The 113,069-nt window shown below is 70.9% G+C and carries 104 protein-coding genes, 5 pseudogenes and 1 riboswitch (2 of these 110 only partly in view); of the genes and pseudogenes, 65 read left to right on the top strand and 44 right to left on the bottom strand.

The genetic code is table 11. The annotated features are described in order from the left end of the window. The 3 genes from ACIQOE_RS20335 to ACIQOE_RS20325 form a co-directional block, all read left to right on the top strand. Positions 1-165, top strand: the 3' end of a protein-coding gene (locus ACIQOE_RS20335; RefSeq protein WP_351326479.1) for a glutamate decarboxylase. Its footprint begins 1,275 nt before the window's first position; the window shows 165 of its 1,440 coding nt (coding positions 1,276-1,440); its start codon lies beyond the left edge, outside the window; its stop codon occupies positions 163-165. A 153-nt stretch (positions 166-318) separates the two neighbouring features. Beyond that, positions 319-1,425 carry an NAD(P)/FAD-dependent oxidoreductase gene (locus ACIQOE_RS20330; RefSeq protein WP_401412778.1) on the top strand — a complete coding sequence of 369 codons (1,107 nt, stop codon included), beginning with the start codon at positions 319-321 and terminating at the stop codon, positions 1,423-1,425. Positions 1,426-1,516: 91 nt separating this feature from the next. After that, positions 1,517-2,140 carry a DedA family protein gene (locus ACIQOE_RS20325; protein WP_351326483.1) on the top strand — a complete coding sequence of 208 codons (624 nt, stop codon included), beginning with the start codon at positions 1,517-1,519 and terminating at the stop codon, positions 2,138-2,140. A gap of 5 nt (positions 2,141-2,145) precedes the next feature. Here ACIQOE_RS20325 and ACIQOE_RS20320 read toward each other — a convergent pair whose 3' ends face one another. Continuing rightward, positions 2,146-2,571 carry a MarR family winged helix-turn-helix transcriptional regulator gene (locus tag ACIQOE_RS20320; protein ID WP_351326485.1) on the bottom strand — a complete coding sequence of 142 codons (426 nt, stop codon included), beginning with the start codon at positions 2,569-2,571 and terminating at the stop codon, positions 2,146-2,148. Positions 2,572-2,650: 79 nt separating this feature from the next. On the opposite strand from ACIQOE_RS20320, the gene ACIQOE_RS20315 reads away from it, so the two are divergent. Further along, on the top strand, positions 2,651-3,088 hold the full coding sequence (locus ACIQOE_RS20315) for a PaaI family thioesterase (RefSeq protein ID WP_401412775.1): 438 nt from the start codon (positions 2,651-2,653) through the stop codon (positions 3,086-3,088). Positions 3,089-3,106: 18 nt separating this feature from the next. On the opposite strand, the gene ACIQOE_RS20310 is transcribed toward ACIQOE_RS20315, so the two are convergent. Beyond that, positions 3,107-3,559, bottom strand: a complete 453-nt coding sequence (locus tag ACIQOE_RS20310) for a MarR family transcriptional regulator (RefSeq protein ID WP_351326489.1) — start codon at positions 3,557-3,559, stop codon at positions 3,107-3,109. Between the two features lie 127 nt (positions 3,560-3,686). Then, positions 3,687-4,673 (bottom strand): Lrp/AsnC family transcriptional regulator, encoded by a 987-nt coding sequence (locus tag ACIQOE_RS20305; protein ID WP_351326490.1) that lies wholly within the window; start codon positions 4,671-4,673, stop codon positions 3,687-3,689. 188 nt (positions 4,674-4,861) lie between these two features. On the opposite strand from ACIQOE_RS20305, the gene ACIQOE_RS20300 reads away from it, so the two are divergent. Beyond that, positions 4,862-6,457, top strand: coding sequence for an MFS transporter (locus ACIQOE_RS20300; protein WP_401412773.1), 1,596 nt, complete (start codon positions 4,862-4,864; stop codon positions 6,455-6,457). 5 nt (positions 6,458-6,462) lie between these two features. On the opposite strand, the gene ACIQOE_RS20295 is transcribed toward ACIQOE_RS20300, so the two are convergent. Continuing rightward, positions 6,463-7,794, bottom strand: coding sequence for an enolase C-terminal domain-like protein (locus tag ACIQOE_RS20295; protein WP_401412771.1), 1,332 nt, complete (start codon positions 7,792-7,794; stop codon positions 6,463-6,465). Between the two features lie 258 nt (positions 7,795-8,052). On the opposite strand from ACIQOE_RS20295, the gene ACIQOE_RS20290 reads away from it, so the two are divergent. Together ACIQOE_RS20290 and ACIQOE_RS20285 are read left to right on the top strand one after the other, a co-directional pair. Continuing rightward, a complete protein-coding gene (locus ACIQOE_RS20290; protein ID WP_401412769.1) occupies positions 8,053-8,418 on the top strand; it encodes a DUF779 domain-containing protein in 366 nt (121 codons plus the stop codon). Positions 8,419-8,492: 74 nt separating this feature from the next. Next, positions 8,493-9,734 carry a phosphodiester glycosidase family protein gene (locus ACIQOE_RS20285; RefSeq protein WP_401412767.1) on the top strand — a complete coding sequence of 414 codons (1,242 nt, stop codon included), beginning with the start codon at positions 8,493-8,495 and terminating at the stop codon, positions 9,732-9,734. Between the two features lie 49 nt (positions 9,735-9,783). On the opposite strand, the gene ACIQOE_RS20280 is transcribed toward ACIQOE_RS20285, so the two are convergent. The 5 genes from ACIQOE_RS20280 to ACIQOE_RS20260 all read right to left on the bottom strand — a co-directional run bounded on the left by ACIQOE_RS20280 (position 9,784) and on the right by ACIQOE_RS20260 (position 14,053). Then, positions 9,784-9,978, bottom strand: a complete 195-nt coding sequence (locus ACIQOE_RS20280; protein WP_351326497.1) for a hypothetical protein — start codon at positions 9,976-9,978, stop codon at positions 9,784-9,786. 191 nt (positions 9,979-10,169) lie between these two features. Continuing rightward, entirely contained in the window at positions 10,170-11,243 is a 1,074-nt protein-coding gene (locus ACIQOE_RS20275; protein ID WP_401412765.1) for an acyl-CoA dehydrogenase family protein, read from the bottom strand. Beyond that, positions 11,240-12,421 (bottom strand): acyl-CoA dehydrogenase family protein, encoded by a 1,182-nt coding sequence (locus ACIQOE_RS20270; protein WP_401412763.1) that lies wholly within the window; start codon positions 12,419-12,421, stop codon positions 11,240-11,242. The genes ACIQOE_RS20275 and ACIQOE_RS20270 overlap by 4 nt, the downstream gene beginning before the upstream one ends. After that, on the bottom strand, positions 12,418-13,386 hold the full coding sequence (locus tag ACIQOE_RS20265) for an NADPH:quinone oxidoreductase family protein (RefSeq protein WP_401412761.1): 969 nt from the start codon (positions 13,384-13,386) through the stop codon (positions 12,418-12,420). Before ACIQOE_RS20265 ends, ACIQOE_RS20270 begins: the two co-directional genes overlap by 4 nt. 91 nt (positions 13,387-13,477) lie before the next feature. Then, positions 13,478-14,053: an XRE family transcriptional regulator gene (locus ACIQOE_RS20260; protein ID WP_351326502.1), complete on the bottom strand. Its 576-nt coding sequence runs from the start codon at positions 14,051-14,053 to the stop codon at positions 13,478-13,480. A gap of 78 nt (positions 14,054-14,131) precedes the next feature. On the opposite strand from ACIQOE_RS20260, the gene ACIQOE_RS20255 reads away from it, so the two are divergent. The 8 genes from ACIQOE_RS20255 (at position 14,132) to ACIQOE_RS20220 (ending at position 22,151) form a co-directional block, all read left to right on the top strand. Then, positions 14,132-15,061, top strand: a complete 930-nt coding sequence (locus ACIQOE_RS20255; protein WP_401412759.1) for an NAD(P)/FAD-dependent oxidoreductase — start codon at positions 14,132-14,134, stop codon at positions 15,059-15,061. A 29-nt stretch (positions 15,062-15,090) separates the two neighbouring features. Next, positions 15,091-16,629, top strand: coding sequence for an ATP-dependent DNA ligase (locus ACIQOE_RS20250; protein ID WP_401412756.1), 1,539 nt, complete (start codon positions 15,091-15,093; stop codon positions 16,627-16,629). Continuing rightward, positions 16,626-17,093: an NUDIX domain-containing protein gene (locus ACIQOE_RS20245; protein WP_362642023.1), complete on the top strand. Its 468-nt coding sequence runs from the start codon at positions 16,626-16,628 to the stop codon at positions 17,091-17,093. The genes ACIQOE_RS20250 and ACIQOE_RS20245 overlap by 4 nt, the downstream gene beginning before the upstream one ends. Before the next feature lie 75 nt (positions 17,094-17,168). Next, the gene (locus tag ACIQOE_RS20240) at positions 17,169-18,554 is read left to right on the top strand and encodes an NADP-dependent succinic semialdehyde dehydrogenase (protein ID WP_401412754.1); all 1,386 of its coding nucleotides are present in this window, start codon (positions 17,169-17,171) and stop codon (positions 18,552-18,554) included. A 24-nt stretch (positions 18,555-18,578) separates the two neighbouring features. Then, positions 18,579-18,815: a DUF6213 family protein gene (locus tag ACIQOE_RS20235; protein ID WP_351326511.1), complete on the top strand. Its 237-nt coding sequence runs from the start codon at positions 18,579-18,581 to the stop codon at positions 18,813-18,815. A 486-nt stretch (positions 18,816-19,301) separates the two neighbouring features. Then, positions 19,302-20,366, top strand: coding sequence for a type III polyketide synthase (locus tag ACIQOE_RS20230; RefSeq protein ID WP_351933297.1), 1,065 nt, complete (start codon positions 19,302-19,304; stop codon positions 20,364-20,366). 5 nt (positions 20,367-20,371) lie between these two features. Next, on the top strand, positions 20,372-21,622 hold the full coding sequence (locus ACIQOE_RS20225) for a cytochrome P450 (protein WP_351326513.1): 1,251 nt from the start codon (positions 20,372-20,374) through the stop codon (positions 21,620-21,622). A gap of 7 nt (positions 21,623-21,629) precedes the next feature. Beyond that, a complete protein-coding gene (locus tag ACIQOE_RS20220; protein ID WP_351326515.1) occupies positions 21,630-22,151 on the top strand; it encodes a cupin domain-containing protein in 522 nt (173 codons plus the stop codon). Positions 22,152-22,181: 30 nt separating this feature from the next. On the opposite strand, the gene ACIQOE_RS20215 is transcribed toward ACIQOE_RS20220, so the two are convergent. Further along, entirely contained in the window at positions 22,182-23,408 is a 1,227-nt protein-coding gene (locus ACIQOE_RS20215; protein ID WP_401412750.1) for an acyl-CoA dehydrogenase family protein, read from the bottom strand. A gap of 172 nt (positions 23,409-23,580) precedes the next feature. On the opposite strand from ACIQOE_RS20215, the gene ACIQOE_RS20210 reads away from it, so the two are divergent. Beyond that, the gene (locus ACIQOE_RS20210; RefSeq protein WP_351326518.1) at positions 23,581-24,225 is read left to right on the top strand and encodes a TetR family transcriptional regulator; all 645 of its coding nucleotides are present in this window, start codon (positions 23,581-23,583) and stop codon (positions 24,223-24,225) included. 61 nt (positions 24,226-24,286) lie between these two features. On the opposite strand, the gene def is transcribed toward ACIQOE_RS20210, so the two are convergent. After that, positions 24,287-24,826 carry a peptide deformylase gene (gene def, locus ACIQOE_RS20205; protein WP_351326519.1) on the bottom strand — a complete coding sequence of 180 codons (540 nt, stop codon included), beginning with the start codon at positions 24,824-24,826 and terminating at the stop codon, positions 24,287-24,289. A gap of 150 nt (positions 24,827-24,976) precedes the next feature. Between def and ACIQOE_RS20200 the strand changes: the two genes are divergently transcribed. The 5 genes from ACIQOE_RS20200 to ACIQOE_RS20180 all read left to right on the top strand — a co-directional run bounded on the left by ACIQOE_RS20200 (position 24,977) and on the right by ACIQOE_RS20180 (position 29,556). Continuing rightward, positions 24,977-26,215 (top strand): MurT ligase domain-containing protein, encoded by a 1,239-nt coding sequence (locus ACIQOE_RS20200; protein ID WP_351326521.1) that lies wholly within the window; start codon positions 24,977-24,979, stop codon positions 26,213-26,215. Between the two features lie 23 nt (positions 26,216-26,238). Further along, a complete protein-coding gene (locus tag ACIQOE_RS20195; RefSeq protein ID WP_351326522.1) occupies positions 26,239-26,967 on the top strand; it encodes a glutamine amidotransferase in 729 nt (242 codons plus the stop codon). A gap of 180 nt (positions 26,968-27,147) precedes the next feature. Then, positions 27,148-28,173 carry a 6-phosphofructokinase gene (locus ACIQOE_RS20190; protein ID WP_351326524.1) on the top strand — a complete coding sequence of 342 codons (1,026 nt, stop codon included), beginning with the start codon at positions 27,148-27,150 and terminating at the stop codon, positions 28,171-28,173. A gap of 161 nt (positions 28,174-28,334) precedes the next feature. Further along, complete coding sequence (locus tag ACIQOE_RS20185) at positions 28,335-29,285, top strand: cytochrome c oxidase assembly protein (protein WP_401412747.1); 951 nt, start codon at positions 28,335-28,337, stop codon at positions 29,283-29,285. A 91-nt stretch (positions 29,286-29,376) separates the two neighbouring features. After that, on the top strand, positions 29,377-29,556 hold the full coding sequence (locus ACIQOE_RS20180; protein ID WP_351326529.1) for a hypothetical protein: 180 nt from the start codon (positions 29,377-29,379) through the stop codon (positions 29,554-29,556). 13 nt (positions 29,557-29,569) lie between these two features. Here ACIQOE_RS20180 and ACIQOE_RS20175 read toward each other — a convergent pair whose 3' ends face one another. The 4 genes from ACIQOE_RS20175 to ACIQOE_RS20160 are packed head-to-tail and all read right to left on the bottom strand — an operon-like array spanning position 29,570 to position 33,618. Further along, complete coding sequence (locus tag ACIQOE_RS20175) at positions 29,570-30,775, bottom strand: histidine kinase (RefSeq protein WP_362642031.1); 1,206 nt, start codon at positions 30,773-30,775, stop codon at positions 29,570-29,572. Then, positions 30,772-32,484, bottom strand: coding sequence for a cation acetate symporter (locus ACIQOE_RS20170; RefSeq protein WP_365553741.1), 1,713 nt, complete (start codon positions 32,482-32,484; stop codon positions 30,772-30,774). Before ACIQOE_RS20170 ends, ACIQOE_RS20175 begins: the two co-directional genes overlap by 4 nt. A 22-nt stretch (positions 32,485-32,506) precedes the next feature. After that, entirely contained in the window at positions 32,507-32,866 is a 360-nt protein-coding gene (locus ACIQOE_RS20165; protein ID WP_351933315.1) for a hypothetical protein, read from the bottom strand. Between the two features lie 2 nt (positions 32,867-32,868). After that, positions 32,869-33,618 carry a LytTR family DNA-binding domain-containing protein gene (locus ACIQOE_RS20160; RefSeq protein ID WP_351326537.1) on the bottom strand — a complete coding sequence of 250 codons (750 nt, stop codon included), beginning with the start codon at positions 33,616-33,618 and terminating at the stop codon, positions 32,869-32,871. A gap of 120 nt (positions 33,619-33,738) precedes the next feature. On the opposite strand from ACIQOE_RS20160, the gene ACIQOE_RS20155 reads away from it, so the two are divergent. The 3 genes from ACIQOE_RS20155 (at position 33,739) to rocD (ending at position 36,439) form a co-directional block, all read left to right on the top strand. After that, positions 33,739-34,245 carry an Lrp/AsnC family transcriptional regulator gene (locus tag ACIQOE_RS20155; protein ID WP_351326539.1) on the top strand — a complete coding sequence of 169 codons (507 nt, stop codon included), beginning with the start codon at positions 33,739-33,741 and terminating at the stop codon, positions 34,243-34,245. Positions 34,246-34,313: 68 nt separating this feature from the next. Further along, positions 34,314-35,198, top strand: a complete 885-nt coding sequence (ddaH, locus tag ACIQOE_RS20150; protein WP_351326541.1) for a dimethylargininase — start codon at positions 34,314-34,316, stop codon at positions 35,196-35,198. 20 nt (positions 35,199-35,218) lie between these two features. Next, positions 35,219-36,439, top strand: a complete 1,221-nt coding sequence (rocD, locus tag ACIQOE_RS20145) for an ornithine--oxo-acid transaminase (protein ID WP_401412743.1) — start codon at positions 35,219-35,221, stop codon at positions 36,437-36,439. 43 nt (positions 36,440-36,482) lie between these two features. On the opposite strand, the gene ACIQOE_RS20140 is transcribed toward rocD, so the two are convergent. Then, complete coding sequence (locus ACIQOE_RS20140; RefSeq protein ID WP_401412741.1) at positions 36,483-37,079, bottom strand: DUF305 domain-containing protein; 597 nt, start codon at positions 37,077-37,079, stop codon at positions 36,483-36,485. Between the two features lie 80 nt (positions 37,080-37,159). After that, positions 37,160-37,570 carry a DUF6153 family protein gene (locus tag ACIQOE_RS20135; protein ID WP_351326547.1) on the bottom strand — a complete coding sequence of 137 codons (411 nt, stop codon included), beginning with the start codon at positions 37,568-37,570 and terminating at the stop codon, positions 37,160-37,162. Positions 37,571-37,721: 151 nt separating this feature from the next. On the opposite strand from ACIQOE_RS20135, the gene ACIQOE_RS20130 reads away from it, so the two are divergent. Beyond that, positions 37,722-38,447, top strand: coding sequence for a lysophospholipid acyltransferase family protein (locus ACIQOE_RS20130; RefSeq protein WP_351326548.1), 726 nt, complete (start codon positions 37,722-37,724; stop codon positions 38,445-38,447). A gap of 62 nt (positions 38,448-38,509) precedes the next feature. Here ACIQOE_RS20130 and ACIQOE_RS20125 read toward each other — a convergent pair whose 3' ends face one another. The 8 genes from ACIQOE_RS20125 to ACIQOE_RS20090 form a co-directional block, all read right to left on the bottom strand. Next, positions 38,510-40,039: an alpha/beta hydrolase gene (locus ACIQOE_RS20125; protein WP_401413397.1), complete on the bottom strand. Its 1,530-nt coding sequence runs from the start codon at positions 40,037-40,039 to the stop codon at positions 38,510-38,512. A gap of 201 nt (positions 40,040-40,240) precedes the next feature. Continuing rightward, positions 40,241-41,002, bottom strand: a complete 762-nt coding sequence (locus tag ACIQOE_RS20120) for an urease accessory protein UreD (protein ID WP_401413395.1) — start codon at positions 41,000-41,002, stop codon at positions 40,241-40,243. Beyond that, a complete protein-coding gene (gene ureG / locus ACIQOE_RS20115; RefSeq protein ID WP_351326552.1) occupies positions 40,999-41,679 on the bottom strand; it encodes an urease accessory protein UreG in 681 nt (226 codons plus the stop codon). Before ureG ends, ACIQOE_RS20120 begins: the two co-directional genes overlap by 4 nt. Before the next feature lie 55 nt (positions 41,680-41,734). After that, on the bottom strand, positions 41,735-42,412 hold the full coding sequence (locus ACIQOE_RS20110; protein ID WP_365553727.1) for an urease accessory UreF family protein: 678 nt from the start codon (positions 42,410-42,412) through the stop codon (positions 41,735-41,737). A 15-nt stretch (positions 42,413-42,427) separates the two neighbouring features. After that, positions 42,428-44,149 (bottom strand): urease subunit alpha, encoded by a 1,722-nt coding sequence (locus ACIQOE_RS20105; RefSeq protein ID WP_351326556.1) that lies wholly within the window; start codon positions 44,147-44,149, stop codon positions 42,428-42,430. Next, positions 44,142-44,453 (bottom strand): urease subunit beta, encoded by a 312-nt coding sequence (locus ACIQOE_RS20100; RefSeq protein ID WP_365553722.1) that lies wholly within the window; start codon positions 44,451-44,453, stop codon positions 44,142-44,144. The genes ACIQOE_RS20105 and ACIQOE_RS20100 overlap by 8 nt, the downstream gene beginning before the upstream one ends. A gap of 11 nt (positions 44,454-44,464) precedes the next feature. Beyond that, a complete protein-coding gene (locus ACIQOE_RS20095) occupies positions 44,465-44,767 on the bottom strand; it encodes an urease subunit gamma (protein ID WP_351326560.1) in 303 nt (100 codons plus the stop codon). A 345-nt stretch (positions 44,768-45,112) separates the two neighbouring features. Further along, the gene (locus ACIQOE_RS20090; RefSeq protein WP_351326561.1) at positions 45,113-45,391 is read right to left on the bottom strand and encodes a type II toxin-antitoxin system Phd/YefM family antitoxin; all 279 of its coding nucleotides are present in this window, start codon (positions 45,389-45,391) and stop codon (positions 45,113-45,115) included. A gap of 151 nt (positions 45,392-45,542) precedes the next feature. Between ACIQOE_RS20090 and ACIQOE_RS20085 the strand changes: the two genes are divergently transcribed. From ACIQOE_RS20085 to ACIQOE_RS20075, 3 genes are all read left to right on the top strand, one after another. Further along, positions 45,543-46,175, top strand: coding sequence for an ATP-dependent Clp protease proteolytic subunit (locus ACIQOE_RS20085; RefSeq protein WP_365553718.1), 633 nt, complete (start codon positions 45,543-45,545; stop codon positions 46,173-46,175). Between the two features lie 7 nt (positions 46,176-46,182). Next, positions 46,183-46,491, top strand: a complete 309-nt coding sequence (locus ACIQOE_RS20080; RefSeq protein ID WP_362642047.1) for a hypothetical protein — start codon at positions 46,183-46,185, stop codon at positions 46,489-46,491. Between the two features lie 331 nt (positions 46,492-46,822). Continuing rightward, positions 46,823-47,036, top strand: a riboswitch (cyclic di-AMP (ydaO/yuaA leader). Between the two features lie 3 nt (positions 47,037-47,039). After that, entirely contained in the window at positions 47,040-47,513 is a 474-nt protein-coding gene (locus ACIQOE_RS20075) for a C40 family peptidase (protein ID WP_351326567.1), read from the top strand. 33 nt (positions 47,514-47,546) lie between these two features. Here the strand turns inward: ACIQOE_RS20075 and ACIQOE_RS20070 are convergent, their stop codons facing one another. Then, positions 47,547-48,005 carry an ATP-binding protein gene (locus ACIQOE_RS20070; RefSeq protein ID WP_351326569.1) on the bottom strand — a complete coding sequence of 153 codons (459 nt, stop codon included), beginning with the start codon at positions 48,003-48,005 and terminating at the stop codon, positions 47,547-47,549. A 212-nt stretch (positions 48,006-48,217) separates the two neighbouring features. Here ACIQOE_RS20070 and ACIQOE_RS20065 point away from each other — a divergent pair, with 212 nt between their 5' ends. Both ACIQOE_RS20065 and ACIQOE_RS20060 read left to right on the top strand, forming a co-directional pair. Beyond that, positions 48,218-49,078 (top strand): helix-turn-helix transcriptional regulator, encoded by an 861-nt coding sequence (locus ACIQOE_RS20065; protein ID WP_351326571.1) that lies wholly within the window; start codon positions 48,218-48,220, stop codon positions 49,076-49,078. Positions 49,079-49,087: 9 nt separating this feature from the next. Further along, positions 49,088-49,315, top strand: a complete 228-nt coding sequence (locus tag ACIQOE_RS20060; protein ID WP_351326573.1) for a DUF397 domain-containing protein — start codon at positions 49,088-49,090, stop codon at positions 49,313-49,315. Between the two features lie 59 nt (positions 49,316-49,374). On the opposite strand, the gene ACIQOE_RS20055 is transcribed toward ACIQOE_RS20060, so the two are convergent. Then, positions 49,375-50,502: an 8-amino-7-oxononanoate synthase gene (locus ACIQOE_RS20055; protein WP_365571185.1), complete on the bottom strand. Its 1,128-nt coding sequence runs from the start codon at positions 50,500-50,502 to the stop codon at positions 49,375-49,377. A gap of 769 nt (positions 50,503-51,271) precedes the next feature. On the opposite strand from ACIQOE_RS20055, the gene ACIQOE_RS20050 reads away from it, so the two are divergent. Further along, on the top strand, positions 51,272-51,499 hold the full coding sequence (locus ACIQOE_RS20050; protein WP_401412734.1) for a hypothetical protein: 228 nt from the start codon (positions 51,272-51,274) through the stop codon (positions 51,497-51,499). Positions 51,500-51,618: 119 nt separating this feature from the next. Here ACIQOE_RS20050 and ACIQOE_RS20045 read toward each other — a convergent pair whose 3' ends face one another. Further along, complete coding sequence (locus tag ACIQOE_RS20045; RefSeq protein ID WP_401412732.1) at positions 51,619-52,593, bottom strand: hypothetical protein; 975 nt, start codon at positions 52,591-52,593, stop codon at positions 51,619-51,621. A gap of 1,802 nt (positions 52,594-54,395) precedes the next feature. Then, on the bottom strand, positions 54,396-54,833 hold the full coding sequence (locus tag ACIQOE_RS20040) for a GntR family transcriptional regulator (protein WP_401412730.1): 438 nt from the start codon (positions 54,831-54,833) through the stop codon (positions 54,396-54,398). A 471-nt stretch (positions 54,834-55,304) separates the two neighbouring features. Between ACIQOE_RS20040 and ACIQOE_RS20035 the strand changes: the two are divergent. From ACIQOE_RS20035 to ACIQOE_RS20025, 3 genes and pseudogenes are all read left to right on the top strand, one after another. After that, positions 55,305-56,851: pseudogene (locus ACIQOE_RS20035) on the top strand (replication initiator). 36 nt (positions 56,852-56,887) lie between these two features. Beyond that, entirely contained in the window at positions 56,888-57,076 is a 189-nt protein-coding gene (locus tag ACIQOE_RS20030; RefSeq protein ID WP_401412728.1) for a helix-turn-helix domain-containing protein, read from the top strand. Then, positions 57,073-58,406, top strand: a pseudogene (locus ACIQOE_RS20025) (tyrosine-type recombinase/integrase). The gene ACIQOE_RS20030 and the pseudogene ACIQOE_RS20025 overlap by 4 nt, the downstream one beginning before the upstream one ends. Before the next feature lie 102 nt (positions 58,407-58,508). On the opposite strand, the gene ACIQOE_RS20020 reads toward ACIQOE_RS20025, so the two are convergent. From ACIQOE_RS20020 to ACIQOE_RS20000, 5 genes are all read right to left on the bottom strand, one after another. After that, positions 58,509-58,988, bottom strand: a complete 480-nt coding sequence (locus tag ACIQOE_RS20020) for a hypothetical protein (protein WP_401412726.1) — start codon at positions 58,986-58,988, stop codon at positions 58,509-58,511. 13 nt (positions 58,989-59,001) lie between these two features. Beyond that, positions 59,002-59,418, bottom strand: a complete 417-nt coding sequence (locus ACIQOE_RS20015) for a hypothetical protein (RefSeq protein WP_401412724.1) — start codon at positions 59,416-59,418, stop codon at positions 59,002-59,004. 510 nt (positions 59,419-59,928) lie between these two features. Beyond that, positions 59,929-60,315: a hypothetical protein gene (locus tag ACIQOE_RS20010; protein ID WP_401412722.1), complete on the bottom strand. Its 387-nt coding sequence runs from the start codon at positions 60,313-60,315 to the stop codon at positions 59,929-59,931. Further along, positions 60,309-60,734: an ATP-binding protein gene (locus tag ACIQOE_RS20005; protein WP_401412720.1), complete on the bottom strand. Its 426-nt coding sequence runs from the start codon at positions 60,732-60,734 to the stop codon at positions 60,309-60,311. Before ACIQOE_RS20005 ends, ACIQOE_RS20010 begins: the two co-directional genes overlap by 7 nt. A 46-nt stretch (positions 60,735-60,780) precedes the next feature. After that, entirely contained in the window at positions 60,781-61,188 is a 408-nt protein-coding gene (locus ACIQOE_RS20000; RefSeq protein WP_401413393.1) for an NUDIX hydrolase, read from the bottom strand. Positions 61,189-61,298: 110 nt separating this feature from the next. On the opposite strand from ACIQOE_RS20000, the gene ACIQOE_RS19995 reads away from it, so the two are divergent. The 10 genes from ACIQOE_RS19995 (at position 61,299) to ACIQOE_RS19950 (ending at position 68,289) form a co-directional block, all read left to right on the top strand. Further along, positions 61,299-62,087, top strand: coding sequence for a GntR family transcriptional regulator (locus ACIQOE_RS19995; protein WP_401412718.1), 789 nt, complete (start codon positions 61,299-61,301; stop codon positions 62,085-62,087). Between the two features lie 170 nt (positions 62,088-62,257). After that, positions 62,258-62,614 carry a hypothetical protein gene (locus ACIQOE_RS19990; protein ID WP_401412716.1) on the top strand — a complete coding sequence of 119 codons (357 nt, stop codon included), beginning with the start codon at positions 62,258-62,260 and terminating at the stop codon, positions 62,612-62,614. Further along, positions 62,614-63,993 (top strand): FtsK/SpoIIIE domain-containing protein, encoded by a 1,380-nt coding sequence (locus ACIQOE_RS19985; RefSeq protein WP_401412713.1) that lies wholly within the window; start codon positions 62,614-62,616, stop codon positions 63,991-63,993. Before ACIQOE_RS19990 ends, ACIQOE_RS19985 begins: the two co-directional genes overlap by 1 nt. Before the next feature lie 67 nt (positions 63,994-64,060). Beyond that, positions 64,061-64,675, top strand: coding sequence for a DUF2637 domain-containing protein (locus tag ACIQOE_RS19980; protein WP_401412711.1), 615 nt, complete (start codon positions 64,061-64,063; stop codon positions 64,673-64,675). A gap of 17 nt (positions 64,676-64,692) precedes the next feature. After that, the gene (locus ACIQOE_RS19975; protein ID WP_123975881.1) at positions 64,693-64,884 is read left to right on the top strand and encodes a mobile element transfer protein; all 192 of its coding nucleotides are present in this window, start codon (positions 64,693-64,695) and stop codon (positions 64,882-64,884) included. A gap of 16 nt (positions 64,885-64,900) precedes the next feature. Then, positions 64,901-65,095 (top strand): hypothetical protein, encoded by a 195-nt coding sequence (locus ACIQOE_RS19970; protein WP_401412709.1) that lies wholly within the window; start codon positions 64,901-64,903, stop codon positions 65,093-65,095. Between the two features lie 25 nt (positions 65,096-65,120). Continuing rightward, positions 65,121-65,369, top strand: coding sequence for a SpdD protein (locus tag ACIQOE_RS19965; protein ID WP_401413391.1), 249 nt, complete (start codon positions 65,121-65,123; stop codon positions 65,367-65,369). A gap of 160 nt (positions 65,370-65,529) precedes the next feature. Further along, positions 65,530-66,813, top strand: coding sequence for a replication initiator (locus ACIQOE_RS19960; protein ID WP_401413389.1), 1,284 nt, complete (start codon positions 65,530-65,532; stop codon positions 66,811-66,813). Continuing rightward, on the top strand, positions 66,806-66,988 hold the full coding sequence (locus tag ACIQOE_RS19955) for a helix-turn-helix domain-containing protein (RefSeq protein WP_401412707.1): 183 nt from the start codon (positions 66,806-66,808) through the stop codon (positions 66,986-66,988). The genes ACIQOE_RS19960 and ACIQOE_RS19955 overlap by 8 nt, the downstream gene beginning before the upstream one ends. Further along, a complete protein-coding gene (locus ACIQOE_RS19950) occupies positions 66,988-68,289 on the top strand; it encodes a tyrosine-type recombinase/integrase (RefSeq protein ID WP_401412705.1) in 1,302 nt (433 codons plus the stop codon). Before ACIQOE_RS19955 ends, ACIQOE_RS19950 begins: the two co-directional genes overlap by 1 nt. A gap of 76 nt (positions 68,290-68,365) precedes the next feature. Here ACIQOE_RS19950 and ACIQOE_RS19945 read toward each other — a convergent pair whose 3' ends face one another. After that, positions 68,366-68,809 carry a hypothetical protein gene (locus ACIQOE_RS19945; protein ID WP_401412703.1) on the bottom strand — a complete coding sequence of 148 codons (444 nt, stop codon included), beginning with the start codon at positions 68,807-68,809 and terminating at the stop codon, positions 68,366-68,368. A gap of 63 nt (positions 68,810-68,872) precedes the next feature. Then, on the bottom strand, positions 68,873-76,156 hold the full coding sequence (locus ACIQOE_RS19940; RefSeq protein WP_401412701.1) for an RHS repeat-associated core domain-containing protein: 7,284 nt from the start codon (positions 76,154-76,156) through the stop codon (positions 68,873-68,875). Between the two features lie 751 nt (positions 76,157-76,907). Here ACIQOE_RS19940 and ACIQOE_RS19935 point away from each other — a divergent pair. Next, the gene (locus tag ACIQOE_RS19935; RefSeq protein ID WP_401412699.1) at positions 76,908-82,616 is read left to right on the top strand and encodes a LamG-like jellyroll fold domain-containing protein; all 5,709 of its coding nucleotides are present in this window, start codon (positions 76,908-76,910) and stop codon (positions 82,614-82,616) included. Positions 82,617-82,781: 165 nt separating this feature from the next. Here the strand turns inward: ACIQOE_RS19935 and ACIQOE_RS19930 are convergent. The 4 genes and pseudogenes from ACIQOE_RS19930 to ACIQOE_RS19915 all read right to left on the bottom strand — a co-directional run bounded on the left by ACIQOE_RS19930 (position 82,782) and on the right by ACIQOE_RS19915 (position 86,897). Continuing rightward, positions 82,782-83,943 (bottom strand): annotated as a pseudogene (locus ACIQOE_RS19930) (IS3 family transposase). Positions 83,944-84,577: 634 nt separating this feature from the next. Then, entirely contained in the window at positions 84,578-84,934 is a 357-nt protein-coding gene (locus ACIQOE_RS19925) for a hypothetical protein (protein ID WP_401412697.1), read from the bottom strand. Between the two features lie 2 nt (positions 84,935-84,936). Continuing rightward, entirely contained in the window at positions 84,937-85,371 is a 435-nt protein-coding gene (locus tag ACIQOE_RS19920) for a hypothetical protein (RefSeq protein ID WP_401412695.1), read from the bottom strand. A gap of 995 nt (positions 85,372-86,366) precedes the next feature. Next, positions 86,367-86,897 (bottom strand): transposase, encoded by a 531-nt coding sequence (locus tag ACIQOE_RS19915; protein ID WP_401412693.1) that lies wholly within the window; start codon positions 86,895-86,897, stop codon positions 86,367-86,369. Between the two features lie 7 nt (positions 86,898-86,904). Between ACIQOE_RS19915 and ACIQOE_RS19910 the strand changes: the two are divergent. The 4 genes and pseudogenes from ACIQOE_RS19910 to bioD all read left to right on the top strand — a co-directional run. After that, positions 86,905-87,276 (top strand): annotated as a pseudogene (locus tag ACIQOE_RS19910) (transposase); the annotation flags it as partial. Between the two features lie 399 nt (positions 87,277-87,675). Next, positions 87,676-88,869, top strand: a complete 1,194-nt coding sequence (bioB, locus tag ACIQOE_RS19905) for a biotin synthase BioB (RefSeq protein WP_401412691.1) — start codon at positions 87,676-87,678, stop codon at positions 88,867-88,869. Beyond that, a complete protein-coding gene (locus ACIQOE_RS19900; RefSeq protein WP_401412689.1) occupies positions 88,862-90,142 on the top strand; it encodes an adenosylmethionine--8-amino-7-oxononanoate transaminase in 1,281 nt (426 codons plus the stop codon). Before bioB ends, ACIQOE_RS19900 begins: the two co-directional genes overlap by 8 nt. 2 nt (positions 90,143-90,144) lie before the next feature. After that, complete coding sequence (gene bioD, locus ACIQOE_RS19895; RefSeq protein ID WP_401412687.1) at positions 90,145-90,861, top strand: dethiobiotin synthase; 717 nt, start codon at positions 90,145-90,147, stop codon at positions 90,859-90,861. Positions 90,862-91,108: 247 nt separating this feature from the next. Here the strand turns inward: bioD and ACIQOE_RS19890 are convergent, their stop codons facing one another. Beyond that, on the bottom strand, positions 91,109-91,483 hold the full coding sequence (locus tag ACIQOE_RS19890) for a fic family toxin-antitoxin system, toxin component (RefSeq protein ID WP_351326581.1): 375 nt from the start codon (positions 91,481-91,483) through the stop codon (positions 91,109-91,111). 4 nt (positions 91,484-91,487) lie between these two features. Continuing rightward, complete coding sequence (locus tag ACIQOE_RS19885; RefSeq protein WP_351326583.1) at positions 91,488-91,739, bottom strand: toxin-antitoxin system HicB family antitoxin; 252 nt, start codon at positions 91,737-91,739, stop codon at positions 91,488-91,490. A gap of 129 nt (positions 91,740-91,868) precedes the next feature. Here ACIQOE_RS19885 and ACIQOE_RS19880 point away from each other — a divergent pair, with 129 nt between their 5' ends. The 12 genes from ACIQOE_RS19880 (at position 91,869) to ACIQOE_RS19825 (ending at position 105,369) form a co-directional block, all read left to right on the top strand. After that, entirely contained in the window at positions 91,869-92,687 is an 819-nt protein-coding gene (locus tag ACIQOE_RS19880; RefSeq protein ID WP_399009691.1) for an ABC transporter ATP-binding protein, read from the top strand. Positions 92,688-92,691: 4 nt separating this feature from the next. Then, positions 92,692-95,259 (top strand): ABC transporter permease, encoded by a 2,568-nt coding sequence (locus tag ACIQOE_RS19875; RefSeq protein WP_401412684.1) that lies wholly within the window; start codon positions 92,692-92,694, stop codon positions 95,257-95,259. A gap of 28 nt (positions 95,260-95,287) precedes the next feature. Continuing rightward, positions 95,288-96,148 carry a TIGR03621 family F420-dependent LLM class oxidoreductase gene (locus ACIQOE_RS19870; protein ID WP_401412682.1) on the top strand — a complete coding sequence of 287 codons (861 nt, stop codon included), beginning with the start codon at positions 95,288-95,290 and terminating at the stop codon, positions 96,146-96,148. 142 nt (positions 96,149-96,290) lie between these two features. Next, positions 96,291-97,598 carry a D-alanyl-D-alanine carboxypeptidase/D-alanyl-D-alanine-endopeptidase gene (gene dacB, locus ACIQOE_RS19865; protein ID WP_401412680.1) on the top strand — a complete coding sequence of 436 codons (1,308 nt, stop codon included), beginning with the start codon at positions 96,291-96,293 and terminating at the stop codon, positions 97,596-97,598. Between the two features lie 139 nt (positions 97,599-97,737). After that, positions 97,738-98,157, top strand: a complete 420-nt coding sequence (locus ACIQOE_RS19860; protein WP_365553695.1) for a GNAT family N-acetyltransferase — start codon at positions 97,738-97,740, stop codon at positions 98,155-98,157. A 171-nt stretch (positions 98,158-98,328) separates the two neighbouring features. Continuing rightward, the gene (locus ACIQOE_RS19855) at positions 98,329-99,663 is read left to right on the top strand and encodes a hemolysin family protein (protein ID WP_401412678.1); all 1,335 of its coding nucleotides are present in this window, start codon (positions 98,329-98,331) and stop codon (positions 99,661-99,663) included. Beyond that, the gene (locus ACIQOE_RS19850) at positions 99,660-100,673 is read left to right on the top strand and encodes a hemolysin family protein (RefSeq protein ID WP_351326594.1); all 1,014 of its coding nucleotides are present in this window, start codon (positions 99,660-99,662) and stop codon (positions 100,671-100,673) included. The genes ACIQOE_RS19855 and ACIQOE_RS19850 overlap by 4 nt, the downstream gene beginning before the upstream one ends. 87 nt (positions 100,674-100,760) lie before the next feature. Then, positions 100,761-101,543: an SGNH/GDSL hydrolase family protein gene (locus ACIQOE_RS19845; protein ID WP_351326595.1), complete on the top strand. Its 783-nt coding sequence runs from the start codon at positions 100,761-100,763 to the stop codon at positions 101,541-101,543. 10 nt (positions 101,544-101,553) lie between these two features. Then, on the top strand, positions 101,554-101,898 hold the full coding sequence (locus tag ACIQOE_RS19840; RefSeq protein WP_365553689.1) for a DUF4326 domain-containing protein: 345 nt from the start codon (positions 101,554-101,556) through the stop codon (positions 101,896-101,898). Positions 101,899-101,971: 73 nt separating this feature from the next. Continuing rightward, a complete protein-coding gene (purB, locus tag ACIQOE_RS19835; RefSeq protein WP_401412675.1) occupies positions 101,972-103,417 on the top strand; it encodes an adenylosuccinate lyase in 1,446 nt (481 codons plus the stop codon). Then, on the top strand, positions 103,414-103,971 hold the full coding sequence (gene mug / locus ACIQOE_RS19830) for a G/U mismatch-specific DNA glycosylase (RefSeq protein ID WP_401413387.1): 558 nt from the start codon (positions 103,414-103,416) through the stop codon (positions 103,969-103,971). The genes purB and mug overlap by 4 nt, the downstream gene beginning before the upstream one ends. Before the next feature lie 240 nt (positions 103,972-104,211). Next, complete coding sequence (locus tag ACIQOE_RS19825) at positions 104,212-105,369, top strand: ROK family transcriptional regulator (protein WP_362642061.1); 1,158 nt, start codon at positions 104,212-104,214, stop codon at positions 105,367-105,369. A 65-nt stretch (positions 105,370-105,434) separates the two neighbouring features. On the opposite strand, the gene ACIQOE_RS19820 is transcribed toward ACIQOE_RS19825, so the two are convergent. Beyond that, positions 105,435-106,196: a GntR family transcriptional regulator gene (locus ACIQOE_RS19820; RefSeq protein WP_362642062.1), complete on the bottom strand. Its 762-nt coding sequence runs from the start codon at positions 106,194-106,196 to the stop codon at positions 105,435-105,437. A 560-nt stretch (positions 106,197-106,756) separates the two neighbouring features. On the opposite strand from ACIQOE_RS19820, the gene ACIQOE_RS19815 reads away from it, so the two are divergent. Next, positions 106,757-107,587: an alpha/beta fold hydrolase gene (locus tag ACIQOE_RS19815; RefSeq protein ID WP_351326826.1), complete on the top strand. Its 831-nt coding sequence runs from the start codon at positions 106,757-106,759 to the stop codon at positions 107,585-107,587. Positions 107,588-108,223: 636 nt separating this feature from the next. Here ACIQOE_RS19815 and ACIQOE_RS19810 read toward each other — a convergent pair. Continuing rightward, positions 108,224-108,580 (bottom strand): annotated as a pseudogene (locus ACIQOE_RS19810) (EamA family transporter); the annotation flags it as partial. A 47-nt stretch (positions 108,581-108,627) separates the two neighbouring features. Between ACIQOE_RS19810 and ACIQOE_RS19805 the strand changes: the two are divergent. The 3 genes from ACIQOE_RS19805 to ACIQOE_RS19795 all read left to right on the top strand — a co-directional run. Further along, a complete protein-coding gene (locus ACIQOE_RS19805) occupies positions 108,628-110,067 on the top strand; it encodes a PLP-dependent aminotransferase family protein (RefSeq protein WP_401412672.1) in 1,440 nt (479 codons plus the stop codon). Between the two features lie 105 nt (positions 110,068-110,172). After that, positions 110,173-111,753, top strand: coding sequence for an alkaline phosphatase D family protein (locus ACIQOE_RS19800; RefSeq protein ID WP_365571172.1), 1,581 nt, complete (start codon positions 110,173-110,175; stop codon positions 111,751-111,753). Positions 111,754-111,916: 163 nt separating this feature from the next. Then, on the top strand, positions 111,917-113,069 hold the 5' portion of the coding sequence (locus tag ACIQOE_RS19795) for an SWIM zinc finger family protein (protein ID WP_351326831.1). Its footprint extends 257 nt past the window's final position; 1,153 of the gene's 1,410 nt are visible here — the first part of the coding sequence; it begins with the start codon at positions 111,917-111,919; its stop codon lies beyond the right edge, outside the window.

The raw sequence follows: 113,069 nt of genomic DNA, 5'->3' as shown, positions 1-113,069 counted from the left end.
ACGTTCCCGGCGCCCTGCCAGGACGTCTCCGTGCTGCGTCTCGTCGTACGCACCGGATTCACCGCCGAGTTGGCGGGCATGTTCATCGCCGACCTGACCGAGGTCACCAGCCGGCTGTACGAGTGGCGGCAGGCGACGGCACCCGCTCCGGCCGCCGCGCCCTGACGGCGGCCCGCGACGCGGGGCGGACGCCGCCGGACAGCCGGACCGCACCGGCCCCGGGCACCTTCGCGGCACTCTCACAGAACCCGCCCTGCGCTTGATGTTTCAAATGTTACGCTCGCCGCCATTCCCCCCACCTGGCTCAGGAGAATCGCTGTGCGGGACGGCAACGTAGTGGTGATCGGCGGCGGTTACGCGGGCGTGCGGCTGGCGAGGAAACTGGACGCCGCGGCCCGCGTCACACTCGTGGACCGCAAGGAGGTCTTCTTCCACCGCATCGCCTCCCTGCGCGCAGGTGTCCGCCCGGAGTGGACGGGCGCCCCGTTCATCCCGTACGACCGGCTGCTGGTGCACGGCCGTCTGGTGGTGGGCAAGGCGGTCCGCATCGACACCGCGGAGCGCCGGGTCACCCTCGCCACGGGTGACCGGCTGCCCTACGACGTGCTGGTCGTGGCCACCGGAGCCGACTACCCCGAACCGGCCCGGTTCGTCGGCACCACCCCCGACGAGGCCGCGAAGGCCTTCGCCGAGCACCAGCACGGCATCGCCGCCGCCGGCCACATCCTGGTCGTCGGCGGCGGTCCGTCCGGCGTCGAGCTGAGTGCCGAGATACGGCTGGCCCGGCCGGACGCGCGGGTCACCCTCGCGCACTCCGGGCAGGAGCTGCTGCACTCCACCGGCAGCGCCCGCGCCGGCCGCCGGGCCAGGACCTGGCTGACCGACCACGACGTGACCGTCCGCCTGGACTCGTTCATGTCGCCGGGCGCCGACTTCGGCACCTACCGCGACACCCGCGGCGGGATCCTCGCCGCCGACCTCTCCTTCTGGGCGACCGGCACCACGCCCAACACGCTCTGGCTGCGTCTGGCCGGGCACGGCGACTGGCTGACCGGGACGGGACACGTCAAGGTCGACCGGACGCTGCGGGTCGAGGGCCGGCCTGACGTGTTCGCGGTCGGCGACGTGAACGACGTCACCGAACTCAAGGTCACCCCGGCCGCGCTCGCCCAGGCCGAGGTGGCGGCCCACAACATCCTCTCCTACCTGCGCGGTTCCGGGCGGCACGGCACCAGGCTGCGGACCTACCGGGCCGTCCGCCGCACCCCGCTGATCGTGCCCTTCGGACCGGCCGACGGCGTGACCGTGCTGCCGGTGCCGCTCGGCGAGAGCGCGGTCCTCGGCACCCGGGCCACCACCATGGCCAAGGCGAAGACGCTCATGACCCCGTACATGAGACGCCAGCTCGGGTACCCGTCGGCCTGACCGTTCCCCGGTGTCACGGCGCGGCGCCCCGGCGGCCGGCACGTGACACTTGAGGGAAGCGACCGGCGTACGGGACGGGGAGGTGACGAGGGTGATCGCCGTCAATCCGACGGACAGTGCCTCGTTGCTCGCCGCCTTCGGGGCGCTGGCCGTGCTGGTGGTGATCTTCGCCGAGTCGGGACTGCTGGTCGTCGGATTCTTCCTGCCGGGCGACACCCTGCTCTTCCCGGCCGGTGTGCTGTGCGCGGCGAACGCGGACCGGGGGCCCCGGCTGGAGCTGTGGCAGGTGCTGGTGTGCGCGGCCGTCGGTGCCGTGGCGGGTGGCCAGGTGGGCTATCTGATCGGGCGGCACGGCGGCCGTCCGCTGCTGGCCCGCACCTCCAGCCGGCGGGTGAAGTCCGGCGCGGCCCGCGCGGAGCGCCTGCTGGCCCGTTACGGATACGGCAAGGCACTGGTCATCGGCCGTTTCGTGCCGGTGCTGCGGACGGTGCTGCATCCGGCCGCCGGGGCTCTCGGGGTGCCGGTGCGGCCGTTCACGCTGTGGCAGACGGTCGGCGGTGTGCTCTGGTCGCAGACCTTCGTCCTCGCCGGGTTCGCGCTCGGCTCGTCCGTCTCGCACGTCGACCGCTATCTGCTGCCGCTGGTCGGCGTGATCGTCGTCCTGTCTCTGCTGCCCGCGCTGGCCGAGGCGCGCCGGGAGCGGCGCGGCCGGTGACCGGGTCAGGGTTCCCAGTGCGCCATGCTGTGCAGCGCCTCGGCCGTGTCGGTGAAGCGGTCGGCGCCGAGCAGGGCGCGCAGCTCGGCGTTGAAGCGGTCGATCTCCGGCCGGGCCGTGCCGAGCACGCCCGCCCCGCGTTCGGTCAGCTCCAGTACGACGGCCCGGTGCTGGTCAGGGTGCCGGTGCCGGGTGACGAGGCCGGCGTCCAGGAGGCGCCTGACCAGCGCGGTGATCCCGGACTCGCGCTGCTGGAGCACCTGGGCCAGCTGCTGCTGGGTGATGCCGGGCCGGTCGCCGAGCGCCAGCAGGGCGCCGAGCTGGGCCGTGGTGATCCCGGCGGTGGCCAGCAGCCGCCGGTCGGCCGTGGTGCGCAGCTGGTGGGCGGCGCGCTGCAGCAGGAAGAAGAGGCGCTGGTCGGGCTCGGACATGGGCGGAATCTTGACAGACGCGACGGCCGGGCGCCATTCTCACTTCACTAGTGAATCGAGATGGTGCGGGGTGGCGCGTGTGAACGGGACGCCTGATCTGGCCTTCGCGCGGAGGATCCTGGCGGCGCAGCCCTTCAGCGCGCTGCTCGGTACCCGGCTGGTGGCCTTCGGCGACGGCGAGGCCACGCTCGAACTGGACAACCGCGAGGACCTGCGCCAGCAGTACGGGTACGTGCACGGCGGGGTCCTCGCCTACGTGGCGGAGAACGCGATGGCGTTCGCCGCCGGCACCGCGTCCGGGAACCGGCCGCTCACCGCCGGGTTCACCATCGACTACGTCCGCCCGGCCGACGGCACCTCGCTGCTCGCACGGGCCCGGGTGGTGCGGGCGGGCCGTGGCCTGGCCGTCTGCCGCTGCGACGTGGTCTGCGTGGGTCCGGACGGCGGCGAGACGGTGTGCGCGGTCGCCCAGGGGACGATCTCCTTCGCACCCGCGGCTGCCGCCGAACGAAGCTGACGGCCGCCCTCCTGGAATTCAGTCGAGCTTCTCCACCACCGCGTCGAACTGGCGTGCCATGGCCGCCACCGACCTGCCGTCGAGCAGGTCGAGGACCCGCCTGCGGGCGCTCGCCAGATGCACCGGGTAGGCGTCCTCAAGGCGCCTGAGCCCCTCCGGGGTGAGGGTCGCCACGTTGCCGCGCGCGTCTCCCTCGTAGCGCCGCTTGACCACCTGGCCCCGGTTTTGCAGGGCGTCCACGACACGGGTGATGCGGCTCGCGGACAGGGCGGTGGCCGAAGCGAGGTCCGTCATCCGCAGTTCGCGGTTCTCGGCCTCGGAGAGGTTCATCAGGACGACGTACTCGGTGAGCGTGAGCCCCGTGGACCGCAGCAGATCGTCGTCCAGCGAGCGCGGCAGCGCGACGGTCACGCGGAGCAGGGCACGCCAGAGGCGCTCTTCCTGGGCGGTCAGCGGCTCCTCGGCACTCATCGCGGCAGAATAGCGTGCTCAAGCAAGGAGTCTCAATCACGGACGGCAGGTCGCCGCCGGTGCCCGGCCGGACGTCGTACCCGGTCGCGGCCCCGGAGCCCGGGTCCGCCGGCTGCCTCCCGAGGGCCTACGGCGGTACCAGGCGGCCCCGCGAGATGAGGGAGGCCGCCTTCTTGAGGTGGTGGACGCTGATGCTGACGGCGTAGGCGTCGATGCCCGGCGTGGCGGCGATCCGGGTGGTCAGGAAGCGGTAGAAGTCCTCGGGGTCGCGGGCGATGACGGAGACCATCAGGTTGTGCTCCCCGCTGATGGCGCCGACGAAGGGGACCTCGGCGTAGCCGGCGGCCTCCGTGCCGACCCGTTCGAGCCCGGCGGGTGCCACCCGAAGCCACAGGATGGCGTGCAGCCAGTGGCCCAGCCGCTCCGGCAGGAGTTCGACCTCGTACTCCAGGGTGCCGGACGCCTCCAGCGCCTCCAGCCGCCTCGCGACCCGGGACAGGGACCAGCCGGTGAGTTCGGCGAGCCGGGTGTGGGTGGTGCGGCCGTCCTGGGCCAGCGCCTCCAGCAACGGCGCGTCCTCGTCGGTGGGCGGGAGCGGGGGCCCGGCGGTGGGCGGCGGACGCTCCGCGGTGAGCAGGCCGACCTGTGCGGCGTCCAGGTTCTCGCCGTAGCCCGTCCAGCCCGCGGTGCCGGGCGCGTCGTAGTTGTGGATGATCAGGTCGACGCTGACATCCAGCACCGAGGCGGACCTCGGCAGCTGCCGGAGCAGCACGTCCTCGCTGGGCATGTCGAGCGGGGCGCGGATGACGCAGATGATCTCCGAGCCGCCGGACGCCAGATGCGCCCAGGAGATGTCGGGGCGGCGGGCGAGGGCCTCGGCGAGCGGGGCGACGCGGTCCGGGCGGCAGCGGATGCGGGCGACCCACTCCGCGGCGCCGTACACGCGCCGGCTGACCAGTCCGACCACCCGGAGCGCGCCGCTGCGCCGCAACGCCTGGTAGCGGCGGGCGGCGGTCTGCTCGGACACGCCCGCGACCTCACCGATCCGGCGGAAGGACAGCCGGGGCGCGCACTGCAGCGCACGGAGGATCTTCCTGTCCACGTCGTCCAGCATGGTGGAAGTCTGTCACGGCGACGCGCGCATCTGGAGGATTCTGCTGCCCGAGCGGCGGTTGTTTGGTGGTTGTGCGAGCGGGACCGGATGCTGTGGCGGCGGGTTTCCCACCGGACGCCCGTACGACACAGGCCACCGGTCCGCCGGGGCCTCGACCGCGGCGCGGCGCGCCGCGAAGGAGTATCCCCGTGAACGTCACGACACCGGCGAGCCCGCCGGTCGAGCGGCGGGCGGCCACGATCGTCATGGCCTGCCTGGGCGTCTTCGTCGCCTATCTTCCCGTCACCACCGTCTCCGTGAGCCTGCCCGCGCTCCAGTCGGCGCTGAACGCGTCGACGGCCCAGCTGTCCTGGGTGCAGGACGCGTTCGTGCTGCCGATGGCCGCGTTCATCCTGACCGCGGGCGTCTTCGGTGACGTCCACGGACGCAAGAAGGTCTTCCAGGCCGGTCTGCTCTGCTCCGCCGCCGGCGCGGTCACCGCCCTGTGCGCGCACTCCGTCGAGACGGTCTGGGCCGGTCAGGCGCTGGCCGGTGCCGGTGCGGCCGCGCTGCTGCCGACCACGCTGGCGCTGATCAGCCACGTGGTGCCCGACCACCGCGAGCGCGGCAAGTACATCGGCATATGGGCGACCTGCCTGATGGGGGCCCTGGCGATCGGCCCGGTGATCGCCGGTGTGGTCGTCGCGCACTTCTCCTGGCGGTGGATCTACCTGCCGTCGGTCCCGGTGGCGCTGCTCGCCGTCGCGGTCGCCGCCCGGCAGCTGACCGACTCCCGGGCCCCGCACGGCCGACGGCTGGACTGGCCCGGCCAGCTCACCGCCACACTCGCGATCACCGCCCTGGTCTACGGCGTGATCGAGGGCGGCGCGGGCTCGTTCACGGACACCGGGGTGATGGTGGCGCTGTTCACCGCCGTGGCCGCCGGTGCGGCCTTCGTCCTCGTGGAACGGCGCAGCGACAGCCCGATGCTGGACCTGAGCCTGTTCCGCAGCCCCGCCTTCACCGCCACCACCCTGGTGGCGATGATCAGCTTCCTGGCGCTGATCGGGTGCTTCTTCGTCCTCAGCCTCTACTTCGGCATGGTCCAGCAGCTGGACACCCTCCAGGCCGGCTGGCGGCTGCTGATGGTGACCGGAGCGGCGCTGCTGGTGGGCGGCCCGGCGGGGCGGCTGATGCACCGGATCTCCGCGCGCTGGATGATCACCGTCGGCCTGCTGCTGGTCGCCGGCGCGCAGTTCGCGCTGACCGGGCTGGCCGCCGACACCTCCTTCGCGTCGGCCGCCTGGCGGCTCGTCCTGCTGGGCCTCGGCATGGGTTTGGTCATGACGCCGATGACGGCGACCGCGGTGGCCTCCGTGCCGTACCACCTGGCCGGCATGGCGGCCGCGGGCAACAACGCGTTCCGGCAGGTCGGCGGTGCCCTCGGGCCGGCCGTCCTGGGCGCCCTGCTCACCACCCGGGCCGTCGACGCGCTGCCCGGTCACCTGACCGGCGCCGGGGTCACGGGCGCGACACAGGACCGGGTCGTCTCGGTCGCGCGGACGGACGGTCTCGGCGCGGTCGCCGGCCTGGACCTGGGCCCGCGGACCGGCCAGGCGCTGGGCGCGCTGGGCCAGTCCTTCCTGGACGGGATGCGGCTGTGCCTGATCACGGCGGGCGGCCTCACCCTGCTGGCCGCCCTGGTCGCGGCGGTCCTGCTGCGCGCCCCGCGGGAGCGGCCGGCGACGCTCCGGGCGGCGGGACACACCACCGCCGAGCAGGAGCCGGCGGTCCGGGGAGCCTGACGGCCTCACCGCACCAGGCAGGGCCGCTTGGCGTCGAAGGTCCAGCCGTCCACGAGGTGCCGCATCCCGGCCGCGTCGTCGCGGCCCGCGCCGAGGCCGAGTTCCTCGTGGCGGGCGTGGGCCGCGAGCAGCCGGTCCATGTCGAGCCGGACGCCGAGGCCGGGGGCGTCGGTGACGGCCACCTCGCCGCCGACGATCCGGGGCGGTGCGACGGTGAGGCGCTCCCGGCCCTCCTGCCAGATCCAGTGCGTGTCCAGCGCGTTGTAGTCGCCGGGGGCGGCGGCACCGCAGTGCGCCATCATGGCCAGCGAGATGTCGAAGTGGTTGTTGGAGTGGCATCCCCAGGTCAGTCCCGCCGCGTGGCAGAGCTGGGCCACCCGCACCGAACCGCTCAGGGTCCAGAAGTGCGGGTCCGCGAGCGGGATGGAGACCGACTGCAGGGCGAGCGCGTGGGTGAGCTGCCGCCAGTCGGTGGCGATCATGTTGGTCGCGGTGGGCAGGCCGGTGGCCCGGCGGAACTCGGCGAGGATCTCGCGCCCGGAGTAGCCGTCCTCGGCCCCGCAGGGGTCCTCGGCGTAGGCGAGGGTGCCGAGCAGCGGCCGGCACAGCTCGACGGCCTCCCGCAGGGACCAGGCGCCGTTGGGGTCGAGGGTGATCCTGGCCTCGGGGAAGCGCCGCTTCAGCGCCTGGACGCTCTTGACCTCCTCGGCGCCGGCGAGGACCCCGCCCTTGAGCTTGAAGTCCCGGAAGCCGTAGCGGTCGTAGGCCGCCTCCGCCTGCCGGACGATCGCCTCCGGGGTCAGGGCCTCCTCGTGGCGGACGCGGTGCCAGGGCACGTCGGCGTCGGGCTCGCCGAGGTAGTCCAGGTCGGTGCGGGCCGCGTCGCCGACGTGGAAGAGGTAGCCGAGGACGCGTACCGCGTCGCGCTGCTTGCCGTCGCCGAGCAGGGCGGCGACCGGCACCTCCAGGTGCTGGCCGAGCAGGTCGAGCAGGGCGGACTCGACGGCGGTGACGGCGTGCACGGTCGTCCGCAGGTCGAAGGTCTGCTCACCGCGGCCGCCGGCGTCCCGGCCGCCGAACGCCTCCCCGACCGCCCGCAGCACCCGCTTGTGGTCACCCAGGCGCGCTCCGACGACCAGCGGCTCCGCGTCCCGCAGCGTCCGGGTGATCGCCTCGCCGCCGGGCACCTCGCCGAGCCCCGTCCTGCCCTCGGAGTCCTCGACGACCAGGACGTTGCGGGTGAAATAGGGCGCGTGGGCGCCGGAGAGGTTGAGCAGCATGGAGTCCCGGCCGGCCACCGGGTACACGGAGAAGCGGGTGACGACGGGCTGGGCCATGGGCGGGACGTCCTTACGCAAGGGAAAACAGCATCTACATATGAAGATGTAGATTAAGGATGCGGACGCGCTCGGGTCAATGGGCCCACGGGACCGCCCGCCCGGCGGCCTGCTCCGCGGCCGTCCCGGCGCGCCGGACCCGCCCGGCTGCGTACCGCGGCGGCACCGCGCACCGGGACGTCAACGACCGCTTATGGACCGGCCGGTGACGAGGGGTGAGACTGGGGGGACCCGACACCCGGCCCCAGGAGGGTGACCATGGACGACCAGGCGGCGCCTCAGCGCGTCGAACTCACCCCGCAGGCGGCCGAGCTGGTGCGCCGGCTGCGCGCCGAGCACGGCCCGCTGATGTTCCACCAGTCCGGCGGCTGCTGCGACGGCAGCGCGCCGATGTGCTACCCCGACGGCGAGTTCCGCACCGGCGGCTCGGACGTGCTGCTGGCCGAGCTGGCGGTGGACGGCGTCGACGAACCGGTCACCTTCTGGATGTCCCGCAGCCAGTACGACGTGTGGAGCCACACCCGGCTGATCGTGGACGTGGTGCCCGGACGGGGTAGCGGATTCTCGCTGGAGGCACCCGAGGGGGTGCGTTTTCTCACCCGTTCTCGCGTAGTCGACGTCTGACCGCCCTGCCGGTCACTCCCGTCTGCTGCACTTCCCTGAGTCCCGAGGTACTCGACGAGACATCAGGGGGTGCGGTGACGCATCGTCAGAGACGACTTGCGGCGACCGGCCGAACTCTGTTCACCATCCTCACGACATCCGGCGTGCTGGCCGGCGCGGCCCTCGCGGGGGCGGCACCGGCCGGCGCCGCGACCGGCACCGGGCGGATCGCGTCCGGCGTCGGCTACCGGGAGTTCGACCTCCCGGCGGCCAAGGGCACCGTCCACGCGCATCTGCTGACCGTCGACCTGAGCGATCCGCGCGTCCACGTGGACCTCCTCACCCCGGGCGCGGTGGCCGCCCGGTCGCCGGTGTCCGCGATGGCCGACGCGGCGGGCGCGGTCGCGGGCGTCAACGGCGACTTCTTCAACATCAGCGAGACCCAGCACCCGGGGGTGGCCGCGACCGGCGCGAGCGTCGGCCCGGCGATCGCCCACGGCCGGGTGCTCAAGGCGGCGGTCCCGACGGCCCAGCGGTTCGGTCCGTCGCTGCCGCCCGGCGCCGCCACCACCGACGTCCTCGGCGTCGGCGTGGACCGCAGGGCCCGGCTGGACCGGCTGACGCTGACCGGCACCGTCGGCACCCCCGCCGGGAGTCTCGCGCTGCGCGGGCTCAACCAGTACGCGCTGGCCCAGGACTCCGTCGGCGCCTACACCGCCGCCTGGGGATCGGCCTCCCGCAAGCGCGCCACCTGCGGCTCGGACACCGACCGGGCGGCCGGATGCAGCACGGACACCTACGAGGTGCGGATCCGCGACGGCAGGGTCGTCGCGACCGCCAGCGCGCCGGGCAGCGGCCCGATCGCGGCCGACACGACCGTCCTGCTGGGCCGGGAGGCCGGCGCGGACCGGCTGCGCCGGCTCACCAAGGGCCAACGGGTCACGATCCGCAGGCGACTGGTGGCCTCGGCCACCGAGGTCCCCTACCGCTTCGCGGTCGGCGGCTACCCGGTGCTGCGCGGCGGCCGCCCGGCGGCCGGGCTCGACGACGCCACCGCGGCCGTCCGCACGGCGGCGGGCCTCACGAGCGGCGGACGCCGGCTCCTGCTGCTCGCGCTGGACGGCGCGAAGCCCTACCGCAGCGGCCTGACCATCGCCGAAGTGGCGCGGGAGATGCGGGCGTTGGGCGCCTCCGACGCGTTCAGCCTGGACGGCGGCGGCTCCACCACACTGGTCGCCCGCACCCCGGGCGACCGGACCGTGCGCGTGCTCAACCACCCGACGGAGAGCCCGGAACGGCCCGTGGCGAACGGGATCGGCGTCTTCTCCGCACCCTGACCGCGGCCCGCGTCCGCCGGCTCACCTCCGCCGGCTCACGGACGCGGGCTCACGGACGCAGGCTGCTCACCATGTCGGCCGTCGCGGTGAGCCCGCTGCTGATGGTGGGCGCCATGCTGGTGCTGGCCAGGTAGAAGCCGAGCAGCATGCAGACCAGGGCGTGCGAGATCTTCAGCCCGCCCTGGCGCATGAACAGCACGGCCAGCAACAGGAGCAGCAGCACCACAGAGATGGAAACGGCCATCGCGAACCTCCTCCGCCACGCCCGTTCCAGGGCGTTCGGCCGCAAGTGTGGCGTAGCGGAGGGGAGGCCCGTGCGGTCGACACGTCCCCCGATCGGGTGGTGTCGCGACGCCCGGCGGACGGCCGGCTCGGGTGCCGACCGGTCCCGGCGCGGAAGTCCCGCGCCGGGAACCGTGGACCGGCGGCCCGGGATCAGGGGGCCCGGAGATCGACCAGTTCGGCCAGCGCCTCGCGGTGCGCGCCCGCCGTACCGAACGCGATCGAGTCCGCCTTGGCGCGCTTCAGATACAGGTGGACGGGGTTTTCCCAGGTCATTCCGATGCCCGCGTGCAGTTGCAGCGCCTCCTCCGCGGCGTGCACGGCGACCGGCCCCGCGTAGGCCTGCGCGACGGCCACCAGCACGTCGGCGTCCTCACCCCGGGCCAGCGCGTCGGCAGCCCCGCGCGCCGCGGCCCGCAGGTTCACCACCTCCAGCCACAGCTGCGCCAGCCGGTGCTTGAGCGCCTGGAACCCGCCCACCGGCCGGTTGAACTGCTTGCGCTCCTTGAGGTACCGCACGGTCTCGGTCAGCGCCCAGTCGGCGAGCCCGAACTGCTCGGAGGCCAGCAGCCCGGCCCCGGCCCGCAGGCCACGGCGGACGGCGGGTCCGGCGTCGCCCACCCGGCGTCCGGCGGCACCGTCGAGGACGACGGTGGCGAGCGGCCGGGTGAGGTCGAAGGACACCTGCGGAACGATCCGCGCCTCGGCCGCCGGGACCGCGTACAGCCCGCCGTCGTCGCCGGGCACCAGCAGGACGTCCGCGGCGACCGCGTCCGCGATGCCGGTCAACTCGCCGTGCAGAAGGCCCTCTTCGACCCGTACGGTCCTGAAGTCGGCGTGCGGGGCGGCGTGCAGGCCCACGGCCAGGGCGCCGATCGTCCGGCCCGAGGCCAGCTGCCCGAGCAACTCCTCGTCGCCGCAGGCCAGCAGCGCCTCCGTGGCCACCACCGCACTGCTCAGGTACGGCACCGGCGCCACCGCTCGGCCCAGTTCCTCCAGGACGACGGCGGCCTCCCGGTGCGAGGCGCCCTGGCCGCCCATGTCCTCCGGCACCAGCAGACCGGCCAGCCCCATGCCCTCCGTGAGCGCCTTCCAGGCGGCCAGGTCGTGCGGGGCGTCCGACTCGGTGCGGGCGATGACGCCCGGCGCGTCGCAGTGGTCGGCCAGCAGGTCCCGCACCGCGGCCCGCAGCGCCTCTTCCTCCTCCGAGTACAGCAGGTCGGTCATCGGGCGAGGTCCTTCCAGGCGACGTCCTTGTCGGTGCGCGGCTCGGCGGGCAGGCCCAGCACGCGCTCGGCGACGATGTTCAGCAGGACCTCGCTGGTCCCGCCCTCGATGCTGTTGCCCTTGGCACGGAGGTAGCGGTAGCCGGTGTCGCGGCCGACGAAGTCCACCAGTTCCGGCCGCCGCAGGGTCCAGTCGTCGTACAACAGGCCCTCCTCGCCGCGGAGTTCGACCTCAAGGCCGCTGATCTCCTGGTTGAGGCGGGCGAAGGCGAGCTTCATGCCGGCGCCCTCGGGGCCGGGCTGCCCGGCGACCAGCTGCTGGCGCAGCCGCTCGGCGGTGAGCCGGGCGACCTCGGTCTCGACCCACAGCTTCAGCATCCGCTGGTGCAGGTCGTGGGTGCGCAGGTCGGGGCGTTCGCGCCAGGTCCGCGCGACCGGGCCGATCATGCCGCCCTCGCGGGGCAGGCGCATCCCGCCGATGGCGACGCGCTCGTTGTTCAGCGTGGTCTGCGCGACCCGCCAGCCGTCGCCGGCCTCCCCGAGGCGCCGGGAGTCCGGGATGCGGACGTCGGTGAGGAAGACCTCGTTGAACTCGGCCTCGCCGGTGATCTGCCGCAGCGGCCGGACGTCCACGCCCGGGTCGGTCATGTCGCACACGAAGTACGTGATGCCGGCGTGCTTGGGCACGTTCGGGTCGGTGCGGGCGATCAGGATGGCCCAGCGGGCGTTGTGGGCGCCGGAGGTCCACACCTTCTGCCCGTTGACCACCCACTGGTCGCCCTCCCGCGCCGCGCGGGTGCCGAGCGCGGCCAGGTCGGAGCCGGCGCCGGGCTCGCTGAACAGCTGGCACCACACCTCCTCGCCGGTCCACAGCGGCCGCAGAAAGCGCTGCTTCTGCTCCTCGGTGCCGTACTTGAGGATGGTCGGCGCGGCCATGCCCAGTCCGATGCCGTTGCGGCGCGCGTCGTTGTCGGGGGCGCCGGCGGCCTCCAGCTCGGCGTCCACGACGGCCTGGAGGGAGCGCGGGGCGCTGAGCCCGCCGAGGCCCTGCGGGTAGTGCACCCAGGCGAGTCCGGCGTCGAAGCGGGCCCTGAGGAAGTCCAGCCGGTCCGTCGTGGCGGGCGGGAAGGCGGCCAGCAACTCCGCCGTGCGGCGGGTGAGTTCGGCGGTGTCGGTCATGCCGCGGCTCCGTTCGGTACGACGGTGACCCGGCCGGTGGTGACACCGTCGCCGACCCGCTGCACGGCGTCCGCGGCCCCGGCCAGCGGGACCCGCTCGCTCACCAGCGGCTTGACGGCGCCGCTCGCGGCCAGTTCGGTGAGCCGCCGGTGGCAGTCCAGGATCAGCGCCGGGTTCTTGGTGGCGTACAGGCCCCAGTGCAGGCCGAGGATCGAGTAGTTCTTGACCAGGGCGTGGTTGAGGGCGGGGCTCGGGATGGTGCCGCTGGCGAAGCCGACCACGACGATCCGGCCCTCGAAGGCGACGGTCTTGGCCGACTGGGTGTACGCCTCGCCGCCGACCGGGTCGTAGATCACGTCGACGCCCCGGCCGCCGGTGGCCTCCTTGACGGCGCCGACCACGTCCTCGGCGTGCCGGTCGACGACGACGTCGCAGCCCAGTTCGCGTGCCACGGCCGCCTTGCCGGCGCCGCCCACCACGCCGATCACGGTGGCCCCGGCCGCCTTGCCGAGCTGCACGGCGGCGCTGCCGACCCCGCCGGCGGCGGCGTGCACCAGCAGCGTCTCGCCGGCCTGGAGCGCGGCCCTGCGGTGCAGTCCGAACCAGCCCGTCTGGTACCCGATGTGCAGGGCGGCGGCCTCGGCGTCGTCCAGCGCGTCGGGCGCGGGCAGCAGGGCGGCGGCGTCCGCGACCGCGTACTCGGCGAGACCGCCGTGGGGCAGCGCGGGGTTGGCGATCACCCGGCGTCCGTCCTCCGTCTCGCCGCAGATCTCCACGCCGGGGGTGAACGGCAGCGGCGGGCGCACCTGGTACTGGCCCCGGCACATCAGCACGTCGGGGAAGTTGATGTTGGCGGCACGCACCTTCAGCAGGACCTGGCCGTCGCCGGGGGTGGGCCGCTCCGTCTCCTGGAGCCGCATCACCTCGCTCGGCTCGCCGTTCTCGTGCACTTGCCATGCCTGCATGCGGTGCCTCCACAGACTGCTTCGTCGGGGTCCATCGCATACTAAGCGGTCGCTTGCCGATGAGGGAACAGCCGACGGCACGGCGGACGTGTCAGGCCGCGCCCTTCGGCCGGGCCCGCACGTGCATCCGCTCCCCCTGCGGCCCGAACAGGCTCAGGAACTCCACCGGCCCCTCCCCCGTCGATCCGAACCAGTGCGGCACCCGGGTGTCGAACTCCGCCGCCTCCCCCGCCGCCAGGACGACGTCGTGGTCGCCGAGCACCAGCCGCAGCTTCCCGGAGAGCACGTACAGCCACTCGTACCCCTCATGGGTGCGCGGCTCGGGATCGAGCTTCCGCCTGGGCTCGACCACCTTGAAGGCCTGGAGACCGCCGGGCTGCCGGGTCAGCGGCCAGAACGTGCGGCCGTACCGCTCCATCGGCTTGGCCCGCACCCGGGGATCGCCGACCGGCGGGGCGCCGACCAGCTCGTCCAGCGGCACCTGGTGGGCCTGCGCGATCGGCAGCAGCAGCTCCAGGCTGGGCTTGCGCAGCCCCGCCTCCAGCCGGGAGAGGGTGCTGACGGAGATGCCGGTGGTCTCGGAGAGGGCGGCGAGGGTGACCTCCCGCTCCTTGCGGAGCCTGCGCAGCCGGGGGCCCACTCCCGCGAGAACGTCGTCGGTAGTCATGAACGTATTGCAGTTTCGGCAAAGAGGTTTGTCAATCCGGCCAGGAGTGCGCGACCGTCGCCGACGGAGGTGGTCACCATGACCGACAGGTACGAAGTGGTCGTCGTCGGAGGCGGTGCGGCCGGGCTGAGCGCCGCGCTGGTCCTCGGCCGGGCCCGGCGCCGCACCCTGGTCGTCGACGCGGGGGAGCCGCGCAACGCGCCCGCCGCCCACATGCAGGGCTTTCTGACCCGCGACGGCATGCCGCCCGCGGAGTTCCTGGCCGCCGGCCGCGAGGAGATCGCCCGCTACGGCGTGGAGCTGGTCCGGGACCGGGCCGTGGGCGCGTCCAGGGACGGCGACTTCACGGTGGCGCTGGCGAGCGGCCGGCGGGTCGGGGCCCGGCAGCTGGTGGTCGCCACCGGCCTGCGGGACGAGCTGCCCGACGTGCCGGGGGTCGCGGAGCGGTTCGGCCGGGACGTGCTGCACTGCCCGTACTGCCACGGCTGGGAGGTCCGCGACCAGGCCTTCGGCGTCCTCGCGGGCCCCGTGATGAGCGCCCACCAAGCGCTGATGGTCACCCAGTGGTCCAAGGACGTGACGCTGTTCCTGCACCGGGTCGCCGAGAGCGACCTGTCGGAGGAGGACCGGCGGCGGCTGGCGGCGGCCGGGGTCCGGGTGGTGCCGGGCGAGGTCGCCGGGCTGCGGATCGAGGACGACCGGTTCACCGGCGTCCGGCTCGCCGACGGGAGCACGCACCCGCGCCGGGCCCTCTTCGTGGCCCCGCGCCCGGTCCCGCGCAACGACCTGTTCGTGGAGCTGGGCGCGGAACTGGCCGAGACGCCGTTCGGCACCTACCCGGTGATCGACGAGCGGGGCCTGACGACCGTGCCGGGCCTGTGGGCGGCCGGGAACGCGAGCGGCTTCGCCGAGCAGGTGGTCAACGCGGCCAGCCGGGGCTACCGGGCCGGTGCGGCGATCAACGGCGAGCTGCTCTTCGCCGACCTGGACGCCGCCGTGCGGGTGTAGCCGGCGGCCGCCCGTTGCACCATGGCTGCATGCTGCTGAGCCGGCTCGCCGAAGTGTCCCGTGAGGTCGCCGCCACGGCGGCCAGGTCCCGCAAGACCGCACTGCTCGCCGACCTCTTCCGGGAGACGGCCCCGGACGACGTGCCGGTCGTCATCCCCTACCTGGCCGGCCGCCTCCCGCAGGGCCGCCTCGGCATCGGCTGGAAGGTGCTGAGCCGCCCGGTCCCGCCGGCCGCCGCGCCGGTCCTCACCGTCCGCGAGGTCGACGCCCGGCTGACCGAGCTGGGCAAGGTGGCCGGGCCCGGTTCGCAGGCCGAGCGCACCCGCCTGGTAGGCGCCTTGATGGGTGCGGCGACCGCCGCCGAGCAGCGCTTCCTGCTGGGACTGATCACCGGCGAGGTCCGCCAGGGCGCCCTGGACGCGGTGGCCGTCGAGGGGCTGGCGCAGGCGACCGGCGCGGACGCGGCCGGCGTGCGGCGGGCGGTGATGCTCGCCGGGTCGCTCCAGACGGTGGCCGAGGCGCTGCTCGCGGACGGCCCGGCGGCCCTCGCCCGCTTCCGGCTCACCGTCGGCCGCCCGGTGCTGCCGATGCTCGCGCACACCGCCTCCTCGGTCGCCGAGGCGGTCGGCAAACTGGGCACGTGCGCGGTCGAGGAGAAGCTCGACGGGATCCGGGTCCAGGTCCACCGGGACGGCGACGCGGTCCGCGTCTACACCCGCACGCTGGACGACATCACCGACCGCCTGCCCGAAGTCACCTCCGCCGCGCTGGAGTTGCCGGGCGACCGGTTCATCCTGGACGGCGAGGTGATCTCCTTCGACGCCGCCGGGCGGCCCCGGTCCTTCCAGGAGACGGCGGGCCGGGTCGGCTCCCGGACGGACGTGGCGAAGGCCGCCCGCGAGGTCCCGGTCTCCCCGGTCTTCTTCGACGTGCTCTCGGCCGGCGACCACGACCTCCTCGACCTCCCCTTCGCCGACCGGCACACCGAGCTGGCCCGGCTGGTCCCGGAGCCGATGCGGGTCCGCCGGGCGCTGGTCTCCTCACCCGGGGACACCGCCGCCGCCGAGGAGTTCCTCGCGGCCACCCTGGAACGCGGCCACGAGGGCGTGGTCGTCAAGGCCCTGGACGCCCCGTACAGCGCGGGCCGCCGGGGCGCCGCCTGGCTGAAGGTCAAGCCGGTGCACACCCTCGACCTGGTCGTGCTGGCCGCCGAGTGGGGACACGGCCGGCGCACCGGCAGGCTCTCCAACCTCCACCTCGGCGCCCGCACCCGGGACGGCGGCTTCGCCATGCTCGGCAAGACCTTCAAGGGCATGACCGACGCGATGCTGGAGTGGCAGACCGCCCGGCTGAAGGAACTGGAGGTCTCCGACGACGGCGGGGTGGTGACCGTACGGCCCTCGCTCGTCGTCGAGATCGCCTACGACGGCCTGCAGAGGTCCTCCCGCTACCCGGCCGGCGTCACCCTGCGGTTCGCCCGGGTCGTCCGCTACCGCGAGGACAAACGGCCCGAGGAGGCCGATACGGTGGAGACCCTGCTGGCCGCCCATCCGGAGGTACGGCGTTGACGGAACCGAAGCGGAGCGCCGGACTGCTGCTGTTCCGGCACACCGGCCACGGCGTCGAGGTACTCCTCGGCCATATGGGCGGCCCCTTCTTCGCGAAGAAGGACGCGGGCGCGTGGAGCGTCCCCAAGGGCGAGTACGAGCCCGGCGAGACCCCGTGGGAGGCGGCCCGCCGGGAGTTCCAGGAGGAGCTGGGCCTGCCGCCGCCGGACGGCGAGGCGCTCGCCCTCGGCGAGGTCCGGCAGAGCAACGGCAAGATCGTGACGGTGTGGGCCGTCGAGGCGGACCTGGACCCGGCCGCGATGGAGCCCGGCACCTTCACGATGGAGTGGCCGCCGCGCTCGGGCCGGATCCAGGAGTTCCCGGAGCTGGACCGGGTGGCCTGGCTCTCTCCCGACCGCGCGCGTGAGGTGATCGTCAAGGCGCAGGCCGCGTTTCTCGACCGGCTGGCGGAGCACACGGACTGAACAGGCGCGCATGCGTTGCGGTCCACCGGGACGCGCGCCAAGGTCGAAGCAAACCCGCTCCCAGGGAGGTCAGCCATGCCCATCGCGACGGTGAATCCGGCGACAGGCGAGACGCTCGAGACGTTCGAGGCCATGGACGAGAACGAACTCGAACGCCGGCTCGAACTCGCCGAGGCGACGTTCCGCACGTACCGCACGAGCGCCTTCGCCGAACGGGCCCGCCTGCTGCACCGGGCCGCCGACCTGCTGGACGCGGACCGGGACGACATCGCCCGCACGATGACCACCGAGATGGGCAAGCCGCTCGCGCAGGCCCGCGCGGAGGCCGGGAAGTGCGCGAAGGCGATGCGCTGGTACGCCGACCACGCGGAGGAACTGCTGGCCGACGAGGAACCGGCGGAGCAGGACGTGAAGGACTCGGGCGCGTCCCGGGTCCGGGTGCGTTACCGCCCGATCGGGCCGGTGCTGGCCGTGATGCCGTGGAACTTCCCGCTCTGGCAGGTGGTCCGGTTCGCCGCCCCGGCGCTGATGGCCGGCAACGTGGGGCTGCTCAAGCACGCGTCGAACGTGCCGCAGACCGCCCTGTACCTGGAGGACCTCTTCCACCGGGCGGGCTTCCCGCAGGGCTGCTTCCAGACCCTGCTGATCGGCTCCGGCGCGGTCGACGAGATCCTGCGCGACGAGCGGGTGCGGGCCGCCACGCTCACCGGCAGCGAACCCGCGGGCCGCGCGGTCGCCGCCACCGCCGGCGAGATGATCAAGAAGACGGTGCTGGAACTGGGCGGCAGCGACCCCTACGTGGTGATGCCGTCGGCGGACATCGACCGCGCCGCGCGGACCGCGGTGACCGCGCGGGTCCAGAACAACGGGCAGTCGTGCATCGCCGCGAAGCGGTTCATCGTGCACACGGACGTCTACGACGCCTTCGCCGAGCGGTTCGTGGCGGGCATGGCGGCCCTGCGCACGGGCGACCCGATGGACGAGGGCACGGACGTGGGACCGCTCGCCAGCGAGCAGGGGCGGGCCGACCTGGAGGAACTCGTCGACGACGCCAAGCGGTCGGGAGCACAGGTGCTGTGCGGCGGGCAGCGGCCGGAGGGACCCGGCTGGTTCTATCCGCCGACCGTGCTGGCCGGTATCCACCGCGACATGCGCATCCACCGGGAGGAGGCCTTCGGTCCGGTGGCCACGCTCTACCGGGCCGGGGACCTGGACGAGGCGGTCCTCATCGCCAACGACTCCCCCTTCGGGCTCAGTTCGAACGTGTGGACGCGGGACGAGGCCGAGATGGACCGGTTCGTCCGGGACCTGGAGGCGGGCGGTGTGTTCGTCAACGGCATGACCGCGTCCCACCCGGCGTTCCCGTTCGGCGGCGTGAAGCGGTCCGGGTACGGGCGTGAGCTGTCCGGGCACGGAATCCGGGAGTTCTGCAACATCACCACCGTTTGGCAGGGTGCGTGAGGGTCACGCGGCTACGATCCGGGTGTGAACCGGGAAGTGACTCTGCCTCTGATCGTCGACGACCGCGGGACCCTGCAGGTGGCCGCCGCCGACGTGAGTAAGTTGCTGCGGACCATGGGCGGACGGTGGGTGCGGCTGGTGGAGGCCGGGGAGAGCGGGCTGGACGAGGACACGGTGGCCGCGCTCACCATCGAACTGGCGAAGCTCGCCGACCGGATCGACGTGGCCTGCATCGCCCACAGCAGCGGGCAGCAGGGGTAGTTCGCGGTCCGGACCGGGGACGGGTCACGAGACCTACGCCGGGTACGCCTGGCAGCCGGGCGGGGGCGCGTGAGTCGGCCGGCGCCCCTCACCCCCACCGCCCGCCCCGGCGGCCCGCTGCGCCAGATGCAGGAACGCACGGCGGACGGCGCGGTTCACGCGGTGTTTTCGAGGCCCGGCGCGGCGAGGGTCCCCCGGCTCGCCGGGCCGCCCGCCACCGGCGGGACCCACGGCAGGGCGGCCGGCTCCTGAGCAGGCTCTGACCTCGTCCTTCTCGGCCTTTGAACGGCCGTGACGGGCGTCGCCGCCTCCGCGTCCCGATACCTCTGCGCCGATCCGGCCCTGACACCGGGTCACCGGTTCGGAGTAGTCCGGCGCGAGATCGTCGCTCTCTCGGGTGATCGTGAGAAAACCACCTCCTGAGGTGAACCACCTCTCTGACCGGTCGGGGCAAACCCACCGGAAGGCTGAAAGCAGGCACGGTTCATGGCGACTTTGTGCAAACCCTCAGTGTCGGTCCCGGAGTACGTGATCACGATGGAGGAGACGCTGGATCTGGCGCGCTCCCACCATGAGAACCACCCGCAGCTGCCGCTGGCGCTGAGACTGATCGAGAACACGGGCGTTCGCACCCGGCACATCGTGCAGCCGATCGAGGAGACCCTCAAGCACCCCGGCTTCGAGGAGCGCAACAAGCTCTACGAGGTCGAGGCCAAGTCGCGGGTCCCCGCAGTCATCCAGCGAGCGCTCGACGACGCCGAGCTGCTCACCAGCGACATCGACGTGATCATCTACGTCTCGTGCACGGGCTTCATGATGCCCTCGCTCACCGCGTGGCTGATCAACGAGATGGACTTCGACTCCACCACCCGCCAGATCCCGATCGCCCAGCTCGGCTGCGCGGCGGGCGGAGCGGCGATCAACCGGGCGCACGACTTCTGCACCGCGTACCCGAACGCCAACGCGCTCATCGTGGCCTGCGAGTTCTGCTCGCTGTGCTACCAGCCGACCGACCTCGGCGTCGGCTCGCTGCTCTCCAACGGCCTGTTCGGCGACGGCATCGCCGCCGCCGTGGTCCGCGGCAAGGGCGGCACCGGCGTCGAGCTCGAACGCAACGGCTCGTACCTGATCCCCAAGACCGAAGAGTGGATCATGTACGACGTCCGGGCCACCGGATTCCACTTCCTGCTGGACAAGCGGGTGCCCGCGACCATGGAGCCGCTGGCGCCGGCCCTCCAGGACCTGGCGGGGCTGCACGGCTGGAACGCGTCCGACCTGGACTTCTACATCGTCCACGCCGGCGGGCCGCGGATCCTGGACGACCTGAGCAAGTTCCTCAAGGTCGATCCGCACGCGTTCCGGTTCAGCCGCGCCACGCTCACCGAGTACGGCAACATCGCGAGCGCCGTCGTCCTGGACGCGCTGCGCCGGATGTTCGACGAGGGCGGCGCGGAACCCCAGGCCCGCGGCCTGCTCGCCGGCTTCGGTCCCGGCATCACCGCGGAGATGTCGCTGGGTCGCTGGCGGCGCTCGGGCGAAGAGGCGGCCTGACCGCGATGACCGTCACCGAACCACTCGACCCCGCCGAGGGGGCCGCCGGCGCGGCTCCCGGCGTGGCCGCCTGCCCGGTCCGGCACTGGGAGGTGCCGGACCTGGCGGGGGTGGACTTCGACCCCACCCTGGCGGAGCTGATGCGGGAAGGTCCGGTCACCCGGATCCGCCTGCCCAACGGCGAGGGCTGGGCCTGGCTGCTCACCCGGTACGACGACGTACGGGCGGTCGCCAACGACCTGCGCTTCAGCCGTGAGGCGGTAATGGAGCAGCCGGTCACCCGGCTCGCCCCGCACTTCATCCCGGACCGCGGCGCGGTCGGTTTCCTCGATCCGCCCGACCACACCCGGCTGCGCCGCGCCGTGGCGCCCGCGCTCACCTCCAAGGGCGTCGAGCGGGTCCGGGACAAGGCCCGCGTGATGCTGGACCAGCTCGTCGACGGACTCGTCCGGCAGGGCCCGCCCGCCGACCTGACGGCGACGGTCCTGAGCCCCTTCCCCATCGCGGTGATCTGCGAGGTGATGGGGGTTCCGGCCGCCGACCGGCACACCATGCACCTCTGGACCCAGCTGATCCTGTCCTCCAGCCACGGCAAGGAGGTCAGCGAGAGGGCCAAGCGTGAGATGGGCGCCTACTTCGCCGACCTCATCGCCCTGCGGGTGGACAGTACGGGCGAGGACGTGACCTCGCTGCTGGGCGCGGCCGTGGGCCGCCGGGAGGTCACGCTGGAGGAGGCCGTAGGTCTCTCCGTCCTCCTCCAGATCGGCGGCGAGGCGGTCACCAACAACAGCGGGCAGATGTTCTACCTGCTGCTGACCCGGCCCGACCTGCTCGACCGGCTGCGCACCGAGCCGGAGATCCGCCCGCGGGCGATCGACGAGCTGCTGCGCTGGATACCGCACCGCAGCGCGGTCGGGCTGTCCCGGATCGCCCTTGAGGACGTGGACATCAAGGGCGTGCGGATCCGGGCGGGGGACGCCGTCTACGTCTCCTACCTGGCCGCCAACCGCGATCCCGACGTCTTCCCTGACCCCGGGACGATCGACTTCACCCGCAGTCCCAACCCGCACGTCTCGTTCGGGTTCGGCCCGCACTACTGCCCGGGCGGACAGCTCGGCAGGCTGGAGGAGGAACTCCTGGTGGACGCATTGGTCGACCGGCTTCCCGGGCTGCGGCTGGCCGTGCCCGCGGACCAGGTGCCCTTCAGGAAGGGCGCGTTGATCCGCGGGCCCGAAACCCTTCCGGTGGCGTGGTGAGGTGCCCATGACCACGACCGAGGGACTTCTCGTACCGCCGGGACACGGACGTGTCGTCCACACACCGGCCCAGCGCGTCACCTTCAAGGTGACGGGCACGCACTCGCGGATGGCCTCCACCTTCGAGGTGGAGGTGCCGCCGGGCTTCGACGTGGGCGCCCATGTGCACACCCGCAGCGAGGAACTGTTCTACGTCCTCGAAGGCGAGCTGGACGTCCTCGCCTTCGAGCCTCGCATCCGCACCCCCGACAACTGGCAGAAGTGGGAGTCGAGTTCGGGCACGCGGGTGGTGCGGGCGACACCGGGCACGCTGATCGCGGTACCTCCCGGCTGCCCGCACGCCTTCGCCAATCCGACGAACAGCCCGGCGCGGATGTTCTTCCAGGCGTCCCCGCCGCCCGAGCACGAGCGGTACTTCGAGGAACTGCTGGAGATCCTGAACAGCGCCGGTCCGCCGGACCACGAGGCCATCGAGGCACTCCGCAAGCGCTACGACATCGAGCAGCTCACCCCTCTGAAGCACCGGTGAGCGTGCCCGCCTGTCCGGGGGCGCCGGGAGCTACCGGATCGGCATCCCCGACAGCGTGCGGGCGATCACCAGCCGCTGCACCTCGCTCGTCCCTTCGAAGATCGTATAAATCGCCGCGTCGCGGTGCATCCGCTCGACCGGGTACTCCCGCGTGTAGCCGTTGCCGCCCAGGATCTGGATGGCCTGGGCGGTGACCTTCTTCGCGGTCTCGCTGGCGAACAGCTTCGACATCGAGCCCTCGGCGGCGGTGAACGGCTTCCCGTTCACCGCCATCCAGGACGCACGCCACACCAGCAGCCGGGCGGCGTCGATGGACGTACGCATGTCCGCGAGCTGGAAGGCGACGCCCTGGTTGTCGATGATCGGGCGCCCGAACTGCTCGCGGGTCCTCGCGTAGTCGAGGGCGACCTCGTAGGCGGCGCGAGCCGTGCCGACGGCCATCGCGCCGACGGCGGGACGCGAGGCCTCGAACGTCGCCATCGCGGCGTTCTTGACCCGCTCGCCGCCCGACTTCGCCCGCTCCCGGGCACGGGCGAGCCGCTCGTCCAGCTTCTCCTTGCCGCCGAGCAGGCAGGAGCCCGGCACCCGGGCGTCGTCCAGGACGACCTCGGCGGTGTGCGAGGCACGGATGCCGTGCTTCTTGAACTTCTGGCCCTGGCTGAGCCCGGGCGTCCCCGGCGGGACGATGAAGGACGCGTGGCCCTTGGAACCGAGCTCCGGGTCGACCACCGCGACGACCACGTGGACGTTGGCGATGCCGCCGTTGGTCGCCCAGGTCTTCGTGCCGTTGATCACCCACTCGTCCTTGGCCTCGTCGTAGACGGCCCGGGTGCGCATGGAGGCCACGTCGGAGCCGGCGTCGGGCTCGGAGGAGCAGAACGCGGCGACCTTGACGTCATTGGGATCGCCGTACATCTGCGGGATCCAGGTGCCGATCTGCTCCTCGGTACCGTTGGCGAGGACGCCGACGGCGGCCAGACCCGTGCCCACGATGGACAGGGCGATGCCCGCGTCGCCCCAGAACAGCTCCTCCATGGCCATCGGGATGCCGAGACCGGTGGCGTCGAAGTACTGCTGGGCGTAGAAGTCGAGGGAGTAGATGCCTACCTTCGCGGCCTCCTGGATGACCGGCCAGGGAGTCTCCTCACGCTCGTCCCATTCGGCGGCCGCGGGGCGGATGACGTCGGCGGCGAAGCCGTGCAGCCAGTCCCTGACCTCCTTCTGTTCGTCGTTGAGCTCCATGGTGAACTCGGCCATGACCCCTCCAGCGGCGGCGCATAATGTGTTACTAGCGGTAACTGAAGTCTGTTACTCGTCGGTAGGAAAAGTCAACTCCCAAGGTCACCTCGGCAGCCAGTTCGAGATGGGTCGGCCGTCAGGTGTTAGTTTGCGCAGGCGTCACCGAAACAGCACGGGGTGGGGAGAGCCAATGGACACCACACAACGGACCGAACAGCAGCGATCAGCCGACCGCCGGCGGCGGGAGCTGCTGGAGGCGGCCGACCGCGTGGTGCTGCGCGACGGCCCGCAGGCCTCCATGAACGCCATCGCGGCGGAGGCCGGCATCACCAAGCCGATCCTCTACCGCCACTTCGGCGACAAGAGCGGACTCTACGCGGCCCTGGCCACCCGGCACACCGACGCGCTGCTGAACTCGCTGCGGGCCGCGCTGGACGCTCCCGCGGAGCGCCGCGAGCGGGTCGAGGCGACCCTGGACACCTACCTCGCGGCGATCGAGGCACGGCCCCAGGTGTACCGGTTCCTGATGCATCCCGCGGACGGCAGCACCGGCTCCGACCAGGGATTCGACGTCGGCCAGCACTCGGCCCCGCTGCTGCGCCGGATGGGTGAGGAGCTGGCGCAGGTCATCGAGGAACGGCTGGATCTGGGCCCCGGGAGCCAGCTCCTTGCCCGCGTGTGGGGCCACGGCATCGTCGGCATGATGCACGCGGCCGGCGACTGGTGGCTGGGGGAACGGCCCTGCACACGTGCGGAACTGGTGAAGAGTCTGGCCGACCTGCTGTGGGGCAGGCTGGCGGCCGCGGGCGACAAGGTGGGCGGGCCGGGGTTCTGAGCCGGCGGGGTCCGGCAGGCCGGCGGCGGGGCCCGGTGCGCCCGCGCGGCGGCCGGTCCGCTCACCGGTGCCAAGGAGCCCTGGCCACCTGCCGCATGAGCCTGCGCCCGCGCAGGCCCGTCACGCGGTCCGCGTACACGCGGCCCTCCAGGTGGTCCGTCTCGTGCTGCAGACACCTCGCGAAGAAACCCGTCCCGTCGATCGTGACGGGCTCCCCCGCGGCCGTGAAGCCCTCCACCACCGCGTGGTCGTACCGTTCCGTGCCCGCCTCCAGGCCCGGCAGGGACAGGCAGCCCTCCGGGCCGCGGACCGTCACGCCGTCCGCCGTCACCAGGCGGGGATTCACCACATGGCCCAGATGCCGTACGTCCTCGTCGTCCGGGCAGTCGAAGACGAACACCCGCAGCGACTCACCCACCTGGTTGGCCGCCAGGCCCACGCCCTCCGAGGCGTACATCGTCGCGAACAAGTCCTCCACCAGACGGGAGAGTTCGGGGCCGAAGCCGGTGACGTCCGCGCAGCGGGCGTGCAGCACGGGGTCGCCGAACAGGGTGAGGGGCCGGACCCGCCCGCGGACGCCCGGAATGGAACCTTGTCGCATGACCGCAAGGGTACGGTTCGAATCAGCCCCCGCCCGCCGCGCGGCGAGGGCCGGAATTCGGGTGTGCGAATAGATCTCGATAGGCTGAGGTGCACACCACGTTGCCGGATGGCTGATGCGCGGCGCGTAGTCAAGGAGGATCGAGAACTGATGGCAGGCAACTCGGACCCGCTCACGCCGCGGGCCAAGATCGCCGTGACCGCCGGGAAGGCGGTCGCAGCGGCGTCCCGTGCCGCGGGGCGCGGCAGCGGATCCGTGATCGGCGGCCGGGTCGCACTCAAACTCGACCCCGACCTTCTCGCCCGGCTCGCCCAGAACCTGGACGTCACGCTCGTCTCGGCGACCAACGGCAAGACGACGACCACCCGGCTCATCGCCGAGGCGCTCAAGGCCGCGGGACCGGTCGTCTCCAACGCGCTCGGCGCCAACATGCCCGCCGGCATCACCTCGGCGCTGGCCGGCGGCTCCGAGGCCAAGTTCGGCGTGATCGAGGTCGACGAGAAGTACCTCGCCGGTGTGGCCCGGGACACCGACCCGAAGTGCATCGCGCTGCTCAACCTCTCCCGCGACCAGCTGGACCGCGCCGCCGAGACCCGCATGCTCGCCGAGAACTGGCGGGAGGGCCTGGCCGGCTGCAAGGCGGTCATCGTGGCGAACTGCGACGACCCGCTGGTGGTGTGGGCCGCGTCCTCCTCCCCCAACGTGGTCTGGGTCGCCGCCGGGCAGATGTGGAAGGACGACGCCTGGTCCTGCCCGTCCTGCGGCGGTGTGATGCAGCGCCCGGGCGACGACTGGTTCTGCGGCGAGTGCGGGTTCCGGCGGCCGACCCCGAGCTGGGTGCTCTCCGGGGACCACGTCCTGGACCCGCACGGATCCGCCTGGCCGATCCACCTCCAGCTGCCGGGACGCGCCAACAAGGCCAACGCGGCCTCCTCGGCCGCCGTCGCCGCCGTCTTCGGGGTGCCGCCGCAGGTCGCCCTGGAGCGCATGTACCAGGTGCAGGCCGTCGCCGGACGGTACGACGTCGTCCAGTTCCAGGGCCGTGACCTGCGGCTGCTGCTCGCGAAGAACCCGGCCGGCTGGCTGGAGACGTTCTCGCTGATCGACCCGCCGCCGGCCCCGGTGATCCTGTCCGTGAACGCACGCGGCGCGGACGGCACCGACACCTCCTGGCTGTGGGACGTGGACTACACCCGCCTCACCGGCCACCCGATCTTCGTGCTCGGCGACCGCAAGCTCGACCTCGCGGTGCGTCTGGAGGTCGCGAACCAGCACTTCCAGGTCTGCGACTCCCTCGACCAGGCCGTGCAGATGTGCCCGCCCGGGCGCATCGAGGTCATCGCGAACTACACCGCGTTCCAGGATCTGCGCCGCCGCGTCGGCAACTGACTGACCCCGAAGGACGATCATTGATGAGCGACAACCAACTGCGGCTGGTGTGGATCTACCCGGATCTGCTCAGCACCTACGGCGACCAGGGCAATGCCCTCGTCGTGGAGCGCAGGGCGCGGCAGCGCGGTCTCGACGTGGCCCGGCTGGACGTCCGCAGCGACCAGCCGATCCCGACCTCGGGAGACATCTACCTGATCGGCGGCGGCGAGGACCGTCCGCAGCGGCTCGCCGCCGAGCGGCTGCGCCGTGACGGACACCTGTACCGGGCCGTCGAGAACGGCGCGATCGTGTTCTCGGTGTGCGCCGGCTACCAGATCCTCGGCCACGAGTTCATCAACGACCTCGGGCAGCGGGAGCCGGGCCTCGGCCTGCTCGACGTGACGACCGTGCGCGGCACCGGCGAGCGGTGTGTCGGTGACGTCCTCGGCGACATCGACCCGCGGCTCGGGCTGCCCCCGCTGACCGGCTTCGAGAACCACCAGGGCGTCACCCAGCTCGGCCCCACCGCCCGCCCGCTCGCCCGGGTCCGGCTGGGCAAGGGCAACGGCACCGGGGACGGCACCGAGGGCGCGTACAACGACACCGTCTTCGGCACGTACATGCACGGCCCCGTGCTCGCCCGCAACCCGCTCATCGCCGACCTGCTGCTGAAGCTGGCGCTCGACGTCAACGCGCTGCCGCCGATCGACGACCGGTGGTACGAGGCGCTGCGCACCGAGCGCATCGCGGCCGCCGAGCAGCCCGCCTGAGCCGTACCGCGGACGTGGCGTCCGGGCCCGCCTGACGGGGTGTCCGCTCACATGTGCGGGTGCGTCCAGCAGGCGGACGCCCGGTACGGCGGGACCCCCTCCCGCCGGTAGGGTGACGGCGATGTCAGCCGGACAGCGTGGTCCGGTCCTCGGCCCACGTGAAGAAGGTTGTTTCGGGCTATGCGCATTGGTGTCCTCACGTCCGGCGGCGACTGCCCCGGCCTGAACGCCGTCATCCGGTCCGTCGTGCACCGTGCCGTCGTCGACCACGGCGACGAGGTCATCGGCTTCCGGGACGGCTGGAAGGGCCTTCTGGAATGCGACTATCTCAAGCTCGACCTCGACGCCGTGGCGGGCATCCTGGCCCGCGGCGGCACGATCCTCGGCTCCTCCCGGGTCCAGCCCTCGCACCTGCGGGACGGCGTGGAGCGGGCCCGGGGCCATGTCGCCGAACTCGGTCTCGACGCCGTCATCCCGATCGGCGGTGAGGGCACGCTGAAGGCGGCCCGGCTGATGTCCGACGCCGGCCTGCCGATCGTGGGCGTGCCGAAGACGATCGACAACGACATCGCCGTCACCGACGTCACCTTCGGCTTCGACACGGCCGTGGGCGTCGCGACCGACGCCCTCGACCGGCTGAAGACCACCGCCGAGTCCCACCAGCGGGTCCTCGTCGTCGAGGTCATGGGCCGGCACACCGGCTGGATCGCGCTGCACTCCGGTATGGCGGCCGGCGCGCACGCCATCGTCGTGCCGGAGCGGCCCTTCGACATCGACGAGCTGGCCCGCCGGGTCGGCGAGCGGTTCGAGGCCGGCAAGCGGTTCGCGATCGTCGTCGCGGCGGAGGGGGCCAAGCCGAAGGCGGGCACGATGGCCTTCGACGAGGGCGGCAAGGACATCTACGGCCACGAGCGGTTCGCCGGGATCGCCCGGCAGCTCTCCGTCGAGCTGGAGCACCGGCTCGGCAAGGAGGCGCGGCCGGTCATCCTCGGACACGTGCAGCGGGGCGGGACGCCGACGGCGTACGACCGGGTGCTGGCGACGCGGTTCGGGTGGCACGCGGTGGAGGCCGTGCACCGCGGGGAGTTCGGCCACATGACCGCGCTGCGGGGGACGGACATCGCGATGGTGCCGCTCGCCGAGGCGGTGGAGACGCTGAAGACGGTGCCCGCGCAGCGGTACGACGAGGCGGAGACGGTGCTGTAAGGGTCACCGCCGTTCGCCGGGTGCGGGTGCGTGGGGGCTGGTCGCGCAGTTCCTCCCCCAGCCTTCGGCTGGGGGTACCCCCGGTCGTCGAGGTGGCCGCGGCCGGTTCTACTCTTGGGGCGGCAGAAACGTACAACCCCCCACGAATCAGGAGCCGGCGGATGGATCACAGCGGGCACGGCATGACCATGGACTTGCCGCCGTTCACGCTGGGGCGGGGTCTTGAGTGGTCGGCGGATCCCTTCTTCCTCGTGGCCTGTGTCGCGGGGCTCGCGCTGTACGGCTTTGGTGTGGTGCGGCTGCGGCGGCGCGGGGACGCGTGGTCCGTCGGGCGCACGGTGTCGTTCGTCGCCGGAGTGCTCACCGTCATGCTGGTGATGTGCACCGGGCTGAACGACTACGGGATGGTCATGTTCAGCGTGCACATGGTGCAGCACATGGTCATCAGCATGCTGTCGCCGATCCTGATCCTGCTGGGTGCCCCGGTGACCCTCGCGCTGCGCGCGCTGCCCGTCGCGGGGAAGGGGCGCAAGGGGCCCCGCGAACTGCTGCTGGCGCTGCTGCACAGCCGGTACATGCGGATCATCACCCATCCCGCCTTCACGATCCCGCTGTTCATCGCGAGCCTCTACGCGCTCTACTTCACCCCGCTGTTCGACTTCCTGATGGGATCGAAGGCGGGGCACATCGCGATGATGGTGCACTTCCTGGCCGTCGGCGTGGTCTTCTTCTGGCCGATCATCGGCGTCGACCCGGGACCGCACCGGCCCGGATACCTGATGCGGATGCTGGAGCTGTTCGCGGGCATGCCGTTCCACGCGTTCTTCGGCATCGCGCTGATGATGGGCTCGGAGCCCATGGTCTCGACGTTCGAGCACCCGCCCGCCTCGCTCGGCATCGACGCGCTGTCCGACCAGACCGCGGCCGGCGGCATCGCCTGGGCCTTCAGCGAGGTCCCCTCGGTGCTGGTGCTCATCGCCCTGCTGTTCCAGTGGTACGGCTCCGAGCAGCGTCAGGCCCGCCGCACCGACCGCGCCGCGGACCGGGACGGCGACAAGGAGCTGGAGGCCTACAACGCGTACCTGGCCTCGCTCAACACCCGCGGAACCTGAGGGCCGCCCACACCGTTCTCGCCCGCCCCGTCCCGCCCGGAGCGGAACCGGGGCACCATGGAGGGAGTCGGACCACGAGGAGGGTGTCGCGATGCCCGGTTCTGCGAACGGCTCGAACGGTTCCACCAAGGCGATGGGCGTCCTCACCGTGGGCGGGCTCGTGGTCGTCACGGCCTACACGGTGGCGCTCGGCAGCAACGGCTGGCTCTGGTTCGGGTGGGTGGTGCTGGGCCTGCTGACGCTCGCGATGGTGGTCACCCAGAGCGGCTGACGGGCCGCACGGCTCACTCCGGGGTGAGGCGGGCCGCCGGGTGCACGCCGGGCTGGTACTTGGGCAGCCGTGCGGTGATCCGCATGCCCGCGCCGGGCGCGGTCTCGATGACCAGGCCGTGGTCGTCGCCGTAGACCTGGCGGAGCCGGTCGTCGACGTTGGACAGCCCGATGCCGCCGGACGGACTGGTCTCGCCTGCGAGGATGCGGCGCAGCAGACCGGGGTCCATGCCGGCGCCGTCGTCCTCGATGACGACCAGGGCCTCGGCGCCCTCGTCCTGCGCGGTGATCTGGATGCGGCAGGTCCCGGTCTTGCCCTCCAGGCCGTGTTTGACGGCGTTCTCGACCAGGGGCTGCAGGCAGAGGAAGGGCAGGGTGACCGGGAGCACCTCGGGGGCGATCTGGAGGGTGACGGCGAGGCGGTCGCCGAAGCGGGCCCGGACCAGCGCCAGGTAGTGGTCGATGGCGTGCAGCTCGTCGGCGAGCGTGGTGAAGTCGCCGTGCCTGCGGAACGAGTAGCGGGTGAAGTCGGCGAACTCCAGCAGGAGCTCCCGGGCCCGCTCGGGGTCGGTGCGCACGAACGAGGCGATCACCGCGAGCGAGTTGAAGATGAAGTGCGGGGAGATCTGGGCGCGCAGGGCGCGGATCTCGGCCTCGATGAGCCGGGTCCGGGAGCGGTCCAGGTCGGCCAGTTCCAGCTGGACGCTCACCCAGCGGGCGACCTCGCCCGCGGCGCGGACCAGTACGGCGGACTCGCGCGGGGCGCAGGCGATCAGGGCGCCGTGGACGCGGTCGTCGACGGTGAGGGGCGCGACCACCGCCCAGCGGACGGGGCAGTCGGGATACTCGCAGTGCAGGCGGAAGGCCTCGCCGCGGCCGGACTCCAGTGGTCCGAAGAGGCGTTCGGTGATCTCGGCGCGGTGGTGGTCGCCGACGCCGTCCCAGACCAGCAGGCGCTCGTGGTCGGTGAGGCAGAGGGCGTCGGTGCCGAGCAGGGTGCGCAGCCGGCGGGCGGAGCGGCGGGCGGTCTCCTCGGTCAGGCCCGCGCGCAGCGGGGGCGCGGCCAGGGAGGCGGTGTGCAGGGTCTCGAAGGTGGCGTGCTCGACGGGGGTGCCGAGGCCGCCGAGGCTCTCGGGGCGGGCGGTGCGCCGGCCCAGCCAGAAGCCGGCGGCCAGCAGCGGGAGCACGGCCACCAGGAGGCCGGCCAGGAACCCGGTCACGCCTTCACCTCCGCGCGCAGTTCCTCGGGGAGGTGGAAGCGGGCCAGGATCGCGGCCGTGCCCGGCGGGACCCGGCCCGGCGTCGCCAGCGACACCAGGATCATGGTGAGGAAGCCGAGCGGCACCGACCACAGGGCGGGCCAGGCGAGCAGGGCGTGCAGGTTCCCGGCGCCCGGGAAGTCCGCCATCGTCGCGGCCACCGCGCAGAACGCCGAGCCGCCCCCGACCAGCATCCCGGCGGCGGCGCCTGGCGGGGTCAGGCGCCGCCACCAGATGCCGAGGACCAGCAGCGGGCAGAAGGAGGAGGCGGACACCGCGAAGGCCAGCCCCACGGCGTCCGCGGCCGGCAGCCCGCCGACGAGCACGCTGGCGGCCAGCGGCACCGCCATGGCCAGCACGGTCCCGAGCCGGAAGTGCCGTACGCCGCGCGACGGCAGGACGTCCTGGGTGAGGACGCCGGCGACCGCCATGGTCAGTCCGGAGGCGGTGGACAGGAACGCGGCGAAGGCGCCGCCCGCCACCAGCGCGCCCAGGAGGTCGCCGCCGAGGCCGCCGACGACCCTGCCGGGCAGTAACAGCACGGCCGCGTCGGCGTTGCCGGTGAGGGTGAGTTCGGGGGTGTAGAGCCGGCCGAGGGCGCCGTAGACGGGCGGCAGCAGGTAGAAGAGGCCGATCAGGGCGAGCACGGCGACCGTGGTGCGGCGGGCGGCGACGCCGTGCGGGCTGGTGTAGAAGCGGACGACGACGTGCGGCAGCCCCATGGTGCCGAGGAAGGTGGCGAGGATCAGCCCGTACGTGGCGTACAGCGGGCGTTCCTCGCGGCTCTCGGCGAGCGAGGTGGACATGCCTCCGTTGGTGCCCCGGTCGGTGGCGGGGACCCGGGTGCCCTGGGCGAAGGTCAGCCGGGTGCCGGCGGTGATGCGGTGGGTGCCCTCGGGGAGGGTGACCGGGGCGTCCCGGTGCGGGTGGCCGTCGACGGTGCCGGTGACCGTGACGGTCAGGGGCCGGTCGAGTTTGAGGTCGAGGGTGTTCTGGACGGCGACGGTGCGCTGGTCGCGGAAGGCGGCCGGTTCGTCGAAGGCGTGGGTGGGGGCGCCGGCGTCCTGCCAGGCGAGGACCAGGAAGAGCGCCGGGACCAGCAGGGCGGTGAGTTTCAGCCAGTACTGGAAGGCCTGCACGAAGGTGATGCTGCGCATGCCGCCGGCGGCGACGGTGGCGACCACGACGACGGCCACGATCAGTCCGCCCAGTGCGTCCGGGGCGCCGGTGAGGACCGCGAGAGTCAGTCCGGCGCCCTGGAGCTGGGGCAGCAGGTAGAGCCAGCCGACGCCGACGACGAAGGCTCCGGCCAGCCGCCTGACCGGCTGCGAGGCGAGCCGGGCCTCGGCGAAGTCGGGCAGGGTGTAGGCGCCGGAGCGGCGCAGCGGGGCGGCGACGAAGAGCAGCAGGACCAGATAGCCGGCGGTGTAGCCGACCGGGTACCAGAGCATGTCCGGGCCCTGCACCAGGACGAGTCCCGCGATGCCGAGGAAGGAGGCGGCGGAGAGGTACTCGCCGCTGATCGCGGCCGCGTTGAGGCGGGGTCCGACGGTGCGGGAGGCGACGTAGAAGTCGGACGTGGTCCGGGATATGCGCAGGCCGAAGGCGCCGACCAGGACGGTCGCGACGACCACGAGGGCGACGGCCGGGACGGCGTAGCCGGAGTTCATCCGGCCTCGCCGGGGCGGGGGTTCATCGGTCCTCGACGAGGCGGACGAAGTCCTCCTCGTTGCGTTCGGCGCGCCGCACGTACCAGCGGGCCAGCAGGATCAGCGGGGCGTACAGGCAGAAGCCGAGCACCAGCCACTCCAGGCGGCGGGCCTGCGGTGCGGCCGCGAAGACCAGCGGGAGCGGGCCGACGAGCAGGACGAGGACCGCGAACACGACCAGGGCGACCCGGAGTTGGGAGCGCATGAGGGAGCGGACGTAGGTGTGGCCAAGGGTGGTCTGTTCGTCGATCTCGGTGCGCGGCCGGTAGTAGCCGGGGCTGCGGCGGCTGCGGCGGGGCGGGCCGGTGACGGTGACCCGGCGTTCGGCGGGGTCGGCGGGCACCGTCAGACCCTCCTCATCAGCAGGTCCCGCAGTTCGCGGGTGTGGCGGCGGCTGACCTGGAGTTCCTCGCCGCCGACCAGGACGCTCACGGTGCCGGCGTCCAGGCGGAGTTCGCCGATGTGCCGGAGGGCGACCAGGTGGCGGCGGTGGATGCGGACGAAGCCGCGGGAGCGCCAGCGGTCCTCCAGGGTGGAGAGCGGGATGCGCACGAGGTGGCTGCCGCGCTCGGTGTGCAGGCGGGCGTAGTCGCCCTGGGCCTCGACGTGGGTGATGTCGTCGACGGCCACGAACCGTGTGACGCCGCCGAGTTCGACGGGCAGCTGGTCCGGGTCGGGTTCGTGCACGGGTATCCGCGGTGCGGCACCGCGCAGTTCGGCGACCCGTCGTACCGCCTCCGCCAGGCGTTCCTTGCGCACCGGTTTCAGGACGTAGTCGACCGCCTTGAGGTCGAAGGCCCGCACCGCGAAGTCCTCGTGGGCGGTGACGAACACGACCAGCGGGGGCCGCGCGAAGCCGGTGAGCAGCCGGGCCATCTCCAGTCCGTCCAGACCGGGCATCTGGACGTCCAGGAAGACCACGTCGACGGCCTCGGGACCGTGCGGCCCGGACTCCAGGGCGCGGGTGATGCGGCGCAGCGCCTCGGTGGCGTCGCCCGCGCCCTCGACGCTGCCGATGCGCGGATCGGCGTTCAGGAGGTAGAGGAGTTCCTCCAGCGAGGGGCGTTCGTCGTCGACGGCGAGGGCGCGCAGCATGAACGGAGTGTAGGCGGCGGACCGGGGCCCTGGACATGTACGGGACGCGGCCGTCCGCGTCCCGGGGACCGCCGGATGTGGCGCTCCTGAAGTGCTGCGGGCCGTGGATACAGTGCGGACATGAACAGCGGCACCGCCCCCTTCGACGATCTCGACCGGAAGATCACCACCGCGCTGATGGCGAACGCGCGGACCAGCTTCGCCGAGATCGGCGCGGCCGTCGGGCTCTCCGCGACGGCCGTGAAGCGGCGGGTCGACCGGCTGCGCGAGACCGGCGTGATCACGGGCTTCACGGCCACCGTGACGCCGGCGGCGCTCGGCTGGCGCACCGAGGCGTACGTCGAGGTGTACTGCGAGGGCGCGGCTCCGCCCCGGCGGCTCGCGGAGGTGGTCCGCAACCATCCGGAGATCACCGCGGCCATGACGGTGACCGGCGGCGCGGACGCCCTGCTGCACGTCCGCGCCCGGGACGTGGACCATTTCGAGGAGGTGCTGGAGCGCATCCGGGTGGAGCCGTTCATCCGGAAGACGATCAGTGTGATGGTGCTGTCGCACCTGCTCCCGGAGAGCCCGGAGGCGGGCGCGACCCACGCGGCGCCCCAGGCGCCCGGGGGCGGAGCCGGATAAACGCATCGATGCTGCGTCCGTATGATCGAAGACGCAGCGTTCCTGCGCGGACACGCAACATCCATTGCTTGTCCACCGTATCCGACGCTTTCTACCGTGGTGTCACCCTCGTCGACACCGCACGAAAGCGGAGGAACACCTCTGTGGCCGAAACCCGTGTGCCGCGCGTCCGGCGCTTCCTCGTCTGCGAACCCAGACACTTCGCCGTGCAGTACGCGATCAACCCCTGGATGAACCCCGACACCAGGGTCGACGTCGACCTCGCCCATGAGCAGTGGACCGCCCTCATCGGCGCCTACCGCGCCCACGGCCACACGGTCGACCACCTGGAGCCGGTCGCCGGCCTGCCCGACATGGTCTTCGCCGCGAACTCCGCGGTCGTCGTCGGCGGCCGGGTCTTCGGCTCGCTGTTCCACGCGCCCGAGCGGCGTCCCGAGTCCTCCCACTACGACCTCTGGTTCAAGACCGCCGGCTACGACGTGTACCGGCCCGGCTCGGTGGTGGAGGGCGAGGGCGACCTGGTGTGGACGGGCCGCTACCTGCTCGCCGGCACCGGCTTCCGCACCACCCGGGAGGCGCACCGCGAGGCGCAGGAGTTCTTCGGCCACCCGGTGATCAGCCTGACCCTGGTGGACCCGTACTTCTACCACCTGGACACCGCGCTGTTCGTGCTGGACGACGAGAACGTCTGCTACTACCCCGAGGCCTTTTCCAGCGGCAGCCGCGAGGTGCTCGGCAGGCTCTACCCGGACGCGGTCCTCGCCACCCGCGACGACGCCATGGCCTGGGGACTGAACTCCGTCTCCGACGGCCACCGGGTCTTCATCGCGCCGCAGGCCGAGGTGCTCGCCTCCCGGCTCGCCGACCAGGGCTACGAACCGGTCCCCGTCGACCTGTCGGAGTTCCACAAGGCAGGCGGCGGCATCAAGTGCTGCACCCAGGAAATCCGCTGAGGTCCGAGGAGAGTCAATCGATGACCGCACCCGCCCACGCCCGTACCTCCGCCGAGCTGATCGAGGCCGAGGAGCCGGTCCTCGCGCACAACTACCACCCGCTGCCCGTGGTCGTCGCGCACGCCGAGGGCGCCTGGGTCCAGGACGTCGAGGGCCGCCGCTACCTCGACATGCTGGCCGGCTACTCGGCGCTCAACTTCGGCCACCGCCACCCGGCGCTGATCGAGGCCGCGCACCGCCAGCTGGACCGACTGACCCTCACTTCCCGGGCCTTCCACAACGACCGGCTCGCCGGGTTCGCGGAGCGGCTGGCCGCGCTGACCGGCATGGACATGGTGCTGCCGATGAACACCGGCGCCGAGGCGGTGGAGAGCGGCATCAAGGTGGCCCGCAAGTGGGCCTACGACGTGAAGGGCGTCCCGGCCGACCGGGCCACGATCGTGGTCGCGGCGGACAACTTCCACGGCCGTACGACGACGATCGTCAGCTTCTCCACCGACGAGACCGCCCGTGCGGGCTTCGGCCCGTTCACGCCGGGCTTCCGGATCGTGCCGTACAACGACCTGGCCGCGCTGGAGGCGGCGGTCGACGAGACGACGGCCGCCGTGCTGATCGAGCCGATCCAGGGCGAGGCCGGGGTCGTGATCCCCGACGACGGCTACCTGACCGGGGTCCGGGAGCTGACCCGGCGGGCCGGCTGCCTGTTCGTGGCCGACGAGATCCAGTCCGGCCTCGGCCGTACCGGCCGCACCCTCGCCGTCGACCACGAGGGCGTCGTCCCGGACGTGGTGCTGCTCGGCAAGGCGCTGGGCGGCGGGATCGTGCCGGTGTCGGCGGTGGTGGCCAGGCGCGAGGTGATGAGTGTGCTGCGGCCGGGCGAGCACGGCTCGACGTTCGGCGGCAACCCGCTCGCCGCCGCGGTCGGCACGGCCGTGGTCGAGTTGCTGGAGGGCGGTGAATTCCAGCGCAGGGCGGCCGAGTTGGGCGTGGTGTTGCGGGACGGCCTGACGGAGCTGACCGGCAAGGGCGTGGTCGGGTTCCGCTCCCGCGGGCTGTGGGCGGGCGTCGACGTGGACCCGGCGATCGGCACCGGGCGCGAGATCAGCGAACGCCTGATGCGCGAGGGCGTCCTGGTCAAGGACACGCACGGGTCGACGATCCGGCTGGCTCCGCCGCTGACCGTCACCGCGGACGAACTGCGGTCGGCGCTCGGCGCTCTGGAGAAGGTGCTGGCGGCCTGAGCCGGTGCGGCCGCGCCGTCGGGCGCGGCCGCACCCCGCCCGGTCAGCCCTTGCCGAGGAGCCGGTTCATCTCCTTGATCTCGGCGTTCTGGCCGGTGGCGATGGCACGGGCCAGAGCGGTGGCCGGCCGGTACGCGCCGGCGGACCGTTCGGTGGCGGCCATCTCGACGGCGCCCCGGTGGTGTTCGGCCATCATGGTCAGGAACTTCGTGTCGAAGTCCGGCCCTTCGGCCTTCTTCAGCGCGGTCATGTCCGCGTCGTCCATCATTCCGGTCATCGCGCCGGCCGTCCCGCTGTGGCCGCCGTGGTCCATGCCCGCCATGGGCACGTCCTCGCCCCAGGCCTTCAGCCAGCCGGACATGGTGTCGATCTCCGGGTCCTGGGCCTTCTCGATGCGTGCGGCGAGGTTCTTGACCCGCGGCGACGAGGCCCGGCCCGCGGCGAGTTCCGCCATCTCCAGGGCCTGCCGGTGGTGCGGGATCATGCGCTGCGCGAAGGTCACGTCCTGCGCGTTGTGCGTGTCGACGGCGCCGCCGCCGTGCGGGGCCGCGGCGCCGTCGCCGCCGCCGCACGCGGTGAGGGCGAGGGCGGCGATCGCGGCCAGTGCGCCGAGCGCGGCGCGGGTACGGGTGGTGGTCATGGTCGGTCTCCTGCGATGGGTGGGAAAGGGCACGCGGGAGCACGGCGCGGCGCGGTGCGCCACGGCCGGCTCGGGTACCTCTAGATCCGCAGGAGCTGGAGTTCGGCCAGATCGGGGGGTGCGCGGGCGCCGTCCGGCGGCGTGGCCGGGCGGGAACCGGCCGACCGGGCGGCCGTGGGGCAGGACACCGGGTCCGGGGCCGGGGCGGGAAGCGCCGGTCCGCCGGTCACCGCGGCCGAGGCGCAGGTCGCGTCGGCGTGGTGGGTGTGGTCGCCGCCGTGGCGGCCGTCGTCGCCGGAGCAGTCGTCAGGGGCGGTGAGGGTCGCGGCCGTCTCCATGACCCGGTCGTGGCCGCGGTGCCCGCCGGGGCCCAGGCCGCCGCCGGGTGCCAGCGCGTGCATGGCGAGCAGACCGGCCATCAGGCCCAGCACGAGCAGGGCTCGCCACCGCCGGTGCGGCGGGAGCGGGGCGGGCTGCTCGGTGGGACGCATCGGGATCATCCTATGCGCGGTCCGGGAACCGACCGGAGCGGACACGTCACCCGCGCGGTCACGGGACCGGCACGGTACGACGGCTGTGCTATTCATACCGGGCCCGGCAGACTTCGGCTTGGGTACGACCTGTTGGAGCGAAGGGCGAGCCATGTTCTACCACCTGCTCAAGTACGTCTTCCTGGGGCCGCTGCTCCGGCTGGCGTTCCGGCCCCGGATCGAGGGGCTGGAACACGTGCCCGATTCGGGTCCGGCGATCGTCGCCGGCAACCATCTCTCGTTCGCGGACCACTTCCTGATGCCGGCCGTCCTGAAGCGGCGGATCACCTTCCTCGCCAAGGCCGAGTACTTCACCGGTCCGGGCGTACGGGGCAGGCTGACCGCGTTCTTCTTCCGCAGCGCCGGGCAGATCCCGGTGGACCGGTCGGGCAAGGAGGCCGGGCAGGCGGCGATCCGGGAGGGGCTCGGGGTGCTGGGCAGGGACGAGCTGCTCGGCATCTATCCGGAGGGGACGCGCTCGCACGACGGGCGGCTCTACAAGGGCAAGGTCGGAGTGGCGGTGATGGCGCTGCGGGCCGGGGTGCCGGTGGTCCCCTGCGCGATGATCGGCACCTTCGAGGCGCAGCCGCCCGGGAAGGTCGTCCCGCACATCCACCCCGTGGTGATCCGGTTCGGCGAACCCCTGGAGTTCTCCCGCTACGCCGGGATGGAGAACGAGAAGGCCGTCCTGCGCGCGGTCACCGACGAGATCATGTACGCCATCATGAGCCTGTCGGAGCAGGAGTACGTCGACGAGTACGCGGCCGTGGTCAAGGCCGGGCAGACGGCCGCGCAGGGCACCAAGGAGCGCAGGTTCCCGCGGGCGCCGCTGAGTTGACCCGGCACGGCACAGGGGCGGCGGGAGTGTTCCCGCCGCCCCTCTTCGCCGTTCTCGGCCGGTTACGGCTGCGGCGTGGCGTGCGGCGTGCAGGTGACGTCCGCGCGGTCCACCTTCCCGGTCAGCAGGTAGGTGTCGACACGGCTGTTGATGCACGGGTTGACCAGGCCGGTCACCCCGTGCGAGCCGGCGCCCTGCTCGGTGATCAGGCGCGAGCCCTTGAAGCGCTTGTGCAGTTCGACGGCGCCCGGGTACGGGGTGGCGGCGTCACGGGTGGACTGCACGATCAGCACCGGCGGCAGACCCTTGTGGGTGGTGACGTGCACCGGGGTCCGCTGCTTGACCGGCCAGGTGGCGCAGGGCAGGTTCAGCCATGCGTTGGCCCAGGTCATGAACGGGTACTGCTTGTTGAGCGCGGTGTTGTCGCGGTCCCACTTCTTCCAACTGGTGGGCCACTGGGCGTCGGTGCACTCGACGGCCGTGTAGACGGCGTTGCCGTTCTCCGAGGAGATGTTGCCCGCGGTGTCGGTCAGGTCCGGCGCCGCGGCGTCGACCAGCGCCTGGGTGTCGCCCGCGACGTACTTGGCGAACACGGTCGCGACCGGGACCCAGGAGGAGTCGTAGTACGGCGCGCTCTGGAAGAAGCCGATCAGCTCGGCCGGTCCGACGACCCCGCCGATCGGGTGCGCCTTGGCGGTGGCGCGCAGTTGCAGCCACTTCGCCTGGACGGCGGCCCGGGTGGTGCCCAGGTGGAAGGAGGCGTCGTGCGCGGCGACCCAGTCCTCCCAGTCCTTCCAGCGGCCCTCGAAGGCGATGTCCTGGTCCAGGTTGGCCTGGTACCAGATCTTCTCGCGCGCCGGGTCGACGACGCTGTCCACGATCATCCGGCGGACGTGGCCCGGGAACAGCGTCCCGTACACGGCGCCGAGGTAGGTGCCGTAGGAGACGCCGAGGTAGTTGAGCTTCTTCTCGCCGAGCGCGGCCCGGATGACGTCCAGGTCACGGGCGGTGTTGGCGGTGGTCATCTGCTGGAGCATCGCCCGGCCGGTGCGCTCGGCGCAGCCGTCCGCGTACTCGCGGGCGAGCTTGCGCTGGGCGGTCTTGTCGGCCTCGGTGTCCGGCACCGGGTCGGCCTTGGGCGCCTTCACGAACTCCTGCGGGTCGATGCAGGAGATGGGGGCCGAGTGGCCGACGCCGCGCGGGTCGAAGCCCACGAAGTCGTAGGCCTTGGAGGTGTTGACCCACAGCGGGTTCTTGGTGGTGACGCGCAGCGGGAAGCGCATGCCCGAGCCGCCCGGGCCGCCGGGGTTGTAGACGAGCGCGCCCTGGCGCTCCGCCTTCGTCCCGGTGTTGCCTATCCGGTCGACGGCCAGCTTGATCTGCTTGCCGTAGGGCTTGGCGTAGTCGAGCGGGACGCTGACCCAGCCGCACTGGACCGGCTTCGTCAGGGCCCAGTCGGTCGGGCAGTCGGCCCAGTCGATCCCGGCCTTGGCGGCATGTGCGGCGGCGACGGCCGCGCCCCACTGCTCGCGGTCCTGTCCGTGCCGGGTCTCGGCACCGGACGCGGGGGCCGCGAGCGCACCGGTGATCATGCTCGCGGTGACGAGCACGCCGGCCGCGCCGGACGCGAGTGTCCGGCTCCTCGATCTGAAGTTGTCCCTCAAGTGGGCCCTCCCCGTACGTGGTTACGAATAGTCAGGGGGGATCCTCCCGGCTGTGCGCCACCTGAGAACAGGGTGTGAGAGCCGTCTTTACCAATCCGATAACCGGACGATCACGTCCTGCTGAGCGGATCACGCGCCGAGCTGCTCCAGTGCCTGGTCCAATAGGCGCCGGAGCAGCAGCGCGTCGCCGGCCACCGCGGTCACCAGAGCCGCGGGCCCGGGCAGCGGAGTGAGTGCCGCGCTCTCCCCGAGCATCCGGGCCGTCACCGGCTCGCGCACGAACTCCGGCCGTACGATCACCAGTTGTCCCACGGCTCGGTGTCCCGCCAGGACGGCCGGCCCGTCCCAGCCGCCGGGCGCGCCGGGCCCGCAGGCCAACTCCTGGTCCAGCACGGCCTTTCCGGCGACACGCACGGTGAGCCGGCTGGTGAGCCGGCCCGGCTCCTCCCCCGCCCGTCCGAGCACCTGCTCCTCACGCAGCACCAGCCGTCCGGACGGGTGGACGTCGACCCGCGTGCCGACGTGCAGGTCGCTGCCCTTCGCCGAGATCAACGGCTCCGGGAGCCAGCGCAGTTCGGCACCGTCGGCGACGTCGAGCCGCACGCCGTAGCGGGCCTCGCCCTTCAGCTGTCCCGGCAGGGCGATCGTCGCCGCGGCCGAACCCACGGACAGCCGGGCCCCATTCTCCACCCGGGCGTCGATGCCGAACCGGTCCCCGCCGAGCGGCCCGCTCATCGCGCCGACGACCATCACCCGGGCCTCGGCGCCGCTCGACCGGGTCCGGCGCAGCGCGAGCGGTCCCTCGCCCTCCAGTACGGGGAGGGCGGTGCCGCCGCGGCCGTCGGGCCGGGCGACGATCCGCGCCCGCGCGCGCACCCCGGTGACGGTCACGCCGTCCACGCGGCGAGCCGCTCCCGCACCCACCGGGCCACGTCGGCGACACCGGTCTCGCCGCGCAACGACTGGAAGACGACCGGCAGTTCGGCCCGCTGCGCCTTGGCGTCGGCAGCCATCCGGGCCAGGTCGGACCCCACGTACGGCGCCAGGTCGGTCTTGTTGACGATCAGCAGGTCGGCGGTGGTGACGCCGGGACCGCCCTTGCGCGGGATGTCGTCGCCCCCGGCCACGTCGATCACGAAGATCTGCGCGTCCACCAGCCCCTTGGAGAAGGTGGCCGTGAGGTTGTCCCCGCCGGACTCGACGAGGACGAGGTCGAGCGGCCCGGTCTCGTCCTCCAGGTCTTCCACCGCTTCGAGGTTGGCGGAGATGTCGTCCCGGATGGCGGTGTGCGGGCAGGCGCCCGTCTCGACGGCGGTGATCCGCTCGGGCGGCAGCACCGCCTCCCGCAGCAGGAACTCGGCGTCCTCACGGGTGTAGATGTCGTTGGTGACGACGGCGAGCGACAGTTCGTCGCGCAGGGCCCGGCACAGGGCGGCGACGGTGGCGGTCTTGCCGGACCCCACGGGCCCGCCGAGCCCGATCCGCAGGGCCCGCCGTGATCCGTCGGGACGGCGGGCGTCCGCGCCGACGGCGGCGGGGCCGTGGTGGTGATCGTGGTCGAGATGCATGTACGGCTCCCTTGTACAGTGGTCTTGTCAACGGCCCGTCCGGCGGCCCGCGGTACTACGACGCGAACAGCCGTACGGCCCAGGCGGCGTGCCACTCCGCGCCGATCTCCAGCAACGGCGCGGAAGCGGCGGGCAGTGCGTCGGTCCCGCCTCCCGCGGCCGCCGCGCGCGCGGCCTCCACCGCCCGGTCGACCGTCCGGTCCACCTCGGGTGCCAGCCGGGCCAGCACACCGGTGGCCTCGAACGGGTCCAGGCTCAGCAGCCGTACGACCGCCGTGGCCGGTCCGCTCACGGACTCGTAGGCGGCGCAGTGGGCCGCGTCCTCGGCCGACAGTCCGGCGGCGGCGGCCACCGTCCCCAGCACCACCGGCTGATGGGCCCCCTTGGGGAACTCCGCGGCCAGGGCGTCGAGTTCGGCGGCCGGCCAGGTGGCACGGGCGGCCCGCAGCAGCTGCCGTCCGAGTCTGCGAGCGGCGTTCCGGAGCGCGGGCGACGGCGTCCGCGCGTCCGCCGCCGCGTCCAGCTCCGCCACCGTGCAGCCGAGCACGGCGGCCGCCGCGAGCGCGGCCGCCACCAGCCCCGCGGTGTGCAGCCGCCCGCGGCAGAACTCCTCCAGACCCGCCGCTCCGGTGATCCGCCCGGCCTTGACGGCCGCCTCCGCACCGCCGGAGTGCGCGTGTCCTCCGGCCGGGAAGCGGCCGTCGGCCAGAATCAGCAACGCTGCCCGAGACATCGCAGACACCGCCCCTCAGAAGAGGAAGTAGCGCTGGGCCATGGGCAGTTCGGCGGCCGGGGCCGCCTCGACCAGCTCGCCGTCGACGTACACGGCGAAGCTGTCGGGGTCGACCCGCACCTGCGGACGCGCGTCGTTCTCGCGCATGTCCGCCTTGGTCACCCCGCGCGTCGAGTCGATGGCGACGAACCGCTTGCCGAGCTGCAGCCGTTCCGGCAGCCCGTCCTCGACGGCCAGCGGGGCGACGAAGTTGAAGGAGTTGGCGGCCGGTGCCCGTCCGATCGCCCCGTACATGGGGCGCGGCAGGATCGGCTGGGGTGTCGGGATCGAGGCGTTGGCGTCGCCCATCTGCGCGTACGCGATCTGGCCGCCCTTGAGGACGAGATGCGGCTTGACCCCGAAGAACGCGGGCTCCCACAGCACCAGGTCGGCGAGTTTGCCGCTCTCGACGGACCCGATCTCACGGGCGAGCCCCTGGGCGAGTGCCGGGTTGATCGTGTACTTGGCGACGTAGCGCCGTACCCGGTGGTTGTCGGCCCGTCCGTCGCCCGCCAGCGCGCCGCGCCGTCGCTTCATGACGTGCGCGGTCTGCCAGGTCCGCAGGATCACCTCGCCGACGCGCCCCATGGCCTGCGCGTCGGAGGAGATGATGGAGATCGCGCCGAGGTCGTGCAGGACGTCCTCGGCGCCGATGGTGGAGGGACGGATCCGGGACTCGGCGAAGGCCAGGTCCTCCGGGACCGCCGGATTGAGGTGGTGGCACACCATCAGCATGTCGAGGTGTTCCTCGGCGGTGTTCACGGTGTACGGCCGGGTCGGATTCGTCGAGCTGGGCAGGACGTGCGGCTCGGAGACGACCGTCATGATGTCCGGTGCGTGCCCGCCCCCGGCGCCCTCGGTGTGGTACGCGTGGATGCCGCGTCCGCCGATCGCCGCGAGGGTGTCGCCGACGAACCCGGCCTCGTTCAGGGTGTCGGTGTGGATGGCCACCTGGATGCCGGTGCGGTCGGCGACGGTCAGTGCCGCATCGATGACGGCCGGGGTGGAGCCCCAGTCCTCGTGCAGCTTCAGCCCGAGGGCCCCGCCGCGGATCTGGGAGAGCATCGCCTCGTGCGAGACGGTGTTGCCCTTGCCGAGGAAGCCGATGTTGAGCGGGTACTGCTCCATCGCCTCCAGCATCCGGGCCAGGTGCCACGGCCCCGGGGTCACGGTGGTGGCCTTGGACCCTTCGGCCGGGCCGGTGCCGCCGCCGACGAGCGTGGTGATTCCCGCGGCCAGCGCCTCGTCGGCGATCTGCGGGCAGATGAAATGGACGTGCGCGTCGATGCCGCCGGCGGTCAGGATCCGTCCGTTGCCGGCGATGACCTCCGTCTCGGGGCCTATCACCAGCTCCGGGTGGACCCCGTCCATGGTGTCGGGGTTGCCGGCCTTGCCGATGCCGGTGATCCGGCCGTCGCGGATGCCGACGTCGGCCTTGACGACGCCCCAGTGGTCGATGATCACCGCTCCGGTGACGATCGTGTCGGGGGTGCCGTCCGCCCGGGTGGCGCGCGACTGGCCCATGGACTCGCGGATGACCTTGCCGCCGCCGAAGACGGCCTCGTCGCCGGCGAGCCCCGGCCCTCCGCAGCGGTCCTCCTCGATCTCCACGACCAGGTCGGTGTCGGCGAGCCGGATCCGGTCGCCGGCGGTCGGTCCGAACAGGTCGGCGTAGGCGGCGCGGGAGATCTCAGGCATCGAGGGCACCTCCGGTCTCCCCGCGCAGCCCGGGGACGACACGGGCCCCGGTGAGGGGAACGAGTCCGACGTCGACGGGGATGCCGGGCTCGAAGCGGACGGCGGTGCCCGCGGCGATGTTCAGCCGCTTTCCGCGCGCGGCGCTCCGGTCGAACTCCAGGCCGGGGTTGGCCTCGGCGAAGTGGTAGTGGGAGCCGACCTGGACGGGCCGGTCGGCGGTGTTGAGGACGGTCATCCGGGTGACGTCGCGGCCCTCGTTGTACACGATGGGCCCGTCGGCGAAGAGGATCTCTCCGGGAATCATCGGCGGCCCCCTCAGACGATCGGGTCGTGGACGGTGACGAGCTTCGTACCGTCCGGGAAGGTCGCCTCGACCTGGACGTCGTGGATCATCTCGGGGATGCCGTCCATGACGTCGTCCCTGGTCAGGAGCTTGCGTCCGGAAGCCATGAGTTCGGCGACGGTACGGCCGTCCCGTGCGCCCTCGAGGATGTGCGACGTGATGAGAGCGATCGTCTCGGGGTGGTTCAGCCGCAGTCCGCGGGCCCGGCGCTTCTCGGCCACGTCGGCCGCCACGTGGATCAGCAGCCTCTCTTGCTCGTGCGGGGTCAGTTGCACGTCCCACCTCACAGTCCTCGCTCCGGACCGTGCGGGGTCCGGTTGCCGCAGCCACCGCGACAGATCGGGCGGACCCGATCCGGACAGGAAAACCCCTGGTGGCGTGGATCGGCAGGCTAGTTTGCCGGAGTTTCGAGGACGTTAACCGGACCTTGATCATCTGATGACCGGCGCATGGGGGTGCGCACCGGCGCGGGGCGCGGTCTGCGCCGAACGGGTCCTGTCGCTTCTCACCGCCGCCCTCGCGCCCGTACGGGTGAACAGCGCGCCGCGCCGGGCGCCGTGCGCACATGCGCCGGCCCTCGCGCGGACACTCCGCGCGAGGGCCGGTGGCATGACAGGGGTTCAGGAACCGGCGGCGCCCCGGTGTTCGGCCGCGATGCCGAAGTGGCCGCGCTCCGGACGGGCGGCGGCGGCCTCGCGGACCGTGGAGACCGCGCTGGCGACCTGGCCCTCGGTGGCCTCCGGCAGCCCTTCGAGGCGTTCGAGGTCGGCGGCGGAGACGAGCGCGACCAGGGGCTTGCCGTGCCGCGTCACGACGACGCGCTCACCGCCGTACACCACCCGGTTGATCAGGTCGGCGAGCTCGGCCCTGGCTTGCGTCACCGGAATCTCGTAGGACATGCCCTCAGCTTACGGCGGACCCCGGGCGGCACATCTTGTTCGGCGACAGCGGAATCCCGGTCCGGCACCCTCCCGGAGTTCTGTACGTCCTGTACGTTTCTTACCGAGACTTCGGCCGCTGAGACAGCTCAGCCGCGAGGAGGGGTACGTCATGACCCGACCGTCCGCCCGCCACGTCCTGCCCGAGTTCACCGAACGCACCGGCGCCGGGCAGCGCACCCTGGACCCGTACGCCAAGCTGCTGGAGGAACGGATCGTCCTTCTGGGCGCACCCGTCGACGAGATCTCGGCCAACGACGTCATGGCCCAGTTCATGTACCTGGAACACGCGGCCCCGGACCGGGACATCTCGCTGTACATCAACTCCCCCGGCGGCTCGTTCAGCGCCATGACCGCGATCTACGACACCGTCCAGTACGTCACCTGCGACGTGGAGACGATCTGCCTGGGACAGGCCGGGGCGTCGGCCGCGGTGCTGCTCGCGGCCGGCACCCCGGGCAAGCGGTACGCGCTGCCGGGCGCGCGCGTCGTGCTCCAGCAGCCGTCGCTGCCGGAACCGGTGCAGGGCCGGCCGAGTGATCTGGTCATCCGGGCGGCGGAGTTGGAGCGGACACGCGCGCTCCTGGAGGAGATGCTCGTCCGGCACACCGGACGGACACCGGACCGGGTCCACCGGGATCTGGAGCGGGACCTGGTGCTGGACGCGCAGGAGGCGCTGGCCTACGGGCTGGTGGACCGGATCGTGCCCGGCCGCAGGCGCTCGCCCGGCCAGGACGCGGGGTGAGCGGGGGATGCCGCCTCCCGAACTGCCGCCGCTGCCCGCGCTGACCCGCGCCGAGGGCGAGCTGATCGACCGGTACCTGGACGTGGTCGACCTGCTGGGCCGTATCAACCCGGCGCAGAACGAGGACACCTACCGCGGGCTGCGCGCCGCGCAGGCGCTGGTGCGCGCGGCGGCCGAGCTGCGCGACGCCCTCGCCCTGATGCACCGGCGGGGCGAGACGGAGCTCCACGGGGACACGCTGGCACGGGCCTTGCGGGTGCTCGACGGCGAGCGCCGGACCGCGCGCGTCGCACTCCCGCCCGACTGCGTACCGTGATGCCCGCCGACGTCCGGTGGGACGCGTCCGCCCTCCGGCCGGGGCCGAGTTGAAACGACCCAGTGGAGTTACGGCTGTTCGGCCGAGTGCGGCGTGGTTTTACCTGACCGCCGGGGCCGCTCAAGATGCGCGCACGGAGGGGCTCTCGGAGGGCTTCGGTGCAGGTCCGGGGCTACGTACGGCAGTTGACTGGTATTCGAACACACCCCTGTCCACCCGAACGGGTGGGTGGTGAGTAACCCCACAAATCCCCGATTCCGTTGGGATTTTCGGACACGCGTAAGTGAAGATCCCTGTCTGACGACAAGCCCCCGCCACAGCGGCGGGGCGATCCGTGCGGACGCCGAGTCCTGCCGCCGCCCGGATGACCGGTCGACGGAAGTGGATCGGCAGGAGTGGAGGACCCGAGCACGACGGGTCGCCGGCACGGTCGCACCATGACCGGGCCGCGCAGCCCTTGGGGTGAAGCCGTGGCGACACGGCCGGGCAACTTCGCCAGCCCGAATCCGACAGGTCATCCTTCACAGGCGGCTGACGAAGGGTTGCGCATGACTGCGCTCAATCGTGTCCCGTCGCTGATGGCACGGGCCGGCACGGCCTCGGCGCTCACCATCGCCGCCGTGGGCGGCTCCATCGTGATCCCTGGCGTCGCCGCGGACGCCTCGGCCGCCACGATAGCGACCAGGGCTCTTCAGGTAGCGGCCTCGAAGAAGGGGTCGCCCTACAGCTGGGGTGCCACCGGACCGAACCGGTTCGACTGCTCCGGGCTGACGCTGTACTCGTTCAAGAAGGCGGGCAAGAAGCTCCCGCGTACGGCGGCCCAGCAGTACAACAGGACCCGTCACATCTCGGCCGGCAGCCGCAAGGCCGGGGACCTGGTCTTCTTCCATTCGGGTTCCAGCGTGTACCACGTCGGCATCTACGCCGGGAAGGGACGGATCTGGCACGCCCCGAAGACCGGGGACGTGGTGAAGCTGCAGAAGATCTGGACGCGCAGCGTCTGGTACGGCCGGGTCAGCTGACCCGGCCCGCGGTCGGCCGGCGGGAACTCGGGGCTACGGTTCCTGCCGGCCGGCCGTGGTGACCGTGCCGGCCGGGACCGTCCAGGGCAGTTCGATGAAGACGGTCTTGCCGCCTTCCCGGGTGGGGCGCACCCGGAGCTTGCCGCCGCACTCCGCGGTGAGCCAGCGGATGATCACCATGCCCCGTCCGTTGTCCTGCTGGACCGCGGCCGGGAGTCTCTTCGGGAAGCGCGGATGGCTGTCGGTGACGCCGATGCGCAGCTGTTCGTCCCGGTCCAGGACGAGGTCCAGCGTGAAGGTCGGCGACTGCCCGAAGGTGTGCTGGACCGCGTTGGTGGCGAGTTCGGAGACGATGAGGCGGATGGTGTCCGCGGTCTCCGTCTCCGGCGGCAGACCCCATTCCGCGAGGGTGCCCAGCGCGTAGGAGCGGGCCACGGAGACCGAGGCGGGATCGCTCGGCAGAGTGATGGATGCTTCCAGGTGGTCTGCCATGGCGACGTCGTCCCTTTCCCACGGGACCGTGGTCCGACACGGTGCGGATGGTTCGAGTACGGTCCCGGACTGGTGCTTCTCCGCCAGACTGCCATTGCCGGGACGGTCAGGGGAGCGATCCACCAAGATATGCATATATCTGTCGCTCGATGCGGTGAACTCTGCGACCCCAGAGCGTATTCGGGCGGCCCGGAAGGAGTAAGGAGTAGCCCATGCAGAACGGTCCCGCGGTGCGCCGCCGGAAACTGGGTGCCGAGCTGCGCTCACTGCGCACCGGTGCCGGCCTCACGAGCGGCGAGGCCGCCCGTCTGGTGGGCTGGCACCAGTCGAAAGTGAGCCGGATCGAGACCGGCGCCAGCGGTGTGAAACCGGCCGATGTGCGGTTACTCCTGGACGCCTACGGCGTGGTCGAGGGGCAACTGCGGGAGTTGCTGCTGGTGTTGGCGGGGTCGGAGGACACCGCGGGGCGGCACCACTGGTGGCACGCCTATCGCGGCGTACTGCCGCCCACCTACCGGGATTTCATCAGTCTGGAGTCGCAGGCCGGCGCGATGCGCACGCTGGAGACCTCGGTCGTGCCGGGGCTGCTGCAGACCCCGGAGTACGCGCGTGCCGTGACCAGGGCGGCCGTGGACGGGCTCGACGACGAGGCCCTGGACGCCCTCGTGGAAGTGCGGTTGGCCAGGCAGGACGTGCTGCGCAACCGTCCGCCGCTGGAGCTGAGCGCGGTCCTGGACGAGGCGGTGCTGCGCCGGGAGGTCGGCGGTCCTGGCGTGATGGCGAGACAGCTGGAACGGCTGCTGGAGGCGGCGCGGTTGCCCCAAGTACGGCTCCAGGTGCTGCCGTTCTCGGCCGGAGCCCATATCGGCATCACCGGCCCTTTCGTAATCTTCTCATTTCCGAGCACTTCTGATCTGGATGTTGTTGTTCTCGACCAGTTGACGAGTAGCCTCTACCTCGAACGGAAAGAAGACCTCCAGACCTACACGGAGGCCTTCAACACCCTTCAGATCCACGCCCTTTCGCCCGAGGACTCGTTGGATTACATCGCCGGGATAGGTGACGGCGCGTAAGGAGGCACCATGACTGCACTGCCTCGGAACGTACCTTCAAGTGCCGATCTGCACGGACTGCGGTGGCTGCGCAGCAGCTACAGCACCGGAGCGAACAACTGCGTGGAGACGGCACGGCCGCGCTCCGGTCGGCTGACCGGACTGCTCGCCGTGCGCGACTCCAAGGACCCGGCCGGACCCGCGCTGCTCTTCTCCCCCGGGAGCTGGGCGGGTTTCGTGTCGGCGCTCACCTGCTGATCGGTACGTGACCCACTCCGTATCCGCATTCGGTCAGGACCCGGCCGTGTCACGCCGACTCATGGTCGTGTCTCACCGATCACCTGTACAGCGCGTTCGATCTCGGCCCCGGAGAGGTCCGCACGGGCGGTCAGCCTGAGCCGCGACACGCCGTCCGGCACGGACGGCGGGCGGAAACAGCCCACGGCCAGGCCTGCCGCACGGCAGGCGGCCGCCCACCGCACGGCCCCCTCCGGGGACGGGGCCCGCACGGAGACCACCGCGGCGTCCGGACGCACCGCTTCCAGACCCGCGGCGGTCAGCCGTGCGTGCAGTTCGGCGGCGACCGCACGGGCCCGCTCCGCGCGTTCGGGCTCCCGGCGCAGCAGCCGCAGCGCCGCCAGCGCCGCGCCCGCCGCGGCCGGCGCCAGGCCGGTGTCGAAGATGAAGGTCCGGGCCGCGTTCACCAGATGGTCGACGACCCGTGCCGGGCCGAGCACGGCCCCGCCCTGGCTGCCCAGCGACTTGGACAGGGTCACCGTGACCACCACGTCGTCGGCGCCGGCCAGCCCGGCCGCCTGCGGCGCGCCCCGCCCGCCGTCCCCGAGCACGCCCAGCCCGTGCGCGTCGTCCACGAGCAGCCCGGCACCGCGCTCCCGGCACGCCTCGGCCAGCGCGGCCAGCGGCGCCGCGTCGCCGTCCACCGAGAACACCGTGTCGCAGACGACGACGGCGGGCCCCTCGTGCGTCCCGAGCGCCTTGCGGACGGCGTCCGGGGCCGCGTGCCCGACGACCTGCGTGGTGCCCCGGGCCAGCCGGCAGCCGTCGATCAGGGAGGCGTGGTTGAGCGCGTCGGAGACGATCAGGGAGCCGTGCGGGCCGAGGGTGGTGACGGCGGCGAGGTTGGCGGCGTAGCCGGAGGAGAAGACCAGGGCCGCCTCGAACCCGCAGAAATCGGCCAGCTCGCGCTCCAGCTCGGTGTGGAGTTCGGTGGTGCCGGTGACCAGCCGGGAGCCGGTGGAGCCGCCGCCCCAGGTCCTGGCCGCCGCCGCCGCGCCCTCGGTGACCTCGGGGTGGTGGGCGAGGCCCAGGTAGTCGTTGCTCGCCAGGTCCAGCAGCGGGGAATCGGCGGGGCGGGGGCGCAGGGTCCGTACCAGTCCGGCGCGGCGGCGGAGTTCCGCCTGTTCGTCGATCCAGCCGAACGCCATGGCTCCTCCGGTGATTTTGTAGGCAGTGAACAGACCCTAGCGGGACGATCTGCCACCCACTGTGTGGCAATACCCACAGCCGGTATTGGCAGGCAAGGAAAATGTCCAGGTCAGAGGCTATATCATGCCCTGGACTGAAGATCGTCTCCCACAACACGGACCAGCCGCGCGCTCAGGCGGCGCCGATTTGAGGTCAGTGGCTGCTACTGCGCGAGCGCAAGGCAAATCGCCTACAACCGGTGCACCACCAGCAGCCCCACATCAGGAACGTGCCAACCGTCCGGGAAGCCATCAAGGCCGTCCTGCACCGGCCCGTACAGGCCGCGAGGCACAAGCCTGCGAACAGTGACCCTGCGAGGCCCGGACGAGCCCTGACGCTCACCGGGGCGCTTCCGTGTCTGCGCCCAAGTCAGCACAGACCATCTGTGTCGTCGTGCTCTTCGCCGACTGGGAGTGGCCGACGGTCGTCCCCGGAGTCCTCGCTGTAGATCACCGCGGAGGATGCTTCTCGGAAGTTGAGCGTGAGCTGCTCTTCTGCCAACGGCGTACCGCCATAGACATCTTCGAGTTCCGGTGGTGTCCATGAGGATGTGTTTTCCTGCCACCGGGCCGGACGCGACAACGCCGCTGATCGCCGAAACCCCCAGCCCGACACCACTGAGATCCGTAAATGCGCCGCCCAGGACACGCATCGGCCCCCACCTGGACTAGATTCCGCCGTATGTGGGCCAGCGCCTCATCCTCCGTCACCAGCACAAGAATCGTGGAGATGCCCGAGTATGCCTACGAGGTCCTCACCGCGCTGCAGGTGCTGCGAGCGCACCCGAACCTCGCGGAGATCGCGGGCGGCTTCCTGCATCACGCCAGCGAGCGGCAGACCGCGGAAGTAGCCGGCACCTCCCGGACGGCACTCCCGGCCGTCTACGAGACGGTCCTCCAATCAGCGGTTGGCTGCGGAAACTGCGGGTCGGGCGGGAGGCAGAGCTCGACCTGGTAGCTCGGCGACGGCAGCCAATCCCAAAGCCCCCGCTCTCGCTCTCCCGACTCAGGGCGGCGCCGGTCTGGAAGACCGACAACGGCCTCCGGGCTCCCCCCTGAGGAGCGGACAGACCGTTCTCAGACCTCCCGGGGATCTTGCCGGTCGAGCGCAGCGAGCACGCGAGTCGGATCGTCAATCAGAACGAACAGGCCGCTGGTCCGTCGCGCCCACTGCTCTGGATCCTCTCCCTCCACGAACGCAGCGGCCCATGCAAACTGGTCCCGGAGGTTAACCGGCACCTTGCCGGCCAGGAACGTACCGAGTTCCCGGCCCAGGACGGCTCGCGACGAAGACGGCCGCATGAAGCGGTCCGGCTTGACGGCCGCCGGGACGACGCTGCCGCTCACGCCCTCGAGAGCCGCAGCGGCATCGCGCACCCAGCCGCCATCCCAGGTGTCGGGGAGCGGAACAGCGATTCGCTGAACGCCGGCGATCGCGTCCCTCCCCAGTGCGAGCGAGAGCCCTCCCGGATCCTCGTGATAGTTCAGATAGCGGGCGACATCGACGCCCTGCGGGCAGACCTCGTCGAGCACTACATCGCCGACGAAGTTGCCGGGGTCGACGAGCCACCCTGCCCGCACCACGACGGATGGCTCCAGGCTGACCCGATACAAAAAGAACTGGCTGCGCTGCTCGGCCTGGTTGCGCATCCTTCTCAGCATGTTGTGGACAGCAGCCTCGTACGTACCGACGTGGAGGGCATGCGCGCGCTGCCGTGCGGCCCACGCGGCAACCCGATGCTCCCCACCCATCATCCTGCGGAATTCGGGAGCCAAGACGGCTGCCGGGTCGAAGTCCCGCGTCGGCCAGTCCGGCTGGGTGCTCGTGTGGTACCAGAAAAACTGCGCCACCCTGTCGTCGTCGAGCGCCGGGTCGCCGAAGTCGAGCGTCACCCGAGGCGAGTCCTCGTGCTCGCAGGTCGTGCCGCAGCCGGCGCAGGTCTCTTCCGCCCGCTCCCACCGATCGATCCAGTCCAGATCGACGCGCCACCGATGACCGCAGCGCCCACAGAGCATCTGCCGCTCGCGCCAGAAGTCGATCCGCCGTTCCACGACACCATTCTCCGGAAGCGTCCGACGCAGAACCAGCCTCAGAAGCGCCGTTCGGCAGCGCAGCGAATGCCGTACCACTTGCCCGCGAAGGCCAACTCGGCGTTAGGCAGGGACTCGGACTTGACAGCGAGGGACCCGCTCATCCTTCAACCCTACGGGAGGATGCGTCTGATGCGACGAGACCCCGGCAGATTCGGCGGGGCCTCGTCGCGCTCCCAAAGGCTGTCCCGTAATCGATCTTGTTGTCCGACAAAGAAGTTCGGCAGACCAATCAAGACGAAACCATCAATTTGCAGATTTTTACTTCGCCAATACCGGAGGAGTCCATTCAATTCTCTCGCGTGCCAGTCGACCAATGATCCACTCTCGCCCCATTGAGTCAGCCACCGCCCAAGCGTGCCTAAAAGGACGCTTTCGATGCTTGTAGCGCTGCACCATGCCACGAAATCCGCTGCGCCGTAGAGAAGCGTCCGGCATATTGTGGCAAAGGTCGGCAAGCCACGCAATGCAAGCCACATAGTCGTCGTTCGGCCAAAATTCCACAGGCTTCCGGCGCCGCGCCATCGCCCGAATCTCAAGCATTGCGGTGTTTTTCAAGAACGAGCCAGCACCCCAGTCATCCATGCGCCTCACCTGCTACTCCATCCTTCTCAGGTCCAACTCATAGCGTACGAGTGGGAGGGATGCAGGCCGCACCCCTCCCACTCAATTCATCGCAACTAACCCATCAATCACCCTGCACCCGGCCAGAGGTGAATATAGATAGGCGTGTCGAAAGTGATTCCAGGATAATCTGAGCTGGCTGCCCGCCTGAGCAGCTCAGCCATTCTGTGATTACCTTCAATCATGTAGTTGTCTTCCGCGTGGAATCGCAGGAGGGAAAACTCGCCATCAGTTGGCTGGGTCGTACTCCTAACGAGCTGTTCGTCGGTCATCGAACGCGCCATTCCAGCCTTGAGAGGATATGACTGCCAATTCCCGTCAGCATCGACGTTGTCATGTCCGATTCCGCGAAGATCGCCAACTGTCGCATTTGGCTCACGGGCCGTGTCGGCAGCCTTCGATCCCCTTCCAAATAGCCTGGAGAAGAACCCCCCACCCTTATTTCCCTCTTCGCCACAGCTGTTATGCACCAGGACCAGCGTGGTCCCCGCCAGTACATAGTACGTGCGCTAAGCGACCCCTCTCTACCTGCTTTTTCGCAGGTCAAGCGATGTTCGGCGGTTCCGCTGAGGTGCGGGTTCGGCCAGGGTTGGTCGTGGTTGTTGCCGTCACTACTGCCGTCAAGGGTCTAGACCACTCGGCTGCTCGGGACCTCGGTGGCCCGGGGGTCTCGGCGGCTCGGCAACCAGGGAGTCCTCGGCCGGTGGGCGGCGGGGTGGGTGCCTGCTCCGGTCTCGCGGCGCGGGGCCGGGGCGGGAGGGATCGGCTGATCGTGGGGCGCCTGGAGCTTCGCTCCCCTCCGGAGGCGATGTCGGCCACCGCCCCCGGTGAGCCCGGCGGCGGACGTGAAGGGGCGGCACCCTGGTCGGCCCTTGCCTGCGATCCGGCCGTAGGACGGTCGCGGGCGACAACTTGCTCCGCCAAGAGCCCGGTTACGGTCAGCCCGGCGACCAGGGCGATTGCCGCTCCGGCAGCCCCGGATCACCCCCGACTGCCTGGGCGGCTCGCCACCTGCGGCGTAGCTGGCCTCCCGATTGAACGGCGGGCTCGTCGGCGATGGCGGCCAGCCTCGGCGGGGGGGCGCCTTGAACCTCGTAGAGAAAATCTGAACGCAGCCCCGGGCCACCCGGCACGGCGGGTCAGTGGCCCCGCCCGCCGCCGCCTGACTCCAGGGCCTCGACGCGGCCACGAAGGTCGGCAATCTGCTGAGCGGCCTCGGCCAGCGCACGTTCCAACACCTCGACGCGGGCCGTCGTCCCGCCGACGGGTGCGGTCGCCTCCGGGCCGTCGAGCTCATCAGCGTCGTCGGGGTGGTCGTAGTGGGCGACGAAGGCGCCCTTGCCGGGGCGGGAGACCGCCCACCCGTCCTGCTTCAACAGGGCCATGGCCTTCTGCACGGTCAGGCTCGACGCCCCGAACTCCCGCATCAACACAGCCTGCGTCGGCAACGCGTCCCCCGGCCGCAGCCCACCCGAGCGGATCCGCTCCCGCAGGGCCTCGGCGATCACCTCGAACGTCAACTGCACCCCGCTACCCGCCGGCCTGCGCCCGCGCCGCCCCACCACCACGCCGGTCACCCCCGCATTCCACGCCTTCTATCAGCGAAATCCGGCCCGTCCAAACCGGGAAACCGACCCCACACTACCCGCGTCCCACCACCCACTAGAAAGGAATTAGGAGGGATGGACTTGAATGCGCCCATGGACCGATGTTAGCGTCACGCACCCGCCGGTGATCACCACCGCACCCGCCGACCAAGCCCCCACTGGTCCGGCCCCCGCGCCCAACTGCCAGGCGCCCCCGTTCCCCTGTGAGCCGATCACTTCGGCCTGCCCACGCCGCGCCGCGCCACACCGCTTCCGCACTCCCGCCGAAAGGCCCCTTCCCGTATGCCCGCACAGCTCCAACTCCCGTACCCCACGACCGTTCCAGCCGCCTCGCGTCCCTCGTCGTCGGCTTTTGCAGCGCCACCCCGCCCGGCGGACATCACCGCCGCAGCAGCGGGAGGGCGGTCGGCGCTGGAGCGCCGCGCCAGGCTCACCGCCAAGCTGGCGAAGCTCGCCGCCACCGGCCACCTCGCACCCCTAGCACGGCAGATAGCCGGACTCGGCGGCTGTGTGCACCCGATCTGCCTGACTGGGCACCGCACCCACCTGGACACCGCGACCGGCGAGATTCTCGACCACTTCGACTCCGGCCGGCTCCCGGCGGGCGAACTGCTGGTGCGTTGCGGCAACCGCCGCGCCACCCGCTGCCCTGCCTGCTCCACCGTTTACCGCTACGACACCTACCAGCTCATCGCCGCCGGACTGCGCGGCGGCAAGACCGTCCCCACCAGCGTCGCCACACACCCCCGCGTCTTCGCCACCCTCACCGCACCCGGCTTCGGACCCGTCCACAACCAAGCCGACACCGGCCGCTGCAACTGCGGCCACACCCACCCCGACGACGACCCGCTTCTCGGCACCCCGCTCGACCCCGACCGCTGCGACTACACCGGCGCGGTCCTGTGGAACGCGCACGCCCCGGCCCTGTGGGCACGCTTCACCACCCACCTGCGGCGGGAGATCGCGAAGGCGGCTGGGGTGACGCAGCGGGCCATGCGCCACCACGCCACGCTGTCCTATGCCAAGGTCGCCGAGTACCAGAAACGGGGCCAGGTCCATTTCCACGCCGTCATCCGCCTCGACGGACCCACCGGCCCCGCCAGCACCCCACCGGCCTCGGCCACCACCCAGCTCCTCGACCACGCCGTCCGCGCCACCGCCGCACGCACCCGCGTCCACCACGAAGGCCAGCCGCCGAGGCAACCGCAGCCCACCGGGCACATCCCCGCGTCCCAGCCCCAAGATTCACATCGGGCAGAGCCGTTGGTGTTCCGGTTCGGGCGGCAGATCGACGTCCGCGCGATCCACGGCACTGACTTCACCGGCGGCGGCCCGGTCACCGACAGGCATGTCGCTGCCTACATCGCCAAGTACGCCACCAAGGGCGCCGAGACCACCACCGGCACCTCGACCGCCGCCTCCGCCTCCTCGCCGAACTCGCCCAGTACGACATCACCGACCACGCCCGTCGCATGATCCACACCGCCTGGCACCTCGCCACCCGCCCCCAGCACGCCCACCTCCGCCTGCGGCAATGGGCCCACATGCTCGGCTTCCGAGGCCACTTCTCCACCCACACCCACCGCTACTCCACGACCCTCGCCCACCTCCGAGCCGAACGCACCGCCTGGCGAACCCGCCGACCCGACACCCAGACCCCAGCCCCAGCCCCAGCCCCAGCACCAGCACCAGCACCAGCTGAGACGCAGACCGTCCAGACGAGCAGCGGTCCGGTCGGTGACCGCGCCGGACACTCCACCGACCTGGACGCCGGTCACCGCAACATCGTCGGTCAGCGCGGGGACTCGGACACAACGCTGGTCATCTCCCACTGGCAGTACGCCGGAACCGGCCTCCTGCCCGAACTCGAACACCTCGCCGACCTCCTGGCCGCAAAAACGGCAGACCCGACCCGAACAACCGACCCGAACCCGCCACTCGAAGCGCTCCCGCGACCGCGCCGGTCACCCGGCCGGTCACTCCACTGATCGGCTGCCCCGTGCTGCCCGGACGGGGGCACTCGCGTGACCACCGGCACCGAACTCCTCACCGTCCCCCAGGTCATGGAACGCCTCCAACTCGGCCGCACCGCCGTCTACGACCTCATCCGCACCCGCCAACTCCCCTCCCTCACCCTCGGCCGCGCCCGCCGCATCCCCACCCACGCCCTCACCGACTTCATCCACACCCGCCTCGACCAGGAAGCCGCATGACGACCGCACCCCGCGACACCCCCGCCTCCCGCCGCACCCGCGCCAACGGCGACGGAACCATCTACCAGCGAAAAGACCGCCGCTGGGAAGCCGCTGGATACGTCCTCGCCCCCCGGCAACACCCGCAAGCGCATCCGCGTCTACGGCAGAACCCGCACGGATGCGTTGGCGAAGCTCACCGAGAAGATCGCGGCCAGCAACCGCGGCGTCCCCATCGTCACCGCCCAGGGCAGCCTCGCGGCGTACCTGACGTACTGGCTGGAGAACGTCGCCGTCCACCAGCTCCGCGAGACCACCCACACCCGCTACACCGCCGTCGTGCACCGGTACCTCATACCGGGCCTGGGTCGGAAGAACCTCGGCAAGCTCACCGCGAAGGACGTACGAACCTGGCTCAACGAGCTGCGGACCGTGTGCTAGTGCTGCGCACGCGGCATCGACGCCGGACGCGACCCCAACGCTCAGGTCAGCCGCCGACCGCGCTGCTGCGCGGTCGGCCAGTGCTGCCGCAAACGCCTCTCACCGCTCACGCTCTCCTACCTCCACTCCGTGCTCAAATCCGCCCTGGAGCACGCCGTCCGCGAAGAAGAGATCCCGCGCAACGTCGCCCGAAACGTCCGCACCGGAACACCCCGCCCCCGCCGCTTCAACCCCCTCACCCGCCGGCGAGGCCCGGCAGTTCCTCGCCGCCGCCCAGGGACACCGGCTCGCCGCGCTGTTCGAGCTCGCCCTGCGCACCGGCCTGCGCAAGGGCGAACTCCTGGGCCTGCGCTGGGAAGACCTCGACCTCGACGGCGGCACCGCCAGCATCCGCCGCACTCTCCAGCGCACCAACACCAGGGGGCTGGCCACCCTCCCCACCAAGACCATCAGCTCCGAGCGCCGCACCGTCCTGCCGTCCTCCTGTGTCACCGCGCTGCGCGCACACTGCCAGCGGCAGGCCGGGGAGCGAGACCGGGCGGGCTCGGAGTGGCAGGGCAGCGGCCACGTCTTCACACGGCCCGATGGCCACCCCATCGAGCCTGCCACGCTCACCCGGCACTTCAACGCTCTGCTCCGCGAGGCGCACCTGCGGCCGATCCGGTTTCACGATCTCCGCCACTCGACCGCGACCCTACTCCTGGAGCAAGGCGTCGAACTCGTCGTCATCAAGGAGCTACTGGGACACGCCCACATCGGGGGGACCGCGACGGTCTACGCACACGTCCGACTCTGCCTCCAGCGCGACGCCATCGACCTCCTCAGCCACGTCCTCCGCGCCCCGGCTCAGCCGACCATCCGGCCCGACGACGGCGACGAACCACCACTTTGTGGAGCACCCGTCCGCTGACGTTGCCGTCAACTACTGCCGTCAAGCAGCACAAAGGCCCGACCGGATAGCCTTCCGGTCGGGCCCTCGCTCTTTAACTCAATTAGGCCTGACCTCGCGCCATCAACGAGGCGTAATCGCGTTCGTCAATTCTTCTCGCAGGCTCTCCAGGAAATCCCAGAGGTCACAAGAGACAATCTTCACCCCATGTCTTCCAGTTTCATAAGTATCTCCGACTAGAGATCCGCCGCTGAGCATATAGACATTCCCCTGGGCGGCACCGAGGGCAAGCAGACCACCCCCTCCATCAGAGCCAAAGACAACGATCGAATCGTTAACGTCTCCAGCAAGAATCGTTGGCTGCTCGCCATTGACCACGTCGACGATGGAATGAATGAAGAAACCGCTGTCCAGGTCCGGAAGAGACAGCCGCTCAACCTGCCCGTAGAAGCTGAGCAGATCTCCCGAGATCCCGGCTGACACCAGCGACGCCTTCTCTTCGCTCGCAGTCTCGGATGTCGATCTGACCAGTACGTTCTCCCCTGGAGGGTAGCCAAACTGACTCTCGAAGCCCTGCGTGAACCTAGGGATGAGTTCGCACATCACATCAACCCACCTACTTAGGCTCTCCCCAGTAATAGGCACCATATCCCCTATCTATTTGAGCGGCGAAGTCTTCAATCTCAGCCCGGGATGCATTTGGATTCATATCACCAAACCATTTCCATTGATTAGTGATCTCCTGATGGACATTCGCTCCCCGCGACTGCATCCTGCTCCCTGGTATCCCTCGCATATTAGACGGAGCATCGAAGTCGAAGCCTTCAAATTGCGGGTCGTCTCGGTACTCTTGGGGGATCGCGTGGTGGGCATCCCAATCGTCGGGCAACCGCTTGAGGCCGGCCTTATTGAGAGCCGCATTGAACCTCCCGCGATAGTTGCTCAGCTTGATCGTTGGGAACTCTGGATCGTAGCCCGTGGGGCAGGCCGCGCCGGTGTTGTGCACCAAGATCGGCGTGCCGCCCGCCAGCACATAGTACGTGTGAAAGCGGGCCGCTCCCTACCTGAGTTTTTGCAGGTCGGCGCGGAACTGACCGTCCGCCGAGGTCCGTTGGAGTGCGCTGATGTCCGCCCTTATTGCCGTCAGCGTTGCCGTCAGTGGTTTAGACCGCGTAACGGACAGGCGGCAGACGACAACGGCGGGCGGCTGAGCGATTTTGGCCTGGAGCTGCTTTGGCGCGAGTGATCATGGCCCCGTAAGCTTCCGGCGCGTCGGGCAGTCTGTGGACCTGCCCGGTAAAGCACGACGTTGGGGCCATGATCTTCGAGGCTCGCGCCAAAGTGGCTGGCTAAAATCGCTCCGCCGCCCGCCCCAGCCACGACGTACCCCTTCTCTGGCATCAAGCGTCTGATTGCTGTGAGCGTGGCCCGGGCGCCGGCCGGGCTGGAGCGGGGCGGAGACAGGAGCGCAGGCCCGGCCGGGGGCCGGGCCGCGCGCGGGGAGCGGAGCGAGCCGCCTTGAACCAGTAGAGAAAGTTGTAACTCACTCGGGGCTGTGGGGCGTGAAGGTGTATGCGCAGGCTGGGAGTTCGGCGTCTTGGCGGTGAGCCAGCGGCAGGAAGACCACTGGCCGGATCGTCCATGTGATGCGCGTGGTGGCCTGGGTGACGGACACGGTGCAGGGTTCTAAGCGCAGGAGGGCTCGTCGTGTTTCGGCGCGGCCGTCGTGGAGCCAGGCCCAGACCTCGTCCGAGGCATCTGGGTCGAGTGCCGGTGAGATGATGCGCAGTGCGATGGCGACCCATCTGTCTGCCTGGGGTGCGGAGTAGGCGTCGAAGGATGCCCGGAGTGCCGGCCACTGCATCCCGTCGGTGAGGTCCTCGGTCCAGCACTCGCACCAGAAGCCCCGCCGGGGCTTGTCCATCAGCACGGGTGGCCTCCCCGTTGGGCGTTCACGAAGAGTTCCGCGGTGACCGTGTAGCCGCCGCCGGCGCCCTGGACGACGACCCTGTGTGCGAGGGCGCTGACCATGCCCAGGCCCCGGCCGTGCTCGGTGTCCTGGTCCTGGTGCTCGACCTTCGGGGCGCCGCCTCCTCCGTTGTCCGTGACCGACAGTGCGATGACCTGTGGTGCCACCGCCAGGGCGAGGTGGAAGCTGCCGTGTTCCTCGCCGCTGCTCGTGTGCAGGAGCGCGTTCGTGCTCAGCTCGCTCACGATCAGGGCCGCGTCGTCCGCCAGGGGCGATCCGCGCAGGATGTCTCGCGTCCAGCGGCGGGCCCGGCTTACCTCTTCGGGATATCCTGGGCAAGTCAGGCCCCAGACTCGGACTCGACTCGTATACTCGTGCATACAAGTTCCTTCGTACTGGTAGGCCGCCATGTGTAGCGGGTTCGGGCTAGACGAGTTTCACGCCGTCGTGGGCGCGGACGGCCGGCGGGGTCATTGCGTCGAGTGCGTCGGTGACGCGGATTGCGTATGCCTCGTCGGCAAGCTCGGAGACTTCTTTGCGGGTGGCCCAGCGCAGGGCGCGGGTTTCGTCGCCGGTGGTGGGCGTGCCGTCGGCGGCCTCGCAGCGGAAGACCAGGGAGACGATCAGGCCCGTCATGTTCTTGTAGACGCCGGTCAGGGTCGCCGGAAGAGCGATCTTGATGCCGGTTTCTTCGAGGACTTCGCGTTGCAGGGCCTCGGGGATGGTCTCCTCGCGTTCGAGGACACCGCCCGGCGGCTCCCACTTGCCGTTGTCACGGCGCTGGATCAGGAGGGCACGGCCCTGGGCGTCGACGACGACCCCGGCGACGCTCACGGAGTGCGGGCGTTCTGTGCTCACGTTCCTCGGCCCTCCCGGATGGCTAGGCTCTCCACCGTAGCAACTTCACTCGCCCACTCGTCTAGATACCTAAAGGAGTACACACAGTGACCCCTCTTTCTTCGGGCCTCCTCGGCGATCTCGACCCCACGAGCGATCGTGCGGTCTTTAGGCAGATCGCCGACCAGCTGCGCGAGGCCATCGACCGTGGGCGATTTGGCGAGGGCGAGAAACTGCCCTCCGAGGCGGAGCTGGTCGAGCACTACGGGGTCTCCCGGATGACCGTCCGCAACTCCTTCTCCATCCTCACCGGCGAGGGCCTGGTCCACGCCGAACACGGCAAGGGCGTCTTCGTCCGCCCCCGGCCGCCCGTGCGGCGCCTCGCCTCCGACCGCTTCGCCCGCCGCCACCGCGAGCAGGGCAAGTCCGCGTTCATCGTGGAAGCCGACGCGGCCGGCAGCCACCCACAGGTCGACAGCCTTGAGGTCAAGGAAGAAAAGGCCAGCCAGGACGTCTCCACCCGGCTCGGCTCCGTACGGCGGGTACTCGCCCGGCGTCGCCGGTACCTGCTGGACGGGCGGCCCGTGGAGTTCGCCACCTCCTACCTCCCCCTCGACATCGCCCGCGGCACCCAGATCGCTGAACCCAACCCCGGCCCCGGCGGCATCTACGCCCGCCTCGAAGAGCTGGGCCACCGCCTCGACCACTTCGAGGAAGAGATCCGTGCGCGGATGCCCTCGCCCTCCGAGGTCAAGACGCTCCACCTCGCCGCCGGCGTGCCCGTGATCCACCTGATCCGGACCGCCTTCGACACCGAGGGGCGGGCAGTGGAGGTGTGCGACACGGTCATGGCGGCGGACGCCTACGTGCTGTCGTACCAGCTCCCGGCGACCTGATCGTCGTGGTTTGCGGTGGTGCGCGGGGGACGCTTCCTCAACTCGTACACCCCAACACGCTTACTCGTATAGACGAGTGGGCAAGTTGTGTGGCAGGGTGATCGTCGTGAGCCCGGGAGATCGGATTCACAGATCACTACATGTATAGACGAGTAGATAGGAAGTGTTTCGTGCGCACCATCCGTGTGGAGACCACCGCCGCCACGATCCTGCTGACCGAGGCCCCCGAGCCGAAGGTCCGCGACCGCCAGACCGGCGAGATCGCCAAGGACGCGGTGAGCGGTGAGGCGCTGATGACCATCGGCGTCGTCTACATCGAGGACGGGGAGTCCGCTCTGATCAAGGTCACCGTTCCCGAGGGCGGTGTCTCCGAAGGGCTTGTCCTCGGCTCGCCCGTCTCGCTGCCGGGGCTCATCGCCCGGCCGTGGGAGTCCGTGTTCAACGGCCAGCAGCGTCACGGCATCGCCTACCGCGCCGCCGCCGTCACCCCGTCCGCCTTCCCGGCCAGCGCCGGGGCTGCCGCCTGATGTCCGACCTGACGACACTCCTGGAGGTGGGTGGCCCCCTCGCCGCACTCGGTGGCGGGGCAGCCTACACCCGGGCCAAGCGCCCGGCGGTCTACTGGTCCGCGGTTGGCGGTCCGATGTCCACGGTCCGCTTGCTCAGCTCGTACGGCTCCGTCATGGAGGCCTGCGGTCTGACCGTGGCGCCCTCCCGGCTCAGGGTCCTCGCCGTCAAGGCCACCACTCGGCGGGAGATCCGGCCGGTCCCGCCCCGCCGGGGCATCCTGCGCCCCACCTCGACCGGGTTACGGCTCCGCCTCCGGCTCGCTCCCGGGCAGGAACCCGCCGACGTCGCCGCCTCGGCCGAACGCCTGCGGCACGCCTGGGGCGTCCACGCCGTCTATGTCACCACCGTCAAACCGGGCGTCGTGGAACTGCGGCTCGTCGGCTACGACGTCCTACGCCGTGTCCGGATGCCCCGCAAGACCGGCGGCGGCGTCCTCAAGGTCCCGGTCGCGCTGCGCGAGGACGCCATGCCCTTCGTCCGCGACTACCGCACCGTTCCCCACCAACTCACCCTCGGCGCAACCCTGTCCGGCAAGTCCATGTACCTGCGCCACCTCATCTCCGGACTCGCCCGGCAAGAGGGCGTCGCGCTCGTCGGCATCGACTGCAAGCGGGGCGTCGAACTGGCGCCCTTCGCCGCCCGCCTCTCCGCCCTCGCCACCGACCCCGACGAAGCCGCCGAACTGCTGCCCGTGCTGGTCAAGGAAATGGAGGACCGATACGACCTGATCAAGGCCCGCCAGGGCATCGCCCCGGACACCCCCGACGAAGAGATCACCTCAGACATCTGGGGCCTGCCCGACAACCGACGCCCCACGCCCGTCGTCCTGTTCATCGATGAGGTGGCCGAACTCTTCCTCACCGCCACCCGCAAGGACGAAGACCGCCGCGACGAGATGGTCACCCAGCTCATCCGCCTCGCCCAGCTCATCCGCGCCGCCGGCATCTACCTCGAAGTCTGCGGCCAGCGCTTCGGCGCCGAACTCGGCAAGGGCGCCACCATGCTCCGCGCCCAGCTCACCGGCCGCGTCTGCCACCGCGTCAACGACGAAGCCTCCGCCAAGATGGCCCTCGGCGACATCGCCCCCGAAGCCGTCTACGCCGCCTGCTCCATCGCCCCCGAGACACCCGGCCTCGCCGTCGCGGGCGACCCTTCCGGCGGCTGGTCCCGCATCCGCACCCCCTTCCTCTCCCTCGCCGACGCTGCCGCCATCTGCCAGGACACAGCAGACCTGGTCCCCGACGTCCCCGCCCTCAAGCCCTTCCGGCCCGACGTCCCCGTACGACCGCACACCACGCCGAGTCCGGTCGTACAGCCGCATCCCCTCACCGACTGACCCACCACCCGGCCTCTTCGCGCCGTGTCCCTACCCCTCCATGCCCAAAACCGGAAGGAGCCGCATCATGCGCGCCCAGCTGGCCCGCGTCGACGCGGTGCTCGTCCAGGCGCTCATCGCCGCCGCCCTGTCCTTCGCCCACCTCCACGACGTCGCCTCAGCTGCCGGACAGGACGGATGGAAAGTCTGGGCCTACCCCGTCTCCGTCGACCTGCTCCTCGTCGCCGCCTGGCGTCGACTGCGCACCGGCGTCACCAAAGCCGCCGCCTGGTGCTGGTTCGTCATCGCCCTCGGCGCCTCCCTCGGCGCGAACATCGCCACCGCCGGCCTCCTCGACCTCGGCAACGTCCCCGCCTGGCTCCGCATCCTCGTCGCCGGATGGCCCGCCGTCGCCTTCCTCGGCGGCACCCTCCTCGCCCACACAGCGCCAAAGGCACCCGCCGTCGTAGAGACCGCCGACGACGACCGGGAGCAAGAGCCCGAACCGACCCCCGAGACGCAGGCCGAAGAACAGCCACCCGTACCCCCAACCGTCCCGGTCCCGGCCGCCCTCGTCGCGCACGCCCGCAAGGTCGCCACCGAGCACCACACCCGCACCGGCAAGCCCATCGACACCCCGACCCTCCGCGCCCGCCTCGGCGTCCCGGCCCCCATGGCCGAAGCCATCGCCGCCCAGCTCTGAAAGGAGAACCAGGACCCGTGACCGCCAACCGCCGCTTCCGCAACGTCACCCGCATCGGCCCCGTCCAGGTCGGCACCGCCTACGACGACCGGGGCCGCGAGAAGCACACCGCCGCCTGCACGGCCCCGCGCTGTGGTTTCTCCGCCGACTACGACAGCCGTGCCGCCGCCGAACTCGCCGCCCGTACCCACCGCTGCCCCGTCCGCTGAAAGGACCCCGTATCCCGTGACCCTCAACCTGCCGCTCGTCGTCGTCCTCGGCTTCTTCGCCTGGGCGGCCATCAAGTACCTCGGCGTCCGCACCTGGATCGTCGTCCTGGTCGCCCTCTTCGGCTTCTGGCTCTCCCACACCTTCCTGGCCCCTGCCATCGAGTCCGGCACGCGTAGCCGCGTGACCGTCATAAACGGCTCACATGCCTAGACGAGTAGATAAGGAGAAGCTCGCCGTGCTCCTGCCCAAGTACCCCGACAGCCCCACCCCGCCGCCCGCACACACCCACACCCCGACCGACCCGGCCCCCGCCCGGCGTTCCGCGCTTCCGGCCGTCTCCGTCAGCACCGGCGCCGTCGTCGCCGTGCTCACGGGCGGTGTGGTCCTCACCGCGCTCCTGGCCGCCGTCGCCGTGTCGGCCATCTCCGTGGCCATCGCCGCCGTGGTCCTGCGCTCCCTGCTGCGCGAACACAACCGGCGCTGAACCGTGCCCGACCCCTGGGGCGGCCACGACACCGCCAAGCATCCAGCCGCCCCGGGGCCCGTCACCCCCTGACCGAGCCAGCCAGAAGGAGCCAGCCATCTTCACCCGCACCACCCCGCCCCCGCTCCGCGAACTCACCAACCTCGCCTCCGGCGGCACCCTGCCCGGTATCCTCCGCCAACTCTCCGGCCTCGGCGGCTGCACCAACCCCATCCGCCTCAACGGCCACCGCACCGAATACGACGTCGACACCACAACCGGCGAGATCGGCCGCATCCTCCAGCACCTCGACTCCACCGACCTACCCGCCGGCCAACTCCTCGTCCGCTGCAACAACCGCCGCACCACCCGCTGCGCGGCCTGCGCCGAGGTCTACCGCCGCGACACCTTCCACCTGATCACCACCGGACTCCGCGGCGGCAAGGGCACCCCCGAACACGTCGCCACCCACCCCCGCGTCTTCGCCACCTTCACCGCCCCCGGCTTCGGCCCCGTCCACAACCGCCGCACCGACAACCGCCCCTGCCGCTGCGGCACCCACCACGACCAGGACGACGACGCCCTCGGCACCCCGCTCGACCCCGACACCTACGACTACGAAGCGGCCGTGCTCTGGAACGCCCACGCGGGTGCCCTCTGGCGGCGCTTCTCGATCTACCTCCGCCGGGAGGTCGCCAAGCGCGCTGGCCTCTCGCAGCGCCGCCTACGCGACCATGCCCGCGTCTCTTTCGCCAAGGTCGCCGAATACCAGAAGCGCGGCGCCGTCCACTTCCACGCCGTCATCCGCCTCGACGGCCCGAACGGCGGCGACACCCCACCCCCGCCCTGGGCCACCGCCGAACTCCTCACCGACGCCATCCAAACGGCCACCGCCAAGGTCCGCGTCGACGGCCCGACCCTCGACGACCGCACCCACACCTTCACCTTCGGCCGCCAACTCGACGTCCGCACCATCCGATCCGCCGACTTCAACGACGGCCAGGAACTCACCGAACGTGCCGTCGCCGCCTACATCGCCAAGTACGCCACCAAGGGCGCCGAGACCGCCACGGGAGCTCTCGACCGGCCACTGAAGTTCGCCGCCGAACTCGCCCAACTCGACATCAGCGACCACGCCCGCCGCCTCATCCGAACCGCCTGGACCCTCGGCGCCCGCAAAGACCTCGAACACCTCCGCCTACGCGCATGGGCCCACATGCTCGGCTTCCGCGGCCACTTCTCCACCAAATCCCGCCGCTACTCCACCACCCTCGGCGCCCTCCGCGACGCCCGCGCCGAATGGCGTCGTACACAGGCGGCGACAGTTGCCAGCGCTCGGCCGGACACGACGTACGTCCTCGCGCACTGGGTCTTCGCCGGCACTGGCTTGAGCGCCGCCGAGACCTGGCTTGCCGCATCCCTCGAACCAGCCCCCGGAACGGAAGGAGAACCCACTCGTGCCTGACGACGAGCTGCTGACGGTCCCAGAGGTCATGCGACGGCTGAAGCTGGGCCGCTCCACGGTCTACGACCTGATCCGTACCCGCCGACTGCATTCCCTCACGATCGGCCGTGCCCGCCGCATCCCTGCCTCCGCCCTCGACACATACATCCGCCATCACCTGGAAGAAGCCGCCTGATGCCCATACCGCGCAAGAGGACTCGCGCCAACGGCGAGGGGACCATCTACCAGCGCAAGGACGGACGCTGGGAAGCCGCCGGATATATCCTCGCCCCCGGCAACACCCAAAAGCGCATCCGCGTCTACGCCGCCACCCGCAAAGAGGCCCTGGCAAAGCTGACCGAGAAGATCGCCGCCAGCAACCGCGGCGTCCCCGTCATCACCGCCCAAGACAGCGTGGCCGCCTACCTGACCTACTGGCTGAACAACGTCGCCGTCCACCACCTCCGCGAGACCACCCACACCCACTACACCGCCGTCGTCGAGCACTACCTCATTCCCGGCCTCGGCCGGAAGAAGCTCGCCAAGCTCACCGCCAAGGACGTCCGCACCTGGCTCAACGGACTACGAACCGTCTGCCAGTGCTGCGCACGCGGCATCGACGCCCGCCGCAAACCCGACGCCCAGACCGGCCGCCGCCCACGCTGCTGCGCGCTCGGCCAGTGCTGCCGCAAGCACCTCTCCCCACTCACACTCGCCTACATCCACTCCGTACTCAAATCCGCCCTGGAACACGCCGTCCGCGAAGAGGAGATCCCCCGCAACGTCGCCCGCAACGTCCGCACCGGAGTCCCACGCCCCCGCCGCTTCAACCCCCTCACCGCCGACGAGGCCCGGCACTTTCTCGCCGCCGCCCAGAGCCACCGGCACGCCACACTCTTCGAACTCGCCCTGCGCACCGGCCTACGCAAGGGCGAACTCCTCGGCCTCCGTTGGGAAGACCTCGACCTCGACGGCGGCACCGCCACCATCCGCCGCACCCTCCAACGCACCAACAGTCGCGGCCTGGCAACCCTCCCCACCAAGACCATCAGTTCCGAACGACGCATCGCACTCCCGGCCTCCTGCGTCACCTCACTCCGCGGTCACCGTGAGCACCAGGCAGAGGAGAAGGAGGAGACGGGCTCCGACTGGCATGACACCGGCCACGTCTTCACACGACCCGACGGACACCTGATCGAACCCGCCACCCTCACCAAGCAGTTCAATGCACTGCTCCGCGACACTGACCTGCGGCCGATCCGGTTTCACGACCTCCGCCACTCAACGGCAACCCTCCTCTTGGAGCAAGGCGTCGAACTCGTCGTCATCAAGGAACTGTTGGGCCACGCCCACATCGGCGTCACCGCCACCGTGTACGCACACGTCCGCCTCCGCCTCCAACGCCAGGCCATCGACCTCCTCGGACACGCACTCGGCGACCGGGCCGAGAGTGACGACAAAGACGACCCGCCGCCTCGTGCAGCACCCGTCCGCTGACGTTGCCGTCAACTACTGCCGTCAGGGTCACCCCTCGCATGGCCGACGGCCCCGCCACAAAGAAATCCGGCGGAGCTCAGATTTGCTGGACAATGATCGGCTCTGCTCCATCAAGGTAGATCATGTAACCCGCCTCATCGTCACCCTCAAAGTCGCCCATTGGAACAACCGAAAGACCCACGCTCGGACGAGGAAGCCAACCCAAATCCTTAGCCGGATCAAACTGGTGTACCGCGCGGACAATCACGCGAGTCGGCGAAATACCCACCATGCAGGCATCCCCCTCTTCTAGCATCTCCACATCGGGCTCAATTCGCCAAGGCGTATTGAGCCATTCGAAGCTATCGGGACTTCGAGGGAATGCAACCTGCCCGCTCCAACGAAGCCGAGATTCCGTGTCCACTTCCCGCCAAGGCCATTCGATGAAGACATAGCGCCCCGCGACCTTGGAAACTTCAGCATCTGCAGGCGCGCACTCCAACAGCAAGTGATCACCGGCTTGGAAGCCTCGCTCCGGCATGTGTGACTCATCCAATCTTGCAGTTCAGACTTGGGCCCCCGAGCTCTCGGGGGCCCAAGTCTACTAGTCTGGATCCACCGGATCCGTCCAGAACATCCGCCATGGAGTCTTATCAGCCGCACCAGGGAATTCGGGGCCACCGACGACGATTCCGCGCTGATTCATGAGTGGATAACATATCTCTTCGCAGATATTTCGAGATGTTCCACCAAATTCCAGTACTTCATTGGAGGCCATCGAGTTGATGATGCCCTCTTCGGCGTGACCACCAGCCTGAACAAAGGAATCCTTGGCCCACTGGGGCCAGCTGTCAGGGGCCTCGCCGCCACCGTTGATACCCGTACGCATTGAGAGCGCGTTCGTTTCGGTGTTTCGCACTGCAATCACGGCAGTTGTCCCACGGTCGCCCGCCATCCAGTGATCGTTTGTCGCGCTGTGTCGCAACTCTTGGAGATCCTGGGCGGATTGCTGAGCGAGAGCCGCATCGTCGGGCCCGCCAGGTCCACACGTATTGTGGACCAAGATCGAGACGCCGCCCGCCACGACATAGTACGTGTGGAGTTGCTGAATGGTGAGGTTCCAGCGGTTTGCCGTCCCGGGCGTGGGCCGGGCCGCGAGAACGTAGGCGTGACTGTTGGTGACGGTGGTAAGGGCGTCGCCATGGTGGAGTTGGCCTGCGGGAATCCAACTGTGGGTGGTGTCGTTCCAGAAGGGGTGGTTGGCGGTGGTGTGGAGGGTGGCGGTGTGGCCATTCTTGGTGCGGATGGTGAGGTCGAGCAGGTCGTGGTCGTGGTTGATCCACACGTGCTGGACGGTGCGGGTGCCTTGATGCTTGCCGGTGGCGGGGTCTGCGGCTTCGACCTTGTCGCCCGGTTTGATGGCCTTGATGGGCTTGGTTTTGCCGTGGGCCAGGAGTACGAGGGTGGTGGGGGCGAAGCTGCACCTCACCGGTTTTGCCACGGTTCTAGCTTCTGCGGCTTCGGATTCGACCGCTTCGCCCTCACCGCGCGTGAGGACGAGGGAGGCCGCGTCGAACAGCAGCTTGCCGGTGCCTTCGGCGGTTCTGCCGTGCGCGAAGTCTCCATAGATCTCGGACCCGCGACCCACTACCGCAGTGGAGGCGGCGAAGCTGGGATCGATTTGAGAAAGCAGCGTTGTGCAGTTGTCGCCGCTGGTGAAGCACTGCTTGTCTGATTCGTACTGGAGGTAGGGGGACTCCACCATGTTGACGATGGTCTTCTTGGCCTGGTCGACCACGGTGCTGACCACGCCACCGAACCAGGCCCCGAGGCCACCGCCTCCGTGACTCGTGGTGGTGGCTTCCGTCGTGGATCCTCCGCCGGTGCTTACGGTGCCAGGGCCGCATTCATTCCAGCCGCCACTGCACTGGGTACCGTCGGAGTTCATCCTGATGGTGCCGGTCGGATCGCTGCCTGTCACCGGATTGCTGGCGGCATAGGTGTAGCCGCCGAGTTCCTGAGGGCTGGTGGCTTCGAAGATCGGGTCGGCGCTGATGAAACTTCCGAGGTTGGGGTCGTACTTGCGGGCGCCGACGTCGGTGTAGCCGGTGTTCTTGTCCTGTGGCTTGCCGAGGTAGGAGTGGGTGGGATCGGGCCAGGTGACGGTATTGGCGCTGCTACGTGGCTGTCCGTAAGGGGTGTACTGCTGGCGGGACACCTGCTGGGTGGTGGTGTCCATCGCCAGGGTCGATGTGCCGTGGGAGTCGTTGAAGAGATACTTGACGCCGCCGCCGGGGAGGCTGGAGCTCATGGCGACGGGGACGCCTGTGCCGCCGTGGCTGTACATACGGACGGCGCCCAGCAGGACGTTGGGGGTGACGCTGGTGTTGAGGACGATCTCGGTGTCGCCGGCGAAGAACGTGGTCTGGCCGGGATCACGGCGGATGAGCTGGTTGCCGTCGGCGTCGTAGAGGTACTTGGTGGTCGTGGGGCTGGCGCCGGTGGTGTCCACCTGGGCCAGGTGGCCCTCGTCGTCCCAGGTCAGGGTCTGGCCGGGGCCGGTGGTGGGGGTGCGGGTGTGCAGGTTGCCGTCTTCGTCGTACCCGAACGTCGTGGGGTTGGTGCCGCCGGTGGTGGCGGTCAGGGTGTGGGGCTGGGCTCCCGTGGAGTTGCAGTTGGCGGTGCAGCCGTCGGCGTAGGTGGTGGTGACGGTACTGCCGGTGGAACCGATGGCGTGGTCGATGCTCTGGTGGCGGTTGCCGATGGCGTCGTAGCCGAAGGTCTGCCAGTAGGAGCCGGGCGCGGTGGTGAGGGTACTACTGGTGGGTGGTTTCGCGGTGCAGTTGTCGTTGCCGGTCCAGGCGTCGGTGAGCCGATCCAGGGCGTCGTAGCCGTAGCACTGCTGGTCGGTGACGGTGTTTCCGGTCTCCGACTGCTGGTCGACGGTGGAGGTGGGGTTGCCGGAGGCGTCGTATGAGTACTTGGTGTCATCGACCGTCGGCCCGGGCGCCTGGGTCCGGCTGACCACCCGTTCCTTCAGCCGGAGGGTCTGATCGTCGTAGTCGTAGGTGGCCGTGGCCGGGTTGGTCGAGGCGCCCATGGTGACCCGGGACGGCTGACCGTAGTCGGTGTACACGGTTCCGGTGACGTAGGCGAACCCGCTGCTCCCGGAGCCGGTCGGGTTGCCCAATGCGTCGCGGTCGTAGGTGATGAGTTCGCTGCTAAGACCCTGGGTACGTGGATCGCTCTGTGTGGCGAGCAGTTGGTCGCGGAGCGTGTAGGTGTAAGTGGTGGTGTAGGTCGCCGGTAGCGGAGCCTCGGACGCCGGCAGAGTGATCTTGGTGCCACTCGGCTTACCGAGAGAGGTGTAGCCGGTGGTAGCGACCGTGTAGCCACCGGTAACGCCCTGCACGTAGCGAGTAGAGGAGCTCGGCAGGCCGATGCGAAGCGTGTCGTAAGTCCATGACGCGAACTGGAAGTTGGACTTTGCCTTGTCGGTGGCGGTGAGCTTGCGGCCCAGAAGGTCGTAGGTGTAGTCGAGTTCGACCTGCTTGGCGTCGGTCGTGGAGATCAGGTTGCCAGCGTCGTCGTAGCCGTAGCTGCTCCCGCCCGTGTCCGGGTCGGTCTGGGACTTCTTACGGCCCAGCAGGTCGTAGTCGAACGTCCACACCGTCTTGTCGGGGCCGGTGACCTGATGCTGCTGGCCCGCGGCTGTGTACTGGTAGGTGGTGGCGGAGGTGGTGCCGCCGGTGGCGGTAAAGCCGGCGGCCGCGGACCCGGACAGCGTGGGCGGGACGGTGTATTGGTCCAGTTCGGAGGTCTGGCCTCGTGCATCGACGACCGTGGTCGAGGCGACCCCGCCCTTGGGCGGCAGGACGGTGGTCCTGTCCCCGGTGTAGGCGGTGGCCGTACTCCAGGTCTTGTTCCCGTTGTGTTCCTCGGTGACCAGGCCAGCGCGGCCCTGCCCGTCGTAATCGGTGACGGTGGCGTCGGGGATGGTCGCCTGCGAGACGGAGATCAGACTGCTGCGGGGGCTGCCCGAGACGCTGTAGTTGTTGTTGGTGACGACCGTCCAGCCGTGGGAGTCGTACTGGGTGTCCGTGACCGCAGTGCTGGAATTCTCACCGGCCTTCTGGACCTGCAGGGGCCTCAGCATCGCGTCGTACAGCGTCTCGCTGGTCTGGTAGCTGCCGTTGTCAAGAAGGGCGTTGGAGGCTACGACCGACGGTGCCGACTGGGAAATGCTGTAGGTATAGGTGGTGTTCGCCGGCGCGCTGTTGGCCTTGATCTCGTTGGGCAACCACACCCCGGTCAGGCGGCCGAGCGCGTCGTAGGTAAGCGAGGTGAGCTTGCCGGCCGCATCGGTCCTCGCGGTGGGCAGCTCCCGGGACGGGTCCAGGGTGCTGATGGCGAGCTGGCAGTCCTTGGACGAGACGGTGACTGTGGAGCAGTCCACGCCGGGCGTGACCTGGGTGACGGTCGTGCTGCTGGTGGGCAGCGCACCGCTGGCCGGACTGTAGGTGGTGAAGACGGACTGGGCGAGGCTCTTGCCGTCCGGTGACGTCGACTTGGGGGTTCGGGTGACCTTCGTCGTGCGGCCGTAGGAGTCGTAGGTGGTGGCGGTCTTGTCGACGAAGGCGGTCGCGGTGGCGCCGCTGGCAGCAGATGCTCCCTGGACAAGGGTGGCGTCACCTGTCTTGGGGCGGGCGGGATTCGCCTGTCCGTCGCCGTCGTAGGTGAAGCCGTTGCTGTCGTAGGACGTGCGGGTGTCGGAGATCAGAGTGCCGCTGGGGGTGGCACCCGCGGTCGAGCAGTCCTGGGCCGTGGTGAGGGTCTCGGCGGCCAGTACCAGGGTGTCGACGCTGCCCGTGAGGTAGTGGTTGTAGGTGCACTTGGCGACGTTGCCGCCGGCTGCGGTCTCGCCGCGGTCGTCGACCTGCACGGCCATGCCCGTGGTCGACTTGTCCAGGGCCGTGTTGTAGAAGGTGTCGCTCTCGGTCTTGCGCCAGCCGTAGGACACTGCCTGACGGGTCAGCGTCTTGGCAGGGCGCGCCATCTGCGCCGTCAGGTCCGGCAGACCGCTGCGGCTTCGGCTGGCCGTGGGACCGATGATCGTGGGCACATTGACCACGGCCTTGTCCAGGCTGCGCGTGGCACTGGTGTAGGTGTCGGTTTCGAAGGTCTGCCCCGCCAGCGCGTTGTCGTCGGCGACCGAGGTGGCACCGTCCTGGCTGGTCAGTGCCGGAACCGATCGGGTCTTGCCGCCGGGCAGGGTGTCGCCGTTCATGCCCAGGAAGTAGTACGTCTTCGTCAGCGTCTTCTGGTCGTGGACCGCGACTTTGTCGGTGTTGTGGAAGACAGTGGTGTCACCGGTGGTGACGTCCACTTCCGGATAGCCCCGGAACTGTCCCCAGGTACGGTTCTTGGCCTTGACGGTTTCGTTGTCGTCGTAGTGCCAGCCGGGGTTGCCCTTGTAGGAGTAGTCCGTCTCCAGCTTGGGCTGGGTGCCGTCTTGGTAGGAGTTGTGGGTGTCTTCGGTGACGACCGAGGAGACCTTGTACTTGTAGAACCAGTCCATCCACGGCGTCGGCTGCCCGTCAGGGGTCCAGTACACCGGGAAGCAGGACAGAGTGTTGGTGGAGGCGAATGTCTTGGCGGCCGCGTCGGTCGGGTCGTCGGGGTCGCTCGCCGGCGCTTTGGAGCAGTCGGGGCGGTCGTAGGTGACTGTCGTCTGCGCGCCGGACTCGCTGGTGACCGTCTGGATCCGGTCGTGATACATCAGCGGCATCTGAGGGATCGTCCCGACCCGGTTGGGCAGCTGCAGCGGCGGGTCGAAGCTCACCGCCGGGGTGGAGGAGCTGGCCGAGGCGCCGCCCAGGGTGTCCAGGCCGGTCCGTTTGATGGAGTCCAACCACAGAGTGGGGGCGTGGTCGCCGCCGTCGGGGAAGGACTGGGTGAAGGTGTACTTGTCGACCTGCTGGGTCGCCCCGCCCGACTGGATCTGGGTGGTGATCGATGTCAGGCGTTTACGGGACCAGAAGCTCGGGCCGTGGTTGGTGCAGTTCGTCGAGTTCGAGGTGCAGTTCAGGTCCACTGGTACGTCCGGCCAGTACGCGGCGTTGGCAGTGGTGAACTGACTGTCCGCGCACGTGTTGCCGGACGGGGTGCCCGGGATGCAGCGTTCTGCCGAGGCGTCGAAGGCGATCTGCTCCGGTGCGGTGGCCGAGTAGATCGTGGAGGCGGTCATGCCGTAGTCGATGCGGGACAGGGTTCCGCCGCGCGTGTAGGCGACGGCGGTGTTCTTCATGTCCGCGCCGTAGTAGCCCGTTTCCGGGGAGTAGTACCAGGCGGTGGCGTTGCTGTGGGTGTCGACCGCGAAGTCGAGGTTGAAGCGGTAGCCCAGCATGCAGGAGGTAGCGGCGAAGTCGGTGCTGTCCGGGCAGTCGGAGACGCCGCTGTGCGCGTGGTAGACCGGTTCGGTCCACACGGAATTCGTCTCGTCCTTGCCGCTGGTCCAGCCCGGCAGGCGGTTACGGCCGAAGAAGTACTGCACGCCCCCTTCGGTGACCTTGAAGTACTCCCCGTTCTTCGTACCGTTCGTGGCACCGGTCAGGTCCTCGACCTTGATCGTGGAGCTGTCGTCGACAGGATGGAACGTCTTGGCCGAGTCGTCGTAGACGACCTCGGTGGACTTGCCATTCAGTGAGAGCGTGAGGATCTGCCCCGCCCAGCACTGGTCGCCGTCGTTGTCCGGAGCCCCGGACGACGGGTCGTCCTTGCAGGACTTGTACGTGCGCTCGACATAGTTCTCGGCCGAGCTCCAGCCGTCACCCAGCCACGAGGACTGGTTGTTGGTCCCCTCGGTGCGCGCGTCCTGGCTTGAGGAGTTGTAGAAGAGGTCGACGTTCGGGACCGTGCCGCCGATCGCCGGCGGTACCGAGATCGGATAGCTGTAGGTGAACGCACCCGTGTTGCCGGAGGCCGACCAAGAACCGCCCGGTGACAGGCTGGTCGCCGAGTAGTCACCCGACGAACCCGACGTGCCCGCGGCCGCCGCCATGACCACCGTCGCGCCGGTCGACGCCGCCGCCGAACGGACCGAGCCGACGGCATTCCACGTCACCGGCCGCGGCCCAGGAAGAGCGACCTGGGCGTTCAGTGGCGTTCCTGGGGCGGTGCGCACCGCACTCTGGGCCTGGCACTTCGCCAGCTTCGGCGTAGTCAGCGCGCAGGCGGGCAGCTGGACCAGGTGCAGGCGCGAAGCAAAGTCACCGCCGAAGGCGTAGCGGAACGCGGAGTCATCGACCCGCAGATCGACCTTTCCGCCTCCAGGGCTGGTGCGCTGGAGAGTGAAGAGCACACCGTGCACGCCGACGGTCTGTGCTGCCTTCTGGTCCAGCACGGTCACCCGCACCCGCTGGGATCCGGTGACGGTGGCCGCCTTGACCCCCGTCCCTGCGACGTCGCCCAGCAGCACGGGCGTGCCCTTGGCCCGCGCCTCGGTCGCCTTGGCGGTCAGCCGCGCAGATGCGGCACGGATCGGCAGAGTGACCACGGAGCTGCCCGGCACGGGGAGCTTCGCGTGACCGCTGGGATCGAACTGTTTGAAACGCTTCGAGGTGGAGCCCCACCCGGGTCTGGAGTGGACCAAGGGCACCCGCTTGTTCTGCGGCGCCGCAGGAGCCGTCACATGCCGCTGCTCCGAGGTCGCTGCCGCCGCAACCCCGGCGGGCAGCAGGCTCACCATCAAGGCGCCGGCCACCACTGTTGCAGTGTGTCGGACACGCCGGGCCGTCCAGGCCGCCCGTCCGCGCTTCCACCCCGAAATCCGCGCCATGCTGTGCGTCCCCTCCCCGTCCACGACACTCAACTCGCCCATCAGTTGCATCGTTTGAGTGCACGTCACAGCGGAGGCACATATTGATCACATCCCCCGCACGCGATCACGCTAGGGCCTGAGATCAGCCCCGAAGGCAAAGCTTCTCCAGGGGAAGGGCAAAGGAAATCCACAGACCGCACGTCAAGTTGACACGTATTGATCAAAAGCGGACTCATCGGAGGCGCTTGTCGATCAATTGATGATGGACCGGCTTCACACCGTCTGCACAGAATGCCTAACGGCGCGGGGCCCACGGGGGGAACCGCATGACACCTGCGAAGGACTTCGCCCTCACATGTCCGCCTCTCGCACACCCGTGCACGCCAGACGCTCCGCTTCGAGGCCATTCGCTGCTTTCGTTGTCGCAGCCCTGGCCGCCGGATCGCTGGCCGCCACCGCACCAGCCCACGCTGGGCCGTCGGACGGGCCGAGCTCCCCGTCCAAGTCCGCCTCAAAGAAAGATGACTCGCCGTCCGCCATCCACAGCCTCAACGCCACAGAGTGGGCCTCCTCGCAGGCGAAGGCCACTGGCCGGCCGGTAACCGTCGACGCGCTCACGGGCACCGGCACTCAGGTGGTGGCCAACCCGGACGGCACCTTCACCCGGACCGACTCATCCATGCCCCAACGCGTACAGCAACGCGGGAAATGGGTCCCCATCGACACCACTCTGGTCCGGCATGCCAATGGGACCTGGGGGCCCAAAGCGGCTGTCACGGACGTGGCATTCTCCGGGGGCGGATCCAGCCCACTGGTCACCATGCGCAGTGGAACGGACAGACTGGCATTCTCCTGGCCGACCATGCTGCCCAGACCGGTGGTCTCCGGGGACACCGCCACCTACCCGGACGTGCTCCCCGAGGTCGACCTCCAGCTGACCGCGGACGCCTCCGGTTACTCGTCGATCCTCGTGGTCAAGACCCCCAAAGCTGCCACCGATCCCCACCTGAAAGGCCTGACCCTCAAGACGGCTTCGGCTGGCCTCACGCTCGCCGCCACCCGTGACGGTGGTGTTCAGGCCACCGACAGGCACACGAACGAAACGGTCTTCCACAGTGACACCGCGCTGATGTGGGACAGCGCGGGAGAGAAAGCCGCGCACGCCCCCCTGACCCGCACCAAGACCGCTTCGTCCGCCCGGGTCGAGCACCGGGCGGCGGCCAACATGGGCAGGCACCGCGCCCAGGTCCAGGTACACCTGAAACCCGGCAGACAACTGCTGTCCCTGGACCGGAACATGCTCTCCTCCAAGAGCACCGCCTACCCCGTCTACGTGGATCCGGAGTGGAGTGGCAGGCCCTCCCAGCTGGACTGGGCGCGGATCTCCGACAACGGATGGAACGTCTACAACTCGACATCCACCACAGGCTCCACCAACGCTCGTGAAGGATTGGACAACAACAATCCTGGCAACGGCGAACGGGCTCGAACCTATTACCAGATCAACACCAGTGGTATCAAAGGCGCTGTGGTCAGCCACGCCTCCCTGTACGTGAAGCAGCTCTCCGCCGCCTCCTGTTCCGACACACCGGCCGCCGTCTACGGCACCGACCGTCCCGCGGGATGGAGCTCCTCCTCTCTGTACTGGGGCCACGAGCCCGGAGGCCGTACCGGCGCGCTGGGCGCCAACCCGAAGAGCCATGAAGCCGGCACCTGCCCGGTCACCGACGGGGCCAACTCGTGGGTCAGCCCGCCCTCACTCGAATTCGACGTGACCTCCCGGGCCCAGAGCGCGGCGGCCGGCAGCTGGAGCAGCATGACGCTGATGGTCCAGTCGCCTGACATGAATGACCCCACCCAGTGGAAGCAGCTCGCCTACGGCGGTGGCGCCACCATGTCGGTCACCTACAGCTACCGGCCCAAGCTCAAGAGCGGCACTGGCACCCCCGCCATCAAACCGTCCACAGTGAACCTGGGCAAAACGATGACCACCACCCACACCCCAACGCTCTCCGCCCGCGCGGTCGATCCCGACCTGGCCGGCGGCAGCGAGCTGGTGCGCATCGAGTACAACGTCTACAACTCCGGCGGCTCCCTGATCCACCAGGGCTTCGGCCCCAGCACCGACTCCAAGAAACACGCCCGGTACAACACCAACGGCAGCGACTGGACGACCCCGAGTCTGCCCGACGGCACCTACACCTGGAAAGCCACCGCGCAGAATGCCGCAGGCTACTGGGCGGGCACCGGATCAGGCATCTGGACCAAGACCCAGACCTTCACCGTGGACACCCTCGCGCCCCCTGCACCGACGATCACCTCGAGCCAGTTCCCAGCTGGGCAGATCGGCGCCGCCTACGGCGACAAGGGCACCTTCACCCTCGGCAACAAGCACACCAACAACATCACCGGATATCTGTTCTCTCTGGACACGACACTCGGCAATACGGTGTACAGCAGCAGCAACGTCATCCATTGGAGCACCACAACCAAGATCACGCCGGGCCAGGCGTACTACGTCACGTCGGACAACGGCCCCGGTACCGGAACAACGGTCGTCAACGGCAGTGCCTCCCCCTCCTTCGCCCCCGGCACCACAGGTCCTCACAAGCTGTACGCCAAAGCAGTGGACCAGGCCGGCTCAACGTCCGTCGAGGCGCCCTACAGCTTCTACGCCGGTACCAGTACCCCGATCTACGCCTACGGCGACAAGATGATCACCGGGTGGACCGCGACCAACACCGACGGCACGACCACTGCCGTCCCCAAGGCGACCACCACCACCAAGGGTGGCCAGCTGATCAGCCAGGCCGCCGGCAGCGGATACGAGTTCGCCGACGGCTACCAGGCCTGGCTCGCCAACAAAAGCACCACATCGAAGGTAGTCGCCGGTGACAGCGCCACCTTCAGTTTTGACATCCCCAAGGACGGCCCCTGGAGCTTCGGTGCCAACCTCACCAAAGCCAAGGACTACGGGATCTACCGGCTGGTCCTGGACGCGGGCAAGAGCACCCAGACGACCCTGCTCAGCGACTACGACGCCTACAGCTCCTACACGACCACTCAGTTCCGTGATCTCGGCATGCCCAGGGACGCCAGCGGCCAACTGCTCACCCTCAAAAAGGGCGTGCACACCCTCACCCTCACCCTCACCGGCAACAACCCCACGTCAGCGGGATTCCAGGCCGGCATCGACGTGCTGCGGCTCGCCCCGGCGCTGACCTGCACGATCAACGACACCAGCAGCTGCCTGAACAACACCGCCACCAGCACCTTCACCACCACAACCAGCCCCGCGGACGCCGACGGCTCCGGCAACAGCATCAACTCCACCGACCTGACAAGCACCTCGGGCTGGCAAAGCGGCAAGACCGTCACCGTCGACGGCGCCACCATCACCCTGCCGAAGTTCGGCACCGGCACCTACGACAACATGCTGGCCTCTGGCCAGACCGTCACCCTGCCGAGCAATACCGCAGTGAACACCGGTGACGCGCTGGTCTTCCTCGCCTTCGCTACCGGCGGTCCGGCCAATAGCACCACCGGCACCGTCACCTACGCCGCCGGCAACTGCCACAACGACAGTCCCTTCGACCAGTCCTACCGGCTGGACACCGTGCCCGACTGGCTCAGCGGCCCCGCCTCAGCTGCCGCCCTGACGTTGCTCCACGAGAACCACCGCGACAACACCCAGACCAGCCCGGCTCCCGGCCCCAAGATCTATGCCATCAGTGTCCCGCTGGACTGCCCAGGCTCGGTCATCAGCAGCATCTCCCTGCCCCTGTTCACCAACGGTGTCCAGGCGAACCAGCCTGCCCTGCACATCCTCGGGCTGGGCATACGCCCGATGGCGCTCACCGGTAGCGGATCCAGCGCACAGCACTGGGTCGGCACCTGGTCCTCCGTCCAGGACACCGCCAAGGTGCAGCAGTCCGGCGGCACCACGGCTGCTGCCAACGGGCAGACCTTGCGCATCCCGGCCCACATCAGTATCGGCAACGACACCGTCGGCAACGGCATACGCATCCATCTGTCCAACGCTCTGGGCACCACGCCCGTGACCTTCGACGCAGCTTCCGTGGCCCTGCAGGACACGACCACCGGCGGCGCCACGGCAGCCGCGGCGCCCACGCCGCTGGCCTTCGGTGGCCATGTGTCCGTCACCATCCCCGCCGGTGCCGACGCCATCAGCGACCCCGTGAACTTGCCCCTCACGCAACTGTCGACCGTGCTGATCAGCCTTCAGGTGCACGGCTCCGTTCCCGCCCTGGCCGGCCATGCGATGGCGCAGACACCCGTATGGATCAGCGACGCAGCCAACCGCACCCAGGAAGCCTCCGCCGCCAACTACACAAAGACGACGTACACCGGTCTGCCCTACCTGACCGGAATCGACGTCACCACCCCCACATCGTCTCCCACTACTCTCCCGACCGGGTCGGTGGTCCTCTACGGCGACCAGAGCATCAACGGCGACACCGCAAGCAACGACGGCCAACATCACCTCAGCGACGCCATCACCAGCGCCCTCGTCAACGACCCCAACGGAGACAACTCCGTGGATTACGGCGTACTCAACGCCGGCACCAACAGCAGCAGCCTCAGCAACAACCTGCTGCCGCAGATCACCAACAACGCCACCCCGAGAAACGCACTCAACCCACTGGACCGCAACGTCCTGGCCCAGGGCAACGTCCGCACCGTCCTCGTCTCCACAGGCGCCACCGACCTACTCAACTGCACCGGCACCGCCGACGCCTGCGCGACCATCGTCAAGAACGGCATGCAGTCACTCAACAGTCAACTGAGCTCGTACACCACCGATGACGGGCAGACCTCCGTCGAGCAGCAACCGGTGCTGGAAAACTCCAACATCACCGTGTACTTCACCACCATCCCGCCCTTCACCGCCGCGCACCCGGGTACAGCGACGCAGGAAGCCGCACGCCAGGAAGTCAACAGTCAGCTAACCGACCTCTTCCCGAGCCAGGTCATCGACTTCGCAGCGGCAGTCTCCGCGGACGGCACGTCAGCGTCTCCCACCGTCAAAACCGCCGACCTGACCAACGGCAACCCATCCAACGCCTACTACGACGACCTGGCCGCCCGGTACCTCAGCGACACCAACAACTCCGACACCATCGCCATCGCGCCGAACCTGATCGTCCCGGTCGCCACCGGCAGCGACACCCCCGATGACGAATGGGACCTCGCCGCCGACGGAACCGACCAGCGCGGCGACAATCCCTTCACCGCCTTTGGCGGCGCGACCTTCAACGCCGCCGGATCCGACGCGGCCAACGCCCCAGCCAATGCCACCTCCTTCGACGGCAGCACCGGCTTCCTGGAAAGCGACCACACCGCCGTCAACACCCTCGACGACTACACCATCTCCGCCTGGGTGAAACTCGACTCGGCAGCAGGCCCCGCGACCGCCATCTGCGAAGGAACCAGCCAGCACCAGGCGTTCTACCTGGGCTACGACCGAGGCAACCAAGGCTGGATGTTCCAGACCACGACCACCAACGACGACAACGCCGACTTCCCCACAGCGGAAGGAGACGCAGGCACCGGGGCCCTTGGCACATGGACCCATCTCCTGGTCACCTATACCGCTCCCGTGGACGGTGACGACGGGACCGGGGTGATGTCGATCTACCAGAACGGCACCCTCATGGGGACAGCCACCAACCTCACCCCCCAGTACGACTCCGCCATGCCCCTGACCATCGGCGGTTGCGTCAACGACCCAGCCGAGACGTCGCCGTACAACGCCTTCCCCGGCTCCGTCGCCGACGTCCAGGTCTACCCCTACGCCATGCCAGCCAGCGACGCCGACGCCGGCAGCGTCATCGTGCCCAACGGATGGCAGAACGGCATGCCCGAAGACGACTGGAAACTCGCCGCCAACGGCACCGACACCGCCTCTCTGAACCCGTTCACCGCTACCGGCACCACATCCTTCGGCACAGACGCACCGGCCGGGATGTCCGGCAGCGTCGCCTTCGACGGCAGCACCGGTTTTCTCAAGAGCAAACAGAGTGCGGTCAACACCCTCGGCGACTACACCGTCTCGGCCTGGGTGAAGATCAACTCAGCACTCGGCACCACCGCCGTCTGCCAGGGCACCACCCAGCACCAAGCCTTCTACCTCTCCTACGACAAACCCAGCGCCGCCTGGATGTTCCAGACCTCCACCACCAACGACGAGAACTCCGACTTCCCCACCGCCGAAGGCGAGCCGAACAGCGGCCCGGCCGGCACTTGGACCCACCTCGTCGCCACCTTCCGCGCACGGGTCCCGGGAGACTCCAGTCCCGGCAACATGGCCCTCTACCAGAACGGCACATTGATCGGCACCGCCACCAACCTCAGCCCCCAGTACGACTCCTCCATGCCCCTCACCATCGGCGGCTGCGTCAATAGCGCCTCCGCCTCCACCCCCTACCTCGCCTTCCCCGGCTCCGTCGCCGACGTCCACGTCTACCCGCGCACCTTGTCGGCCACCGAGGTCAGCGCACTGCACTAACCCATCACTGACCTAGGGTCCGCGCCTGCTCCGCCAAGAGCAGGCGCGGACCCGGCCATTTCCCTGAGCCAAGCCCACACCCGCGCAAAGAGACACCACGACACTGCCTACCGGGCTGCCCCAAGTCGGGGTCGGGTCTGCTGCAGTTTCGGGTGACAGGTTGGGTCACGCGGCTTGGAGGGCCGGTGTAGTCATGACGGTCTCGAATTCGATGGGGGTCAGCCGGCCGAGTGCGGCTTGCCTGCGGCGCCGGTGGTAGGTCCGCTCGATCCACGACACGATCGCGATCCGGAGTTCTTCGCGGGTGGACCGGACACGGCGGTCGAGGACGTTCATCTGCAGCAGGCTGAAGAAGGACTCCATGGCTGCGTTGTCACCTGCGGCCCCGACTCTTCCTATCGATCCGGCCATCCGGTGGCGGTCGAGTGCCCGGACGAATTTCCGGGACCGGAACTGCGATCCGCGATCGCTGTGCAGGATGCACCCGTCGACGTGTTCACGCCGGGCGACGGCGTTGTCCAGGGCGGTCACGGCCAGGCGGGACTTCATCCGCGCGTCGATGGAGTAGCCCACGATCCTGTTGCTGAACACATCCTTGATCGCGCAGAGGTACAGCTTGCCTTCACCGGTGGCGTGTTCGGTGATGTCGGTGAGCCACAGCCGGTTCGGGCCCCTCGCGGTGAAGTCACGGCGGACGAGGTCGTCGTGCACCGGCGGGCCGGCTTTCCTGCCCTTGCCGAGCTTCTTGCCGAACACGCTCCACCAGCGGTTGTCCCGGCAGATCCGCCAGGCAGTCCGGTCCGCCATCACGGCCCCGGCGCCGCGCGCTTCGTCGGCCAGGAAGCGGTAGCCGAACTCCGGGTCGTCGCGGTGAGCGTCGAACAGTGCGTTCGCGCGATACGCCTCCTCCAGCACGGCGTCGGTCACCGGCTGGTCCAGCCAGCGGTAGTAGGGCTGTCTGGCGAGCTTCAGCACCCGGCACGCAACCGTGACGGGCATCCCGTCCCCGGCCAGCTCCTTCACGAGCGGGTAGATCCTTTTCCCGGCAGATGTGCCTGCGACAGATAAGCAGCGGCCCGCCGCAGGACCTCGTCTCCTGCTCCAGCAGCTTGATCCGCCGACGCGCTTGCCGAAGCTCTGCGCTCTCCTGGCTGGTCGTTCCGGGCCTGGTCCCGTCATCGATGTCCGCGCGGCGCATCCACTTCCACAGCGTCATCGGGTGGACGCCGAAGTCCTTGGCCACCTGCTCGACCGTCACCCCCGGGCCGCGGTTCCTCGCGACCCGCACGACGTCCTCGCGGAACTCTTCGGGATAGGGCTTGGGCACAGCGACATCCTTCCCACCCGCCCCATAGGGCAAGCCAGATCAGATGTCACCCGATCGTGCAGCAGACCCTCAGCACCCGAGCCCGCCGGACCGTGGTCCTCGTCCGCCCCGCCGACGCCCCGCCGACGCCATCCCGCTCGCCCCTCCGTCCCGGGACGACAGCTGACCGCCGCCCCGTCTACGGCAGTTATGCGCGAGACCGCCTTGCCTCCACCTGATGTGGCACTGCCCCTCCCCGGCCACCGAGACATCCGTGAGCGAGAACGCCAAAACGGCAGATGATCACCAACAACAACCTTCTGTACAGGTCACCATCCCCGATGCCTCGTCGAGGCGGAGTTCGCGGAACCCATATACCACTTCCACAAAATCATTCGTTGAAGCGCTGCCTGCTGCGCTGGCCAAATGCCATACCACGATGCCGAGCAGCGCGGCGTCGGTTGCGAAGGTGTGCTCCGAACCGGCCTCCCCGTCTGACCTGCCACGACAGGACACCACGGCCGGAACCCGTCGTGCGGGGGTCCGGCCGAGGTGTGTTTCAGAGCCGGCGGCTCTGTGATGCTCGACGCAGTCAGCCGTCAGCCACTCGTCAGGGCAATGCCATGCGGCTCCTTGCCCCAGTGTGTGCCTCGCGTCACCGGGTGGCTTCGGCGTTCACACGGGTGATTCTCGCACCGGGAATGTCCAGGGCCTGAACGATCCTCTCAGCAACTTCAGCAGAGTAGAGCCCCTTGGTCGCGCTCAGTACGAATCCGGGCTCAACTGGATGGTGCACCTGTCGCAGCAGGAGGAACGCCTCCCCCTCCGCCGGGGAGAAGGCGAAGCAGAACCACTCCGCGAAGTCGTCGCTGGTGATTTCCGGAGAACCCCAACGCTCCTCCAACGCTGCACCATCAACATCGACCTGGACGAGCCATCGGATGTCACGCGGGCTGACGGTCCCTTCAGCAATCCGCTGCAGACCCGTCGGGCCCAGTTCCCGCTGATCCATACCTAGCGCACCTCCGTAACGACGATCGGGATGGAGGCCCATTCATCGCCGTCCTTGACGAACGAGCTGACATTGTCCTCCACCTCAGCCTCCCATGCGGCTTGGCCGGGCAGACTGCGGTCAAAGGCCTTGGGCTTCAGGGTCGTGTAGAACTCAAAGCTTCCCGGCTTGGCGTCATGAGGAATCGGACCACGCCACGCCTGGGCGGTCGCGTTGCCGCCCTGTTTCGGAGCCCTGCCCCAGAGCTCACTGGACTCCACGATCGTCCGGGCCGTGCCCACCGACTGGGTCCTCTCATTGCCAAGCCGGTGGAACGGGTCAAACAGGATGGCCGGCTCCTCGGACATACCCTTACCCGCGGTCAGTGCCTTCGCTCCGGCCCCGAGTGCCCCGCCGCCCACCGCAAGGCTTCCGCCGGACGCGCTGCCGGACGCCATCTCCGCGATCTCCGCAGCGCACACCGGAGCCGTCGCCAGGCACCCTGGGGCCATGACGGCAATCACCGGAGCGGCGGCCACAGCCACTGACACAACCGAGACGGCGCCCAATATTATCTTCTGCCAGGTTGCGAGTTTCCCTGTGTCAGGAAGGTCGTTGGCATTGGGCTGGGTCGGCCTATAGAAAGCGGCCGGTGGTCGGATCGTACTCGCGGGCGGCGACGTGGGGCAGGCCCGTGTCGGCGTCGGCGGGCTTGCCTAGGAAGCCCTTATGAGGATCATGTGTGGATCTTGAGTCGCGGTCAACAGTGTCGTCCGTCACGTTGACCGTGTTCCAACATGTCGGTAGAGAGCGCCGCTCTCACTCCGAATCTGATGCCACGCCAGCTGCGCGTAGCCGCAGGTACGGCTTGCCGTTCAGGGGAAGGCGTCCGCCCCGAAACCCCAAGACTTCGCGGTACGGGCCAGCCCTAGCCAGGTACGTGCTGTCAAGGACCACCACAGTTCCCAGTCGAATACCCACGAGCCGGGCGACTGGCGCAAGTCCGGGTAGCGGTGGAACCGAACATGCGGCTGGTAAGGATCATGGCTTGCACGGCCCGCGGTCACCTCACCCACCGAGCAGCGAGAGCATCTTGGAGAGTGCAGGGCCGCGACATCGACGACCACCAACCCGGACTCCCACGACCACTTCGATCGGGTTCATGGACAGCACTACGCCATGCCGGGCTGGCTATGTAGGTGAGTTACAGGAACGTCTGTCGCTCAGCAGCGAGAACGTCCGGGTCCACGGAAGAGCCACGTCGCCGAGTTTTGGGCTCTGGCAAAGATCTTGGGGGGCGATCGCGGAGAGCAACTTATCGAATTCCCTGCCGCGGGCCGAAGGCCGCTGTCTCACAGACGTAGCGGGTCTCCCCTGCACGGGACATGCCCGGCTTTTCCGGAAGAAATCATTCGCTGGCTGACACGCCTAGAGTCTGTTGCGAAAGTGCTGGTCACAGCCACGCATTGATGGCTGCGACCAGCACTGTAGCTTCGTAGCGGACGGCGAGTTTGTCGTATCGAGTGGCGACGGCCCTGTGGCGCTTGAGCCAGCGCTCGACCGCGTGACGCTGCTTGTAGTCATCCTTGTCGGCCGCTGGCGGCCGCCCGCCACGCGATCCACGTCCGAGGCGCTTACGGACCCGGTCCGCCAGAACCAGGATGGTGGTCTTGATCCCGCGTCTGCGCAGATAGGAGTGATTGCCGCGGGAGTTGTACGCCTTGTCGGCCCGCACCCGGTCCAGGCTCTTGCGTGGCCTGCCGAGCCCCAGCCGCGGAACCTGGACGGTCTCCAGGACCGCTTCGAAATAAGGAGAGTCGCCCCGCTGCCCGTCCGTGGTCACGACCGAAAAGGGCTTCTGCCCCGGCTCGACCGCGAGGTGGATTTGCTGGTCAGTCCACCACGGGAGCGCCTCAAGGTGCGGTGAGGCGGCGCCGGCTTCCGCGGGCACGGACCGGACATCATCGGCGAGCGAGAAGACCACCGTCTAGGCATGGGGCCGGCTCCACCCGCGGCTGACCCACCGCTCGTCCTGGACCGCCAGTTGGGCGCCCTCCCTGTCATCGAAGGCACCGTGATGCTTCTGCGGGTCGAGCGACTCCCAGTGGAGCCACGCCGAAGCCGGTCGTGTGGGGACCCTGGGCTGTATCTGCATGAAGAACCGGACTCCCGAGGCGGCCGACCGATGGACCTGGCTGATCCTCGCCGTCCACGCCCAGCTCCGGCTCGCCCTGCCGTTGGCAGCCGATCTCCGCAGGAACACCCGCCCCCCTCCACGTCACGATGTCCACATAGGCCACAAAGCGGATGATGCGCAACCGAAGAAGGAGGCGTCAACAACCCCTCGCCCACGGCACACAGGCCACGCCGGTAGCGAGATACCGATCAAGCCGCTCTCGCGGACATCCGGTCGTCCCTTCGATTTCGAGGAGCACCCGTTCAGCCTGCTGCGGAACGCGAGTGCCGCGTGCGTGGCCCTTTCGCTCAAGATCCGGTCGAGCGCCTCGCGGTCTTGAGGGAACAACCTCTTCGGGGTTGTTGTAGGAACCCTCCATACTGATCCACTGGCCCGTGCGCCTCACACATGGCTCTCATCAAATCGGCGACGGGACGCGGACTTGGGGCCTCTGGCCTGGTCTTCCGTGCTCTCTGTGGACCCCACGTACAGGGGCGGTCATGTTATATACCCCACACGTCGAACTGACAGGGTTGTGCAAACTCTCCTTGGCCAGGAGCGGCCCCGTAGTACAGGATCGGCTCTCATGGACCTGCTGAACACGCTGGTGGACAAGGGGCTTCGGCGCGAGCTGCCGACCCGCGAGGAAGCGCTCGCCGTGCTGGCGACCTCCGACGACGACGTGCTCGATGTGGTGGCCGCGGCCGGCAAGGTGCGCCGCCACTGGTTCGGCCGGCGCGTGAAACTCAACTACCTGGTCAACCTCAAGTCCGGTCTGTGTCCTGAGGACTGCTCCTACTGCTCGCAGCGCCTCGGGTCCACGACCGGGATCCTCAAGTACAGCTGGCTCAAACCCGACGAGGCCTCCAAGGCGGCCGCGGCCGGCCTGGCCGGCGGCGCCAAGCGGGTCTGTCTGGTGGCGAGCGGACGCGGCCCGACGGACCGTGACGTCGACCGGGTGGCCGGCACCATCAAGGCGATCAAGGAGCAGAACGAGGGCGTCGAGGTGTGCGCCTGCCTCGGGCTCCTCTCCGACGGCCAGGCCGAGCGGCTGCGGGCGGCGGGCGCGGACGCCTACAACCACAACCTCAACACGTCCGAGGGGACGTACGGGGACATCACGACCACGCACACGTACGCCGATCGGGTGGACACGGTCACCAAGGCGCACGCGGCCGGTCTGTCGGCCTGCTCCGGCCTGATCGCGGGCATGGGCGAGAGCGACGCGGACCTGGTCGACGTGGTCTTCTCGCTGCGCGAGCTGGACCCGGACTCGGTGCCGGTCAACTTCCTGATCCCGGTCGAGGGCACCCCGCTGGCCAAGGAGTGGAACCTGACCCCGCAGCGGTGTCTGCGGATCCTGGCCATGGTGCGGTTCGTCTGCCCGGACGTCGAGGTGCGGATCGCGGGCGGCCGCGAGGTGCACCTGCGCACCATGCAGCCGCTGGCGCTGAACCTGGCCAACTCGATCTTCCTCGGCGACTACCTCACCACCGAGGGCCAGGCGGGCCGGGCGGACCTGGAGATGATCGCGGACGCCGGGTTCGTGGTCGAGGGCGCCGACGAGGTGACGCTGCCGCAGCACCGGGCCGACGTCGCGGCCGGGGGCTGCGGGTCGCACGCGGAGGCGGGCTGCGGTGCGTCGGCCGAGGCGGGCTGCGGGTCGCACGGGGAGGCCGGCCCGCTCGTGGAGGCCGCCGCGAGCGCCAATGAGCCGCGCACCGACCTGGTCGCCGTCCGCCGCCGGGGCGCCGGAACGGACCTCGCGCCCAATGCCTGACCTGAGCGTCCCCGAGCTGCTGGAGCTGGACCGGCGGCACGTCTGGCATCCGTACGGACCGATGCCGGGCCGGGCCGAACCGCTCGTCGTGGAGTCGGCGAGCGGGGTCCGGCTGCGGCTCGCGGACGGCTCGGGCGAGCTGGTCGACGGCATGTCGTCCTGGTGGTCGGCGATCCACGGCTACAACCACCCGGTGCTCAACGAGGCCGCGCGCGACCAGCTCGGCCGGATGAGCCACGTGATGTTCGGCGGGCTCACGCACGAGCCGGCGGTCCGCCTGTCGAAACTCCTTGTCGACTTGTCGCCGGACGGACTCGAACACGTCTTCCTCGCCGACTCCGGGTCGGTGTCGGTCGAGGTCGCGGTCAAGATGTGCCTGCAGTACTGGCGTTCCCTCGGCCGCCCCGGCAAGCAGCGCCTGCTGACCTGGCGCGGCGGCTACCACGGCGACACCTGGCAGCCGATGTCGGTGTGCGACCCCGAGGGCGGGATGCACGAACTCTGGTCCGGGCTGCTGCCCCGCCAGGTCTTCGCGGACGCGCCGCCGGCCGAGTTCGACGCCTCGTACGCCGACGGGCTGCGGTCGCTGATCGAGCGGCACGCGCACGAACTGGCCGCGGTCATCGTGGAACCGGTGGTGCAGGGCGCGGGCGGGATGCGGTTCCACTCCCCCGGGTACCTGCGGGTGCTCCGCGAGGCCTGCGACGCGCACGACGTGCTGCTGGTGTTCGACGAGATCGCGACCGGGTTCGGCCGCACGGGAGCGCTGTTCGCGGCGGACCATGCGGCCGTCACCCCGGACGTGATGTGCGTGGGCAAGGCGCTGACCGGCGGTTACCTGACCATGGCGGCGACCCTGTGCACGTCCCGGGTGGCCGACGGCATCTCGCGGGGCGAGGTGCCGGTGCTGGCCCACGGCCCGACGTTCATGGGCAACCCGCTGGCCGCCGCCGTGGCCTGTGCCTCGCTCGGGCTGCTGCTCGGCCAGGACTGGCAGGCGGAGGTCAAGCGGATCGAGACGGGACTGCGGGACGGCCTGGCGCCGGCCCGGGAGATCCCCGGCGTCCGGGACGTCCGGGTGCTCGGCGCCATCGGGGTCGTCCAGCTCGACCACGGGGTGGACATGGCCGCGGCCACCGCGGCCGCCGTCCGCGAGGGCGTATGGCTGCGGCCGTTCCGCGATCTGGTCTACACGATGCCGCCGTACGTCACGGGCGACGCGGACCTGGCACGGATCGCGCGCGCGGTGTGCGCCGCCGCGCAGGAGGGATGAACATGCCGATCCTGATCATCACCGGGACGGGCACCGAGGTCGGCAAGACGGTCACCACGGCCGCCGTCGCCGCCGCGGCGCTCGCGGCGGGCCGTTCGGTGGCGGTCCTGAAGGCCGCGCAGACCGGCGTACGACCGGGCGAACGCGGCGACGCCGACGAGGTCGCGCGGCTCGCGGGCCCGGTGACGACGGCCGAACTCGCCCGGTTCCCTGAGCCGTTGGCGCCCGGTACGGCGGCTCGGCGGGCCGGGATGGCGCCGGTGAGCCCGCACGAGGTGGCGGAGGCCGCGGTCAAGCTGGCCGCCGAGCACGAACTGGTGCTGGTCGAGGGGGCGGGCGGGCTGCTCGTGCGGTTCGACGCGGCGGGCGGCACGCTCGCGGACGCGGCCCGGCTGCTGAACGCGCCGGTGCTGGTGGTGGCGTCGGCCGGGCTCGGCACGCTCAACACCACCGAGCTGACGGCGCGTGAGCTGCGGGCGCGTGAGCTGGAGTTGCTGGGCGTGGTGATCGGCAGCTGGCCCGAGTCCCCGGATCTCGCGTCGCGGTGCAACGTCACCGACCTGCCGGAGGTCGCCGGGGCGCCGCTGCTGGGCGCGCTGCCCGCCGGGGCCGGAGCGCTGGCGCCTGCGGGCTTCCGTGCGGCGGCGCCGGGGTGGCTGTCGGCGCGGCTGGACGGGGGGTGGGACGCGGAGGCGTTCCGGGAGCGCGAGGCACGCTGAGCGCTGGCCGCGGGGACCTGTCGTCGGGCGTCGGTTGTCGGCCGGCCGCGGCGCCGTCGTGGCCGGGCGCGCAGTTCCCCGCGCCCCTTTGGGGGGCGTCATGGTGGCGGCCGCTGCGAGGCGGAGGCGTCTGTGTTGCCGCGTAGGGAGGTTGTCGGTCGGCCGCGGCGCCGTCGTGGCTGGGTGCGCCGTTCCCCGCGCCCCTTCGGGGGCGTCATGGTGGCGGCCGCTGCAAGGCGGAGGTCTCTCACAGGCTCCAGCCGCGCAGTTCCTCCGCGATGTCGGAGACGCTCGCCTCGCCGGACTTCACCAACCGGGCGAGGTCACGGACCTGTTCGGGCGAGGTGGCGATCTTGAGGCCGCTGGCGACCAGGTAGGCGTAGGCGACCGAGGACGCGAAGAGGGCGTTGGAGCGCTCCAGCGCCGGGATGTGGATGAGGAGTTGCAGCAGGGCGGCGGCGCGGGCCTGCGGGGTGTCGTAGACGGGGACGTCGAATATCTCGGCCCGGTGCCTGGCGACGGCGGCGATCAGCGCACCCCAGTCGGTGACCTGGGGGTCCCCCGGGGTCTTCTGTTCGGCGAGCATGAGGAGCCAGGCGAGGTCGATGGTCAGGTCGCTCAAGGGATCAGTGACGGCCTTCGGTCTTGTCCGACGGTTCGGGGCCCTGCGCTTCGCCGAACTCCTCGGCGAAGACGGACTCGTACTGCTTCATGAAGTCGGCGGCGGCCTCGACGAACGTGCGGCCCGCCTCACCTGTGTCCTGCATGACCAGTTCCTCTATGTAGCGGTTGACGCTCATGCCGCGCGCCAGGGCGCGTTCACGGGCCGCTCTGGCGGTGCCCTCGTCCACGCGCACGTTCAGCTGGGTCTTCGCCATACCTCGACGCTAGCGCGGTCGCGCTAGCGTCGGCAAGCGCGCATCGGAATCGAAAAGTAATACCGCCTGTGCGCGGGGTCACACTACGCTCGACGCCGACGCAGAGCCCGCGCGAGCGAGGAGGCAGTCTTGGCCACACCTGCTGCTCAGGCACCGGCCGACGGGGGGACAGCAGCCCGGGCCCGGGGACTGACCAAGGCGTACGGGTCGGGTGAGACGGCCGTGCTCGCGCTGGACTCGGTGGACGTGGACATCGCACGCGGCCGGTTCACCGCGGTCATGGGCCCCTCGGGTTCCGGCAAGTCCACGCTGATGCACTGTCTGGCCGGTCTGGACACGGTGTCGGCCGGCCAGGTCTGGCTCGGCGGCACCGAGATAACGGGGCTGCGGGAGCGCGAGCTGACGCGGCTGCGCCGGGACCGGATCGGCTTCATGTTCCAGTCGTTCAACCTGATCCCGACGCTGAACGCGGCCGAGAACATCACCCTGCCCATGGACATCGCGGGCCGGGCACCCGACGCGAAGTGGCTCGACCAGGTCATCGACACGCTGGGGCTGCGGGACCGGCTCAAGCACCGGCCCGCGCAGCTGTCCGGCGGGCAGCAGCAGCGGGTGGCCTGCGCGCGGGCCCTGGCCTCCCGGCCGGAACTGATCTTCGCCGACGAGCCCACCGGCAACCTGGACTCGCGGGCCGGCCTGGAGGTGCTGGGCTTCCTGCGGGAGGCGGTCGACCGGCTCGGCCAGACGGTCGTCATGGTGACCCACGACCCGGGCGCCGCCGCCCGCTCCGACCTGGTGCTCTTCCTCGCGGACGGCCGGATGGTGGACCGGATGCAGGGGCCGACGGCGGACGCGGTGCTGGAACGCATGCGCCGCTTCCCCGGCGGCGGTCCCCAGGCCCCGGGTCCCGACGAGGACGGCGGGTCCGCGGGACCCGAGGAGGACTGACCCGGTGCTCAGGGCAACCCTGCGGAGCTTCCTGGCCCACAAGGGACGGCTGCTGCTGTCCGCGCTGGCCATCGTCCTGTCCGTGGCGTTCGTCGCGGGCAGCCTGATCTTCTCCGACACCGTCACCCGCACCTTCGACCGGCTCTTCGCCTCCACCTCCGCCGACGTGACGGTGGAGCCGAAGGAGGACCTCAAGTCGTCGGTGCCGACCGGCGCCGTACAGACCGTGCCGGCCGCGCTCCGGGACGCGGTCGCGAAGGTCGACGGGGTCGCGGGCAGCCACGCGGACGTGTCCGTTCAGAACATCGTGGTCGTCGACCGCCACAACAAGTCGGTCGGCCCGACCACCGGCGCCCCGACCATCGCCACCGACTGGTACCTCACCCACCGCAGTCCCGTGAAGCTCACCTCGGGACACGCCCCGCACGGCGCCGGCCAGGCACTGCTCGACGCGGACACCGCGGGCAAGAAGCACGTGCGGATCGGCGACACGCTCACCGTGCAGGCCCAGCCCGGCACCTTCCAGGTCGAGATCGTCGGCATCGCCACCTTCACCACCACCAACCCGGGCGCGGCCCTGGTCTTCCTGGACCCGGCGGTGGCCGCGAAGGAACTCCTCGGCTCCGCCGGCCGGGCCACCGGCATCTCGGTGGACGCGGCGCCGGGCGTCACGGACGCCGTGCTGAAGCGGCGGATCGGCGCGGCGATCGGCACCGGGACGTACGACCTGAAGACCGCCGACGAGCAGGCGAAGTCCTCCGCCGCGGCTCTCGGCGGCTTCCTCGACGTCATCAAGTACGTGATGCTCGGGTTCGCCGGCATCGCCACGCTCGTGGGCGTGTTCCTGATCGTGAACACCTTCTCGATGCTGATCGCCCAGCGCACCCGCGAACTGGGCCTGTTGCGGGCGCTGGGGGCCGACCGCCGTCAGGTGCGGCGGTCCGTGCTCACCGAGGCGGTGCTGCTCGGGCTGGTCGGTTCGACGCTCGGGCTGGGCGCCGGCATCGGGCTGGCGCTCGGGCTGATCAAGCTGATGAGCGCGTTCGGGATGAACCTGAGGACCACCGAGATGGTGGTCGGCTGGGGCACGCCCGTCGCCGCGTACGTCGTGGGCGTCGGGGTCACCTTCGTCGCCGCCTATCTGCCCGCCCGGCGCGCGGCCACGGTGTCGCCGATGGCGGCGCTCGCGGACGCCGAGATCGCCGGAGTGGGCAGGCCGCTGCGGACGCGGGCGATCGTGGGCGCGGTCGTCGGGGCGCTCGGCGCGGCGGCCCTCGCGGGCTGTGCGGCGGCGACCAAGACCGCCTCGGCCGCCTCGTTCCTCGGGCTCGGCGTGGTCCTGACGCTGCTCGCGACGGTCGTCGCCGGTCCGCTGCTGGTGCGCCCGGTGATCCGCGTGCTGGGCGGGGCCTTCCCGGCGGTCTTCGGCCCGGTCGGCCGGATGAGCCAGCGCAACGCCCTGCGCAACCCGCGCCGGACCGGCGCCACCGCCGCCGCGCTGATGGTCGGACTGGCCCTGGTCGGCGGGATGTCGGTGGCCAGCGCCTCCATGTCCAAGTCCTTCGACCAGCAGATCGACAAGACGCTGGGCGCCGACTTCATCGTCCAGAACGGCAACTTCGCGCCGTTCACCCAGCAGATCACCGACAAGGTGCGCGGCACGGACGGCGTCGGGCTCGTCGTACGGCAGCGGTTCGCGCCGGTGGCGGTGCGGCTGCCGGACGGCAAGCGGGTCACCACGACCGCCGCCGGGTACGACCCGCAGGTCGACGAGGTCGCCCACGTCGCCTACCAGGGCGGCGGTACGGCGGCCGCGCTGGCCGACGGCGGCATCGGCATGGACGCGACCTTCGCCGCGGACCACGGGGTGCGCCTCGGCAGCGTGCTCCCGGTCGAGTTCCAGGGCGGCAAGCGGGCCGAGATGACGGTGGGCGCCCTCACCGACCAGGACAGCGGCAGCGGATTCGGCACCCAGGGCGGGCTGTTCTTCGGCATCGCCACCGTGCAGAAGTACGTCCCGGGCGGCCAGGACTCCTCGCTGTACGTCAACCACGCGCCGGGCACGAGCGTGGACCGGCTCCGCGCGAACCTGGAGAAGACCCTCGCGCCGTTCCCGCAGGTGCAGGTCCGCGACCAGGCCGACTACAAGAAGCTGGTCCACGACCAGATCGCGGTGCTGCTGTACCTCGTGTACGCGCTGCTGGGCCTCGCGATCGTGATCGCGGTGCTCGGCGTGGTCAACACCCTTGCCCTGTCGGTCGTGGAGCGCACCCGGGAGATCGGGCTGCTGCGCGCGATCGGGCTGGGACGGCGGCAGTTGCGCCGGATGATCCGGCTGGAGTCCGTGGTGATCGCGGTGTTCGGCGCGGTGCTGGGGCTCGCGCTCGGCCTGGTGTGGGGCGTGTGCACCCAGCAGGTGCTGGCGTTGCAGGGCATGAAGGCGCTGGCGGTCCCGTGGGGCACGATCGTCGCGGTGGTGATCGGCTCGGCGCTGGTGGGCATCGTGGCGGCGCTGCTGCCGGCGCTGCGCGCCTCGCGCATGAACGTGCTCGCCGCCATCGCGCACGAGTGACCGGGCCGACCGCCACCGAGGAGAGTCCATGCCGCGTCCGTTCCGCTTCGGCGTCAGCCTGCTCACGTCCGCGTCGGCCGCCGAGTGGCGGGCGAAATGCCGGCGCGCGGAGGACCTCGGCTACGACGTGCTGCTCGTCCCCGACCACCTGGGGATGCCGGCGCCCTTCCCGGCGCTGGTCGCGGCGGCCGCGGCCACCGAACGGCCGCGTCTTGGCACCTTCGTCCTCAACGCGGGGTTCTGGAACCCGGTGCTGCTGGCCCGCGAGGTGGCAACGACCGCCGCGCTGACCGGCGGCCGTCTCGAACTCGGACTCGGCACCGGCTACGTGCGGGCGGAGCACGAACGGGCCGGGCTGCCGTTCGGTTCGCCGCGTGAACGGGTGGACCAGCTGCGGCGCACGGTCGAGGAGTTGCGGGCGTCGGACGGCTGCCGGGTGCCGCTGCTGATCGGCGGCGACGGCGACCGGATGCTGCGGCTGGCCGCCGAGCACGCGGACATCGTGGCGTTCGCCGGAGCACGTCTGACACCGGGCAGCACGGTCGGCCGGCTGGAGCCGGCCACGGCGCGGGACCTCGACGAGCGGGTCGCCCGCTACGCCCGGTCGGCGGCGGACCGCACCGAAGCCGCCGAGCGGAACCTGCTGATCCAGACGGTCGCGGTCACCGACGACCCGCGGTCGGCGCTCGGCCCGCTCCTTGCCCGGCGGCCCGAACTGACACTGGCCCGGGCCCTCGCGCTGCCCACGGTCCTCGTCGGCACCCTGGAAAAGGTCACCGGCCGGGTACGGGGGCTGCGCGAGCGGTACGGGATCTCGTACCTGACCGTGCTGGAGCCGTGCCTGGAGGCCTTCGCGCCGGTGCGGGCGCGGCTCGCCGACGACGGCTGACGATCCGTCACGAACGTTGTCCGGCCAGGTTCCGTACTCCGCAACAGGCCCATGGGTAACCTCAGTTGCGGCCACCGCTCGCCCGTTCCCGAGGCGCGGGTCCGCCGCACCGTCCACCTCCCACACCGCACCGAGGTACCCCATGCCGAACTCCCCCTCCGCCCACCGCACGGGCGCCCGCCGCCGGAGCAGACCGGTCGCTCCGCTGCTCCGGCGTGCCGCCGTCGTCGCGGTGACCGCACCCGTCGCCGGGACGGTCCTCTTCGCCACGTCCGCGTTCGCCGCGCCCGCCGTGCTCGACCCCGCCGAGCAGACGATCGCGGACCACCTCGACACCCGCGTCCAGGACACCCGCCTGGGCGGCACGCTGAGCGGTGTCGTGATCGACGCCGGGACCGGGACGGCCGTCTGGGGGCATGACGCGACGACGGCGCTGATGCCCGCGTCCAACGCCAAGCTGGCCACCTCGACCGCCGCGCTGACGGTCCTCGGCCCCGACCACCGCTTCACCACGCAGGTCCGCTACGGCAACGGCACGGTGACCCTGGTCGGCGGCGGGGACCGCACCCTGACCTCCGCCGACCTCGACGCGCTGGCCAAGACGGTCGTCACGAGCCTGAAGAGCGCGCACGTGACCTCGGTGAAGGTGCGGGTCGACGACAGCCTCTTCCCGGCGCCCACGCTCGCCGTCGGCTGGAACGACGGCTACTACCCCGACTCCGTCGCCCCGGTACGGGCGCTGGTGGTCGACGGCCACCAGGTCACGGACACGTCCCTGGACGCCGGTCAGGTCTTCGCGAAGCTCCTCGCCCAGCGCGGTGTCACCGTCAGCGGGAGCGTCGCCCGCGGCACCGCGGGCACCGGAGCCGCCACGCTGGCCCAGCACCGGTCCGGCGCGCTGTCGGCCATCGTCGAGCACATGCTCAAGGTGAGCGACAACGACATCGCGGAAACCCTGCTGCGCGCCACCGCGCTCGCCGCGGGCCGCCCGGCCACCTTCGAGGACGGCACGGCGGTGGTGCGCCAGATCCTCGCCCAGTACGGCGTGTCGCCGGCCGGGCTGGAGATCCACGACGGCAGCGGCCTGTCCCGCGCAGACCGCATCCCCGCGCAGACCATCGCCGACATCCTCGACGTGGCCGACACCCCCGCCAACGGCCCGACCCTGAAGTACATCGTGGACGGGCTGCCCGTGGCGGGCGAGGCGGGCGCGACGCTGGGGCCCGAGTGGGGCCGGTTCGACACCGCCGACTCCCAGTGCGCCGTAGGCAAGGTGAGCGCCAAGACGGGCACCCTGACGGGCGCGATCGCGCTGAGCGGACTGACGAAGGCCGCGGACGGACGGTGGAAGATCTTCTCCTTCATCGAGAACGGCTCCCCCGCCGACCCGGCCGCCACCAAGGACGCCCTGGACGGCCTCGCCGCCACGGTCAACGGCTGCTGGGCGTAGCGCACCCGAGTCCGGCCCATGGGCCCGCGTGGTCCATGGGCCCGCGTGGTCCATGGGCCCGCGTGGTCCATGGGCCCGCGTGGTCCACAGAGTGGGAAAGTCGTTCGCCAGACGCGGGGCCCGCTGCTTGGCTCCTGCCATGAGCGATCTCCGTATCCGCCGCGCATCCTTCTCCGACATCGACGCCGTGCTGCGGTTCTGGCGCGAGGCCGCGGAAGGCACGAGCATCAGCGACGACCACGACGGGGTGGCCGCTCTCATCGCCCGCGACCCCGAAGCCCTGCTCCTCGCCACGCGGGACGGCGTGCTCGCGGGGACCGTCATCGCGGGCTTCGACGGCTGGCGCTGCTCCGCCTACCGGCTCGCCGTGCATCCGGACCACCGCAGGCGGGGTGTCGCCACGGCCCTGCTGCGGGCCGCCGAGGAGCGCTTCGCCGCCCTGGGCGGGCGACGCGTCGACGCCATGGTCCTGGAGGCCAACGAACAGGCCCATCACACCTGGGCCGCCACCGGCTACCACCGCGAGGACCACTGGCGGCGCTGGGTCAAGCCGCTGTAGGAGATCTTTACGAGCACCCTACTTTGCCTGTCCTTTACTATTGAGGAGTCCTTCCGCTCCTCGATGAAAGGTGTGTGAGCGTCCGCCCATGGGCGAGCCTCCCAGTCCTCTTTCCCCGCGATGCCGCGCGGTCCCGTCCGCCCTGTCCGATCATGGGACGGAGGTGACCCGATGACCGAAGTGCTCCTCCTGCTGGTGGCGATCCTGCTCTCGCTCGCCTGCGGTGCCTTCGTCGCCGCCGAGTTCTCGCTGACCACGGTCGGCCGCGGCGAACTGGAGCGTGCCGCGGCCCGCGGCGAGCGCGGCGCGGCGGGCGCCCTGAAGGCCGTCCGGCAGCTGACGTTCCAGCTCTCCGGCGCACAGCTCGGCATCACGGTCACCAACCTGGTGGTCGGCATGCTCGCCGAGCCGTCCATCGCCAAGCTGCTGGCCGGTCCGCTGGAGGCGGTGGGCATCGGGCGGTCGGCGGCGAGTTCGCTCGCGCTGGTGATCGGCACCGCGCTGTCCACGGTGTTCCTGATGGTCGTCGGCGAGCTGGTGCCCAAGAACTGGGCGATCTCCTCGCCGCTGCCCGTGGCCAAACGGGTGGGCAACGCCCAGCGCTGGTTCAGCGCGGCCTTCCGCCCGTTCATCACGCACCTGAACAACACCGCGAACCGGGTGGTGCGGCGCTTCGGCGTGGAGCCCGCCGAGGAGCTGGCCTCCGCGCGCGGCCCCCAGGAGCTGGCCGCGCTGGCCCGGCACTCCGCCAAGGAGGGCTCGCTGGAGGCGGACACCGCCGAGCTGTTCGTGCGCACCCTGAACCTCGCCGATCTCACCGCGGAGAACGTGATGACCCCCCGCGTCCAGGTAGTCGCCCTGGAGGTCCGGGCCACCTGCGAGGACGTCGCGAACGCCACCCGGGCCACCGGGCTGTCCCGCTTCCCGGTCTACCGGGAGAGCCTGGACTCGGTCGTGGGCACCGCCCACATCAAGGACATCGTGGCCCTGCCGGCGGCGGAGCGCTCCCGGGTGCGGGTCGCCCAGGTGATGCGCGAGCCCCTGCTGGTCCCCGAGTCCCTCACCGTCGACCGCCTCCTGGACCGCCTCGGCGGGCGGCGCACCATGGCCGTCGTCATCGACGAGTACGGCGGTACGGCCGGGGTCGCCACCCTGGAGGACATCGTCGAAGAGGTCGTCGGCGAGGTCCGCGACGAGCACGACCCCCACGAAACGCCCGACCTTGCCCCCGCGGGCGCCGACGACCAGGGCCGCGCGCTCTACTCGGCGGACGGCGCGGCCCGGATGGACCAGCTCGCGCGCGTCGGACTGAGGGTGCCCGACGGACCGTACGAGACGCTGGCCGGTCTGGTCGCCGCCGAGCTGGGGCGGATACCCGAGACCGGGGACGGGGTCGAGGTCGCCGGGTGGCGGCTGGACGTGGTGGACGCGTCGGGGCGGCGGGCGGCCCGGGTGCTGCTGCACGCGCCGCCCGCCACGGAACAGGAGCAGGAGGGGCACCGGTGACCGTCGTACAACTGCTGATCGGGTTCGCGACGCTGGTCGTCAACGCCTTCTTCGTGGGCGCCGAGTTCGCGCTGATCTCCGTGCGCCGTTCGCAGATCGAGCCGTACGCCGAGGCGGGCGACCGGCGGGCCAGGAGCGTGCTGTGGGGTCTTGAGCACGTGTCGGCGCTGCTGGCCGCCGCCCAGCTCGGCATCACCCTGTGCACCCTGGTGCTGGGCGTGGTGGCCGAGCCAGCCATCGCGCATCTGCTGGAGCCGGTGTTCCACGCGGTCGGCGTGCCCACGAGCGCGGGCCATGTGGTGTCGTTCGTGATCGCGCTGACGCTGGCGACCTACCTGCACATGCTGCTCGGCGAGATGGTGCCGAAGAACGTGGCGCTCGCCGAGCCGGTGCGCAGCGCGCTGCTGCTCGGGCCGCCGCTGGTCGCGCTCTCCCGGGCGCTGCGTCCGGTGATCTTCACGATCAACGCGTTCGCCAACACGCTGCTCAGGCTGCTCCGCGTGGAGACCAAGGACGAGGTCTCGGCGACCTTCACGGACGCCGAGCTGGCCGAGATCGTCAAGGACGCCAGCGAGGCCGGTCTGATCGACGACCGGGCTCAGGAGCGGCTGCACGACGCCCTGGAGCTGGGGAGGCGGCCGGTGCGGGACGTGGTGGTCCCGCTGGAACGTGTCGTCTACGCGCGCGTGGGCGTCACCCCCGAGGAGCTGGAGCGGCTGTCGGCGGAGTCGGGGTTCTCCCGGTTCCCGGTGGTGGACGAGGGGCGGCGGATCGTCGGCTACCTGCACGTCAAGGACGCGCTGGACGCCTCTCCGCGGGACGAGGCGTTCCGGCTGCGGGACATGCGGCCCATCGCGCGGGTCCGCGAGGACACCCCGCTGGACGACGTGCTGACCGCGATGCGCGGCAGCCGCACCCATCTGGCGGGCGTCCTCGGCGACGACGGACGGATGGCCGGGCTGGTGACGATGGAGGACGTGCTGCGGGAGCTGTTCGGGCAGCACGCCTAGGCCGCGGACCCGGCTCCGGGCCGGGTCCGCCCCCGAGGGGAGTGACCGACCGGCGGGTATGCGCCTCGGGATACCATTTCCGTCGCCATGCAGAAGAACCCTGTGCTTCCCGCACACTCCAGTCTGGTCGCGATCGGCGACTCGTTCACCGAGGGCATGTCCGACCTGAAGGCCGACGGCTCCTACCGGGGCTGGGCCGACGTCCTCGCCGGACGGATGGCCGCCCACTCCCCCGGCTTCCAGTACGCGAACCTCGCGGTGCGCGGGAAGCTGATCGGGCAGATCGTCGAGGAGCAGGTGGACGTGGCGGCCGCGATGCGGCCCGACGTGATCACGCTGGTCGGCGGCCTCAACGACACCCTGCGCCCCAAGTGCGACATGGACCGGGTCCGGGACCTGCTGACGCAGGCCGTGGAACGGCTGGCGCCGGCCTGCGGACAGCTGGTGCTGATGCGCAGCCCCGGCCGCCAGGGCCCGGTCCTGGACCGGTTCCGGCCGCGGATGGAGGAGCTGTTCGCCTGCATCGACGCACTGGCCGAGCGGCACGGCGCCCTCGTCGTCGACCTGTACGGCGCCCCCTCGCTGGCCGACCCGCGGATGTGGGACGTGGACCGGCTGCACCTGACGGCCGAGGGGCACCGCCGGGTGGCCGAGGCGGTCTGGCAGGGCCTCGGCTACGAGCCCGAGGACACCGAGTGGCGCACGCCGATGCCGCTCACCCCGCCGCCCGGCTGGACCGCGCGCCGGGTCGCGGACGTCCGGTTCACCCGGCAGCACCTGCTGCCGTGGATAGGACGCCGGCTGACCGGCCGCTCCTCGGGCGACGGCCGCGCGCCGAAGCGGCCGGAGCTGCTGCCGTACGAGGCGTAGCGTCGGTCCTGTGCCCACACGCGTGATCAATGTCAGGGGCCGGATCCACGAGTTCGGCCCCCGGCTGGAACACGCCCCGGCGGACCTCGTGTACGTCGGCCGCCGGTGGACCCTGGGCGGCTGGGACCTGCCCCGTCACCCGCTGGCCAATCCCTTCGCCTACGACACCCCGAAGAAGAGACGGGACGGCACCCGGGCCGAGGTCATGGCGATGTACCGGGCATACCTGCTGGAGCGCCCCGAACTGCTGGAACAGGTCGCACAGCTGCGCGGGAAGACCCTGGCCTGCTGGTGCGCGCCCGAGCTGTGCCACGCGCACGTCCTGGCGGAGCTGGCCGACCTGCCGCAGCCCTGACCCGGCTCTCGTAGCTTCGCACGAGCGGACCTGCTGCGCTGGCCTGCACGAATCGCCAGTAGAATCCGTACACGTGACTTCTGCCGCTCCCGCCAAGCCCCGCATCCCGAACGTCCTCGCCGGACGTTACGCCTCCGCCCAGCTCGCCACGCTCTGGTCGCCCGAGCAGAAGGTGAAGCTGGAGCGGCAGCTCTGGCTCGCCGTGCTGCGGGCCCAGAAGGACCTCGGGATCGAGGTGCCGGACGCGGCGATCGCCGACTACGAGCGGGTCCTGGACACCGTCGACCTGGCCTCCGTCGCCGAGCGCGAGAAGGTCACGCGGCACGACGTGAAGGCGCGGATCGAGGAGTTCAACGACCTCGCCGGGCACGAGCACGTCCACAAGGGCATGACCTCCCGCGACCTGACCGAGAACGTCGAGCAGCTGCAGATCCGGCTCTCGCTGGAGCTGGTGCGCGACCGTACGGTGGCGGTCCTGGCGCGGCTGGGCAGGCTGGCCGGCGAGCACGCGGAGCTGGTCATGGCCGGACGCTCGCACAACGTGGCCGCGCAGGCCACCACCCTCGGCAAGCGGTTCGCGACCGCCGCCGACGAGCTGCTGGTGGCGTACGGCCGCGTCGAGGAACTGCTGGCCCGCTACCCGCTGCGCGGCATCAAGGGCCCGGTCGGCACCGCCCAGGACATGCTGGACCTGCTGGGCGGTGACGCGGCGAAGCTGGCCGAGCTGGAGGACCGGATCGCCGGGCACCTGGGCTTCTCGCAGGCGTTCACGTCGGTCGGCCAGGTCTACCCGCGCTCGCTGGACTACGAGGTCGTGACCGCGCTGGTGCAGCTGGCGGCGGCGCCGTCGTCGCTGGCCAAGACGATCCGGCTGATGGCCGGGCACGAGCTGGTCACCGAGGGCTTCAAGCCGGGCCAGGTCGGCTCCTCGGCGATGCCTCACAAGATGAACACGCGGTCCTGCGAGCGCGTCAACGGCCTGATGGTCATCCTGCGCGGCTACGCCTCGATGACCGGCGAGCTGGCGGGCGACCAGTGGAACGAGGGCGACGTGTCCTGCTCGGTGGTGCGCCGGGTGGCCCTGCCCGACGCGTTCTTCGCGCTCGACGGCCTGCTGGAGACGTTCCTGACAGTCCTCGACGAGTTCGGTGCCTTCCCCGCCGTCGTGGCGCGCGAACTGGACCGCTACCTCCCCTTCCTCGCCACCACGAAGGTGCTGATGGGCGCGGTGCGGGCGGGCGTCGGCCGGGAGGTCGCGCACGAGGCGATCAAGGAGAACGCCGTCGCCACCGCCCTGGCGATGCGTGAGCAGGGCGCCGAACGCAACGACCTGCTCGACAAGCTGGCCGCCGACGAGCGGCTGCCGCTCGACCGCGCGCAGCTCGCGGACCTGATGGCCGACAAGCTCTCCTTCACGGGTGCGGCCGCCGACCAGGTCGCGGTCGTCGTCGGCCGGATCGAGGAGATCCTCAAGCAGCACCCCGAGGCCGCCGCCTACGCCCCCGGGGCGATCCTCTGACCCGCTTCTCGGCGGCGGAACTGGAGGCCGCCCGCGACCGTCTCGTACCGGACGTGATCGCGGACGGCCTGCACGTCCTGTTCTGCGGCATCAACCCCGGCCTGATGACGGCGGCCACGGGCCACCACTTCGCCCGTCCCGGCAACCGCTTCTGGCCGGTGCTGCACCTGTCCGGGTTCACCCCGAGGCTGCTCAGGCCCGCGGAGCAGGGCGAGCTGCTGTCGTACGGGCTCGGCATCACGAACGTGGTGGCGCGGGCCACCGCGCGCGCCGACGAGCTGACGGCCGCGGAGTACACCGAGGGCGGCCGGCTGCTGACGGCGAAGGTGACGCGGACCCGGCCGCGGTGGCTGGCGGTGGTGGGCGTCACCGCCTACCGGGCCGCGTTCGGCGACCGCACGGCCCGGGTGGGGCCGCAGGAGCGGCTGATCGGGGACACCAGGGTGTGGGTGCTGCCCAACCCCAGCGGCCTCAACGCGCACTGGACGGCGGCGACGATGGCGGAGGAGTTCGGGCGGCTGCGCGAGGCCGCGGAGCACCGGCCCGGGGACTGACCTCCGGCCTCCGCCGGGCCGCCGGGCGCCCCCGCGACGTGTCTTCTCCCCCGGCCCGCGTCCCCCTCCTCCGGGCCGCACGAACCGCACCCCGCCGGTGATCACGGGGCACGGGTCCCGGTCGGTCGTGCGCCGCCGATCGCACATCCTCCGCAGATCGGCCGCGCCGGGCACTCGCCGGGGTCGTCGTTACCGAAGTACGATCCGGCCAACACGCAGGGCTAGCTGGGAGGACGGACGTTGGCGGGGCTGACCGGCGGTGATCCGTCGCTGCTGCGGAGGATCAATTCGGCCGTGGTGCTGCACGCGTTGCGTGCCACGGACTGCGCGACCCTGACGGAGATCACACGGGTGACCGGGCTGTCCCGGCCGACCGTCGAGGGGGTCGTCGAAGGGCTGATCGAGGCCGGGCTGGTCATCGAGAAGGCGGCAGAGGAGGGGGCCACCCGGCGGCAGGGGCGGCCCGCGCGCCGGTTCCGGTTCCGCGCCGAGGCCGGGCATCTGCTGGGCCTGGAGATCGGCCCGCACCGCGTCGCCGCGCTGCTGTCCGATCTGGACGGCCGGGTGCTGGGCGCGCAGGCCAAGGACGTCGACGAGACGGCCGACGCGGACGAACGGCTGGAGCGGCTGCGCACCGCGGTCGCCGAGTTGCTGCGGCGGGCCGGGGTGGCGCGCAGTTCGCTGCGGGCCGTCGGGGTCGGCACGCCGGGCATCGTCGAGGCCGACGGCCGGGTGCGGCTGGGCACGGCGCTGCCCGAGTGGACGGGACTGCGGCTCGGCGAGCGGCTCAGCCGCTCCTTCAAGTGCCCGGTGCTGGTGGAGAACGACGCCAACGCGGCGGCCGTGGCCGAGCACTGGAAGGGCGCCGCCACCGAGTCCGACGACATGGTGATGGTGATGGCCGGGCTCAGTCCGGGCGCCGGTTCGCTGATCGGCGGACGGCTGCACCGGGGCTACGGCGGGGCGGCCGGCGAGATCGGCGCGCTGCACCTGCTGGGCCGCGAGGTGACCCCGGAGACACTGCTGTCCACCACCGACGAACCGCTGCATCCGCTGGACGAGCAGGCGGTCGCCGAGGTGTTCGCGCTGGCCCGTAAGGGGGACGCGCGGGCCCGGGCCGCGGAGGAGCGGTTCATCCAGCGGCTGGTGCACGACGTGGCCGCGCTGGTCCTCGCCCTCGATCCGGAACTGGTGGTGATAGGCGGCTGGGCGGCCGGGCTGGACGGCGTGCTGGAGCCGCTGCGCCGCGAACTCGCCCGCTACTGTCTGCGCCCGCCGAGGGTCGCCCTGTCCATGCTCGGCGAGGCGGCGGTGGCGACCGGCGCGCTGCGGCTCGCCCTCGACCACGTGGAGGAGCAGCTGTTCGCGGTGGACGGGACGGTCACCGCGCGCCGCTGAGCGGCCCCGTGTACGACGCGACGCGCCCCGCAGGAGTCCGGGGCGCGTCGCTCGTGGTGCGGTGGCTAGGAGGCCTGCCGCTCGGGTCCGTGGTGGATCTCCACGCTGCCGGAGTCGCCGAAGGTCAGGCGGCAGGTGTCCGCGCGATACGTGGCGACGGAGAGCGCGGCGGTGCGGCCGGCGGCGAGGAAACGGGTGGTGACGACGAGGACCGGGGCGCCCGGGAGGCGGTCCAGCTCCTTGGCGTCGTCGGCGCGGGCCGATCCCAGCTCCACCGCGTTGTCCCGGCCCTCCAGCTCCAGGTGCTGCAGCTCGCGCAGCACCGCACGCGCGCGTGCCGAGCCGGCCGGCGCGTCGATCGCCGTCAGGTCGGGGACCGAGGACGCCGGGATGTAGAGCAGTTCGGCGGCGACGGGCTGGCCGTGGAAGACGCGGGAGCGGCGCACGATGTGCACGGGCTCCTCCGCGCCGGTCTCCAGGGCGGCGGCGACGCCGGCGGGCGGCACCGCGAGGACGCAGTCGACCGGCTGCCAGGCGTCGTCCGGGGCGCCGGGCCAGGCGTGCTGGTCGGTGCCGACGGCCACGCCGACCCGCGGGGGCGCCACCGTCGTACCGACACCGCGGCGGCGCTGCAGACGGCCCTCCAGTTCGAGCTGTTCGAGGGCCTGTCGGAGGGTGGCGCGGGCCACGCCGAAGCGGGCGGCGAGGTCGCGCTCGTTGGGCAGGATCTCGCCGACCGAGAACTCCGAGTCGAGTGCCTCACTGAGTACGGTCCTGAGATGCCAGTACTTCGGTTCCGGCACCGATTCCAGCTGCGTGGTCCCCACCCTGTCCTCCGCAATCGCCGTGGTCCGGCGGCGTTTTAGCGCCCTTGTTTATTAAAGGTTGTTGTACTTATCTGCGACCATAAGGCGGCGCACACCCTTGGTCAAGACCAATCCTCGATCCCATGGGCACTCCATAGAAAGCGGTGCCACGCAGCGTTCACGAGGCGTTCGCACGGGTGCGTTTTCGTGACATGACGGCAAAGCTCCCGCAGCACGGCGGGACGCGTGGGAACACCGGGGCGGGAGAGGCGTGAGAGGCGGCCGTCCGACGGGGTCCGCACCCGCCGCCGTGGCCTCCGCCCGGTCCGTCCCCGCGCGTCCGGCGACACGTTCTCGCGCGTCCGGCGACACGTTCTCGCGCGTCCGGACGGAATCGCAGCACCCACCGGATGCCCGGCCCAGAATGATCCCGGACGGCCGCCCGCGTCCGGCGCTCGCGGGCGCCCGCGTCCCGCCGCCTCCGCCACGGCACGACACGCCGCCCCCGGGGACTACCCGTCAGTAGCAATTGCTGACAAGCTGTCTACGGCGTCAGCCGATGTCACAGACGAGGAGCCCCCATGTCCGCCACCGTCTCCGTCGAAGTCCCGGCCGCGCAGGGCCGTCAGGACGTGACCGTCTCCTACGCGCGCGTGGGCCGAGGCGAGCCGCTGGTCCTGATCCACGGCATAGGGCATCACCGGCAGGCCTGGGACCCGGTGGTCGACATCCTCGCGACGGAGCGGGACGTGATCGCCGTGGACCTGCCCGGTTTCGGCGCCTCCCCCGGCCTGCCGGCGGGCCTCGCCTACGACCTGCCCACCACCAACACCGTGCTCGCCGCCGTCTTCGAGGCGCTGGAACTGGACCGGCCGCACGTGGCCGGCAACTCGCTCGGGGGCCTGCTGGCCCTGGAGCTGGGCCGCGAGAAGCTCGTACGGTCCGTCACCGCCCTGTCCCCCGCCGGGTTCTGGACGCAGGCCGAACGGCGGTACGCCTTCGGGGTGCTCATCGCCATGCGGCGCATCGCGGAGCGGCTGCCGCTCCCGCTGGTCGAGCGGCTGTCCCGGACGGCCGCCGGACGCACGGCCCTGACCAGCACCATCTACGCGCGCCCGGGTCGCCGTTCACCCGAGGCCGTGGTCGCCGAGACACTCGCGCTCGCGCGGGCCACCGGGTTCGCCGAGACCCTGCGGGCGGGCACCGCCGTCCAGTTCACCGACGACGTGCCGGGCCTGCCGGTCACCGTCGGCTGGGGCACCCGGGACATGCTGCTGGTGCGCCGTCAGGGAGTGCGGGCCAAGCAGATCATCCCCAAGGCCCGGCTGGTCCGGCTGCCCGGCTGCGGCCACTGCCCGATGAACGACGACCCGGCCATGGTCGCGCGGGTCATCCTCGACGGCAGCCGCTGAGCCCCGCAGCGGGCCTGACACGAGGGCTCCGGCGGCCCCGGACCCCGGGCTCCCGCCGGACCGCGCCACGGCCTCCGCCGCCCGAGGCGCCGCGGTGGCGGTGTGCCCGTGCCGGCGGCCGAGGCGGGGCAGGGCCCCTGAGCCCACGGCGAGCCCCGCGCCGACCAGGGCCCCGCCCACGGCCTGCGCGAGGCCGTAGCCGCCCGTTCCGACGAGCGGCGCGGTGGCGACGGCGGTGAGCGGAACGAGGCCGGTGAGGAGCGTCGCGCGCTCGGTGCCGATGCGCTGCACGCCCATGTACCAGCAGACGAAACCGACCACGGTGACGACCGCCGCCTGCCACACCAGCGCGGCGGTCTCCGTGGCGTCGGGCCGACACAGCCACGCCCCGCCGTCGAGCACGGCCGCGGCCACCGCCGCCTCGACCGCCGCGACCGCGCACACGGCGGCGGTCAGCAGCCGTGGTCCGAGCGGCCTCAGCACCGGCCCCGCGAGCACCGCGAACCCGACCTCACCGGCCAGCGCGCACACCGAGAAGGCGATCCCGCTCAGGTCCGTCCGCCCCCAGCCCTGCACGGCGAAGGCGCCGACGGCGACCAGCAGCGCTCCCTGCAGGACCCGCCGCCGCGGCGCCCGCCGCTCCAGGAGCGGGACCAGGACCGCGACCACCACCGGCGCGCAGCCCACGAAGACACCCGGTACGGCCGGTTCCGCGGTGCGTTCGGCGGCGAGGACCGCCAGATTGAAGCCCACCATCCCGACGGCTGCGAGCAGGGCCAGCCGCAGCCAGCCGCGCGCCCCGAGCCCGCCCAGCCGGGCCCCTGCGCGCGGGCCGACGAACGGCACCAGCAGCAGGCAGGCCAGCCCGTAGCGCAGGAACTGGCCGCCCGCGTACGGGTAGTGGCCCAGCACGCTGTTGGCGGTGAAGGAGGCTCCGACGAGCACATAGGCGAACGCCGTCAGAAGGGCGCCGCGCACGGTGGTGGCGTTCATGAGGACGACGTTAGGAACCCTGGCGGCCCGGATTAAGGTCCACTTCCATGACGTCATCGGGGACCAATCCGGACGGCCTGCCGGGCTTTGCCGCCTGGGAGTTGCTGCTGCCGGCCGCGTCGGCACCGGCACGCGCGCGCGGCCGCTCCCTCCAGGCGGCCCTGCGCGAGGCGATCCGTGCGGGACGGCTCGGGCCCGGCACCCGGCTGCCGCCGAGCCGCGAGCTGGCCAAGGACCTCGGGGTGTCGCGCGGTCTGGTCACCGAGGCGTACGAGCAGCTGACGGCGGAGGGCTACCTGCGCAGCGGACGGGGCGCGGGCACCTGGGTGGGCGGCGCCGTACGGCCGGCACCGGCACGCGCGCGCGACCTGGCGCCGCGCCCGCCGGGCGCGCGGGTGGACTTCGTGCCGGGCTCACCGGATCTGGCACTGTTCCCGCGCACCGCGTGGGCCGCCGCGCAGCGCGAGGTGCTGGCGGACCTCCCGCACCGCGACCTCGGCTACCCGGATCCGCGCGGGCTGCCCCGGCTGCGCTCGGCCCTCGCCGAACTGCTGGCCCGCCGCCGGGGCGTGGTCGCCGACCCGGAGCGGCTCGTGGTCGTCTCCGGGGTGGCGCAGGCGACGACGCTGCTGGGATGCGTGCTGCACGCGCGCGGGGAGCGCGAGATCGGGGTGGAGGACCCCGGCAGCCCCCAGCACGAGGACCTGTACCTGGCGGCCGGGCTGCGCACGGTGCCGCTGCCCCTGGACGCCGAGGGCCTGGCCCTGGGTCCGCTGCGCGCCTCCGGGGTGCGCGCCGTGACGACGACACCCGCGCACCAGTACCCGACCGGGATCGCCTACTCCGCGCACCGCCGGACCCGGCTGCTGGACTGGGCCCGTGCGGCGGACGGCCTGCTGCTGGAGGACGACTACGACGGCGACTTCCGCTACGACCGCGCCCCGGTCGGCGCGCTCCAGGGCCTCGACCCCGAACGCGTCGCGTACATGGGCTCGGTCAGCAAGTCCCTCGCCCCGGGCCTGCGCCTGGGCTGGCTGCTGGTGCCGGAACACCTGGCGGACGAGGTCGTCGAGCGCAAGCGGACCATGGACCTCGGGCATCCCTCGCTCGACCAGGCGGTGTTCGCCCGGTTCCTGGAACGGGGCGACTACGACCGCCAGTTGCGCCGCTGCCAGCGCGCCTACCGGGAACGCCGGGACGTCCTCGTGGCCGCGCTGGCCGAGCACCTCCCGCACGCGCGCGTGTCGGGGATCGCGGCGGGCCTGCACGCGATCGCCGAACTGCCCGCGTCCTGCGGCCCGGAGAGCCGGTTCCTGGCACGGATGGCGGCGGCCGGGGTCGCGGTGCGCGCACTGGGCGCGTGCACGCGCACGCGGGCCGACGACCGTGTCGTACGGCTGGTGCTGGGATACGCGCATCTGCCGCCGGCGCGGATCCGGGAAGGGGTGCGGACGATGGCGCGGGCGCTCGACGGGCACGCCGGGTGACCCTGCGGGGCCGGGCCGTTGTTCACTTCCGGTTTCCGTGCGCGCTGCGGCGCACCAGTAGGTGTGGCGGTGAGCAACTGACCGGACCCCGTTCAGGAGGCCCCCATGTCCCTTTCCCTCCCCGGCCGCCGCGGTGTGCTGCGCGGCTCCCTTGCCGCGTCCGCGGCCCTGTCCCTGCCCACGGCGCTCGGTACGGCCCCGGCGTTCGCACTGTCCGGACGGCCGCGTGCGGACTGGGGTGTGCAGGCGGGTGACGTGAGCGCCGACTCCGGCCTGGTCTGGGTCCGTTCGGACCGGCCGGCCCGGATGATCGTGGAGACCTCGGCCACCGAGTCGTTCCGGGACGCGCGCCGCTGGCACGGGCCGCTGCTCGGCGCGGACAGCGACTTCACCGGCACCACGCGGCTGCACGGGCTGCCGTCCGGCGAGCAGATCCACTACCGGGTGCTGCTCGCCGACCCCGACGACCCGCGCCGCACCGGCGAGCCGGTCACCGGCACCTTCCGCACCGCCGCGACCCGGCGGCGCACGGGCGTACGGTTCGTGTGGTCCGGAGACCTGGCCGGACAGGGCTGGGGCATCAACGAGTCCCTCGGCGGCTACCGGATCTTCGACGCCATGGCCGGACTGGACCCGGACTTCTTCCTGTGCAGCGGCGACAACATCTACGCCGACGGCGTGATCTCCGCGACCCAGGCGCTGCCCGACGGCAGCCTGTACCGCAACCTCACCACCGAGGCGAAGTCGCACGTCGCGCTCACCCTGGACGACTTCCGCGGCAACTTCCGGTACAACCTGCTGGACGAGGCGCTGCGCCGGTTCAACGCGCAGGTGCCGAACGTCATCCAGTGGGACGACCACGAGGTCCGCAACAACTGGTACCCGGGCGAGGTCGTCGGCACCGGCACCCCCTACCCGGCCGGCACCCGGCTCGACGACCTGGCGGTGCGCTCCCGGCGGGCGTTCTCGGAGTACTTCCCCGTCTCGACGCTCGGCGGCCGCCCCGACGGCCGGATCTACCGCGTCCACCACCACGGCCCGCTCCTGGACGTCTTCGTGCTGGACATGCGGACCTACCGCAACGCCAACTCGCCCGACGACCAGCGGACCGACCCGCAGGGCATCCTCGGCGCCGAGCAGCTGGCGTGGCTCAAGCGCGGGCTGTCCCGCTCGCGCGCGGTGTGGAAGGTCATCGCCGCGGACATGCCGCTCGGCCTGGTGGTGCCCGACCCGGTCGAGGGCCTGGCGAACTTCGAGGCGGTCGCCCAGGGCGACCCGGGCGCGCCGCTCGGCCGGGAGCTGCAGATCGCCGAGCTGCTGCGGCACATCAAGCACGACGGGGTCACCGGCACGGTGTGGCTGACGGCGGACGTCCACCACACCTCGGCCCAGCACTACGACCCGTCACGGGCCGCGTTCAAGGACTTCGCGCCGTTCTGGGAGTTCGTCTCCGGCCCGCTCAACGCCGGCGCCTTCCCGGCCAGCGCGCTCGACGGCACGTTCGGCCCCGACCGGGTGTTCGTCAAGGCACCGACCGCCTCGAACGTGTCCCCCGCCGAGGGCTACCAGTTCTTCGGCGAGGTCGACATCGACGGCCACAGCGGCGAACTGACGGTCCGTCTGCGCGAGTACGACGGCACCGTGCTCTTCACCCGGACCCTGCGGCCGGGCCTGGTCGGCCAGTAGCTCCCGTACGCTTTCCCCAGGGCCGTGCTTCGGCGTCATCCCCCGGCGCACGGCCCTGCCGCCCGCCGCGCACAGCTCCCGCGGGGCTCCCCCAACTCCCCCGGGAACCGGGTGTTCTCGCAGCTCGGAGCGGATTGTCAGTGGTCGCCTCTACGGTTTTTCCATGACGCGATCTTCACAGGCCGTGGCCTATCGCCAACCCTCCGTGCTGCGCTCCGCCGCCGGCGGACGCCATCTGGGACTGGAGACGTCCCGGGGTGCGACACCCGCCGGGGTCGAGGACCATCCGCGGTTCTTCGCGGGCTTCCTGACCTCGCCTCAGGTGGCCGCCGCCGGGCTGCTCGCGGTGGCCGACGTCGCCGCCGCGCGGTACTACCAGCCGCAGCTGCGCGCCTCGCTCGACCCGGTGGTGACGGGCAACGGCGACCGGCTGCGCTTCGAGTCCTTCTCCGGCTGCGGCGGGGTGTACGCCCGGCTGGACGTGCTCGGTGCGGGGCTGGACGGCGGCGAGACCGGCCACGGCACGACGAACGTCGACGTCAACAACCCGCTGCGGGAGGCCCTTTCCCGGCTCGGCAGCGACGATCCGCTGCATCTGCGGGTCGGTCCCGAGGAACTCGCGGTGACCACGCTCGACGGCCCCGTGGTGGAGAAGAAGGTGCCGCTGCCGGACCGCTGGCTGCGCGGCTTCGCGGAGGCGCAGGTCATAGCGGCCGGCTTCGACCTGCGGGCCGAGCTGCCCGCGGACGAGGCGGTGCGGTTCCTGCGCTCGCTGCCCCGCGCCGGCACCGGCCGCCGGGGTTCGGCCGGCCCCCGCTGGGTGGTGCCGGCCGGCCGTGGACTGCGGCCGACGACCCGCCCGGTGCCGGGCGCGGTCTGCCTGCCGGGACCGGAGCGGCTGGCCGCGCTGCAGCGGGTGCTGCGCCACGCGACGGCGCTGCGGGTGTACGGCCCGCAGGGCGCTCTCCCGGTGTCCGGTGCGGCGGCCGCGTGGGAGGTGGTGCTGCCGGGCATGCGGCTGACACTGACCCTGTCGCCCGACGCGGGCCGCGGGTTCTCCGGCGAGGGCGGCGTGCTGGACGCGCTCGCCACCGACGCGGCCGCCGAGGACGCGGAACTGATCGCGGTGCTGCTGGCCTGGGAGCCTCGGGTCGACGTCGCCGACCTGGCCGCCTCGGCCGGGCTCACCCCGGAGCGGGTCCGTGCCGCCCTGGTCCGTCTCGGCACCTCGGGACGCGTCGGCTACGACACCGCGGAGGCCGCTTACTTCCACCGCGAGCTGCCGTACGACGCGGACCGCGTCGAGCGGCACAATC

Source organism: Streptomyces sp. NPDC091282 (assembly GCF_044757385.1).
Lineage (GTDB): Bacteria > Actinomycetota > Actinomycetes > Streptomycetales > Streptomycetaceae > Streptomyces > Streptomyces gramineus.
The sequence above is the reverse complement of the archived record's forward strand: the minus strand, read 5'-3'. Positions and strand labels throughout refer to the sequence as shown.

Excerpts from the sequence above, each read along its gene's own strand:
- ACIQOE_RS20320 (WP_351326485.1), bottom strand. The coding sequence starts at position 2,571 with ATGTCCGAGCCCGACCAGCGCCTCTTCTTCCTGCTGCAGCGCGCCGCC.
- ACIQOE_RS20310 (WP_351326489.1), bottom strand. The coding sequence starts at position 3,559 with ATGAGTGCCGAGGAGCCGCTGACCGCCCAGGAAGAGCGCCTCTGGCGT.
- ACIQOE_RS20305 (WP_351326490.1), bottom strand. The coding sequence starts at position 4,673 with ATGCTGGACGACGTGGACAGGAAGATCCTCCGTGCGCTGCAGTGCGCG.
- ACIQOE_RS20295 (WP_401412771.1), bottom strand. The coding sequence starts at position 7,794 with ATGGCCCAGCCCGTCGTCACCCGCTTCTCCGTGTACCCGGTGGCCGGC.
- ACIQOE_RS20290 (WP_401412769.1), top strand. The coding sequence starts at position 8,053 with ATGGACGACCAGGCGGCGCCTCAGCGCGTCGAACTCACCCCGCAGGCG.
- ACIQOE_RS20280 (WP_351326497.1), bottom strand. The coding sequence starts at position 9,978 with ATGGCCGTTTCCATCTCTGTGGTGCTGCTGCTCCTGTTGCTGGCCGTG.
- ACIQOE_RS20275 (WP_401412765.1), bottom strand. The coding sequence starts at position 11,243 with ATGACCGACCTGCTGTACTCGGAGGAGGAAGAGGCGCTGCGGGCCGCG.
- ACIQOE_RS20270 (WP_401412763.1), bottom strand. The coding sequence starts at position 12,421 with ATGACCGACACCGCCGAACTCACCCGCCGCACGGCGGAGTTGCTGGCC.
- ACIQOE_RS20265 (WP_401412761.1), bottom strand. The coding sequence starts at position 13,386 with ATGCAGGCATGGCAAGTGCACGAGAACGGCGAGCCGAGCGAGGTGATG.
- ACIQOE_RS20260 (WP_351326502.1), bottom strand. The coding sequence starts at position 14,053 with ATGACTACCGACGACGTTCTCGCGGGAGTGGGCCCCCGGCTGCGCAGG.
- ACIQOE_RS20255 (WP_401412759.1), top strand. The coding sequence starts at position 14,132 with ATGACCGACAGGTACGAAGTGGTCGTCGTCGGAGGCGGTGCGGCCGGG.
- ACIQOE_RS20250 (WP_401412756.1), top strand. The coding sequence starts at position 15,091 with ATGCTGCTGAGCCGGCTCGCCGAAGTGTCCCGTGAGGTCGCCGCCACG.
- ACIQOE_RS20240 (WP_401412754.1), top strand. The coding sequence starts at position 17,169 with ATGCCCATCGCGACGGTGAATCCGGCGACAGGCGAGACGCTCGAGACG.
- ACIQOE_RS20230 (WP_351933297.1), top strand. The coding sequence starts at position 19,302 with ATGGCGACTTTGTGCAAACCCTCAGTGTCGGTCCCGGAGTACGTGATC.
- ACIQOE_RS20225 (WP_351326513.1), top strand. The coding sequence starts at position 20,372 with ATGACCGTCACCGAACCACTCGACCCCGCCGAGGGGGCCGCCGGCGCG.
- ACIQOE_RS20220 (WP_351326515.1), top strand. The coding sequence starts at position 21,630 with ATGACCACGACCGAGGGACTTCTCGTACCGCCGGGACACGGACGTGTC.
- ACIQOE_RS20215 (WP_401412750.1), bottom strand. The coding sequence starts at position 23,408 with ATGGCCGAGTTCACCATGGAGCTCAACGACGAACAGAAGGAGGTCAGG.
- ACIQOE_RS20210 (WP_351326518.1), top strand. The coding sequence starts at position 23,581 with ATGGACACCACACAACGGACCGAACAGCAGCGATCAGCCGACCGCCGG.
- def (WP_351326519.1), bottom strand. The coding sequence starts at position 24,826 with ATGCGACAAGGTTCCATTCCGGGCGTCCGCGGGCGGGTCCGGCCCCTC.
- ACIQOE_RS20200 (WP_351326521.1), top strand. The coding sequence starts at position 24,977 with ATGGCAGGCAACTCGGACCCGCTCACGCCGCGGGCCAAGATCGCCGTG.
- ACIQOE_RS20195 (WP_351326522.1), top strand. The coding sequence starts at position 26,239 with ATGAGCGACAACCAACTGCGGCTGGTGTGGATCTACCCGGATCTGCTC.
- ACIQOE_RS20190 (WP_351326524.1), top strand. The coding sequence starts at position 27,148 with ATGCGCATTGGTGTCCTCACGTCCGGCGGCGACTGCCCCGGCCTGAAC.
- ACIQOE_RS20185 (WP_401412747.1), top strand. The coding sequence starts at position 28,335 with ATGGATCACAGCGGGCACGGCATGACCATGGACTTGCCGCCGTTCACG.
- ACIQOE_RS20180 (WP_351326529.1), top strand. The coding sequence starts at position 29,377 with ATGCCCGGTTCTGCGAACGGCTCGAACGGTTCCACCAAGGCGATGGGC.
- ACIQOE_RS20170 (WP_365553741.1), bottom strand. The coding sequence starts at position 32,484 with ATGAACTCCGGCTACGCCGTCCCGGCCGTCGCCCTCGTGGTCGTCGCG.
- ACIQOE_RS20160 (WP_351326537.1), bottom strand. The coding sequence starts at position 33,618 with ATGCTGCGCGCCCTCGCCGTCGACGACGAACGCCCCTCGCTGGAGGAA.
- ACIQOE_RS20155 (WP_351326539.1), top strand. The coding sequence starts at position 33,739 with ATGAACAGCGGCACCGCCCCCTTCGACGATCTCGACCGGAAGATCACC.
- rocD (WP_401412743.1), top strand. The coding sequence starts at position 35,219 with ATGACCGCACCCGCCCACGCCCGTACCTCCGCCGAGCTGATCGAGGCC.
- ACIQOE_RS20140 (WP_401412741.1), bottom strand. The coding sequence starts at position 37,079 with ATGACCACCACCCGTACCCGCGCCGCGCTCGGCGCACTGGCCGCGATC.
- ACIQOE_RS20135 (WP_351326547.1), bottom strand. The coding sequence starts at position 37,570 with ATGCGTCCCACCGAGCAGCCCGCCCCGCTCCCGCCGCACCGGCGGTGG.
- ACIQOE_RS20130 (WP_351326548.1), top strand. The coding sequence starts at position 37,722 with ATGTTCTACCACCTGCTCAAGTACGTCTTCCTGGGGCCGCTGCTCCGG.
- ACIQOE_RS20125 (WP_401413397.1), bottom strand. The coding sequence starts at position 40,039 with ATGATCACCGGTGCGCTCGCGGCCCCCGCGTCCGGTGCCGAGACCCGG.
- ureG (WP_351326552.1), bottom strand. The coding sequence starts at position 41,679 with ATGCATCTCGACCACGATCACCACCACGGCCCCGCCGCCGTCGGCGCG.
- ACIQOE_RS20110 (WP_365553727.1), bottom strand. The coding sequence starts at position 42,412 with ATGTCTCGGGCAGCGTTGCTGATTCTGGCCGACGGCCGCTTCCCGGCC.
- ACIQOE_RS20105 (WP_351326556.1), bottom strand. The coding sequence starts at position 44,149 with ATGCCTGAGATCTCCCGCGCCGCCTACGCCGACCTGTTCGGACCGACC.
- ACIQOE_RS20100 (WP_365553722.1), bottom strand. The coding sequence starts at position 44,453 with ATGATTCCCGGAGAGATCCTCTTCGCCGACGGGCCCATCGTGTACAAC.
- ACIQOE_RS20090 (WP_351326561.1), bottom strand. The coding sequence starts at position 45,391 with ATGTCCTACGAGATTCCGGTGACGCAAGCCAGGGCCGAGCTCGCCGAC.
- ACIQOE_RS20085 (WP_365553718.1), top strand. The coding sequence starts at position 45,543 with ATGACCCGACCGTCCGCCCGCCACGTCCTGCCCGAGTTCACCGAACGC.
- ACIQOE_RS20080 (WP_362642047.1), top strand. The coding sequence starts at position 46,183 with ATGCCGCCTCCCGAACTGCCGCCGCTGCCCGCGCTGACCCGCGCCGAG.
- ACIQOE_RS20075 (WP_351326567.1), top strand. The coding sequence starts at position 47,040 with ATGACTGCGCTCAATCGTGTCCCGTCGCTGATGGCACGGGCCGGCACG.
- ACIQOE_RS20070 (WP_351326569.1), bottom strand. The coding sequence starts at position 48,005 with ATGGCAGACCACCTGGAAGCATCCATCACTCTGCCGAGCGATCCCGCC.
- ACIQOE_RS20065 (WP_351326571.1), top strand. The coding sequence starts at position 48,218 with ATGCAGAACGGTCCCGCGGTGCGCCGCCGGAAACTGGGTGCCGAGCTG.
- ACIQOE_RS20060 (WP_351326573.1), top strand. The coding sequence starts at position 49,088 with ATGACTGCACTGCCTCGGAACGTACCTTCAAGTGCCGATCTGCACGGA.
- ACIQOE_RS20055 (WP_365571185.1), bottom strand. The coding sequence starts at position 50,502 with ATGGCGTTCGGCTGGATCGACGAACAGGCGGAACTCCGCCGCCGCGCC.
- ACIQOE_RS20050 (WP_401412734.1), top strand. The coding sequence starts at position 51,272 with ATGCCCGAGTATGCCTACGAGGTCCTCACCGCGCTGCAGGTGCTGCGA.
- ACIQOE_RS20020 (WP_401412726.1), bottom strand. The coding sequence starts at position 58,988 with ATGTGCGAACTCATCCCTAGGTTCACGCAGGGCTTCGAGAGTCAGTTT.
- ACIQOE_RS20005 (WP_401412720.1), bottom strand. The coding sequence starts at position 60,734 with ATGCACGAGTATACGAGTCGAGTCCGAGTCTGGGGCCTGACTTGCCCA.
- ACIQOE_RS19985 (WP_401412713.1), top strand. The coding sequence starts at position 62,614 with ATGTCCGACCTGACGACACTCCTGGAGGTGGGTGGCCCCCTCGCCGCA.
- ACIQOE_RS19980 (WP_401412711.1), top strand. The coding sequence starts at position 64,061 with ATGCGCGCCCAGCTGGCCCGCGTCGACGCGGTGCTCGTCCAGGCGCTC.
- ACIQOE_RS19950 (WP_401412705.1), top strand. The coding sequence starts at position 66,988 with ATGCCCATACCGCGCAAGAGGACTCGCGCCAACGGCGAGGGGACCATC.
- ACIQOE_RS19945 (WP_401412703.1), bottom strand. The coding sequence starts at position 68,809 with ATGCCGGAGCGAGGCTTCCAAGCCGGTGATCACTTGCTGTTGGAGTGC.
- ACIQOE_RS19940 (WP_401412701.1), bottom strand. The coding sequence starts at position 76,156 with ATGCAACTGATGGGCGAGTTGAGTGTCGTGGACGGGGAGGGGACGCAC.
- ACIQOE_RS19935 (WP_401412699.1), top strand. The coding sequence starts at position 76,908 with ATGCGCAGTGGAACGGACAGACTGGCATTCTCCTGGCCGACCATGCTG.
- ACIQOE_RS19925 (WP_401412697.1), bottom strand. The coding sequence starts at position 84,934 with ATGGATCAGCGGGAACTGGGCCCGACGGGTCTGCAGCGGATTGCTGAA.
- ACIQOE_RS19920 (WP_401412695.1), bottom strand. The coding sequence starts at position 85,371 with ATGGCGTCCGGCAGCGCGTCCGGCGGAAGCCTTGCGGTGGGCGGCGGG.
- bioB (WP_401412691.1), top strand. The coding sequence starts at position 87,676 with ATGGACCTGCTGAACACGCTGGTGGACAAGGGGCTTCGGCGCGAGCTG.
- ACIQOE_RS19900 (WP_401412689.1), top strand. The coding sequence starts at position 88,862 with ATGCCTGACCTGAGCGTCCCCGAGCTGCTGGAGCTGGACCGGCGGCAC.
- bioD (WP_401412687.1), top strand. The coding sequence starts at position 90,145 with ATGCCGATCCTGATCATCACCGGGACGGGCACCGAGGTCGGCAAGACG.
- ACIQOE_RS19885 (WP_351326583.1), bottom strand. The coding sequence starts at position 91,739 with ATGGCGAAGACCCAGCTGAACGTGCGCGTGGACGAGGGCACCGCCAGA.
- ACIQOE_RS19870 (WP_401412682.1), top strand. The coding sequence starts at position 95,288 with ATGCCGCGTCCGTTCCGCTTCGGCGTCAGCCTGCTCACGTCCGCGTCG.
- dacB (WP_401412680.1), top strand. The coding sequence starts at position 96,291 with ATGCCGAACTCCCCCTCCGCCCACCGCACGGGCGCCCGCCGCCGGAGC.
- ACIQOE_RS19860 (WP_365553695.1), top strand. The coding sequence starts at position 97,738 with ATGAGCGATCTCCGTATCCGCCGCGCATCCTTCTCCGACATCGACGCC.
- ACIQOE_RS19855 (WP_401412678.1), top strand. The coding sequence starts at position 98,329 with ATGACCGAAGTGCTCCTCCTGCTGGTGGCGATCCTGCTCTCGCTCGCC.
- ACIQOE_RS19845 (WP_351326595.1), top strand. The coding sequence starts at position 100,761 with ATGCAGAAGAACCCTGTGCTTCCCGCACACTCCAGTCTGGTCGCGATC.
- ACIQOE_RS19815 (WP_351326826.1), top strand. The coding sequence starts at position 106,757 with ATGTCCGCCACCGTCTCCGTCGAAGTCCCGGCCGCGCAGGGCCGTCAG.
- ACIQOE_RS19805 (WP_401412672.1), top strand. The coding sequence starts at position 108,628 with ATGACGTCATCGGGGACCAATCCGGACGGCCTGCCGGGCTTTGCCGCC.
- ACIQOE_RS19800 (WP_365571172.1), top strand. The coding sequence starts at position 110,173 with ATGTCCCTTTCCCTCCCCGGCCGCCGCGGTGTGCTGCGCGGCTCCCTT.